This window comes from Leptotrichia shahii (genome assembly GCF_008327825.1).
Classification (GTDB): Bacteria; Fusobacteriota; Fusobacteriia; order Fusobacteriales; family Leptotrichiaceae; genus Leptotrichia; species Leptotrichia shahii.
The window spans coordinates 749730-865072 of record NZ_AP019827.1 but is presented as its reverse complement, the minus strand read 5'-3'; the positions used below and the strand labels follow the sequence as shown (position 1 = coordinate 865072).

Below are 115343 nucleotides of genomic sequence, written 5' to 3'. Positions count from 1 at the left end.
CAATGCTTCCTGCACCCTGCGTTGATTCTCCGGGAGTATTAATCCCATATTTTGCAATGTCTGAAGCAATTACGAGAACAGAGGCGTTTTCGTTTTTTTCAATATAGTTTTTTGCAAAACTAAGGGCAGCGGTAGCTCCGTAGCAGGCTTCCTTTATTTCAATAGAACGTGCAAAGGGCTGAATATCCAATAAATGATGAATAAAAACAGCAGACGCCTTACTTTGATCAATGCTTGATTCTGTGCCAACAATTATCATTTCAACATTTTTTTTATCTTCTTCGTCCAGAATCTGTTCAGCGGCACTGGCTCCAAGTGATACAATATCTTCCGTAACAGGTGTTATACTCATTTCACTTTGCATAAGTCCTTTTACAAATTTATTTTCATTTTCATTCCGTCCAAGCGCTAGATCTCGTATATCGAGAAAATATTTTGGCATTGCAAAACCAATTTTATCTATTCCTATTTTGATTTTTTCTTTTATCTCCTTAATTTTCATAAAATTTAGCCCTTTCTTTTTAATATTTTTTGAAAGAATCATTAGGTTATTTATCAAATATAACTCTTATATATTGTACTATAAAAAAATTGAAATATCAACGGCTTATAAAAAAATATAACCTTATAAACTTTTAATTTTATTAATTGTTTTTTGGTTATATTTATTTTTTTAATTTTAATAAAATTTAACAAGATATATTTCTAATCTAAGTAATTCAGTGCATATTTTCTAATTGCCTTTGCCACACCGTCATTTTCATTGCTATCAGTTTCATATTTTGCAGCTTTTTTAGCAAGTTCTGTGGCATTTTTCATTGCAACGCTATAATTTGCATATTCAAACATTTCTATATCGTTATTTCCATCTCCAATTGCCATTACTTCTTCTTGCTTTATTCCTAATTTTTCAGCAAGTTTTTTTAATCCAGTACCTTTGTTGTTGTCTTTCGGGAATACTTCATAAACATAAGACTGGCTTAAAACACCACTATATTTACTTTTTATAATATCTTCATTTTTTTCCTGAAAATCCGCCATTATTTCAGGATCTCCAAGAAACATTATTTTCATTATTTTATGTTTTCCGCTTTTTGCCTCTTCAAGACTTATATCTGTAATATTTGAAAAAACAAATCCAGCATCTTTAATAAGCTCATCTGTAGGTTTTCTGCCTATATTAAAATAATATGTATCATTTACTAAAGTAAAGTTTATATCATAACTTTCAGAAAATTTATATAAATATTCAATATCATCAGAAGTAAAATTTACTTGATCAATTAGTTTCCAGTCTTTTGTTTTATGAATAGAGCAGCCGTTATTCAAAATAACATATCCTTCTGAATCAAGTTCTGATAGCCCAAGTTCCTCATAAAACGGCAAAATTCCGTATAAAGGTCTACCAGTGCAAAGTACAATTTTTATCCCTGCTTCTATTGCCTCATGAATAGCTTCCTTTTGTGCCTTATCAATATGCTTTTTTTCATTGAGCAATGTTCCATCCATATCAATTGCAATTAATTTTATCATATTTTTTATCCTTTCATTTAATATTTTTTATATTAAATTATCAAAACCAAATTACATCAAAATTTTAACAAGATGAATATATGATTTTACTATAGTATATCTTAATTTTATGAAATATTCAATATATTGTTTTAAATTTATTGTTTAGCAAAGAAAGATATGAATAAGAAAAATAATTAATAACAAATATGGAGTTTTTCACAAGAATATTTTTATGCGATAACTCCATATAAAAAATTTTATTTAGTTCTTTATTTATTTCTAATAAAACCTATAATTATTGATTATCCGAGAAATCATAAGTATTGCTGGTTTCTTCTCTTGAATATTACTTTATAACTGATTTGTATTTATCTGAACATTCTATTTTCTGTAAGTTTTCATAAGTATATTTAACCTCTTATTATAAATTTCTCTCAGCTCGTTTTCTATCTCTTTCAGCTTTAAGAGCAAATGCAGCTGTATTTCCCAAATCTGCCTGTTCCATTAAATATGCATCATAATCATAATTATCTAAATCCTCAGAAGGATCATAATTATTGTCTACATCTGCACTATCTTTTACATATAATAATTTATCATTTACATAAATTGGATGATAACCTTTTGATTTCGCATATTTTTTAATGTCTTCATCTGTCATGGAATTAAGTGAATCATTAATAAATTTTTGAGCTAATATTGCTCTAGTTTTTTCATCAGCGTTATCCCAAACTTCAGCAAACGTTTTCGGCTTTTTTTTCCTTTGATTTTCGAGCCATTCTTTATGTTCATTTATAGATACCTGCACACATACATATATTCCAAGAAAAAACAGGATAATTTGCAATGTACTCCAAAATGAATTTTCATTTCTTTCAAATAATATTGCACTTGCTATGAACCAAATACTTACATAGGCTATTCTATTGAAAACACGAAAAAATTTATATTTTCTAAAACCTTCGTAATTTCCAAACAGAAAAAAATTCTCTTTTTCATTTTCTCCAATGTATGTGATAAAGCCTATTATTCCCAGCAATGCAAAAAATTGTAAAATTAATTTAATAAATCCCATTTTAAATCAAGTCCTTTCTATACATTATAATTTTTTCGCAATTCAGAAATTTCTTTTGATATTTCACTCATACGTTCAAGCATTTCTATTTTATCACCATATCTTGAGCCATCCCCCATTTGAAAAAACCATATTCAAATTGATTAAATTCCTCTTGAGCCTCTTCTATAATTTTTTCTTTTTCTTCTTCAGATAACTCTGTATTTGAATTAACTTTTTTTATTTTTTTCTCTCTTTCATTTTCTCTTGTAACATACTCACTATGTGCATCTTTTATTTTTTTAAATTCAGTGTTTAATTCCTTGTATTGAGCTAAGTCCTTTATAATAAATTTGTATATATTAAATACATTATATATTATATGTGAAATTAAAAATAAAATCAAATATATTATATATATATATATATATCATTAATTTAATATATGTTTAAATTTTAATTTAATGATAATATAATGAAATTTGTTAAGATAAAAACATGAATAAAGAATAAAAATATCAAAAAAGAAAATAAATCCCTTGAACAATTTAACAAATTGAAGTAAAATATAATAAGCAAAAAACTTTTTTAGAAAAATATAAAAAATAATTATAAAATTTTAGGAGGTAAAAAAATGGGAACACCACATATTGGAGCAACTAGAGGAGATATTGCAGAAACTATATTATTGCCGGGAGATCCGCTTAGGGCAAAATATATTGCAGAAACGTTTTTAGAGAATGTTGTTCAGTATAACAATGTTAGAGGAATGCTTGGATTTACTGGAACTTATAAAGGGAAGAAAGTGTCTGTTCAAGGAACTGGAATGGGAGTTCCTTCAATTGGAATTTATGCACATGAATTAATTGCAGAATTTGGAGTAAAAAACTTGATTAGAATTGGAACTGCTGGTTCTTATCAAAAGGATATAAAAGTGAGAGATGTCGTACTTGCGATGTCAGCTTCAACTGATTCAGCTATTAATAAACTTAGATTTAACGGAGCAGATTATGCACCGACTGCAAATGCCCAAATGCTTTTTAAAGCATACGAAATTGCAAAACAAAAAGGACTTAATGTAAAAGCTGGAAATGTATTTACAAGTGACACTTTTTATGGAGATGATCCTGAGGCTTGGAAGAAATGGGCAAAATTTGGAGTATTGTGTGTGGAAATGGAAACAGCACAGCTTTATACAACTGCAGCTAAATTGGGAGCAAATGCGTTGACTTTGCTTACGATAAGTGATTCGTTTATAACTCACGAAGTTACGAGCGCTGAAGAAAGACAGACTACTTTTAATGAAATGATCGAAGTTGCACTTGAAACTGCTATATCGCTTTAAGGAGGCAAAATGGAATTCTATAAAAGATTAATTATAAAAATTTTGGAACGTAGTTCGGTTGGTTCTGATAATAGAATTTTGAAAAAATTAAAAAGTGGTTACGATCTGACTCAACGGGAAATGGCTGAGCTGGAAGAATTATTAGAACATATTTTATAATAGATTTATTTTTAATAATTTAAAATAGACTTGTTAGGCAACTATATATAGAATTTGATAAATAAAATATTCTGACGCAAGGGGGTCTTGACCCCTTGTAGAGATAAAATACTTAGGTTATCAAACAGGTTTAACGAAAGGAAAGTAATAATGAAAATAGAAAATTTGTATCCTGAAAAAGTTTTTTACTATTTCAGTGAAATTTCAAAAATACCAAGAGGTTCAAGAAAAGAAAAGAAGGTTAGTGACTGGATTGTTGAATTTGCGAAGGAAAGAAATCTGGAAGTTATTCAAGACAAGGCGTTAAATGTATTAATAAAGAAACCTGCAACAGCTGGATATGAAGAATATTCGCCACTTATCCTGCAAGGGCACATGGATATGGTTTGGGAAAAAAATAAAAATACACAATTTGATTTTGAAACACAAGGAATTGAACTTGTTGTGGAAGATGGATACTTGAAGGCAAATGGAACAACACTTGGGGCAGATAATGGAATTGCTGTGGCTTATGCACTTGCAATACTTGACAGTAATGACTTGAAGCATCCAGCGCTTGAAATTATTATTACAACTGACGAAGAGGATGGAATGAGCGGAGTTAATAATCTTGACTTTGGAATTTTTTCTGGAAAGACTCTTATAAACTTAGATACTGAAGAATATGGACAAGTTTATGTGAGCAGTGCAGGTGGTGCGAGAATCCTTAATGAGTTTAATTTTGATGCAAAAAAACTTGAAGAAGATGATACTGTGATAAGTGTTGATGTGAAAGGGCTTCTAGGTGGGCATTCAGGTGCTGAAATTCATTTAGGATTAGGAAATTCAAATAAAATTTTGGCAGAAGTCCTGAATCACTTAAATAAAAAATATACTCTTGCAATAATGGACATTGATGGCGGTGAAAAAACTAATGCAATACCGAGAGAGGCTGTGGCGTTGCTGGCTGTGAAACTTGAAGATGAAAAAGTCAGCGATTTTGAAAGATTGGCAAAATTGGCTTTTGAAAATATAACAAAGGATTTTAAGATTATTGATAAAAATCCAGTTATTGAAGTGAAGGAAGTTAAAAAAGAAGAACTGGAAAATCAAGGAAAATTATCAATTTCCAATACAAATGCCGTTATTTCATTTTTTCACGAATTTCCAAATGGAGTTATTTCAATGAGCAAGGATATTGAGGGGCTTGTGGAAACTTCAATAAATCTGGGAGTTATAAAAACTGAAAATAAGGATGGGAAAATTTCTATAAAAATTCAGGCATTGCCAAGAAGTTCAGTGAACAAATCTCTTGAAAAATTACTAAATGATGTAAAGGAACTCTCTGAAAAATATGAAGTGGCTGTAAAAATAAATTCGCCATATCCATCTTGGGAATATCGGAAAGATTCAAAAATCCGTGACATTGTAGTAAATTCATTTAAGAAAATAACAGGAAAAGATCCTGAGATTAAGGCAATTCACGCTGGACTTGAATGCGGAATTTTTGATAATAATATGGAAAACGTTGATATTGTTTCAATTGGGCCTAATATTTACGGTGCTCACACTCCTGAAGAGAGAATGGAAATAGATTCAGTTGGAAAAACTTGGGAATTATTGCTAAAAGTTATGGAAGATTACAATATTAAATAAAAAATGAAAAATTAGAAGGAAATGTTAAATGAAAAAAGATCCAAGTAAACAAAAAGAAAAATTAAAAATAAACGAAATTATAGTAGTCGAAGGGCGAGATGACATAACAGCCATAAAACGAGTTGTAGATGCACACATTATCGTCTTAAACGGCTTTTCTGCATTATCTAAGAAAACAATAAATAAAATAGTTGAACTGTCAAAAAATAACGATTTAATTTTGTTCACAGATCCTGATTTTGCAGGGAAAAAAATTCGTGATACATTAAAAAGATATATTCCAAATATAAAACATGCTTTTGTAAGTCAAAAGGATGCTACTAAAAATAATAATATCGGAGTTGAAAATGCCAATGATGAAACAATTTTAGAGGCTTTGAAAAATGTTATTACAGCTAATCAAGATATCGAAAATAGGTTTGATATTAGTGATTTGATTGATAATGGACTTGTTTCTGGAAGTAATGCAAAAGAACGCAGAATAATGCTTGGAAACATATTAAAAATTGGCTATTACAATGCAAAACAGCTTTTGAAGGCTCTTAATTCATTTAATATTTCAAAAGAACAGTTTGAAGAAGCTGTTGAAGAAATAAATAGTCTGTCCTGATAATTGAAATTCGAGAATCGGGGTTGTAAGGGCATGGCATCAGATGCCCTTACGATAAAAAAATCAAATATGAATAAAATTGAATAAATAATTATTTAGTTAATTTTTTATAAGGACAACTAATTAAATGGTCATCAACTATTCCGATTGCCTGTAAGAAAGAATAAACGATTGTAGATCCAACAAATTTAAAGCCACGTTTTTTCAAATCTTTACTAATCTTATCGGATAATTCTGTAGTAGCAGGCACTTCTGATACGTCTTTCCAGTTATTAATAATTTGCTTATTATCTGTAAAATCCCAAATATACTTATCAAATGACCCAAATTCCTTTTGTACTTCCATAAATGCAAGGGCGTTTTTAACAGAAGCGGCTATTTTTAATTTATTTCTCACAATTCCTTGATTTTCAGCCAGTTCAGCCAACTTAGTTTCATCATATTTGGAAATTTTCTTATAATCAAAATTATCAAAAGCCTTTCTAAAATTTTCTCTTTTATTTAAAATAAGATTCCAGCTAAGTCCTGCCTGAAAGCCCTCCAATATTAGCATTTCAAAAAGATAATTATCATCGTGGGAAGGCACTCCCCATTCAGTATCATGATAGACAATGTCATTTTCAGATTTTGCCCATGGGCATCTAGTGTTTTTCATATTTTAAGCCTTTCAATTTTTTTTAGTTATATAAGTAAAATTATTTTAGATTTTAAATACGAATTAGGATTTAGCATATTTTAAATATTCATTTATAAACAAGTCAATATCTCCATCCATAACCTTTTCAACATTTCCCTCTTCTGCTTTTGTTCTGTGATCCTTTACCATTTTATAAGGCTGGAAGACATACGAACGAATTTGGCTCCCCCATTCAATTTTAGATTCCATTCCCTTCAATTCTGCCATTTCTTTTTCCCGTTTTTCCAATTCTAATTCAAATAATTTAGACTTTAAGATTTTCATGGCAGTTTCACGATTTTTTAGCTGTGAACGTTCATTTTGGCAAGTAACTACTGTATTTGTAGGAATATGTGTAATTCTAACAGCTGAATCTGTCGTATTCACGTGCTGCCCTCCAGCACCACTCGCTCTATAAGTATCAATCTTCAAGTCTTCTGGACGAATATTTATTTCAACATCATCTTCTATTTCAGGTGTAATATTTACTGCTGCAAACGAAGTATGCCGTCTGGCATTTGAATCAAATGGTGAAATTCTAACAAGTCTGTGAACTCCTTTTTCCCCTTTTAAATAGCCATAAGCATAATTTCCCTTTATGTTTAATGTGATACTTTTAATTCCAGCTTCTTCTCCAGCCAGACTGTCCAGCACTTCGACTTTGAAATTATGCCGATTTGCCCATCTGTCATACATTCTGTAAAGCATTTCAGCCCAGTCACAAGCCTCCGTTCCGCCAGCTCCTGAATTTATCGTAAGAATAGCATTGTTCATATCGTATTCTTCATCCAAAAGCAATTTTGTCTTAAAATTGTCAATTTCATTTTTCAAATCCTGCGACTTCTGCTCAAGCTCATTTTCAAACGAATTGTCCCCCATCTCAATAAACTCAATGATGGTAGAAACATCTTCAAAAAGCCCGTTTAAATTCTCGTATTCTTCAAGCAGCTTTTTCTTTGCACTAATAGTTTTTAATATTTCCTGACTATTTTCACTATTCCAGAAATCTGCCTCAAACGTCTTTTTCTCCAAATTATCAATTTCATTTTTTAAATTTTCAATGTCAAAGATGCCTCCTGATTTCTTCAATATCAACTTCATTTATTTCATTTTGTTTTTTTATTTCAAATAAATCCATATTTTTGCCTCTTTCTTTTTTTTAATTTTTATTTTTCTCAAAATTTTAGGAAAATATAAATATTAAAAGAAGCTGCTCTTTAAAAACAGCCTCTCTTTAAGTTTTTAGAAAACAAAAACTTTTTTATATTTTATTCAGATAATAATTATTTTCTTAGACCTTCAACAACTTTATCAGTTTCTTCATTATACCAAACTTCATTTTTTAATGGCTCTTCTTTAACATAAGATAAGATGTTATTAAATGTTGCTTCAGCAATGTTATCCAATGCTTCTTTTGTCAGGAATGCTTGGTGAGAAGTCAGCACAACATTGTTAAATGATAACAATCTAGCTAATAAATCATCTTCTAGCACACTTGCTGATTCATCTTCAAAGAAGTAGCTGCTTTCATTTTCATAAACATCAAGTCCAGCTCCACCAATTTTTTTATCTTTTAATCCTTCAACTAATGCTTCTGTATCAATTAATCCACCTCTGGCAGCATTAATAATAATAACACCGTCTTTCATCTTAGCAATAGTATCTTTGTTAATTGTGTGTCTTGTTTCAGGGAATAATGGGCAATGTAATGAAATTACATCAGATTTTTCAAATATTTCATCTTGTGTTACATAAGTGAAATTTTCTTCTTTTGCAGCTTGTTCGTTAGGGAATTTATCGTAACCAATAACTTTCATTCCTAATCCATTTAAAATTCTTATGAAAATTCTTGCTATTCTACCAGTTCCTATAATTCCAGCTGTCTTACCATTTAAGTCCATTCCAGTTAACCCTGCTAGGCTGAAATTTCCTTCTCTTGTTCTGTTATAAGCCTTGTGAGTTTTTCTATTTACTGACATAAGTAATGCCAATGCATGTTCAGCAACGGCATACGGAGAGTATGCGGGAACTCTTAAAACGGTAATTCTGTTTTCACGGGCAGCTTTCAAGTCAATGTTATTGTAACCAGCACATCTTGCCGCAATTACTCTAACTCCATTTTTTGAAAGTATATTCAATACTTTTGCATTTAAGTCATCATTTACAAATGTACATACAACATCTTGATATTTTGTAAGCATTACATTTTTTAAACTTAATTTTTCCTCAAAATAAGTAATATCAGCTCCAAAAGTTTCATTCCATTTGTCAAAAAATTCGATATCATAAGGTTTCGCATCAAAAACTACAATTTTCATTTCATATTCCTCCTAAAATTTATTATTACCTTCTATGTTCATTATAGCAAAAAAATAGATTAAGTCAAATAGTTTTATAATATTTTTATTTAATTTATTTTTTTGAAATTTAAATAAAATTTTTTTTGCTTTTATTTATTTTTTCAAGAAAATTTAGAAAAATAAAAATGACTCATTTCTGAGTCACTTAGATATTTTATTTTTTATTATTTTTATAATAGCTATCTCTTATTTCTTTTAAAATTCGCTTTGCTTTTTCATTTTCTTCCTTAGAGCGTCTTATTGCTTCCACATTTCCTTTTTTGTCGGATTTTATTATGATTTTATCTGTATTTCTAGGAACTTTAGATGGTATTGCCGCTTTGTTTCCGCTAAGATAACTTGCTCTTGCCTCTTTTAATGCCTTCTTTGCTTTTTTTATTTCTTCTGGAGTTAATTCGGGTTTTTCTTTAACTGCAACCTCAGGTTCAGGAGCGAAAACAGGACTTGCATTGGTAATTTTAACTTTTTCCTTTTTATCCTGTTTATCTTGCTCCCTTTGTAATTTTTGTTCTATAATTTTTTGCTTTCTTTCATTTTTTTCTTCTGTAATACGTTTTTGTCTTTCTTCTTTTTCTTGTTGAATTTGTCTTTCCCTTTCAGCTTTTTCCTGAGCTAATCTTTGTTCTCTCTCAGCTTTTTCCTTAGCCTTTTCAGCTTCAATTTGCTGTTTTTGGACTTTATAGTAATCTTCTCTTGCTTTTTCCAGTATCATTTGTGTACTAATTGCAAACAGCGGAATTCCTATGGCTAGAGCAGAAGTTATTATAATAATTTTTTTATTTTTCATAAGTTTTCTCCTAATATTTCAGTTTTAAATAAAAGTAAACTATATCAAACGACTATTTTCACATAGCCGAAAAAACAGTTACATCTTATTTAACGTAAGTTTATCACAATTTCTTTAGCTTTTCAATTTATTTTTACTTAGTATTCTTTTTGACATTATATTCAAAAAAGTTACTGATGTAATATTACAGGCATTCATTAATGAAAGACGGTTATCAATTTTAGGAAAAATAACAAAACTTTCAAAATAAAAAATTTTCAAAATCAAGCTGAATAATTTTTTTATTAAACCAAATATACAAATTACCTTGCTTTTTTAGCTAGAATATGGTATTCTTTGCTAGTAAAATCTTGAAATTTATTAAGAAAAATAGTATATTAAATAGAGTGGTTAAATTTTATAAAAAATAGGAGGTAATATGGCTTTAATTATACAAAAATACGGTGGAACTTCTGTTGCTAATGCAGAACGCGTGAAGGAAGTGGCTAAACGGGTTGTGAAGTATAAAAAAGCTGGACACGATGTAATTGTTGTTGTGTCTGCACCAGCTGGAAGAACTGATGCATTGGTAAAAAGAGCTTATGAACTTTCAGATAAACCGAACAAACGTGAATTTGATATGCTTTTAACTTCTGGAGAGCAAATTTCTATCGCATCACTCGCAATTGCAGTTGAGGAACTGGGAGAAAAGGCAGTCTCGCTAAATGCATTTCAAGTTAATTTTAAAACAACGCCTGTACATACAAAGGCAAAGATAATCGACATAGACACACAGATCATACAGGAAAAATTAGATGAAGGAAATGTAGTAGTATTTGCCGGATTCCAAGGAATTACCGAAAATAATGAAATTACTACGCTTGGACGTGGCGGTTCTGACACGACTGCTGTTGCTTTAGGAGCGGCGCTTGAGGCTGATGAAGTGGAAATTTATACTGATGTTGATGGAGTTTATACTGCAGATCCAAGAATCGTTAAAAATGCAAGAAAACTAAAAACAATTTCATATCAGGAAATGCTAGAACTAGCCGCTTCTGGAGCAAAAGTTCTACATCCAAGATCAGTTGAAATTGCTGCAAAATATGGTATAAAAATACATTTACGTTCATCATTTGATGATTCTGATGGAACAATTGTTCAAAAGAATGAAGAATTTCAAAAATTAGAAAATCAAAATATTGATACAGAAGGAGACGCTATGGAAAAAGTAAAAATTGCAGGTATAACATCTTCTAAGAACGAAGGGAAAATCACACTTTTTGGAGTGCCTGATAAACCAGGGATTGCCGCAAAGGTATTTTCTAGACTTGCAAAAGAAAAAATAAGCACTGATATAATTTTACAAAGTTCAAGTATTAACAAAGAATTAAATAACATTTCATTTACTGTAAAAATTGATGATTTAAAGGAAGCTGTGGCTATTTCAGAGCAAATTAAGGAAAGAATTGGAGCTGAAGGAGTTTCTTATAAAGAAAAAATTGCAAAAGTTTCTGTTGTTGGAATAGGTCTTAAGAGTCATTACGAAACTACTGCTGAAATTTTTGATACACTTGCTGAAAATGGTATAAACATTGATATGATTTCCTGTTCAGAAATTAATGTTTCCTGCATTATTCATGAAGATGATGTAAATAAAGCAGTAAATGCACTTCATAAAAGGTTTATTGAAAATGAGGATTAATTATAAATTATAATTTAAAATTTGACAAATAATTATTTGTTAATATAATGAATAATGAACAAATTATTGAATATATCTAAAACTATGAATTTAAGTTAAGAATATAAAAGAAAGGACTTTAGAAAATATGAAAATAGGAATCATTGGATTGGGAACTGTTGGTGAAGGAGTTCTTAAAGTGCTAACAAAAGAAAAGGAAAGCATTTTTGAAAAATCAAGAGCTGACATTGAAGTAAAATATGCGTGTGATTTAAATATAAATCGTGAATTTTCATTTGATTTTGACAAATCTATTCTTACAAATGACTATAAAAAAGTATTGAATGACCCTGAAATTAAAATTGTTGTGGAACTTATTGGCGGGGAAACTATCGCAAAGAAAATAATCATTGAAGCATTTCAAGCTAAAAAAAGTGTCGTTACAGCAAACAAGGCACTAATTGCGAAATTCGGAGTTGAATTATTTCAAATTGCTAAGGAAAATGGTGTATCATTCTTATTTGAAGCGGCTGTAGGCGGAGGAATCCCTATTGTTACACCTTTAATGGAAAGTTTAGTTGCAAATACAGTTACTGAAATTCGTGGAATTATGAATGGAACTTCAAACTATATTTTAACAAAAATGAAAGAAGACAACTTGTCGTTTGACGAAGCATTAAAAATTGCCTCTGAAAAAGGATATGCAGAAGCTGATCCTACATTTGACGTAGATGGAATTGATGCAGGACATAAAATTAACATTCTTGCCTCACTTGCCTATGGAGGCTCAATTAAATTTAAAGATATGCAATTATCAGGAATTAGAGATATTAGCACAGTTGATATTTTCTCTGCAAATAAACTAAATTTAACTATAAAATTAATCGCAAGTTCAAAATTATTATCTGATAAATCAGCACAAATTTCAGTTGAACCAACATTAATTCCAAATAATGAAATTTTGGCAAAAGTTGATGATGTTTACAATGCAATCGAAACAACAGGTTCTTATACAGATAAGACTTTATTTTACGGAAAAGGTGCTGGAATGGATCCAACTGCTTCAGCAGTAGTGGCTGACATTGTAAAAATTGTAACAAGAAATCACATTGAATCAGATTACTTCTTCAATTCTACAAAAGTATTTGAAATTGTAGATTCAAACACAGTAAAAGATTCTTACTATGTAAGAGTTTCAGATGATTTTGACATAGAAAATTCACCATTTGAACTAATAAATCAAATTGAAAATTACTACATTATTTTAGCAAATAATATTTCAAAAAATGAAATTAACGAAATTTTGAAAAATGCTAAAGAAAAACTTGTATTAAGAATTATGAAATAACAATTTATGTAATTTGGGACGTAATGTCCCTTTTTTATTAAAAAATATAAAAAACAGAAACTCCCTAAAATATTAAGTTCATTTCTGCTTTCTATTTTTCTAAAAATTATTTTTTATATTTAATACTATTTTTCGTTAAAATAATGGATTTACAGAATCTAGAACCCTTGCAAGTAAAAATATGTTTTCTTCTTTTCAAATGGGATTCAGTATAAATTTCTATTTCAAAATTTTCAAAATATCCTCAACAATCTGTTCTTTTGTAAGTCTATTTTCTTCAAAAAACACATCATAAGGAACTTCGTCAGTAAATTCTTTTTTAGCACCTACATTAAGCACTTTCATATCGGAAGTACCGTAGAAACTGGAAATTTTCGTTCCGAAACCACCTTCTTTTTGCCCACTTTCCAATGTAACCACTAATTTATGATTCCATTTTAACTCATTCAGCAAATTTTCATCAAGACCACTTATAAATCTAGGATTTATTAATGTTGCATCAATTCCAGCTTTTTCTTTTAACAATTCCTTCACTTCTTTACCTAATGCAAAAAATTCTCCCAATCCAATAATAGCCATATCAGTTCCTCTTTCCACAACTTTGTAGTTATTCAAGTTAGAATAATCTTTATCCACATCAGTTTCAGAGTGTTGAACTGCTCCACCAGGTACTTTTATAAATACTGGATTTTCATTTTGATCAATCGCCCAGTCAAGCATTGCTAAGTATTCTTCTTTTGTAGTTGGTGCCAAATACACGATATTCGGTATATTTGAAATCATCGGTATGTCAAAGTATCCCAAATGTGTTACATCATTCATACCTTTTAATGTTCCACCAAATACTAAGGTAGCTGTCGGTGCTTTATTTATTGCAATGTCATGAGATATTTGGTCGTAAGTTCTTTGAACAAAAGTACTAATTACGCCAAATACTGGTTTTGCACCATTTGTTGCCATTCCTGATGCAAAAGTAGTCGCATGTTCTTCGGCAATTCCAACATCAACATATTGTTTTCTCAATTTATCCAATTTTTCTCTTCTGTCTTTTGTAAATCCAAATCCCATAGGAACACCAGCATTAATAAATGTAACTGTCGGATCTTTTTCCATTTTATCTGTCAAGAAATCAAATGTTATTGTTCCAAATTCCTCTTTCGGTTCAGGCTTAGTTTTTGGTTCTCCTGTTATTGGATCAAAGTTTGCACTATAATGCCAAGGTTCTCTATCTTTTTCAGCATACGGCAACCCTTTCCCTTTTATTGTATAAATATGTAAAACTATTGGATGATCAATGTCTTTCACTTCTTCAAACACTTCAATCAATTTATTAATATCATGTCCATCAGCTAGATATCTATAATCTAATCCAAGCGATTTAAAGAAATTATTTGGTGCCTCACCATTACTTTCTCTTAATTCTCTTAAATTTTTATACAATCCACCGTGATTTTCTGCAATTGATTGATCATTATCATTTACAACAATTATTAAGTTTCCACCTTGTTCAGCCACATTGCTCAATCCTTCATAAGCAAGCCCTCCACTTAACGAACCGTCTCCAATTAAAGCAATTATATTTTCTTTAGCACCTCTCAAATCTCTAGCCTTTGCAAGTCCTGTCGCCAAGCTCACTGATGTCGAAGTATGTCCAACTTTAAAGAAGTCATGCTCGCTCTCATCTTGATCAGTATATCCGTTAACAATTTTAAATTTATCTTCATAAAGAAATCCGTCTTTTCTCCCAGTCAAAATTTTATGTGAATAAGCCTGATGCGACACATCAAACACAATTTTATCAATCGGTGAATTAAACACGTAATGCAAAGCAATTGTCATTTCAACCATACCAAAATTAGGTCCTACATGCCCTCCTTTGGGATAATTTGTCACTCTATTTAATAAAGCTTCTCTTATGTCAGCCGCTAATTCAACTAATTCTTCTCTTTTCAAATTTTTTAAATCTTTCGGCGAATTAACTTTTTCTAAGGCCATTCTTCCCTCCTAGTATTTATTCATGAATTTTTTTCAAAAATTTTCTGATTGAATTTTAGCAAATCTTTTTTATAATTTCAAATACTTTTTTCTTATATCTCACTATGTGTTTTAGTTATAACTATTGTGATAAATTTATTATTTATACTCGAAGCTATTTAAAATAGGACTATTAAAACTTATATAGATTTAGGATTTTAGTAAACTAGTCATAGTCTTTAAGTTTTGTTTTAAGGCAGTTTTACTATAAACAAAAAATAGTATAAATTACCTTACTGCAGAAAAAAAGATTTCAGAATTATATAAAAAATTCAAATTATTTTTTATGGAAAAAAGTTAAAATTGTTAGTGTGAATACTAGACGTGTTCGATAACTATATAAACTCAGAATTTAATAAAATAAATATTTTGAAGCAAGAGTTCTTGACTCCTTGTTACAGATAAAAAACTCAGGTTACCAAACATATCTATTATTAAAAATAGAAAAAATTATCAAAGTAATGAAAATATCAAGGAAATTCACTTGACAAGCGGAAGGAAATAATATATAATTAACTAATATGAGCCTTTCCCACAAAGGACCGTTATTCTATAAAATAGAGAATAAAAACAGGAGGAAACAAAGTGAGTAAATACACTGTAATGCAAAAAAAAGAAGAAGTTGTAAGAAACTGGTATGAGATAGACGCAGAAGGAAAAGTGCTTGGAAAACTAGCTACTGAAATCGCAGTAAGATTAATGGGTAAACATAAACCAAGCTACACACCACACGTTGATGGAGGAGATTTTGTTATCGTATTGAACGCTGATAAAATTGCTGTAACAGGAAACAAATTATTAGACAAAAAATATTACAGACATAGTGGATATCCAGGTGGATTGAAAGTAAGAAGTTTAGAAGAAATGTTACAAAAACAACCTACTGAAGTAATCAGAAAAGCTGTAGAAAGAATGTTACCTAAAAACAAATTAGGAAGCCAAATGATTAACAGATTGAGATTATTCACAGGAACAGAACATACACATACAGCACAAAAACCAGAAAGAATAGAGTTATAGGAGGTAAATTTTCGTGGCAGAAAAAATTCAATATTTAGGAACTGGAAGAAGAAAAACTTCAGTAGCAAGAGTAAGATTAGTACCAGGTGAAACTGGAGTAACAATAAATGGAAAAGATATGAGAGAATATTTTGGTGGAAGAGAAATCTTGGCTAAAATAGTAGAACAACCATTAGAATTAACAGAAACTTTAAATAAATACGGAGTAAAAGTTAATGTAAACGGTGGAGGAAACACAGGACAAGCTGGAGCAATCAGACATGGTGTTTCAAGAGCTTTGTTAGTAGCTGATGCTGAATTAAGAGGAGCTTTAAAAGAAGCTGGATTCTTAACAAGAGATTCAAGAATGGTTGAAAGAAAAAAATACGGGAAAAAGAAAGCAAGAAGAAGCCCACAATTCTCAAAAAGATAATTTTATTATTTTATATACCCTTGGAAACACTGGTTTTCAGGGGTTTTTATTTTGGAAAAAGTATGGAAAAGTATAGAAATGTATGCCTACAATATACACACAATATATAAAATACTATATTTTTTCTTATTTAAATTTTCAAGAGTTTGTTATATATTATAACTAGTTTTATCCGTCTTTTTTTGTTTATTTCATACTAAACCACATTTAAATAACGAATATTTAAATTTCTCGTTCTTAATATAGTTTCTATTTTCTATTGGGATTTAGTATTTAGATTATTTTTTTAATAATACTTTTTACTATTTTTCTTATGTTTTTTCTTTATTTTTCGTAGAATTGCTCCTTGCTGCAAATCCTCATCCTGCAGTAAAAGTTTATCCTGATAATTAAAATTGTGGCAGATTACTGAACAATACACTATGGCTAGATTATGACTGTTATTTGTCCAGCTCCTAGACTTCTCTTTCCAGTTGTTAGACAGTTGCAGTTAAATAAATAAAAAACTCCGTCAATTTATGAATAATTAAAAAAAGGGGATAACCCCTTGCTAAACAGAATTTATAATAAATTTATTTCTCTAATGAAAAACAGTATAAAAACTAGATTCCTAGAAATTCCTTCTCAAACTCCTCCTCCGTAAGCACCCGAACTCCCAATTTTTCAGCCTTTTCCAGCTTACTTCCAGCTTTTTCTCCAGCAATTAGAAAATCTAGATTTTTTGAGACTGCTGACAAATAATTTCCTCCTTTGGACAGAATAATGTCTTTTATGTCGTTTCGTTTGTATTTTTGGAGTTTTCCAGTTGCAAGGAAATTTTTTCCTTTTATTGGATTATCTGCTATTTCTTTTAAATCGGATTCATTAATGGCAAATTGTAATCCGATGTTTTGTAAATCTATGATGATTTTCCAGTTGTTTTCATTGTTTAAAAAGGTATTTACAGCGATTGCTACTTTATCACCGATTCCTTTTACAGCCAGTAAATTTTCAATTGACTGATTTTTTAGATTTTCAATATTTTTGAAATTTTTTGTCAAAAGGTTTGCGTTGAATTTTCCAACAAAAGGAATTCCAAGTGCATAAAGGACTTTTGAAAAATCACGATTTTTACTGGCTTCAATATTATTTATTAAGTTATCTACACTTTTTTGACCCATTTTTTCAAGGTTTTCCAATTCTTCACGGTATTCCTTCAGCGAATAGATATCAACTATTGTTTTTATTTTTCCTAATTCAATAAATTTCTCAACAATTTTATCGCCAAGTCCAGAAATGTTCATTGCATCACGAGAAACAAAGTAGGCAATTTGGCGTTTGACTTTTTCTGGGCAAAGTGGATTGTGACATTTTAGGGCGACAAGTCCCTCTTCATGTGCAAGTTCGCTGTTACAGACAGGACAGTTTGCTGGTTCCTGAATTTTAATTTCCTCTCCAGTTCTGTCATCAAATACAACATTTACCACTTGCGGAATAATTTCAGCCGCTTTTTCTACAATAACATTATCGCCAATTTTTATATCTTTTCTACGAATTTCATCAAAATTATGCAAACTCGCCCTTTTTACAACAGAACCTGACAAATTCACAGCCTCCAGTTCAGCAACAGGGGTAATTACACCTGTCCGCCCAACTTGAAAAGTTACATCCATTAATTTTGTTTTTACTTGTTCAGCAGGAAATTTGTAGGCAATTGCCCATCGTGGGCTTTTAGTTGTATAGCCAAGTATTTCATATAATGAAAAATTATTTACTTTTATAACAAGTCCATCTGTTTCATAATCAAGTTTTTTCCGATTATCGTGCCACTTATCAATAGCCTTTTCCAATTTTTTAAAATCAGTATATTTTTCAAATATTTTTGTTGTCTTAAATCCAAGTTTTTCAATATATTCAATACTTTCGAGATGTGTCTTAATCCCATAATTTTCAGCATTTACCAGATAATAAAGGTAGCAATCAAGCCCACGTTCTGCAACTATAGTCTTGTCAAGCTGTCTTATCGTTCCTGAAGCAGCATTTCTTGGATTTGCAAAAACATCTTCCCCTTCATCTTGACGTTCTTGATTTATTCGATTAAAACTGGAAATTGGCAAAATAATTTCTCCACGTACTTCAAGCGAGACATTTTCTTTCAACTTTTTAGGAACAGTCGAAATTTCCTTGATATTCTCAGTAACATCTTCCCCAACCTGCCCATCTCCACGAGTCACAGCCTGAACAAGTTCACCATTTTCATAAATCAAGCTTATACTGAGTCCATCCAGTTTCAACTCCAAAATATATTCCAATTCCTTTGAATTATTCTCAACATTTTCAGTCCAAATAATTTTTTTTATCCTTTTATCAAAATCCTCAATTTCAGAAATATTATAGGTATTTGACAAACTAAGCATAGGAACTCGATGTTGCACCTTTGAAAATTTTTCGCTCGCAATTCCTCCAATCTTTTCAGTAGGCGAACTTTCCCCATCTTCCTCATTTCCTAGAAATTCTGGATAGTTTTTTTCAAGTTCTTTTAATTCACGTATTAAAAAATCATATTCCATATCGGAAATAACAGGATTATCTTCATTGTAATAAAGATTATTGTGATATTCAATTTCGCTTCTTAACTTTTTATATTTTTCTTTAATTTCAGAAAAATTATTATTTTTTACATTATCTATGTTTTGATTTTTATTGTTTTCTCCTTGATTAAATAAATTCACGGTATCTCCTTTTGTTTAAAATTATTTAGTAAATTATATCATTTTTTTTATGATAAGAAAAGTTTTGGGAAGAAATAAATAAAGTAATTGTATTTTTTTGATAAATAATATTGTCTAAATACGATATAATAAAGAAAAATAAAATATACAAACTAAATGATGTCATCATAATATTAATTTTTACTATTTTATCTAGTTGTAAAAGATACTGCTAATTATTTTACACTTGTATTTTTTTCTTGAAAATGGTATCATAATAGTAAAACTAAGTTAAGATTGAGTTTGAATGAAAGAAAGTATTTAAATATTATTATCATTTAATTTATTGGCTGATTTAAAATTCATAAGGAGGGAAGTCAAAATTGAAAAGCAGGATTGAAGAACAAAATAGAAAAACGATAAATAGAAATATAACTTCTAATAAGGTTAAAAAAAATGTTGAATTAAATAAAAACAATGTGGAAAATGAATCAAAAGTTAAAAAAGAAGATGTATTAAAAAATATGTTAAAAAATGTGGATGATGAGATGAAAAGGGAGGAAATTATACACATGCTGCTGGAACAAAAAGTTTCAAAAGTTATAAAGGAAGAAGAAAGCGAAAAGGAACAGTTTTCATATAAAGTTTTAAATTTAGTAGGAAGTGGAAAATTTATCGGTTTTATGGCAATATTTCTATTAGCTTGGACTTTAATAGATGTTATTTTTCTTTTGGCAGATAAATTTAACCCATATTCGTTTGTTATAATGAATGTGATTTTATCGTTTGTAGTATTGATCTTTTGTTCGCTTATTGTTTTTAATCAAAATAAAAAAAAGAAAATGGATAGAAGAAAATCTGAAAATGATTATAAGGTTAATTTAAAAAATGAAATTATAATTGAAGATTTACATTACAAATTAGATGATTTAATTGAAAAACAAGATAAGATAGCAAAACGGGTTTTGGAACTGGAAAAGAAGAAAAAATCAATGACTGCAAAGGGGACTAAGGAATATAAATTTATTGATATTTCAGAAGGGGAGAAGAAAAATAAATAACTTAGATTTATTTAAAATTATTCAGATTTCTTATCGTAAATTTTTAAAATAAATTTTTATACAAAAAGGGAGAATAAATGGGAGTAAACAAAATTGAAAATAGAAATAAAAAGAAAAAAATAAATATTTTTGATTTAAAAGATTTATCTGTGAACGAAGAAATTATAAAAATTTTGTTTAAAAATGAAAATGTGAAAATCGAGAAAATTATTTCAACTGGGCAAACAACAGATTGGCAGGAATCTAATAAAAATGAATTTGTAATTTTGGTTCAAGGGAATGCTGAAATTGAGTATTATGATAATAGAATATGTGAAAATAAAAATTTTAAAACAAACGAAAATATAATGAAAAACCTAAAAAATACTAATGATATGAAACTACAATTAGGAAAAGGAGATATTATATTGATAAAAAAGGGAGAGAGGCATAGAGTTAGCTATACAAGCAAAAATCCTTGCTGTGTATGGATTTGTATCTTTTTTGATTAAAAAATTTTAACTTTAAAAGTTTAAGAAAAAATAAAAAGAAGGAGCAATTATGATGTTATTTGTAATATTTGCATTAGTTGTCGTTATTGCGACAGGAATTCCTTATGTAAAAAAGGGAATTGAAAATAGGAAATTAATAAAAGAATACATGGAAGAACAAGGACTTGGAAAAAATGAGGCGATTGGAAAAGTAAAAGATACTAAAACAACTAATGATAAAGTTATTGAAGGATTGTTTTACTTATCACTTATAGCTCTTCTAGGAGGAGGTTTTTATAATATTTATTTGTTTAACAATGAAAATTCAGATAATATGAGCGTTCAGCAACAATCTGAAAGGACAATGGCAAGTATAACAACTGATCAAAACCAAAATCAAATTCAAAATAAAGATCAGCAAGATCAAAATCGACAAAATCAAGGAACACCAGTTATTCAAAATAACATAATTTCAAACCCAAATGATGCAAAAATTCAGGAAAATGTGAAAAGAGAGCAAGCTAGAATTGATAAGATGTTTGCAGATAGTGAAAGAAATACATCAAATTTGATGGATATGTTAAAAAGAAGTTTTGAGAAAAAGGATACGGGTGAAGGTATTAAAAATGGCGAAAAGGCTTTGGAAAATGTAAAAAAATCTAGTGACTTATTTAAAAATACGAAATGTAATCCAACTGGAGACGCAGCATTTGACAAACAATGTCCAAAATTACTTCAAAAGGGTAAAGAATTGTATTCTTCAAAACAAATTGATGTGGAAAAAATGCTTGATGCATTAAAAGGTATTGAAAAGAGCATAAATGATGTTAAAAATAGTGAATTGGGACAGCAGGCAGTTCAAGAAGGAAATAAATTATTGGACAGCCTTAAGAAAAAAGTCGATGAGTTTCAAAAAAAATAAAATAGATTTGTTCAATAGCTTGTGATTTATAAAATTGTTTTATTTACAATAAATTTATTGGTCATAGTTTAAAGTACAAAGTCTTAATAACTGATGATAAAAGGAATTTATTTTAACTGGTTTAAGATAGTTCCTTTTATTTTATAATAAAATTTTTGATTCTCTGTAAAATGCTGGGAAATTAAAAGATTTTTTTAGGAAAAAAAACAAAATTTTGACAAAAATGTAATGTATAATAAGAAATAAATTGATAAATTAGTTAAATATAAAATATTTTAAGAAGAGGAGGAAATATTATGAAAATGAAAAGTTTAGGAAATGTGATACTTGGAGCTTTGATTATGCTAGTTGGGCTTGTGATACTGACAGAAAGCAAAGATAATCATATTGATATAAAAATTGCAGATAAGGGAAATTTGAATGTAAATAATGTAAAAAATGTAACGACAATAACTGAAAAAAAAGGTTCTGGGAAAAAAGTGAAAGCTGTAGTTATTGAATTTGATAAGTCCATAAAAAATGGAAAATTATCGAAAAATACAGTTACAGTTACTCAAAAAAATATTTCTAAAAAAAATACAGAAGATAAAAATGACGAACCAATAGTTAATACAACTGAAACAAAAGTAAATAGAGAAATTTCTAAAATATATGCAAGTGACAAAATAGATGATGAAAACGTAGAAGCAAAAGATGGTAAATATTTGTATTTGGAATTGACTGAAGATAATGATTCCAACAAGGAAGCAGCTCAAAATAATATGGAAGATTTGAAAATCTCAGTTTCACAAAACAAAAAAAATTATTTTACGAATAATAGTAAAAGTTTTAACGTAAATAATAAATCATAATTGTAGATATTAAATTGTAAAGTAAAAAATGTTTATCAGGATGGTAATTAAATGAAAAATAAAAAAATATTATTGATTTTAGCAGCAGTTATATTTATATTAGGCTGTTCCAATGAAAATAGCATTGAAAAGAATAATATAAAAAAACGAAATACTATTGAAAATATAAAAAATTCAAAAACGGAAAAAGAATATTTAAAAAACATAAATTATTCAAATATAGCGGATAAAATTATTCAAAATGAGGTTAAGGAATCTTTGGAAAATGCAGGAATTGATTCTAATAATATAAATCTTTTTTTCAAAAGTGTAAATTATTATAATGGAATGACTGAAAATAAAGGATTGATAAAATCAGGATTTGTTAATTCTAAAAATATAAATCCAATTTATGATGAAGTAGAAATACAGAAAATTTGGGACAAGAAAAATAAAAATTTTCCTGGATTTAACTGTCGCATAACAGCATTTACATTGATGAAAGATTATATAAAAATAGAAAAGCCAGTTGTAAAAGCTGGAGAAATGCTTTTTATGGATATGGAATCCTTGAAAAATATGCCATTTAAGCTATTTTCACAAAATGAAGAAAATAAGTTTATTAATCTATTTTCAGAAATTCCGACAAAGATGACTAAAGATGTGAGAGTTCATGCTGAAAATGTGAAAAATGCTTGGAAAGAGCGAGGAATTCGGTTTGACAAAAATAGTAAAATATCAATGATTTCTGTATTTTTCCATTTTAATGATGATCCTGAAGAAAATATCCTGTTTATAGGACATGTTGGGATTTTAGTTCCTGAAAAAGATGGAAAATTATTGTTTATTGAAAAGCTGGCATTTCAGCAACCTTATCAGGTTTTGAAGTTTAATAACCGAACAGAACTTAATGATTATTTGATGAATAAATATGACACTGCATGGGGACAGCCTGTGGCTAAGCCATTTATTATGGAGAATGATGAACTACTGAAAGAATACAGGAGTAATCCTAATAATGGAAATTAGTGATTTTTTTAGATTTATGAAATTCATATTATTGTAGTAAATAATGAACTTTTTTAGCGAAAAATTAAAATCTTTTATTATTAAATCTCTATTTTTTAAGTATAATTCATGTTGGTAAAAAGATTTAAATATTATAAAATAAAAAACTCGGAAAATAAATTTATCTTCTGAGTTTTTTTATGGAATTTAGTTAAAAATTACTTTTTTACTTTTCTTGTTTTTTTATCTTTTTTATTTTTAGAAGATTTATCTGATTTTTTGCTAGATCTTTTTTCTGAAGATTTTTTTCTTCCTTTTCTATCTCTTCTTCTATCTGACTTTTTGCCAGATTTTTCGCCACCACCGTTTCTGCTTCCAGTAGCTTCTTCAACAAGCGGTTTTGCATCTTTTTTAGAATTTAAGGCTCGCATTATGAATTGTGCTTCTTGTAATGGTACTGTTATAAAAGAATATTTGTCCATAATTTTTACATCTTTTACTTTTCTTCCTGGAGTTTTTGCTTTTTTATTTAACAAATCGAGTAATCTTCCGACATTGTAGCCATCTTTACTTCCAAGAGCGATAAATAATCTTGTCTTATCATCAATTTTAACTCTTACATCTGTTATTTCATTATAGTTTTCAGGCAAGAACTCATCTTCATAAACATGTCTTAATACAGAAGCCAGGACTTGTTTAGCATCTCTTCCATCCATAAGTCTTTGGGCAAGTTCTAAATATGTATCAAAATCATTTTCCATTATGATTTCATCTACGTAAGCAAGCAGTGCCTCTTTTTTAGCTTCTAAAATTTCCTCTACGTTTGGAATATGTTCTCTTTTGATGTCTGTTTTTGTAATACGTTTAATTTGGGCAAGTTTACTTGCTTCTCTTGGTGTTACAAAAGTTATTGCTATACCTTTTTGCCCAGCACGTCCTGTTCTTCCGATTCTGTGAACGTAAGATTCAGCTTCTTGCGGAATAGAATAGTTTATAACGTGTGTCAGGTTGCTTACATCAATTCCACGTGCAGCAACGTCTGTCGCAACTAATATTGTTAATATCTTTTTCTTGAATAGATCAAGAGCTTTTTGTCTAAGAACTTGAGTAATATCTCCGTGAATACATTCAGCATCGTAGTTTCTAGCTTTTAACTTATTTGTAACATCGTCAACTTCTGATTTTGTACGACAGAAAACGATTCCGTAAAAATCTTGTTCATAATCTAAAACTCTGCATAATGCTTCAAACTTATCTTCTTGCTTAACTTCATAATAAATTTGCTCAGTCAAATTAGTTGTAAGTTCTTTTTTTTCAACTTTTAATAATTTATGCTCTGGCATAAATTTTTTAGCGATAGCCATAATTGCTTTAGGAATTGTGGCTGAAAAGAATAGCATTTTTTTCTCATCGTTAGTTTTTTCCAAAATTGCTTCAATATCTTCTAAAAATCCCATATTAAGCATTTCATCAGCTTCATCCAGTACAAAATAGTCTAATTGATCAACTTTTAGGATTTTTTTCCTCATCAAATCCATAACACGTCCAGGCGTTCCAACAACAATGTCAACTCCTGACTTTAATTTCTTAATTTGATTTTCAATAGAAGCTCCACCATAAACTGCAAGAACCTTTAAATTCTTTTCCCCCTTCAACGAATAAATTTCATCAGCAACTTGATTGGCAAGTTCTCTTGTTGGTGTTAAAATTAAAGCTCTAACTGTTTTATCTGCTTCAATTGTTTCCAAAATTGGAATACCAAATGCGGCTGTTTTTCCTGTTCCTGTTTGTGCCTGTCCTATTAAATGTGTTCTTTCCTTTAGTAATTCAGGAATTACCAGTTTTTGTATTTCACTTGGCTCCTCAAATCCTTTTTTACTCAAAGCATTAAGCATCTCTGTACTTAATCCAAAATCTTCAAATTTTTGCATTATTTTTTATTTTACCTTCCTTTACTTTTATATTTTAATTTATACTTATTATTTTAAAAAATTTTTTGTATATATTATTATACCACATTTTTACAGTTTTGTACTTATTTTTAAAAATTATTTTTCATATAAAGTAACAAGAGAATTTCTTGTGTATATTATTAAAATTTTTTATTAAATTCAGAAATTATAAATATCCTTCTAAATCCCTATTTTACTTAATTTTTATTAATTTATACTAAATTTTTTTTAAATAAAAATTATATTTAACAAAAAATGTCAAAAAAGTTTATGATAAATCCCCTATTTAAATAGCATATAGTATTAATTCCAAAAATATTTTATTATAAAATACAAAATAAAAGTAAAAAATTTTAAAAAAAGACTTGCAAAATTTTCAAAAATGTATTATTATATTGTTAGCACTTGAAGTTATAGAGTGCTAAAAAAATTTAAAATAAAAATTTAGAAATTTTCATTTGTAAAAAATAAAAAGATGAAAATAAATAACTTTAGGAGGACAAAATGATAATTAAACCATTAGGAGAAAGAGTTTTAATAAAACAAACTGAACAAGAAGAAGTTACAAAAAGTGGAATTGTATTGCCAGGAACGGCTTCTAAGGAAAAACCGATAATTGGAGAAGTTTTAGCAATTGGGGCAAAAGTTGAGGATATTAAAGTTGGGAATAAAGTGATTTTTGAAAAATATTCTGGAACAGAAATTAAGGATGGAGAAGAAAGTTACTTAATTCTAGAAAAAGATAATGTTTTAGCAATTGTTCAATAATAAATAGACTTGCTTGAAAATTATATATTTCTAAAATTTAATAAAAAAGCAAGGTATCTTGACCTCTTGTGAAATAAAAAAATTTATATTGCTGGACAGATTTGATGTTGAATAATAAATTTGACCAATCTAAAAAATTTCGCAATAAAAAATTTACAAAATTTAGAAGGAGAAAATTAAAATGGGAAAAATAATAAAATTTAATGAAGATGCAAGAAAATCGCTTGAAGTGGGAGTAGACACATTGGCTGATGCCGTAAAAATCACACTTGGACCAAAAGGTAGAAACGTAGTGCTAGACAGAGGCTTTGGAGCGCCAATGATTACAAATGACGGTGTTACAATTGCAAAAGAAATTGAACTTAAAGATCCAATTGAAAATCTTGGAGCACAAATTGTAAAGGAAGTGGCTACAAAGTCAAATGATGTGGCAGGAGATGGGACAACTACTGCAACTGTGCTGGCTCAGGCGTTAATTAAGGAAGGGCTAAAAATGGTAGCTTCTGGAGCAAATCCCGTATTTATAAGACGTGGAATGGAAGCTGCATCTAAAAAAGTGATTGAAGAGCTTACAAAAAGGGCTAAAAAAGTGGAATCAAATGAAGAAATCGCACAAGTTGGAGCAATTTCGGCAGGAGATGTGGAAATTGGGCAATTAATTGCACAAGCAATGGAAAAAGTTGGGGAATCTGGAGTTATTACCGTTGAGGAAGCACGTTCTTTGGATACGACTTTGGAAGTTGTGGAAGGAATGCAGTTTGACAATGGATATTTATCACCTTATATGGTTTCAGATTCTGAAAGAATGGTTGTGGAAATGGACAATCCATTTATCTTGATTACAGACAAAAAAATTTCAAATATGAAAGAACTGTTGCCAGTTTTAGAAAAGACAGTTGAAACTGGAAGACCGATGCTAATAATTGCAGAAGATGTAGAAGGTGAAGCACTTGCAACTCTTGTTGTAAACAAACTTCGTGGGACATTAAATGTAGCCGCTGTAAAAGCTCCTGCATTTGGAGACAGAAGAAAGGCTATGTTGCAGGATATTGCAATTTTGACAGGTGGAGAAGTTATTTCTGAAGAAAAGGGAATAAAACTCGAAAATACAGATATCAATTTATTAGGACAAGCTAAAAAGGTTAGAATTACTAAAGATAATACAGTTATTGTAGATGGATTGGGAGCAAAAGAAGAAATTCAAGCAAGAGTTGGACAAATTAAAAATGCGATTGCTGAAACAACTTCTGACTATGATAAGGAAAAATTGCAAGAAAGACTTGCAAAATTATCTGGCGGAGTAGCTGTAATAAAAGTTGGGGCTGCGACTGAAACTGAAATGAAAGAAAGAAAATTGAGAATTGAAGATGCCTTAAATGCAACAAAAGCCGCAGTGGAAGAAGGAATTGTGCCAGGTGGTGGAACAATTTTAATTCAAATTGTAAAAGACATTGAAGACTTTAAATTGTCTGGTGAAGAAGGGCTTGGAGTGGAAATTGTGAAAAAAGCACTATCTGCACCACTTAGACAAATTGTAATCAATGCTGGAATTGACGCAGGTGTTGTAATTGAAAAAGTAAGAAATTCTGAAAATGGGATAGGATTTGATGCGGCAAAAGAAGAATACGTGGATATGGTAAAAGCTGGAATCATTGATCCTGCCAAAGTGACACGTTCTGCAATCCAAAATGCAATATCAGTATCATCAGTATTATTGACAACTGAAGTTGCAGTTGGAAATGAAAAGGAAGAAGCTCCAGCTGGTGGAATGCCAGGTGGAATGGGAATGCCAGGAATGATGTAATAATTTAGGTATTTATAAATTAAAAATGTTTCAAAAATAGTAAAAGAGGTGTGTAGAAATTTTTACACACCCAATTTTTTATTTTTTACATAGATTATATAATAATATTACGACAAAAAAATTATCTGAAGAAATATAATGCTGTGATTTATGTGAGTATTATAGAATTAAGATTAATAGAGATTGTAACGCAGTATTGAATACAAGAGAAGTTAGAAAGATGAGGCTAGAATTAGGAAAAGCTAACAAAAGCAGATAATTTCTAAGAAATTCCCACTTTTAGAAGCGGGAGCAGTTCACTTAGATATGTTATTTTTAATTCAAACTTCGATATATATCTGTTCCAAGAATACCATCTATAATCATCAAAAATATATTTCCTATTCCTTTCCCAATAGATTTTAAAAATTCTATTCCAGGTTTATTATCATAGGTATATTTTGAAGTAGACATTGTTTCAAAATAATCCCCTTCACCTTTTGTCCTGTTTTTTAATTTTCCATTTTTATTGTAATATTCACATTCCCAAAATTCATTTGCAACTTCACTGCAACTTTTAACTTTATTTCCATATTTATCATATTCTTCATACATTTCCTTAATTCGCAAATCAACTATATCATCATTTTTGGCAATACCGACATATCGCAAATTTCCGTTTGGATAATATACTTTTTGTTTTTCTCCTTTTATAGTTCCATTTTTAAAGTGATATTCCCGCTCAAGTTTCCCATTTTTTCCAAAAGTTTTTATAATTTGTGGAATTTGAAAAATTTGACCGTTTTGATTTACTTGTATAATTTCCATTTCCGAAATCTTTCTTTTACCATTATAATAAATAAATTCTCCATTTTCTTTGCTATCTGCTTTGTATTCTACTGTCAATTTTCCATCCATATAATGATTTTCCAATATAAGAAATCCATTTTCATAAATTTTTTGAAAAATAATTTTTTTATTCTTATCATATTTTTCAATAATCACTTGATTTTTCCTTGTATCAAACTCTTTTAATTCTTCAATATTTCCATCTAAAAAATATTTATAATAATAATTTAATTTCCCATTTTCATAAAAATTTATACTTCTAATATCATCTTTAATTTTTTGAACTGCAATTCCAGTAAATAATTTATTACTGTTTTTTTCATAAACCAGATTATCATTTATACTAATTTGTGTATCAAAATCCAATATTTTTTCACTTTCTATACTTTGTAATTTTTTAAAATTTTTCAATTTTGAAATACTAGAAATATTAGATAATTTTTCTGATTTTGTGATAATTGATAAAATTAAAAATAAGATAATTAATAAAATTTTTTTTGATTTATTGACTAGATAAATAATCATAATTTTTCTAACTCCTTAACTATATCTTCAAGATCTTTAAAAAAAGATGCACTATCATAAACTTTTCTTCTCATTTCACTTTCTCCCCAAAGTTTTTCAATTTTATCTTTACCAGAATATTCAGACGGCACATTTCCTAAATACTGTAACGAGTTTATTTCATGTTGTTTATACGCATTTCCTGAATATTTTTTTTTCACATATCCAGAAAGTTCTATTTCATAACTAAAATCTAATTTTTCAACTGATTTAGTTTTACTTTCCTGAAATATAAATTCTTTTTTTACCATTTGTCCATCACTATTTTTAACATCTTTTATTTGAGATAAATTTTTTATTTGGCTAGGATACGTAGAAACTTGATAATTGTCTGTTACTTTACAGTTTATTTGAACTTCAGCCTCACTTGAATATTTTGTATAAACTCCAACTTTAGATAGATGACCATTTATATATGAACGGACATGGCTATTATCACAACCAGAAATGTTATATTTTACATAGGCTTTTTTAGAATACTCTGCAATTTTTTCTTTTGAATCTTTAAAATTAGGAATGATTTTTTGTGCTTTTTTTAATTTTTCTATTGATTCTCTGTATCCATGTTTACTTGTAGCACCAGAAGTTTGTATAGCATTTTGATAAAATTTATCTGCTTCTTGATAATCAGCTTTTCCTTTTAATTCTCTAATTTTTGTATATACATTCTTATAATTTTTTTGATATTCTCCATAAACTTTTTGTGCTGCTTCGTTTAATTTTTGTGCCTCACGATATTCTTCAGCTTTTTCTTTTATACTAGCATATTCCATAAGTTTATCAGCTTCAGCTTGGGATATTTTTCTTGATATTGATTCATATTTTAAAATTTTATTTTCATCTATTTTTTTAATTTCACTTAATTCTTTAGTGTAACCAATCATATTTCTGTAATATTCATCAAGTATTGAAATAATATCTCTAGAATATTTACTTTCCAATTCTCCTGTTTTTATACGTTCATCTATAATTTTATAAATTTCACTTAAAAGCTCATCACCATCATATTTTGATAAAAAATCAGTAAAATTTGAAGATTGAGAGTAAACATCGAATAGTGCATAAATTTTATAAAGCCCTTCATAACCATCTTGTCTTTTGTTTAAATTACTACTTCCAGCTTCAGTTTTATAATAATTTACAATATTAGAAAATTTTTCCATAATTTCATTTTTAATATCTGGTTTAATTTTTTCAACTTTGTTTGGATGTTTCTCAAAATAACTCAAAGTAAGATATATACTTCTTATATACTCCTTATTATCATACGCTTCTTGTGCCTTTTTTAATTCACATGACACAATGGTAAATAACAGCAATAAAATTAAAAATATTTTTTTCATAAGAACAGATCCTTTCAATTAAGATATTTTATTTTTCATAACTATAACCTATTTATCGCATCAATTATTTGATTTAATTCTTTTTCTAAATTAGATTTCTCCAAAATTTTATTTCTCATTTTGGTTTCACCTAAAGGTTTTTCTATTTTATCCTTATCTTTGTATTCTTTTGGAATATCTCCTGTATATTGGAGTGAATGCACCTCATTCTTTTCTGAAAGATTATTTGAATATCTTTGTTTTACAAGGCCTGATACTTCTATTTCATAGTTAAAACTTATTTTTTCGATTGCTAAACTTTTAATTTTTTGAAATATAAACTCTTTTGTAACCTTTTCACCAGCATTATTTACAATTTCCCTTATTTCTCTCAGATTTTCAATATTGCTAGGAAATGTAGAAATATTATAGTTATCATTAACTCTGCAATTTATTTGAACTTCAGCAGAACTTAAAGAAGTTTTCTTACCAATGACATTTTCCAATTTTTTATCTAGATATTTTTCAACCCAGCTATTGCTGCACCCAAAAATATTGTATTTTACATAAATTTTATCTTTATATTTTAAAATCAAACTTACAGAATCTTTATAATTTGGAACAAGTTCATTTGCTCTTTCTAAACCCCAAACTGCGTTTCTATAGTCATTTCTAGTTTTAGCATTTTTAAGGATTGATAAAGCTATACTATATGCGTTTTCTGCTGCTTGCAAATCAGCCTTTTCTTTTAATTCCTTTGTTTTAATTGAGACTTTTTTTGCATCTTGGCGAGTTATTACAAAAAGTTTATCAGCTTCTTCGTAAAATCTCTGTGCTTCTCTATAATTTTTTTTATTTTCGCTTGCATTAGCAAATTCAATAAATTTATTAGCTTTATTTTTATTTATCTGCTTACTTATTTGTTCATATTTTAAAGCCATTTCATTAGATATTTTGGGATTTTTTTCCGTAGATTCAATAAATTTTAAAATATCTTTATAATAGTCATTTATATCATGTGTCACATCTTTAAAATGGTCATAACCATAATATTCATAATTATAATTATTGCTTTTTAATCTTTGGGCAATTATTTTTTCAATATTATTCAAAGATTCATCCAAAGGATATTTTTGCTGAAAATCCGAAAAAGCTGAAGAGTTTTTATAAGTATCAAATAATGCATAAATTTTAACCAATTCTTCATAACCTTTTTGTCTTTCGCTCAAATCACTACTCCCTGTCATCGCTTTATAATGATTTGTAATATTCAAAAACTTTTCCATAATTTCATTCTTTATTTCAGGCTTAATTTTATTAATTTTTTTTGGATTTGTTTCAAAATAATTAAAAACTAATTCTATGCTTTTTAAATATTCCTTTTTATTGTAAGCATCCCTAGCATCTTCTAATTCACACGATACAACTGTAAATAACAATAATAAAATTAAAAGTATTTTTTTCATAAAAATGCACCCTTTCGATAAATATTTATTCTAACTTTCATTTAAATTATACAATAAATTTATTAAAAGAAAATGAGAATTTTATGTTTTTTCTTCACTAATCTTGCATATTATAAAAAATAATAGTATAATTACTTTATATAAAAAAACAAAAATGAAAAGAGGTATATTATGAACTATAAAAGTACGAGAGAAATTAATCCCAATAATGTAAAAAGTTCTACTTTTGCGGCACTTCATGGACTTTGTGAAGATGGAGGATTATATATTCCAGAAAAATTGCCAGAAGTAAAATTGACTTATGATGAATTAAAAGACTTATCTTATCAAGAAATTTCAGAAAAAATTATAAAATTATTTTTTACAGAATTTTCAGACGAAGAAATAAAAACTGCTATAAATAATGCTTATAACAGCACAACTTTTAACGACAAAGACATAGTTCCAGTTCATAAATTAAATGACAAAGTGAGCTTTGGAGAATTATTTCATGGAAGAACATTGGCATTTAAAGATTTAGCTTTATCACTTTTCCCATATTTACTTCTTTTAAGTAAAGAAAAACAACAAGAAGACAAAAAAATCCTGATTTTAGCAGCAACTTCTGGAGATACTGGAAAAGCAGCACTTGAAGGATTTAAAGATGTTGACGGAATCAATATTGTCGTTTTTTATCCAAAAAATGGAGTTAGTCCAATGCAAGAAGAACAAATGAGAAAACAGCTTGGAAATAATGTGGAAATTGTTGCAATTAATGGAAATTTTGATGATGCTCAAAGTGCTATAAAAGTAATTTTTTCAAGCGAAGAATTTAAAAACTATGCAAATGAACACAATGTAATGTTTTCAAGTGCAAATTCAATTAATATTGGAAGATTATTCCCACAAATTATATATTATGTGACAACTTATGTAAATTTGGTAAATGCTGGTACAATTAAAGCAGGTGAAGAGTTTAATGTAGTGGTTCCAACTGGAAACTTTGGGAATATTTTAGCTGGATTTATCGCAAAAAAACTTGGAATACCAATCAAAAAATTTATTTCAGCTTCAAACAAAAACAAAGTTTTAGCTGACTTTTTCCAAACTGGAACATATAACAAAAACAGAGATTTTTATGCAACAAATTCGCCATCAATGGATATTCTTCTTTCATCAAACTTTGAAAGATACTTATATTATGCGTTAAATGAAGACAGCAAGAGAGTAAGCGAATTAATTAAAAACTTGCTTTCAGGTGGTGAATTGTCAGTAAACAATGAAGAACTGAAAAATATTCAAACTGAGTTTTACGGAGAATTTGCAAATGATGAAGAAACTGTAAGTGCGATTAAGGAAATTTATGAAAATTATCACTATCTAATGGATCCGCACACAGCCGTTGCCTATTCAGTTTACGAAAAACTGGATGAAAAATATCTGGACAAAGACATTCACACTGTAATAATGTCAACTGCTCATCCATTCAAGTTCCCAGCTCCAATTGCAAAAGCGTTGGGAATTGATGATACAAAAGAACCTTATGCAATTTTGGATGAAGTATCAGAAATTACTGGAGTAAAATTTCCTGAAAAATTGACTGAAGTTAGAAATTCTGAAATTAGATTTTCAGATGTGATTGATAAGGCTGATATTCAGGATTTTGTGAAAAAATATATAAAAGATTTGAAATAAATAATTGATTAATCATTTTATTTAATAAATTCAATTTCTAGATTAAGAATTATTGAAAGAAAATAATAGAAAATATAAAAAGAGTCGTAATCTGAACGGCTCTATTTTTTTTGAAATATTATATAACAAGGGGCGTAACCCCTTGCTAAAAAATCTATTATTTAAATAAGTATTATTAAATTTATGCTTTTTCAGCCATCATATCCTTAACTTTCATAAGCCTTGTGATACTTGATCTTTCATTTTCGTCAAGTTTCATCTGGATATAACGGATTGTTTCTTCAAGCTGTGGAATTGTCATATATTCCAGTGCATTTACACGACGTCTTGTTTTTTCCACTTCATCTGCCATAAGCTGACATGCCTTTTCAATTTCTGCCAGTTCCAACAAATCTTTCATTACACGATTTAATCCATCAACAGCATCATCCAAGTCAGCAGATGTTTGTGCATACCCATAAGGATAAGCAACTTCTGTACTTTCCATATTCTTGTTAAAAGTCATTTTAGGCACAATTACACTCATTACATTTTTAGTTTCTATATTTACAGAAAGCTCATCTTCTGAATATGCAATGGCATTTTCCAACATTTCATCAGACATTACACCTCTTGCAAGTAAAAAATCCTTAAATGAATCTTGTAATTTCCCTTCTACCTCTTCACGTAATTTTCTATTTTGTTTTACCAAAATAATAAATTGCCGCATAAGCTCGTCTTGTTTGTCCTTTAACAATTTATGCCCACTTTTGGCAGTTTTTAGACGTATTTTTAATCGGCTTAACTCCATTCTTGTAGGATTTACATTTAATCTTGCCATAGCCTATTCATCTCCTGCAGGTAAATATTTTTCCAAATATTCATCTCTAATTCTTTTCAACTCTGTTCTTGGTAATATTTTTAGTAAATCCCATCCTAAATTTAAAGTGTCTTCAATAGTTCTGTTATTGTCAAACCCTTGAGCCACATATTGTTCCTCAAATGCAGTCGTAAACTTAACAAACGCCTTATCAGTTTCAGACAATGCGGATTCACCTAAGATTACAGCCAGTTCCTTTGCTTCCTTACCAGTCGCATAAGCTGCAAATAATTGGTTCATCGTATCCGCATGATCTTCTCTTGTTTTTCCTTTTCCAATCCCTTTGTCTTTCAATCTTGAAAGTGACGGTAAAACATCAATTGGAGGCATCAAATTTTGTTTATATAAATCTCTTGATAAAATTATTTGTCCCTCTGTAATATATCCAGTCAAATCTGGAATTGGATGAGTTTTATCATCTTCAGGCATTGTTAGGATCGGTATTTGCGTAATTGAACCTTCACGCCCTTTAATTCTTCCTGCTCTTTCATAAATTGTCGATAAATCGGTATACAAGTATCCTGGATATCCTCTTCTTCCCGGAACTTCCTTTCTTGCTGCTGATACTTCACGTAACGCTTCACAATAGTTAGTCAAGTCAGTTAAAATTACAAGTACGTGCATCCCTTTTTCAAATGCCAGGTATTCTGCACAAGTAAGTGCCATTTTTGGTGTAGACAGACGCTCGATTGCTGGATCGTTAGCCAAATTCATAAATAATACCGCTCTATCTATCGCTCCTGTCTTTATAAAGTCTTCCGTAAATGTCTGAGCTTCTTCAAATGTAATTCCTATTGCCCCAAATACTACCGCAAATTTTGAATCTGTTCCCAATACTTTTGCCTGTCTTGCAATTTGAAGTGCTAGTTCTGCATGCGGAAGCCCTGAACCAGAGAATATCGGTAATTTTTGCCCCCGAACAAGGGTGTTTAGTCCATCAATCGCAGAAACTCCTGTTTGGATAAATTCTGATGGATAATCACGTGCAACTGGATTTATAGCTGTTCCGTTAATATCCAATGTCTTTTCAGGAATAATTTTTGGTCCGCTATCTTTTGGACGTCCAAGTCCATCAAATACACGTCCAATCATATCCTCAGACACTCCAAGTGATAAAGGTCTACCTAAGAATCTTACTTTTGAATCTTTTAGGTTAATTCCAGCTGAATTTTCAAATAACTGCACTACAGCTTTATCTCCATTTACTTCAAGTACACGTCCACGACGAAGCTCTCCCTTTTGAGTTTCAATTTCAACAAGCTCTTCATATTTGATACCTTCAACACCTTCAACCATCATCAATGGTCCTACAACTTCCTTAATAGTTTTATATTCCTTAAGCATTTACTACACCTCCTTTATTTACAAGTTCATCTATTCCTGTTTCCAATTCTTTTGCTATTTCTTTAATTTTACCTAATTCTGCTTCAGGTAAATATTTTGCTCTCGCAATTCTTTCTCTTACAGGCATTGCGATAATTTCACTTAAATACGCTCCATTTTCAAGCCCTCTTAATCCTTCATCATAAAATTTCAATACCAAATCAAGCATTTTATCCTGTTTTTCAAGTGAAGTATAAGTATCTGACTCCATAAACGCATTTTGCTGCAAGTAATCTTCTCTTATTGATTTCGCAATTTCCAGTTTAAGCTGATCCTTTTCTGACAAAGTATCTTTACCAACTAGCCTAACAATTTCCTGAAGGCTGTTTTCCTCTTGTAATAATGACATTGCACGAGCCCTGTTTTTAGAAAATTCAGGCCCCACGTTCTGATTCATCCAGTTATCAACTTTCGCTTGATACAAAGAATATGAATTTAACCAGTTAATTGCTGGAAAGTGACGTCTATATGCCAAATTTGCATCTAATCCCCAGAACACCTTAACAATACGAAGTGTCGCCTGAGATACTGGCTCTGAAATATCTCCACCCGGAGGAGAAACCGCTCCAATAACTGTCAATGCCCCTTCTCTTCCATCTTGTCCAAGACAAATTACTTTTCCTGCCCTTTCATAAAATTCAGCGGCTCTTGAACCCAAATAAGCTGGGTATCCTTCATCTCCCGGCATTTCTTCAAGCCGTCCAGACATTTCCCTAAGTGCTTCTGCCCATCTCGAAGTAGAATCTGCCATTATTGCCACCGAATATCCCATATCCCTAAAATATTCAGCAATTGTAATTCCTGTATAAATACTAGCCTCTCTGGCTGCAACTGGCATATTTGAAGTATTTGCTATAAGTACAGTTCTCTTCATTAATGATTGTCCAGTTTTTGGATCTATTATTTCTGGAAATTCCATAAGAACGTCTGTCATCTCGTTTCCACGTTCTCCACATCCTACATAAACTATAATTTCTGCATCTGCCCATTTTGCCATTTGGTGCTGTACAACTGTTTTTCCAGATCCAAAAGGTCCTGGTACACATGCAGTTCCACCTTTAGTTACAGGAAAAAATGTATCAATTACTCTTTGTCCTGTAATTAATGGTGCTTCTGGATTTAATTTCTGCTTATATTTTCTTCCACGTCTTACCGGCCATTTTTGCATCATTTGAACTTCTGCCAATTCACCTTTTTCAGTTTCAATAACTGCAATTGTGTCAACTACTGTATAACTTCCGCTTTTAATAGTTTTCAAAGTTCCTTTAATTCCTGCTGGAACCATAATTTTATGATTTACAACAGAAGTTTCCTGAACAGTCCCCAGAATATCTCCTGTTTCAACTGTTGCCCCAGCAGACAAAACAGGTTCAAATTCCCATTTTTTATTTCTGTTTAAAGGTTTAACTTCTACTCCCTTATCCAAAAAATCCCCTGCTATTTCTTGATATTCCTTTAATGGACGTTGAATTCCATCAAACATCGCTTCAATAAGCCCAGGCCCCAATTCAACACTCAAAGGCTCTCCAGTTGTAAAAACCTCTTCTCCTGGTCCAATTCCCGATGTTTCTTCATATACTTGGATAGAAGCCTGATCGCCTCTCATTTCAATAATTTCACCTATCAATTTTTTCTCTGAAACTCTTACCACATCATATACATTGGCATTTTCCATACCTTCTGCAACAACAAGAGGTCCAGATACTTTTATTATTTTTCCTGTTTTCAATGAATTTCTCCTTTCAGCTAAAATATATTAGATCCTATCGCTTTTTCAACGTACTCATCTATCTTTTTAAGCCCAATCCCTAGACTTCCTTGATTATTCGGAATCAAAATAACAGCTGGAAGCACTTCACGGTTGTATCTTTCAATGGTACTTTCAACCATAGTTGCAATTTGCTCTGTCACAAAGATAATACCATAATTATTACTTGCCATTTCATCAATTGTGCTTCTGGCTTCTTCTTTTGTAACAACTGGATACACATCAATTCCCAATGCCTTAAATGATAAAATAGAATCTTTATCTCCAACTACACCTATTTTATGCATAAGTTTCACGCAACCTTTCTCTTATTTTATCCGAACTTATGTTGTTTATCTTGCTTACCATTATCATTCTGACTGCATTAATTTCACGCTCTTTTGCAACTAAATATGTAAATAACGGCTCTGGTCCAAATACAACATATTTTGATTCTTTATTTAATTCCATTAAATAATTATCAGAAATTTTCTCAAGTTCCGATAATCTTTTTGTTTCACTAAATATTTCTAGTCCTTTTGCCAGATACACTCCCAATTTTTCTTTTTTGAACTTATTCAAAATAGTATCTATATTATCATTCATTGAGGAAACAATTTTATTTTTTGAAATTGTTCCACCATCAAAAATAACAGTTTCCAAAAATCTCGCATCACGATTCTGTTTTTGAACTCTAAGTAGAGTTATCATATTTTGAAAGTCAATCAATCCTTCAACATAATCAGTAATAACTTTTACATCAATTTCTTTTGCCAAACGTGATAAATTTCTAAAATAATGCTTATCTACAAGTATATCAATTCTTTGCGGATTATGATTTTCTTCAAAATCTTTTTGGACTTCAATAATTGCCTCTATTATTTCCTTTGGCAAATCATTACTTTGCAGCTCAAATTTTGTTTTAAATTTTCCAGCATCAATTGTTCCAGCTTGCATAAGCAAATGCGAAAAATCTTTTCCTGTTATTTTACTTTTTAATAATACCTTTAAATTATGATAATCATATTTAAGCGATAAAATATCAACAATTGCTGTATTCTTAACCATTTTTCTTACAATCGAAAATACTCGCTCTGTTTCTCTTTTAAGTATTGTTTCATAATCTTGACTACCATGAATATCAGCCATATCTTGAGAATATTCTGTTTCTCCCAATAATTTTAGCACTTCTTCGGGAGTTTCGGCTTCTATCATTCTTTCCAGCCTATTTCTAGTTAAAAGCCTCTTTTCCAGTACCCTAATAGTTACGACACTCTGTCCGTAATCCATTCTATCCATTTTTTTCTCCCTTTACTGATTCATTTTTTAGTCGCATGTATAAAGTCTATAATTTTTACTGATATAACATTTAATTTTTTTATTTTTTTTACAAATGAAATTTTTCTTATTATTTTAAATATTATTATTTTTCAGCTTTTTATTTCTTACTTTTACAATTAACTCTCAATTCATTTTTATATTAGATCTATATTTTAATTTATAATAAAAATATGATTTATCAAATCAAAAAAATAAACTTTATTTGTAACAAAAATATTAATTTTTTGTTATTCAACTTTTTAGTTACCAAATAAACCTATTATGAAAATAAAAGTTTTGAAATTTCAACTTCCAGTTCATCCCTCATAAAGTCCAATTTCACTTCAAAAGTATAATTTTCTTGGATTCCATTTTCTTCAATGATAAATCCTGAAGTTACAAATTCATTTTTCTTTACTTTTGCACCTGAAAATTCCTTTTTAACTTTTTCTGCAAATTCTTTTTTTACAATTAGCTCTTTACCAGTTATGGTATTCTTATCAATATTTTGATTCAAATAATTAATATATTTTTTTATCCATATTAACAAGTTTTGTTTTCAGTTTATCTATAACTTTATCAATTACTGCCTGCTTTGCTTCTAGCTTTTTGTTTCTAGCCTTTAAATTAGCACTTGACTTAATTCTTTCAGAAAGAAGTTCACGATCTCTTCTCGCATTTTCAAGAACAGTTTCTTTTTTTGCATTAATTTTTTTTATTTCAAGATCATATTTATGTTGTGCCTTTTCTTGTGCATCTTTTACAATTTTGTCTGCCTGTGCTTTAGCATCAGCTAATATTTTTGATGTTAAATTATCTAAATTAGACATATTTACTCCTTCTTTGCTTTTTATGCCATATTTAATTCTTTTTATTTCTTTTATAAAATAAAACTAGAATTTTGCCAATAACATAATTGAAACAACGAATGCCAATAATGCATAAGTTTCAACCATTACCGCATAAATAATACCTTTCGTATTTTGTTCTTCATTTTTAGCAAGTAAGCTAATACCAGAAGCCGCAACTCTACCTTGTGCAATAGCTGATCCATATCCTGCAAATGCAATTGGTAAACAAGCCATTAAAATTCCTAATCCAGTTTGTATTGGCATTTCAGGTTTTAATTTTCCTAATACCATAAGTCCGATAACGAATCCATATAATCCTTGTGTCCCTGGCAATAATTGTAATACTAACGATTTACCAAATTTTTCAGGTTCTTCACTCATAAGTCCTGACGCTACTTCCCCAACGATTCCTACACCTTTTGCTGATCCAATTCCTGCTAATAATGTCGCCAATGCCGCACCTAATGTCGCCATTACGATTCCTCCATGTTGTACTAAAAACTGTGAAAAATTCATTTTATTTCCTCCTAATTTTTTATATTTATTAATAATTTTATTAAATTTCTTACTTTATAAAACACATTAATCATCAAGATTTATATACTTGTTTTCTGTTCTAAAATCTTTAAATGGCTTTCCTCCACCTTCATAAAATTTACCAAAATATTCAACATACATAAGTCTTGAAGTATGAACGTAAGCTCCAAGGAAAGATAAGAACATATTAAAAAAATGTCCACCTATTAATATTACTGGTATAAATATCATTCCAACCCAGCTTCCGCTAATCATTCCAGCAATCATATTTATAGCTGACGCAATAAATCCACCAGAAAGTCCCAAAGCCATAAGTCTTGAATAAGACACAAAATCTCCAACATAGCTTGAGATTCCATAAAGGCTGTAAAGCCCTCCTCCAAGTTTTGCTCCAACTCCCTTAGCATCACGTCCACCAGTAAGTACGATTCCAACCATTCCAACAATCATAATCCACATTGACACACTTGTTACAGCAGGCGATAAATTTTTCATTTTAAATACTAAATAAGCCATTCCACCCATAAGTGCCATATACCAGAATAATACATCATAAACAGCATCCAATGCCTTGCCATCTCTAATAAGCATATACGCCTTTATTGCCAATCCAATAAATATATGAACTACTCCAAATACAATCGAACCAATTAATAAAGTATTATATTCTTTTGATGGATTTATAAGTCGCCACATTCCAGGTATTTCCGCCCCAAAATATGAGCCGTATAAAATTCCCCAGAAAATAACTGAAAAACTCAAATAAAAGAAAAATTTAACTGATTTTCTCATTTGTGAACTTAAGTTTACCACTTTTAAGACAAACATTGTTGCAAGCAGTAAAACAAGCCCATATCCTACATCTGCTCCCATCATTCCAAAAAACAAGATATAAAATGGCGTAAACAGTGGTGTTGGATCAATTTCATTATATCTAGGATAAGCATACATTCCCGTTAAATTTTCAAATGAACTAGAAATTTTTCCATTTTTCAATTTTATTGGCACTGTTTCATCATCTTTTCTTGCTTCTTCAAGCGTTAAATAATAACTGCTTCCAGCTTCATTTTTTACAACTTTTTCAAATTCCTGAACTTTTTCCGTAGGAATCCATCCTTTAATCAAAACTGTATTTTTAGTTTGTGCTAACTTTTCTGATTCTACAATACGCAGCTTTTTATTTTGCATATATTCATAAACTGCCTGCAAATCAGTCAAATCTTCACTATAAGTCTTAATTTGAGCTTTTAATTTACGTTTTTGTTTTTTAAGTTCACCTATTTCTTTTTGCAATTCATTTTTGTAATCCTGCGGAACTGCATCAATATCAAGATTTTCTACAGTAAAACTGCTATTTCTAAAAACTTCGGATAATTTTTCCTTTTCACTTTCATCTATACTTGAAATTACAAGATAATAAACTTCATCTTTTACTATTTTAAGTTCTTCATAATAAGTCTTATCAAGTTTAGAAATACCCTCAATAAAATCACCTTTTAATTTTGACGGTATCGTTCCAAGAAATGTATTTACCTTTTTCAATTTTTTTAATTCCATAGGATTTACATCTAGTCGTTCCCACAAATCAATCTCATCATATCGTGTATATTTTTTAGAAATTTCAGATTTTATTTGTGAATATTGCACTCCAATTGAATTTAATTCTGAAGTAATTTTTTTCCAGTCATAAGTCAGCACTTTTTTAGACAATGTATCAAAAGTATAATTTTCATTCCCATGAATAATATCTCTTAAACGTGTTTTTCTTTCATCGTATTTTTTAATAAGAGAAATTGCGCTGCTCAACTGATAAAGTCTTTCATCAATATGTGTCAATTCTTCATTGTTTACATATTTTGCGACACCTTCAACTGCATCCTTATCTATTTCTCCATTTTCATCACGTAACTTAATGTCTACAAAATTTACTTCTCTAAATTTCTGAAGTGCCTTTAATATTTTAGCTCTTTGTTCTGCGAAAACAACCAATTCAAATTTGCTCATTTTAACTATTGCCATTATTTCACAATCCTCTCTGCCAATAAATTGACAACTTCATCTATTTTTTGCTCATCAATATTCAGAATACTGTTAATATTCTCTTCTTCACTGCTTAAAAGAGAGTTTACTTTTTTTTCAGCTTCTTCTATTGAATGTTTTTCCAGATTTTGTGCTTCAATTTTAGCTTCAGAAATTATTCTATCGCCATCATCTTTTATCTTCTGATCAATATTTTTCAGAATACTCTTCGCTTTTTCATTTGCATCAGCAATAATTTGTTCTGACTCTACTTCAGCATTTTTAATCTTTTCCAAAACTTCTTTTGCCAAGATATAACCTCCTTCACAAATTATTTTTTAACTAATCATAAATGTCCAACTAAGTAGAATTTTTTTAATTGACTGATTAGTCACCATATTATTATGTTACCAATTTTTTTAGCTATTGTCAAGTCTTTATTCCAATATTCATGCTATTTCCACAAGTTAAGACCACTTTTCAAAGAGAGAGCTTATCACAATTATTTAGCCTTCATTCAAGCTGTTGTTACTTGAGCTTGCTACCTAAAAAAGTTTTCATGTTTTCACATACTTCGTATGCCCAATTGATCAAAGTTTATAATAAAACAAGGGCAATAATTTTTTACACTTATATTTAAAAATTAATTACCCTAATATTAAAACCTATTCAAAAAATAGAAATTATCTCCAATTTTCAGGATTTTTACTCCATTCTAAAGCAATCTTAGCTTCATCTTGTGTTAAATAATCAGTTTGAGCCAATAATTTTATTAAAACATCAAAATTTGAAAGTGAACTGAATTTGCAGTTATATTTTTCATAATTTTCCTTTGCACTGTCAAATCCATAAGAAAAAATTGATTTTACTTCCAATTCTTTCACTTCTTCCTTTTGAAGCACATCTACTGCTACAAGGCTGCTTTTTCCAGTTGTAATTAAATCTTCGATTACAACGACTTTTTTACCTTTAACTTCAGCCCCTTCGATTTGTTTCCCCGCACCGTGATCTTTTGGCTTGTTTCTCACATAAGCAAGCGGCTTTTTCATTCTGTCGGCAATAAATGCAGCCCAAGGGATTCCCGCTGTTGCTACTCCCACGATTACATCAACATCCTTGTTGATTCTTTCAACAAATGATTCTACAATCGTATCTCTTTCATCTGAAAAACCTAAAACATAACGGTTATCACAGTAAATAGGACTTTTTATCCCAGATGCAAATGTAAATGGTTCTCCTACATTAATTTTTACCGCCTTTACATCAAATAATGCCTTTGCCACTTTTTCTTCCAATGTTAAATTAGCCATTTTCCTTAGTTCCTTTCAAATTTTGATTTTTTTATTTATGTTATATATATCTTATACTACTTTTTGTTTTAAATAGCGAATTAGTTATAAATTTCTCTGCAAGGAGTTAAGACTCCCTGTTATCAAATAATATAAAATATAATTTTTGTTTTTTAAACAAAATTTAGTATTAATTAAATAATTTCTTTTATTTTTTAGACCTCTGTATAAATGAAAAACAATATTAATCATAAAATTTAACTTCTTTTCCACTTTTTACATTTTCGTTAATCTTTCTATTTTCGTAAACAATTTTACCATTTACAATTGTCATTGTGTTTTTACCTTTTAATTTCCAGTTCTCATAAGGTGTCCATCCACATTTTGACTCAATAGTGTCATCTACTCCAACAGTCCATTCTTTTTTAAGATCAACAACAATTATATCTGCGAAATATCCTTCCTGCAGTTTTCCTCTTTTTTCAATTTTCATTATTCTTGCAGGATTTTCACACATCAGTTTCTGAATCATTTCCAGCGATATTTTACCTTCATTATAGGCATTTATCATAAGTGCAAGCGAAGTTTCTACTCCTGGCATTCCAAATGTAATTTTTTCTAACTTTTCACCTATCAAATGTGGTGCATGATCTGTTCCAATTGTATCAACTTCTCCACGATTTATCGCTTCCCACAAAAATTCATTGTCAGATTTTTCCCTCAATTCAGGCTTCATTCTCAAAAGCATTTTATTTCTTTCAGTACTTTCACGAATTTCAGTATTTAAAAATAAATGATGGGGTGTAACTTCAGCATAAACTGGATGCTCTTTTGTATTAACTTTGCTATTTTTCTTTGCATCTATAACTTTTTTCATTTCTTCTGCCGATGGAATATGACACACATAAAGCCCACTTCCATAATTTTTATTTAATTCTATTGCTTTATCAATCATTTCATTTTCAGCATGAACCAGTACCAATTTAGAGTTTTCAAACACTTTTGCCAAAATTTCATCATCTTCAATAAGCATTTCTCCAGTTGACACATTCATAAAAATCTTTACTGTATTGACTTCCCTATTTTTCAAAACTTTTTTTATTTCTTCAATATTGTCATTTTTACTTCCACCAAAATGAAGTCCAAAATTTACAATTGATTTTTCACTTGCCAATTTTTTCTTTTCCATTAAATTTCCCAACGTTGTAGTCGTAGGAATTGTATTTGGCATATCATAAAAAGTCGTAACCCCAGCTTTGGCACATGCACGTGAACCTGTTGCAAAGTCCTCCTTATATGTAACTCCAGGCTCTCTCATATGTGTATGTACATCAATAATTCCTGGCATTATCAATTTTTTACCAACATCAATAATTTTTAAGTTTTCACTATTTTCAAATTTATTCTCATCAATATTTTCAGAAATTTTTTTAATAATATCATTATTTATCAAAATTTCAATTTTATTTCCAAAAACATCAATTCCATTTTTTAGAATAATATTATTCTTTTCCATTTTCTACTCCCAAATTGATTAATTTAATCTATACTAAAAAACTGATTTGCAATATTAGGCCTGTTCGATAACTATATAAACTTAAAATTTAATAAAATAAATATCTTGAAGCAAGGGGCTTAACCCCTTGTGATAAAAAAACTTAGGTTATTGAACATATCTATTATTTTTATTTACCTTCCAGACTTTTTAACATTCTTTCCATTTTTAAAATTTGTAAATCCAATTTTTCATCTAATGTCATATTTTTTTCTTTGTTTTTTCTAGCCTTTGCCTCTAGCCTTCTTTCTTGTTCTGGTGTAAGTTTTTTAGTTTTCGATGCTTTTTTTTGAACTTGTTCTGTTGTTTGAGTTGTTTCTTCTGTTTCTGACGTTTGTTTTGATTCTAATCCTTCATTTTCTGTTTCATCTGGATTTACTTTCTCTTGAATTTGTTTTGTATCCTCAGTTTGATTTTTTTCAATTTCAGTATTTATATCACTATATCCTAGTTGACATACTCCTAAAATTCCCAATGTTAATAATAATAATAAACTTTTTTTCATAAATTTCTCCTTTTTTATAATATAAATATAGTACACTTGGTACACTTTATTTTAATACAGTTATCTTTGAATTGTATATCAATACTTTATACTGTATTTGAATACATTTCAAAAATGTTCGCAACCCTTGATTTTTCTTGGAAAAATAATATTATTTTCTTGCTAAAAAATCTTTCTCTGAAATCATTGATTTATGTAATTTTTTCTGAAAAATAAGGGCTATTTAAGGGCTAACAATTACAGCCTTGCTCTTCTAACTATAATAGTTTATCACAAATAATTTGAAAATACAATGGAGTTAAAATGAAAAATTTAAAAATCAAAAACTTAGATGAAAAAGATATTGAGAATCTAAAACAAATAAAAATTATAGAGCTGGAAGAAATGAAACTTCAGGATTTGAAAATTTTGAAAGTTAAGATTGAAACAGCTATTAAGAATATAGAAAAAGAATAAGAGCCATTAAAGGCTCTCATTTTGTTTTTTTTTAAATTCTGTATCTTTTTTCTTCCTTTCTAATTCAATTGCAAAAGCCTTTTTAAAATTTTTTTCAAAATCAGAAATATTATCTGATAATGCCATTACTCCCAGTAATTTTGAAATATGTCTATCTAACTCAGGAACTCCTATATCGACACTTAAAAACTGATGATGACGGTATAATCTATTATTTGAAATAGATTTAGGGTTTTCTCTTTTTATATACTCTATGACGCTTTCTGGAAATAAATCATAAACATATTTCATTGTAAAAGAACCCGCATATCCTGGTCTTTTGTTAGAATTCTCATCGTATTCCCAATTGTGTAACCTAAACATTTCCTTATAATACTGTTTTGGAAATCTTTTTTGCCATTTTAATAAATCTTCACCAATAAATTTAGCCAGCAAATTTTGCAATTCTTGTGCTTGTCTATCATTTTGATATCCAGTAGCTTCATCAATCAATGCTGTTATCCCAACTTTAGCTAATGCTCTCATTAAAATTAATGACTGCTCGTATAATGGTTCTTGTACTGTCATTAATGCTTTTCTACTATGTGCTTCTATAAAAATATCACAAATAGCTGGTATAGTTTCTGCTTTATAACCTTTTACCACTCTTCCATTTTTTGATATGTATTCAACTTCTTCAAACACTTTTCGCAAATCTTTGTCTAAAAAAGCAATCAAATTTTTAGAAGTTATAAAATACGGGATAACGGTATTTTCATCTCTTTGACTACCTCTTCTTTGTTTTCCAAAAGTTTTGTATATACTACTTTGCGTTATGATTCTCTGTCCATTTTCTAAAACTGCACAACTAATGGAAGTGTCTCCTATAATCAATTTACCGCTATGAGTAACTTTAAAATGTATTTTTTTCATTCTATTCCTTTCCAAAATAAGATTTATTTGATTATCATTCATATCATTATAGCAAAACGGCTATTTTTTGTCAATATATTTAAAAAATATTGTGACTTTTTTGTTCACAAAAAAAGATAGCCATTTCTGACTATCCCCCAAACACTTTGACAGCTCTTTCTTTATCTTTATTCTCATCAATTATTCTTTGCCTGTCAAATCCAGCTATAATTATTAATGCCACTATATTTGTTCCGATTAATAGCAGCATATCCTCTGTCTTCGACTTCTTTTCTATGCTGTCAAAAATCTCTCTATTGCTCTCGTTTCTTAATCTGCTTCTTAATAAATCTAAATTTTGCCGTCTTTGATAGCTTCTTAACTTCAATGTCAGAACTGAATTTAAAAATATAAGTGCTAACATTAAAAATGCCAGTTTTCTACTTCTGCGATGTTTTTCCATTATCATCACCCTTATCCTTTTTGACAAATCCCAGCCTTTCAAGCAGCAGCTCCAAAAATCCTGTACTGATTCCATATCTTTTTTGATTTATTGTTTCCAGAATCGCTTCTCCAAAAAATCCAATAACTGGACTCCACGGATATAGATATTCTGCCGACAAATGCCCAATTATTTTATTTAAAGATAATGTTATAGACATAGTCATTCCAGCAACCGCTATCCGTTTCATATACGGCTTGACAGGCTTGTTGTCAACCATTTTTTGAGCCACTACACCAAATAATACTCCGCTAAAAAATAAGATCAAGAAAAGTCCGTGATTGTCAATTATTATTTTTAAGTCTTCAATCATTTATGCTCCTATAATATGTTTTTGTTCCCTGCTTTTTCTTCATCAAAAATTTGTTGCAGTATAACTTTTAAGTCAAATGTTTTTCTAGCTTCCTTTAAAACTTCTGTCAGAACTTCTTCGCCAATTTCTTCTGCAAAGTCAGGAATCCATTTTCTGTCAATTGATTTTTCTTTTTCCAATAATTCTTCTAATTTATCCCAGAAGCCTTCATACACCTGCTTAAACTTTTCTGCTCCAGCTTTTCCTTTTGCAACTATCTCTGTTTTATAGATTAAAGTCTTTCCCAATTCTAAAATTTTACCTGTTAAATATATTTTTGCTGCTAATTTATCCATTTTTATCACTCCTATTTTATTCTTTTTCTTAAAATGTTTGCATATTTAGTCATTATTTCTCTTTGTTCTTTCAACAATTCTTGTTCTTTCAAATCTATTGTTTTAAAAATCTCATTTTTTTCGATGAAGTTATTCAATTTTTCGATTTTAAGATCCAAATCTTCTAGTTCTTTTTGCAATCTTAGTTTATAATTGTTCATTTTACCGCTCCTAACTCTTTATTTTACCAATATCAATTTTAAGCTAGCTAACAAGCTCTGCAATCAATTTTACCTTGTTAGCCAACTTTTCATACTAAAATTATTTTTAACGTTCAAATACAGCTTTTATTAAAGTCATTTTCACATTACTTCAGTTCAAAATGTGGTGTATCATGCATTTTCCAATTTCCACCCCATTCAACATTTACGTTTTTACTTTTTGCAACAGCCAAGATATGATTTGCTATTAATCTTAATTTCTTATCGTCATATCCTTCATCTGATGTAAATTTTCTATACACGCCATTTTCGATAACTCCGCAAGGGAATATGTCAACTGCATGTCCGTATCCATCAGATTTTATTTGATGGTTTGATTTAAAATTCTTGCCATCACAATTTGTAACTTTCGGTCCAGGTAAAGTTCTACCTTTTTGATACAAAGCAAACTGTTCTTCAGCCGTTCTTGCTCCTGCTGTTATTCTAAAATCAAAAGGACTATTTGTAATCGCAGCTTTCATAACTTCAACTAACTTTGGATGTACTTTTTTCATTTTATCCAAACTTTCTTGGCTGAAAGAATACGTTTTATTCTCTGTTGCTGTATTTTCCTTGTCCCAATCTTTGAAATATTCCTCCTTTCTTTGAACTCTATTTAGCCAACCTGCCAAAAATCCTTTTTGAATCTTGTCACTTTCAACCTTGCTTCTGTAATAAATTCTCTGCAAGTTATGATAAACTTCTAAAAATTTTTCAGGATCCGTTGCATTCAATGCTTCCAATGTTTTGTTTCCAATTATTCCGTCTACATCAAGATTTGCATTTGTCAATTGATTTGTGGCAATCTGTGCATTTTTTGTTCCGTTTCTTCCTGAATTAACTGCCCAATCGCATATAGATAATGCTACTTTATCATTTACAACTTTATCCAGCTTGTTTCCAAGATAATATTTCTTAAGATAGATACTCTTTGCAAAATCTTTTGTCAAGTCCTGCATATCTCCCTTATATCCAAATTCTCTTGCTTCTTCTTCGGTTATTCCGTATTTTGTTTTTCCACCCTTGTCGTGCTTGTCATTAGAATATCCGCCCTCAACTTTCAGCAGATAGTCAAATATTTTCTCAAATCTGTCCATTTAAATCACTTCCTTTTCTTTTATTAATTCCATATTTTTTAAATACTTAAACAATTTAGATGGATTGAACTGATAGCCAACCCTGTCCTTTAATGATTTAGTTTTGTAGGTCAATGCAAACTGCAAAGCATAATCTATCGCATTTAAGCAAAATTCGCTGCAGAAATACCTGTTATCGTCCTGCACCTTATCGGCATAGAAAAATTGCCCCAGTATTCCCAAGTAATCATATCCTTTACCTTGTGCCGTTTTAAAAAATTCAATCACATCTTTAGGGTCGATACTTTTGTCAAGCTCATAAATTTCCATATTTTTCTGATACTCAAATTTCCTTGTCCTAACTCCTCCAGGATTTGATAAAAATACTTGATTATTGTAAATAAATTCGGCGTGTGAATATCTTCCAAATGTCCACAATGCTATTAAATGTCCTACAAGATGTTTAGGTTTGTGAAAACATATATATAGTTTGTCTTTTTCTAATTCCATAATTTCTCCTCTTAATTAATTTTAAAAAAATCACTTACATTAAGTTCCAACATTTGCTCGATATTATATCGACTAATTCCAACTACTGCCATTTGCTCTGCCATGTCAGTAATTTCAATTATATCTTGTATTTTTTTAGCCAAAACTTTTAATTCTGACCTGTTCAATTCAATAAATTCAACCATTTTTTTATCATTCAAAACTTTTACTTTCTTGATTTTATCTTGTTCTAAAGTCCACATTAGCGACATTTTAAGAGACAAACTGTTTCTATTTCTTTCGTTATTCTCAAAAGTATATTTTTTACCAGCTTTCTCTATTCCAAGTGGCTGATTCAAAAAGTTTAATTTAGCTTCTGCTAAGTCTTTTAATGCTTTTTCTCTTAATTCTTTTAATTTTGCATTTAATAAATCATTGTCAACTTTCCAAGTGTGAGAGTCTTTATCCCAAATGCTCCACTCGTTTGGTTTTGCAATTGTTACGATTGTTTCATTAACTTCATCTAAATAACTTCCATCATTTAAAACTGTTTTACCAGCTTTTATTTTTTCAACTTCAGTCATTTCTCTGAGTTCTCCAGTTTTTTCATCCAAAACTGGATTTGAAAGTAATGATGTTGAGTATTTCATAGTTTCTTCATTCCAGTCAGGATAAAATAAGTTTGGATTTTTCTTAAATTCCTCTATCGTTGTAACCGTTGGTCGTGCTATACACTCCAACGAATTTGTTTCATAAATATAAACTATTGTCATTTTTATCACTCCATTTCTTTATTTTTTATGTTTTTTATTCTGCGCTAACTTATGAATTTGCACGAATTTCTCACAATCAATCTCATGATTAGCACGATTAAAAAAATAACTTAAGTATTGATTTTTACTGTCTTTATAAGTTTTTTTACTTTTTAATCGAGTGTCTTGTTTCACACGATTGTTTGATTTTAAACTGACCATTTTTAAATTCAGATAAATTTTCTAGCTGATTATATAACATTTATATACATTGCTCCATATGTGTTGCTTTTACCTCGCCACACTATTATCTTATTCGCAAATGTATGTGAAACTTAGATGAGTTGGTTCTGTAATTTTGTTTCTATTAAAATTTGCATACGTCCCTACTTCAAAATTTCCATTTTTTCTAATTGTAAAAATAGGACTCACCCATATGTAATCATCAATTGGTTTGAAAGGGAGATTGAATAATATAGCAAGCGGAGAATTTACAACATTTAAATTTCTTTCGAGCAAGGCGTTAAATGTTACAACATTTCCTTTTTTAAATAGTTTTGCCCCTGAAAAATATTGTGGAATTCTAGAATCAATTTCGGCATCATTTAATTTTTTTACTTCGCATAAACTTTCCACTTTATCCGAAAGCGGCTTATTAGAAATAGCCCTAAATTTCCCTGAATCGTTGTAAGTTAAAGAATTATCCTCGATGCATTCGTAGTAAAATTTTGTAACGTTATCATAATAAAACTTACCTTTCGTTTTATTGCCAATGTCCTGTATGTTTCCGCCAAATTCTAGTCCTAACATTTTCATCTTATCTTTCAATGTTAAAAAATTATCTTCTGCATATTTTTTTGTTATATACGATACAGCTGGGTCGATAGTAGCGGTAATATTTTCCACTTGATCCACGATTATTGTGTCTATATACTCTATTTCAACTACATTGTTTGCTGAAAAAGGTGGCAAATAGTCCGCATTTGCTGAAGTGTTGTAAGCATAAAGTATTTCAACATTGTCATTTCCGTGAGCAAATATCCCCAGCTCTCTTATATAAAATCCTGTTGTTACTGATTTGTTTGTCAATAAAGCGTTAATTTCACAAGTTCCATTCCCTTTTGTATCTACATTTAAAAGCTGCAATGTTGTAATTTGATTAACTAATGCTGTCATTTCTCTCTCGGAAGTCGCTGTAGTTCCATCTCCTATCGCCATTTTAGTAAATGTTATTGTTTCTCCCGCTAGTCCTTTTGCTAACAGTTCCCTCCCTTTTTCTGTTAATATAAATCCTTTAAATTTTGCCATGATTCCTCCTATCTTATTTCTCTTAGTATTCTTGTTCTATGCACTGTTCCAAAATTTGCTTTTAATAAATCATTTGGAATATTTATATCAGTCGAAGCTAAATAATATTTTATTTTGCTTCTCCTTACAAAACCATAACTAATTTTTCTTTCTTTTTTTCTTAAAAATCTTATTCCATCAAGCCAGGAACGGATATTTTTATATTGTTCTACCACTTCTAATATTTTTTTATACTCTTTATCATTTGACATTCCACCATCTGTACTAAGTTTAAAATAACCTGCCTTTCCTCCGTATTTAAACCATTCTGTTATTCCAACTTTTCCGTCAAATAATATTTCGCATATTTCTTTCGTTCCACCTACAGTTCCTTTGTTAAAATGCGAAAAAACCGCTCTTTTAATCAATTTAACCTTTGTTTCTTTTGAAATATTTGCGTCAATGTAATCAACATGATATTCCCACATCAAAAAATCTAATTCTACATCATTTAACTCTGATAACTCCAAGAAAAATTTTCTTTTAATCGCATCATGCTTCTTTTTGATAGCAAAATTTATAGATTCATAAATCCAAAGTGTTGTTTTATCATTCAAAGTTGACTTCGCTGCTATATCTGTTAAGTTCAAACTATCAATAGTTATCATATATTTTCAACTCCTAAATAATTGCTTGTAACGCTTGTGTTTTCTGCTATTTCATTAAAATCTAAAACTTTAAAAGCGGGATTTCTTAACACAACTCTTTTTACTCCAGCTAATTTTAGTAATTTTATAAGCTCATCTGGATTAATATCTCTCCCCATTTTGTTTTGCTGCCAATTTTTAAAATCTTTTACAGCTTTTTCAACATTATTTTTAATAACATTTACAAGCGTTTCATTAGACTTATCAATGTAGTAGTCAAAATCAATTGTGTATGATGTCTTTATTGCTTGTTTTATTGTCACGTTGTCTGTCAACGGTCTTATGTTGTCAGTATTCAACATTTCTTCGATTCTCTTTTTGAGTTCATTAGTAAGTGTCAAGGAATCAGTTAAAACATAAATATCTACATTTGTTGCGCTTGGACTGTATGCCACAACATCAACAATATTCGTACTTGCTGACTTAGCCCAAAATTCATAAGCTCCTTTACTTCCAGCTGTTGTGAAACTTTCAGGGATTTCTCTGATTCTAGCTCTATAATTGTCGTCTTGCTCTATTTCAGCTCCATTATTTGATGCTGTAATGTTCTCGACTTTATCGTAATGTGGAAAAATGTCGACCATCGTGTTAATTTGTCCGACTGGAATATCATTTCCAACAGTTCCTGATGTGTTGCAAGTTGCAATTCCATCTACATACAAATCGCCTTTTCCTATTTTATATTGTTCATCAGTTGAAAAATATAACTCATTGTATTGAATCCTTGACCCCTTTGGAATTATTATGTCTGTCACTTGAATATCAGTAATATAAAATCTAAATGTTGCCACGGCTGGTTGTTCTACGAGTCTTTTACCTCTATTTCCGTAAAACTCTCCTTTCAAATCTAACCGCTCATTTCTTGCAAATCTTAAATAATTCTGTTTCATTTCATCGTTGTATTTTTCTTCTCTTAATCCAAATAAATACGCTACCGTTTCAAAGATAAGTGTTTCTGGACTTGATTCAGTTAATTGCCTTCCACTCAGCTCCTGAAACTTATCAATCATATCTCTTTTAAGTTCCCACGAATCCGCATCTATAATTTCATATTCTTCATTTGATATTTCACTCAATGTTTACCACCTCAATTCCTAATTCAATGTCAAAATCATTATTATATGTATCTTTCATAATGATTCTAGTTTGTCTTAAAACAGCTCTTGGCTCATATTCTCTTATAATTTTAGTCAAGTGGCTTGTAATCCTATTCTGCACAACATTAATGTTCTTATCAATTAAATCACTGTCAAATGCAAAATCTCGATTGAGTGGCTGTTCTTCTTTGCAAACTCTTAAAATCATTCCTACATTTGTAACTACTTCTTCTAAAACATTTTTTGGATTATAATTTATTTCTTCAGAGCTATTTACTGTTATCATTATTTACAGCCTCCTTCTGCTCATTCTCGATGTCGTCTTGATTTTCTTCAGTGACTTGCTGATTTTTTTGTATTTTTCTTTGTTCAATTAATTGATTATACAACTTAGGATTTTCAATATACTCTTTAAGCGTAATATTCAACTTAACAACATCAAACCCCCCCTCTTCTTTATTAAAATAACTGCTTTCTTCTGATAATTCTGTTATCAAAAAAGGGTATTCGCCAAATACTTGACCACCAAAGACTAGATTAGCATACTCTCCAAGTTCAAACATTTTCTTGATTGTATCTAGTTCTTCTTTTAAAGTAGTCTGCTGTATTAAAGATGACACTAAAGTCATTGTAAAACTAACTTCTAGTAAATCTCTACCTTGGAATCTTAACATTCCAGGACCGTAAATTGCTTGATGTTCCGATATTTTAGCCTTGTATGACCTACTTATTTGATTATTAAGCGATACAATCTGATCTTCTGACGCTTCAAATATGACATCTCCAAAACTTCCTATCATTGCGGACCTCCACTCATATCTCCACCAGCAGTAATACCATCGTGTTTATGTGTATTAAGATTAATACTTCCACCAGTTGTAGTCGTTCCGCTCACTTCTAAATCTCCATTAATCACGATTTTACCAATATTTAAAGTCAATGTATTGCCATCATAAGTCCAACTACCCCCATCGGAAAAAGTTCTTTTAACTTCGCTTTCGCTGCTAGAAGCACCTCGCATAGGACAACCAAGCACAACTCCTTGTTCAGGCATTTCTGAAAAGAATAAGCAATAAACAGTTTGCTTTAAACTGAGTGTATAATTATCGCTATGACTTTCAGAGTAAGGAACTAATACATTAAGCCAGTCCGTTGTCTTGTCATCATCGCCTTTTAACAAAACTCTTACTTTTCCAGTTTTTGAATCTATCGCACTTACTTCTCCTGCTTTTAATGTTTCAATCAATTTAACCACCTGCCTTATCACTTTTTTTGTAACAAAAAAATCACAATCAAATTAATGACTGTGATTTAATGTTTCTATTTAATTTTCAATTTGGTCTAGTAAATTTTCTACTACTATTCAAAAAATATTTCATCCAGAACTTCAACAGGATAAGTATTTATTAGTCCGTATCGGCTGTCAACCGTTGTTCCTATTAATAAATCCTTTTCCCTGCATATCTTAGTAGCTTTCTTTCCTATAGAAGGTGCGTGGTATGATTTTGGCTTTATTCCTTTTATGTTGGCATAGGCTATTACTGTCAGATGGTTGCTTGTTACTGTTCTTCTTTGATTGTTTTCCAATCTTTTTATGCTCTTGTCATTATCCTCAATAGTGTTTGCAAGTCCAATTACATTGTTCTCAATATTATTGATTCTGCTTTCAGCTTCAACCATCCATTGAGCCTGCTGTAAAATTAATTCAGCCTGTGTAAGAGGTTTTTTCTTCTCTTCATATTTTCCTGTTTTTCTGATTGCTGGAATAACTTCTGATGTTATCCATTTTCTAAATGGTTTAGCTTCTTTTTTATCACTTCGTAATATCAGAGTATATAATCCACTTTCGTTTGTGAAGTTGGTAATACCAAATTTACTCCCTAAGTTAAACTTAGTCACTTCATCTTCATCTAATCTCTTGGCTACAACAGTAGGATTTGTTAATTCTAATATATCGCAAACATCTTTTATGCAAAACCATACTTCGTTATCCACCAATATTGTTCTTACACTTCCTAAATTTTCTTTACTGAATATTTGAAATCTTTCATCATTTATAACTTGTAATTCATTCATTCTTTTATCCTCCATTATACTATTTTTATGCAATTTCTTCTTCCGAATCTTTTTGAACTCTATTTTTTGCTTTTTCAATTAATATATCCAGTTCATTTTGTATACCATAAACCTGTTCAACCAAATTAGCATACCCAACTCTAAATATTTCTTTTGATTCAAAGCTATCAAATATTCCATATTCCAGAGCGACCATTAAGCTTCTTACACCTTCTAATTTAATTCTTACTTCCTCAACATCTAAAAATGTTATTTTGTTCATAAAATTTTCCTCCTAAAATATTTGTTTTTTAAGAGAATATATAGTATAATAGTAGTGCTAAGTACATTATATGTATATATCCTCTTTTTCGTTTCGTTACGAGAGAGGGGATTTTTTATTTTACTTTTTTTATAACTATTTCTTTTGTTTCTTTATTGTAACTTACTTCTATTTCGTTATCTTCTCTAGTTATATTCATATCTTCAACCCATTTACTATTTAATGTTATTCTTGGGGTATATCCTCCCGCACCTCCTTTATTAAAATTTACTTTTTTCATAATTTTGTCTTTCATATTCTCACCTCTTCCGTACGATAATTAATAATAACATTTTCGTACGGAAAAGTCAAGAACTTTTTTGAAAACTTTTTAAATAAACTACATACCCTGATAAATAACAACTTTATCAAAGATTTTTTCTACTTCTTCTGGTGAAATTCCATACTTCTTAGCTATTTTTTTATTGATTTTTTCTTCAATATTTTCTTCTTCTTGTTTAGTATAGTTTCCTTTTGATTTTAAAGTTTCATGAAGTGTTTTTGAATAATCAATATAAATATCTTTTTCTTTATCACTTGGAATTTCTTTTTTAGCTGTATAAGTTTCATCTTTCACAGTTCCATCAGGATAATAAGTTATCATTCCATGTGTTTCACCACCAAGATTAAAGAACTTTTTATCTCCATAAGCACGAATAAACAGAATATCCGCATCTTTTATTTGCTCTTTCCCTGCTTTTCTCATTACTTTCTTTAGATTTTCTTCAGAAATATTATCTTTAACTAATATATCTATTGTATTTTCTTTTTTAGTTAAGTTACTTGTATCTCTTGAATTTTTTAATACTTCATATTTTAAGTCGTCTTGACTAGCCAATTTAACTTGTTTCTTCTCTTTGTCAACTTTCTTTTTAACTTCTTTAACCTTTTCGGCTTTATTTTTTATTCCTGATTCTTTTGCTTTATTTTTTATATTCTCAGGTGCTGTCATTCCAACTAAGATAAATGCAAATACATTACACAAAAATACAATACAAGTTTTTTTCACTTCTTTAGACAGTTCCTTTTTCTTGATTGCAAAATAAATCAATCTGATTATTTGGAATATCAGAATTAAAAATAATACTAAAAACAAAATTATAAATATTGTCATAAAATTCCTCCTAAAAATAATTTTATTATATTATACCTTATTTTTAAGAAAAATTAAAATTTTCTATACTCTCTCAAAAACAAATATTTTAGTTTCACAGTCATATATTCAATTGCCATTGTCCTGTTTTTTACATAAAAAAATCACAGCTAAATTAATAACTGTGATAATAGTTTTTATATTGACTTTTTTTCAAAATATGCTATAATATAATCAAATAAAATTCGATTATGTTCAAGCCCTCGTTGTTGGGCTTATTTTTTTTTGCTTTTTTTCCATTTTATAAATTTTATAGTCCAGAAAGTGCAGAATAAAATTATTATCGTTATTGATAATACCAGTTGTATTTTTTCATACATAATAGCTACCTCTTTCTTTTTTTTATTAAAGTGTAGAGAAAAGGCTAGAGGGTTTGGCAACCATAGCCTCGTTGTTGGTTATTTCTTCTTGTCGTTTCTGTCTTTATACTCTTTGTATATCATATATACAAATTGTAAAATTGTACAGATACTGGCAAGTAGATGAATTTTTTCGATTATGTTCATTACCTTATATCCTCCTTTCCGTTCTCTACGGAACTATTATATTGCACCTCTTGAAATTTGTCAACATATTATCACAGTTACTATTCAGATGTCATTGTCCTACAAAACTCTATTTCTTTTTACTGGATTTTTTAGTATTTTTCTTATCTCTTACTCTTTTTCTTGGCTTCTTAGCACTTTTCTTACCTGTTCTTTTACCGCTTCCGCCTTTTTTATTAGCCTTTTTAGCTTGTTTTTCAGCTTCTTTTTTCTTTTGTTCTTCTTTAGTTTGGGCAATTGCATTTTTCTCTGCATTTTCTCTTGCTCCAAGTTTCATTGCTGTGATTTCACAAGTATAATCGCCACTTATTTCGTGCGTTACCTTGTCAATTACATATTTACCTTCAAACTTTCCCCAGCTTTCATCAAGCTCAATTATTGCTCCTGCCAAATATTTAGTGCTTCCGTCAACATTTAAAGTTATTTGATACTCTTGTTTAAGATTATCTTTTAGGGTCTTTTTTGCAACTTTTTTTGGTTCTGTCTTCCCTCTAGTTCTAACTTTTAAGGTTCTAGTTCTTTTAGTCCTTGTTTTTTTATTTTCTGCTTTCTTTTGCAATTTTTCTTTTGATTCTTTAACTGTTTTTCTTTTCTTCATTTTAGCCTCTTATTTTTTCTTAGATTTAATCTTTTTAATTGGCTTTTTACTAGCCTTTTTCGGGCTTTTCTTGTTAGTCTTCTTACTGTCTTTGCTTTTAGATTCTTTTTCTTCAGTTGTAACTTGATTACGCTTGTCAAGTTCTTCTTTTGTGATAATTTCCTTAACAACCTTTTTCTTGTCAGGATCATAATACGAAACTTCGACTTTATCGTAAATCTCTTTATTTTTCTTTTTTAAGCTGAAACTTCTAATTTGATAGTCTTTAATGTTAAAAACTTCAATAGTATCATTCTTTTCCATTTCTTCATCATCAAAAATAATTATCTTGTCATCAGATACTTTCATATTTAACCCAATCTCTTTTACGACTCGGTTAATAAAGGCTAAATCCGTTTCCTGATTTTGGTCTAATCTCTCAAAAAACACATTCTCTGCATAAATCTCTGCATTCATTTCGTGTTTATTTGCAATCCGTGTAACAAGCTCTTTCAAAGTTATACTCTCCCAAGCGACACTATTTTTCTGGTCTCTAATATTCTGGTCAAGTGGCAAAGCCAAGCACTTTAAAGTAAGTTTATGGTCTTCAAAAGTCGGCTCATCCACATAAAAAGTTCCCAAGTCCAAAAAATTAGTTTCGTTTTCCAGCTCTTCGTGAATTCCAACAAGCATTTGAGCGTTCTCGTCAGGATACCACTCTTTAAGCCATCTATAATCTAAGTTTTCTAGTTCTATTTCCAAATCATCTATAGCATTTTTGGAATTGTCCGTGTAGTTAAGAGATGAAATAGAATGTGCTATCTCATCAGAAATATCAACTTTATTAAATATAACTATAACCCTAATACTTCTGGCAAATGCCATTTCTATTCACCTCTCTTCCACGGCGGCAAACTTGTATCATTATCACTTTCTTCAGCAATTTCAGGAATGATAATTGGAATATTTGCGTCAAAAACGGCGATGTCAATTAAAGCTAAATTACTTCTTATAAGGTCATGATAATAGCCTTCGCTTCCATAAACCTTATATGCTATCAAGTCCCAAGTATCGCCCGAAACTGTTTTATACACTTTTACTTTCGCCATTATGCAAATGCCGTCCTTTCTTTTTTATTTCTAGCTTTTTCTAATGCTCTCATTACTGCTTTTTCAATCACATTAGCGTCAACATTTCCGCCAGCATTAATTGTGATATTTATAACATCTCCGCCGCCTGAACTTTCATTACTTCTAAGTTCTGACATTCTCTCTTTTAGTCCGCTGATCTTATCTCTAAAACTATTTTTAGTTTCACGATTATTCAATATTTGAGTACCACGAGGTAAATTTAATAACATTTCGTGTTCTGCTAAGAAGGCTGGTTTACCTGGCATTTGAATTAATTCAGCTCCACGTTCTGCTACTGTTGTAAGTCCTCCACTCCAGTAGTTAGTTCCTGCTGCATTTTTCCCGAATCCTAAAAAATTCCCAACTGCTCCAAGTCCTTTTGAAACCATATTTTTTAAGCCGTTCCATTTATCTGTGAAAAATTTTACAACACCGCTAATTGCACTTTTCAATCCTTCGACAACTTTATCAAATGCTGATTTAATACCGTTCCATACAGCAATTGCAGCTCCTTTTATTCCTTCCCAAGTTGATTTAAAAAATGATCCTACTGCTGTTATCCCAGATTTTAGACCGTTCCATAATGCCATTGCAGCTGTTTTTATAGCATTCCATACAGGAATAGCCACACCTTTAATTGCATTCCAAACAAATCGTGCAACCGCAACTAAACCTTTCCATATAGTTTTTATTATCATAATATTTGTCCTGATTACAACGACAATAGCAACAATAACAACTAAAATTACAGCTTTTATTACGGTCCATACAACCTTTATAGCTATTGTCAATACTTTCCAAGCTGCTTTTATAATATTAATGTATGTCTTAATATATACAGCTATTATTTTAATCACCACAAGCACAACTGCTTTGATTGCATTCCAAACAGCAACCACAACAGGTTTCAAAACTTTCCATACAGCTTTTAAAACAGCGATAGATGCTTTTACAAGTATCGTTATTCCTTTCATTGCAACGCTTGCTGCCGTCTTAATAGCATTCCATACTTCCATTACTGTTGGCTTAATTATTTTCCAAACTAGTTTAATAAAATCAACACCTTGTTTAACAATATTTTTTATTCCTGTTATCACATTCATTACTGTTGGCTTTATCCCTTGCCAGACTTGTTTTATAAAGTTAGCTACTGCTTTAAATATCGCATTCACTCCATTTCTAAACCAAGCACATTTATTATATAAAACTACAACAATTGCTATAACAGCCACTATTGCAACAATTATTAAAATAACAGGATTTGCCATAAAAGCTGCTTTAATTGCCAATCCTACTTTTTTGAACATTGAGCCAACTTTGCTTATTGTCGGAAATGCCATTTTAAATCCTTCTGTAAAACTTCCTGCTGCTTTAAATTTATCAAATATCGAAATTCCTTTTGATATGCCACTATATACAGGTGCAAATCCTTTCGCTAATCCACCAATCCCTATTTTAAATGCTGCAAATCCAGCTACAGCTTTTAGAATGTTTGCAGTTAATTGTGGATGTTTTTGTATTAACTGAGAAAATTTCTTAATTAATGGACCAATAGAATTTGCAACTTGAACTAAACTTGGTCCTAATGCTGAACCTAAATCCACTCCCATGTTTACAACTCTATTTTTTAAAGTCGAAAAGGCATTTCCCATTGTCTTTAATCTTTGGTTATATTCCGCATCAACACTACCATTAGTTTTAGATTTATCGTGTGCATTTTTCATATTTTTGCTAACTTCGTCTATATGTTTTGCCAATTCCGATGCAGATTGAATAGATTCTTTACCAAATAAATTTTTAAGTGTCGCCGCCTGTACATCCTTTGGAAGTTTCTTTATCCTTTGGAAAACATCAATTAATGTACCTTCTCCATCTTTCGTCATTCTTTTTGCCACATCTTCTACATCTAATCCTAAGGATTTAAAAGCTGCCGCTTGTTTTTTAGTTGCTGATGTTCCAGCCATTAATCCTAATGAGATATTTTTCAATCCAGTTGCCGCAACTTCCGAAGGTACTCCAACCGATACTAAACTTGCTCCTAATGCTGCAACTCCTTCTTTAGAAATACCAGCCATTCCACCTAACCCAGCAACTCTGCTTGAAATGTCAGCAATTTCTGGAGCTGTTGCTGCTACATTGTTTGCCAAATAGTTAATCACATTAGCGTATTCCATTACTCCATTCTGATCCAAATTTAATTGTGCTCTAGTTTTTGCTAAAAAGTTCCCTGCTGCTTCAGTATTCATATCAAATGCAACTTTAATCTTAGCCGCATCTTTAGTATATCTTTCTAATTCGTCTGTTTTTATTCCTGCTTGAGCTCCTGCTCCTGCAATTTGAAATAATTCTACTTGAGATAGCGGACTGTTTTCACTAAAGTTTCTCATTGCTTTGTAAAATCCTGTTTCCATTTGTTTTGAACTAAAATCAGCAACTTTTTTTAAGTCTGCTTGAGCATTTTCCAAGTCAACTGCTAATTTAACAGGAACAGCCAAAGCTCCAGCCATTCCCATACCTTGCATTATTTGCTTATCTCCAAAGTCTTTCATTTTTCCAACAGTTTCTTGTCTAGCATCGTATCTTTTTTGAGCTTCTTTCAGTTTGTTCATTTTTTCGATTTCTTTTTCAACTTCCTGAACCTTGTTTCTGTAGTTAGACAGACTAGCGCCTTCCGCTTCTATCTTACTTCTTGCGGCTTCAAACACATGTTGCTGTCGCTCTTTTTGTTTATTCAGTTTTCCAACATTTTTTTCTGCCTGTTCTATTTCCTTAGCCAGTTGTTTATTACTGCTTCCAGTTCTTTCATATTCGGCTTTCAACTTCTGTAAATGTTCAGCAGCCTTTTTATATTCTGAATTAATTTTATTTAATCCTTCACGAGCCTTGTCCATATTTTGAAATGCTTTTTGTGCTTTCTCCATACTTTTGATTTGTTTTTCAAATTCTTTGACAGATTTTGTCGTGTTTTTCAAAGCGTTTGCAACTTGGCTCATTCCGTTAATAGCACTAGCTACCGCCGCACCCAGAACTATGTTCAGCTCCAAATTTTTTGCCACAATTTTCCTCCTTTTCTCTCAAATATGGTATAATATATTAAATAAATCGAAGAGGTGATTTTTATGAAAATTAATAAATCAGATAAAAAATATACTCCGTTAGAAATAATTTTGATAATATTATTTGGTCTAGTTGTATCTATTCCATCACTATTTTTCCTTTTTATATTTCTATCATTTATGTTTACCATAAGTCCTGTAATCACAGTTATAGCTCTTATCGTAGTTCTATTTAAATTTTTATCAGTTTTCATTGGTGGGGACAACTAATCCCCTTTTTTTATTCATTCTCTTCTTGCCTTGCCTTTTCATCCTCAATCAACTTATTAGCCCTTGCTATCCAATAATCCAGCTCATCAAATGTACATTTCATAAGTGTTTCATAACTGATATTCATTTTAAAATAGTTAAGTCCACTCAATAAATCTGTAATCAAGTCTAAAAAGTCATCTATTACGCTTCCACCGTTGGAGTTTTCTCGTCCTTGTCTTCGTCCGTTCCCCAACCTTTTACTAAAAAATTCTTAGTTTGGTTTATCACTTTCAAAAAGTCTTCAGCGCCTAAAGTCATTAAATGCCCATATTTAATACCTGATGCCTTTTCAGCTACAGTCAAAGCCCAAGCATCATCAAAATCTTTGAAGTTTTCAGCATTGGATTTCATTCTTGATTTATAATCTTTTCCACATTCCAATAAATCTGCTCCTGTCAAATTATCCAGTTTCAAATCTATTTCTTTGTATTTTTTACTTCCTAAATCATATTCTTTCGTTAATTTTATAATCATTCTATTCCTCCTAAATATGTCCCAATAATTGTCTTATGATATTATTCAAACTTCCATTTACATTTGAAATTCCGTTCAATACATCAATTTCGATGATTGTTTTACCATTAATCATTAATTTGTAATAAGTTATACTCAAATCAAACGAACCTTCAAATTTCTTACCGTTTTCAACCTTAGGACCATCAAATTTTGTGATAAATCCTTTCAATGTTGCATCTGCACCAGTTACTTTTGGCGAGTGCGACATTCTATCTAATTCTTGTAAAGCTCCTAAACATTCTAATGTAATTGAATCATTATTATTAAAATTCAATAATGTATCATTCATACTATCCATTTTTACCTTAGCTGACATTTTTTTATAATGTCCAATCAACGGAGCTTCAAATTCTGCAGCCATACCAAACTGTTCAGTCGTTATTGTTGCCGATTCCACATTCGGAAGTTCTACTACTCCAACTCCTTCTAATGCATTTGAACCATTGACATAAAGATCAGCGTCAACGATTCCCAAAGGCAGTTTCTTTTTAGCCATTCTTTATCCTCCTATTTTCCTAAACTATTTGCAAACTCAGTTAATGCATCTGCGTCATATTTTTTCTTAAATGTTGCTGATTTCATACCAGGAATTACTCCCAATTTAATAACCCAAGTTATATCCCCATTTGTAACATTAATTGTGTCGTTATCTTCAGCTGATAAAGCAGCATTTGCACTCAATAAATCATTTCTAGCTACAATAGCATTTAATCTAATATTCATTGATTTTGTTACTGTTTCAGCTAATTTTTTAGAAAATTTCTTATCCACTTTATCAAAATAACTTATAACCAATTCATTCCCTATATACTTAAACATTCTACGAGTATATATAAATTTATCCTTAGGATCTGTTGCCATTGGATTAAGTGCAGTTTCAGATCCCCAGCAACGCCAACCTTTAAAATTAATAGCAGTTACTACTCCGTTTTTATTTAATAAGTTAGCTTGTTGCTCTTTATCTAAAATTATCTCTTCAAGATTTCCACTCGAATTTTTCCAATATAAACTGTCGCATTTATATGAATAATTAGACGGAGTTTGTGATGGAACCCCACCATTTTCATTATCTACCGATAACGACAAAGCAGCATACTGAATAGACTGAATATATTTTTTACCAGCTAACCCTAATGTTCCGTACAATACAATTTGGTCATTTCCATTAATATTATTATCATCTTTCCATTTAGGAATTTGGTCATAAGGCTTGTCAATCGGCGCATTAATCAATGCAACTGCTTCAAACATATTCCCATTTATATTTTTAGCTTTTGTTTGCATAATCGCAGCAACTTCACTATCACTTGAAAAATCTGGAATATCAACGAAAGCTGGTAATTCTGAATATTTCAAATAAACTTCATCTAATAACTCTAGCCCTGTTCTTTTCATTGTTGAAATATCATATCCACCTAAAGCCTGTGCTTTCGTTACTTTTGACAAGTCAATTTCTTCATATTCAATATCAATTTTAGTTCCATTTGACGGCTTAGCATATATTTCAAGTCCTTCATCTGTCCACATCATTACAGCGTCTGAAATAACTTGTGATGTTGCATTTTCTTTAACCACTAATGTATCTGTTATCAATTTGTGGTTTGGAATAACAACTTTACCATTTGTTAAGCTCAAATCATTTTGAGTTTTTTTAACTGTTTTATGTTTTTCAAGATCCAAAATATTCACAACATAAAGCGGTGCTACCTTATACAACTCAAAAAATACTTTTATCGCTTGTGAAATTGAAAAATCCAAGTCGTAAGTGTCTCCAAAGTATTGAATAGCTTCTTTATAAGTTCCTAATCTTACAATCTCGTTCACTCTTCTGTTTTCTCTTTTTACTTTATTCATCGGTGCAGTTCCTACAATAAAATGCCCGTAATCAAGCACTATCGGTAGTGATATGTCACTCGATGTCTCAGTTTGATAAGTTCCGTGTTTATAACCCATTATTCAGCCTCCTCCCTTATTTGGTCTTTAATTTGCTGTGTTACCGTTTCAAGCAATTTTTCATTTTGTAATGCTTCACTAGCTTGATTAACATCCACCAAAGTTCTTTTCAATAGCGGATATTTCTCAAGTTTTGCTTCAATTACTTCATTGCTGTAGTAAATAACACCCTTTGTAAATCTAATATCCTTAAATTCAAGCGTATCTCCCAAATAAATATATTGCTTTTTATCTTCCATTATTCCTCCTTCAAAATTTCAGGCTCAACAGGATAATCCCAAACCGTAAATGTGATTCTTGAAAATATAAAATCTCCAAACTCGTCACTATATAAATCACACTTAAATTCTTTATCTTCCCGTATTGCCCATCCTCTTTCATCATAAACTTTAGTTAAAAGTTTACTTCTAATTTCTTCACCTTTATAAAGATTATCAATATAATCTTCATTTTTAGTACCAACTATTATTTCAAAAGTAGCGTCGCAATCATAACTATCCATTCCTTCTGTAACTTGCCTAGAACTCAAAGCTCTTAATGTCACACAAGGAAAAAACGGCTTTTTCTGTCCTGTATTTTTGTCAATTTCGCCGTATCTCCGAACTGGTAATGCCCCACGGAATATTTGATAATCTGTATCTTTAAATTCTTCACACAAAAAATCATATAAACTTTTTTCAATTACTTTAATACTCATAAATTACATTGACAAGAGCCTATTCAACTCATGTTCAAACCTTTCGTTTAATTTTTGAGACATAAATTCATCAAGATCAGGTAACCGCGTTGTAGGTCCTAACATCTGCGGAGCAGACGGTCCATATTTTCTCTTAATCGGTAGCCGTCCACTTCCTTCCCTTTCAAATGCTCCTAAATGTCCATCGTTGTAGGCTATAAATGTTCTATCATTTAGCATTATTCCATTTCCATTTTTTACCGTTGCCGTTACTGATGTTCTGCCAGTTCTTGTGCTCGGATTCAACTGAAAATGGTCTAATCCCAAATAACCTCCATTAGAATTGATTTCAGCCATAAGCTTACCAGGATTAGCTCTTTTCATAGTCAATCCGCTTAATAAATCCCCATATTTAACCGTATAGGTCTTAGTTGCATTTCTAACCATACGAGTTTTACTCATAGTTGAAACCCTATTCAAAGCACTTGCCAAAGCCCTTGGAGCTTGTTTTGGAAACTCAACAAATTTATTCTCTATGTCACTAAGGACACTTTCATCAAATTGAATCGTAAACATCTAAATCAACTCCTAATAATCCGTGTATCTATACAAATCGAGTTCGTACATGCCAAAGTTCTCTTTACAGTTTGCAACTATCCATTCCTTATTGTCAAAATCTATCCTCATATTGCCCTCAGGCTTATACTTCAAATATTTTTTATCAATAAACACTGTAATCCCTTCCTTGTAAAATCCACTTTCTATTGTTAATTTCCCACTAATTTCCTTCTCTTGAAAACTGTCCTCATCTGTCACACAAATAACATCAGTACCATTCAAATTATGTGTTTCTCCAAATTCTTCTGAATTTAAAAACACATTTTGTATATCATTTTCTAAAATATCTTTAAAATTCATGTTTTTTACCTATTTTTTCTTATTTTTTGTATCTTTTTTATCTGTTTCTTCAGTATTTTCTGTTTCAATTGATTCTTCAGACTTTTCAGTTTTGCCGTTTATTTCAGCAATAAGCCCTCTTTCAAGGCAACTTTTTATTACTGATTTTTCTTGTATATCTACTTCAGTATCTACTTCATAACTAATTCCACCATAAATCATAGGTTTTAATGTTCTAAATTTCATCATTACCTCCTATTTAACTTTCAATATTTTTATAGCTTCAATATCATAAACCACAGGAAGTGGTCTTGATTCGGTTCTAATTTCTACAGTGTTAGATTTTGAATCTTCATCAGTAAATACTGAACGTTCTGCCACAATTATTCCTTGTTTCACATCTGCCGCTGGTCCGTACATAATTTTATTGTTGCTTGGTGCTAATAGAACTTTCCCTTCAGGGATTAAATCCTTATCGCTATAAGTTTTTCCATCAGCATTTAATACAGAGTATTGAGATTGATAAGAATAAATCGGCAACCCAAAAGGTGCTATTGTTCCAATATAAACGGCTCCTGCTGCTGTTTCTCTTGGATCTACTTTTCCTACGTTATAATTTTTTACATCCAACAACTTCTGAATTTTTTCATTATCTACAAATAATTTTGCTGCCACAGGATCCATTAATATCATTTCAGGTCTTAATCCTGTAACTTTCCCGATTTTTGTTATAGCTGCCTGTAAATCTCCAATTATATCAGCATTGGGTTGAGTCCATAAAACAGCTGGTGTAATTTCTTCAACTGTTCCAAAATTGATTTCTCCTTTTATTCCTTCGCCTTCTACAACCACTTTTCCATTAAACAATGCTTCAGTACACATTATTTCTTCTCTTCTTGTAATTTGTTCCTCAAATTCTGCAAAAGATTCTGCAAGTAAGTCTGCTTTTCTTTCCTCAGGACTTTTCCCGCCATAAATTGTTTCCCCTGCTGTCTTGTTAAAAAACAACTCAAAAGCCGAAAAAGTTCTTTTTGGTGCTACTTTTGGAGCTCGAAAAAATTTACTTTCATAAGTGTTCTTTACCATTTCTGTTCCTGGAACAAATTCAGATACATAAGGAGCTACAAGCTGTCTTCCTTTTCTAAATTCTATTTCCATTTTTTGATTTTCTGATGTTTTCCTATTTTTAAAATAACTGTCTTTTATAAATGATTTTGGTCTAATCACATTCTGGTCATACAACCCAATAAATTCTATTACTGCTGGCATTATTCCTTACCTCCTAATCCTTTTATTACAATACCTTTATCTCTAGCTGCTTTTGTAAAATCTGCTTTTTGTGTACCTGCTTTCACATTTAATCCCTCAAAAATAAATTCCCCTGAAATAGCTACAGTTGTTTTAGTTTTTGCTGTTGTTCCATCAGCATTTTCCATAACTATTCCAAATAAATCAGTTCCGTCTGAAAGTTCAGCAGTTGTATTTACAGCATCACCTCTTTTTACACTTTTACCTTGCGGAACTTCAAATTCCATATACCTGTGTCCTGTTCCGCTCAAAAATTGTTCACTGGCATATTCATTGCCTTTTGTTACAAAATCCATTTATTTTCCCTCCTCTGTTTTTTTATTCATTTTAGAAAAAATAGTCATAATATCAAGTCCCATAAACTGTTTTTCTTCTTTTTTGCCATGCGTTGTTCCATCATTCGCAGCTGGTGGTATAAAATTATCTTGGCTTTCGTTTTTAATATTTTGCAACTTTTGAGCTTTTTCTTCTTTTTGCTTTTTCAAAATATTAATAGCCAATTCACTAGCTGACATAGGATTAACATATTTAGCATTTTCTATTAATTCAGAATAATTATTAACTCCTATATCATCAATAGCTTTCAATCTTTCTCTTTCTTCCTCTTTTCCAATCTTTTTTCCCTCATTCAATACATAATCATACAAATCAGGAAATTGATTTTTTAACTCCTCTAAAGTCATTTTTACCTCCTTAGTGTTTTTTTTATTGTCAACAACAGCATCCTTTGATTTTCTAAAATTTTTAAATTTTGAAATATCAAAAGCCATGTTATTTATAATTAATTTGTTTTCTACAAATTCTTTTCCTACTTCTTCATCCACGATTTCATCAACAAATCCATATTCCTTAGCTGTTTCTGCGTCCATCCAAGTTTCATTATCCATTAGTTCAGATAAAGTTTCCTTATCAGTTTTTGTTTTATTTAAATATGTTTCAATAATACTGTTTTTAACCTTATTAAGCATTTCAACAGTTTTTTGCATTTCTTGATTATTCCCATAAGCAAAAGTAATTGGATTGTGAATCATAAACAATGCATTTTTAGGCATTCTTACAGTATCACAAGCACTTGTTATAATAGTTGCAGCACTCGCTGCCAAACCATCGATATTTGCCGTTACTTTAGCTTTGTGATTTTTAAGAGTGTTCGCTATTGCTACAGCACTAAATACACTCCCGCCTGGACTATTTATATGTAAAGTAATGTTTTTTACATCTCCAAGGTTTTCTATATCTTGTTTAAATACCTTATCGGATATATCATCCCAATACTCATCGTTTCCTATACTCCCATAAAGTATAAGTTCCGCCGTTTTTTCTTCCTCATTCTTCACTAGATTCCAAAATTTTAGTTGTTTCGGCATTTATTACCACTCCTTTCTCTTTTAATAATTTATTTTCTTTTGCTAAAATTCTTACATTTTGTTCAAAATCTCCACCATTAAGCTCCGCTGTTTCTCTAGTTCTAGTCGATAATCCATTATTAATTCTTATAACAGCAGCATTAGCCTCTTTTAATGGGTCAATTTGTCCTTGTGAAGGTCCGTTCCATTGTGAACCACACCAGGCTTTATCTATAAGAAAATCAGTTCCATAGTTTTTAAGTTCTATTCTCCCTAACAAATACGCTTCATTTAACCATTCTTCGTAAATTGGTTGAGTGAAATTCTCAGAAAACCACTCTCGTCTCTTTCTAAACATTTTCCATGCTTCTAAAAGTGCTGCACGGCTTGCTGAATAACTTGCCGTAAAATGCTTAATCAAAAGTTCATACGGAACTTCTAGGGCACTTCCTATTTGTCTTAAAATACTTGTCACAAACGGATCAAATTGTGCATTTGGTCTTCCTGGATTAGTAGCTTTTGCTTTTTCTCCTGGATTAAGTGAAGCAATCATTCCTGGCGCAAGTTCTATAGTTGTTTCATCTTCTGAATCTACCAACAAATCATTCTCAACCGCTTCAAGTTCTCCAACATCAGCTCCGCTTGGGCTGTCAGCTTCACTTTCAATAAAAATTGCATACAATCCGCTTATAACAGCAGCCATTAATTCTGCTTCAGTATAATTTCCAAGCTGTTTTAAATTTTCAATAACTGGTGACAATATTGGGATTCCCCTTATTTGCTCAGGTCTTTCAGTGAAAAGAAGATGAATTATGTTTTTTTGATTCTCACTTCCATAAACTTTAATAAATTTTTCTGTTACTGCACCAGTTGCATCCAACGGATGTTCAGATGAAACATAATAACCTTCAACTCTTCCATTTTTATCTATCTTTACTCCTTCAACTACACTTTTATCCGAAATCATATTATTAGGAGTATAAATTCTATCAGGCTCTAAAATTTCCAACTTCAAACTATACGGATTTTTAGGTGTTTCAAAATAATTTAATTTTATAAAGCACTCTCCATTTAGTAGCACTGTCAAAAATACAAGTTCTTGAACTTGATAAAAATTCATAGTTCCTAAATTATCAATCTTATCTTTCGACCAAAGTTCAAATTCTTTTTCAATCAATTCTTCTACCTTAGCCGCTTCATCATCACTTATCCCTATTGTTTCACTATCAATAGCCGCTTTTAATTTCAAACCACTTCCCACAACATTTGTATTAATGGTTTTCAATGCTCCAGTTGCAACAGAAGTTCCCATATATAAATCTCTTGAACGCTCAATCAATTTCTTACGATTTTTATAAATATCTTTTTTTACACCGCCCGCAGTACTCTGCCAACCTATCATTGCTTTTTTAGTAGTTGAAGCTCCGTGATTAGAATATCCTGTATTTAAAATTTCTAGTTTTCTTCTCGCTTTAAATCTTTCTACTCCTTTTTGCGGATTAAATACCGCCACTAAATTGTCAATTAAATTCATATCACACCTCTCTTTCTAACTTAAAGATTTCTAGGAACTCCTCTTCTCACTCTTCTTTTTCCAATACTATTTAATTTTTGTAATTCATTTTCCCAATAAGCTCTCCCTTTTCTTATTTCATCTATTCCCATTCGAGTAAGTTCTCTTGTCCCAATTTTGTAGCTTTTTCCTGTTAAAACTGCTCGTTCAGCTTTACCATATTCAACTATCATTTCTAAAATATATTCTCTTGAATAATTCGATTTTCCCATTTACTTAATTCCTTTCGACAGTATTTTTCTTCTTCTGCTAATTCTCTGTGTTCTTAATCCGTTTAATAAATCAGTTGAATACCTAATGTCTAAATCTGGATTAGCAATTCTTAATGCAGCCTGTGCATAGTTCCTGATGTCCAAAGGCTCATTCCTTTTATCTCCTATTGTTTTCCACTCAATTTTAGCCTGTCCTTTACTAAATGTGACAACCTTTATTTCAGATGTAAGCCCTTTGAAGTAAACTTCATCATATCCACGTTTAGGATTATTTGGATAGTGCATATATTTAGCTCCTGGTTCCGTTACTTTAAGATTGCTCATTATTGTATCTTTACCAGTATTAACTCCTAAAACAAATAAGGAAATTCCTCCTTTATTATTTTTGCTAGGTCGTGAAATAAGAGGTCTTCCAGCTTCTCCACTTCCTTTTATACCAAATATATTTAGTTGTTCCCTTGCCTTTACATACCTGTAAACGTCATCAGTATGATGCCCACCTGTATCAACACAAGCACAAGCAACTCTTATTTTTTCCCCATTCTGATATGAATAATCTTTCATCAGAACTTGGTCTAATTCGTTCCAAACATAAGGTAAAGCAGGGTTTCCCATTATCACTTTATAATAAATCCCCCAGCTTTCTTCACCTTTTGCCCATCCAACAATTTCAACTTCAAGCCTATTATCTTGAACATCGACACCAGCCGTAAGCACATTAACCCTGTCAGGGATTTCTACTTCCTCATATGTTCCATCTTCATGATTCAAGTATTCTCCATAATCTTCAGCCCTTGCCTGTATTTCCTCAAAATTAAATCTTTCAACTTTTTCTTCCCAGCATTCCCCGAGAGCTGTATTGACAAATACTTTCATAAGCTGTTCATCACCTTTTGCCGCTCTAAATTTACGAATTATGCTAGCCCATTTAGTAAACGGACTGTATAACTCCGATACATGAAATCCTCTTGAAACATGTGGGTCTACATCAGGATTAGTACTTCTCCATTCACCTTTAATAAGATTTCGTTTCCATTCGTATTCGCTCGAAGTTTCCATGCATTTCTCACATTTATGTGTAACATCTTCAAAAATAATATTTCCCCATTTCAAAGTTTGCATTTCACCACATTTTGGGCAAGGAATGTAATACTCATCTTTCGAGCTGTTCTCATATTCAAGTTCTATTCTGCTTCCGCCTTTGATTGTTGGTGTACTTGTCAAAACTATTTTACTGTTTGGCCAAGTTTTTACCCTTTCGATTGCCAGATTTAATGGGTCTCCCTCTTTTTTAGCACTTCTAGGGAAACGGTCAATTTCGTCCGCTAATAGAACCCTAATTGACCTACTTGCCAATTCTGAAGCTGAATTAGTCCCAGTTAAAACAATGTATCCGCCTGAAAACTCTTTTTGTCTTTTCGTATCTCTAGCATCGGAACTCTCAATAACTTTACTTCTAAGTTGCGGGGTCGATTGAATCATGTCATTGAGCCGTGTTGTTGAAAAATCAGCCGCCATATCTTTCGTGGGCATTAAAAACATAATCGGAGAAGGTTCGTAGTCCATAAAATATCCAACAGTATTCATAAGAATTTCTGTTTTTGATAACTGAGCTCCATACATCATCACAACTTTTTCTGTATTTTTATCAGAAATTGCCCTCATTACTTCTCTTTGAAATGGCACTCTGTCAGTTTTCCATTTTCCTGGAATTGCTGAACTTTTAGTTGATAAAACTCTATACATATCCGCCCAAGTATCAATTGTTAATTTTGGCGGTGGCTTTAAAACCAGGGCAATTTTTTTAAATAATTTAACTGTTCTTTTTAGGTCTTCCTCTAATTCTCTTTTCACTTTCAACTTTCACTTCCATATCTTCCTCATTTTCTACAAAAATTTTATTATTTTTAAACATATCTGGATCATATTCGCTAAGTTCCTCTAAAGCCTCAAATATTTCATCTTGAATAACATCCTGAATTTCCCCGAGATTATCCGAAGCAATAACTGCTGGTGCTACCTTGCTAGATATAGAAAGCAACTTTCCTTTAATGTTCATAAGCATATCAGTCATTACTTTTTCTACAATTGACGCTAAATGCAATTGATTTTTAGTTTCCTTAATTTTTAGGTCTTTTAGTTCAACATCTTTTTTTATTCGTTTTATCTCTTCCTTAATCTTTTCATCTTTCAAATTCAAATCCACATCATTTTTAGATTCAATATACTCAATATATCCAAGTACATTTTCCCAAAATAGATACTTGCCTTTTTCCGTTTTTTTTATTATTCCTTCACTAGCTAAATTGCGGAGGTGTCTATCTGTTATACCTAGCAATTTTGCTAACTCGTTTGCCTTTATTATCTGATTCTCTTTTACTAACATAACACCTCCATTTCGGAACGGAAACAAAACTTAAAAAAGCCATCATACATATTTTTTCTGGGGCTTCGAACCCGTTCGCTCTTTTTTGACCTCTCAGAAGTACCTTTTTTAATCAAAATTTCATTTTTTTGTTTTCGCTTTAACCTTGACTTGATATGCTCACTATTTTGAACATTTGCTCTCTATTTCTGTTAGCTTATCTCTCAATCCTTTGTCTTCTTCTCTCTGTTTCTTCATCCCTGCTCTACATCTATCAAGATATCTGTCATATATCATTATCTTTAATCCATCTACCTTGTTATCTATATCTTTTTCAATCTCTTCTAATTTGTCCAAGAGTTCCAAATTTCTTTTGATTCTTTCTTTTATGTATTTTTTTATCCCATAACAAATAATTTGAAATAGTATTAATATTACTGCTATATTAATAACAAAACTTGCAATCAATAATATAATTAACATCTGTTATCCCTTTCTTTGATTTTTAGATAAAAAAAGAGCCGACTTATAAATAGACTATTTCTAATCTATATATAAATCGACTCACAAACTTTTTGCTCTTGTCTTTATTCTATTGTATCACGCCATAGTTCTCTCCCTTTTAATTTCTTATCTTTGAATTTAAAAGTCACTTTGACTTCTCCTTTCATCGAAATCACTTTGAGTAGTTCTACAACGCAAAAAAATATATTTTTATCATTTTCAATTTGACTTATCTGCTCTTTACTAAGCATTTTATCACTCCTTTATTATACCTTACTTTATCAGTTTTTTCAAGTATTTGAGCTCTGTTTTTTCTTGAAAAAATTTAAAATTTTAAACAATAAACTTTTTTGATTTTCCCATTACTTCCTTTATGCCTTTCGAACAACTTTTCACATGTTTCAAATTATGATAGACTATATTACTTGCTCTTCGTTCAAATTGAAATCGTGCTTGCATAAAATACGACATATAAACTTTATGATTATTTAAAGTATTATTTGATAAAAATCCAATAAAATCTAATAACTCTTCTATATTTTCACCCTTTTTAAATAATTTAATTGCTTTAGTTATTTCGTTTTGTAATTCATCCAAACCTTTTTCAACGCTTTTATGTTTTGAATAATAATTTCCTAATCGACCATATTTAAGAACTCCACTATAATTTTTATGTTCCTTTTTCGCTTCTTCTATATATGATCTCATATTGTCTAGAGTCTTTTCTATCATATTTTTAGTCTTTTGTTCTTTGTATCCTTTAACAAACCAGAAGTCTGCTCGTTCTTTAGGTGGAATAATTTTTCTAAAAGCTCCCAAAGAATCACCTTCTATTTTGCACTCTTCACAACAAAAAAAGTACTCATAGTCAGGCATTTTCTTTTTAAAAATTCTAAATTCTAAACATCCGTCATCAATAATTTTCATGCCATTATATTGTTTTACCGCTTTGATATAGTTTCCACACTTGCCACATCGAAAAAGTGTTTCAACAAATTTCTTTTCCATTTTTGTCTCCTTTTTTAAATATGATTAATTATACCATTTTACACTCTAATTGCAAAAAATACAATCAAATTTATTATTGCGTAAATCAGCAGAATATTTAAAAACCAAAAAACTAAAAAATACATCACATTATAAGGCGTATAATTAATTTTAGTTATTCCTCTTAATTTCTTCTTTACATCTTCAACTAAAGCATACAGATAACTAACTAAAAAGAAAACTAAAAATATTGTAACTGCTGCACTTAAAATTCTCATTATTATTTCCATTTATTCCTCCTCTGTTATTACAATCGCATTATCAATTGTAACTCTGCGATTATTCTCACTTATTAAGTTTAACGATATTCTTCCGCTCTCATCCGAATCTCTTACTCTTATCATTCCTTTATATTCTTTTAAGAGTTTCCCATCGAGAGTATAAACCGTTACAGTTCTTTTTAATCCACTTGTATCGCTTTTCCAATCTTTTTGACTGTCTTCCCATCTTGCACAACTTCCTAATAATCCTAAAATTGCAATTCCTAATAATAATTTCTTCATTTTAATTCCCTTTCTTAAATTATTTTAAATCCATTTCGATACCCACATACCGAATGCAAAACTCACAACTAATTTAGCTAGATCTAAAAAATCTTTAGTTTGTTCAATTTGCACAACACCTATAAATGTAATTATAAAGCAAAACACTATCCTCATTATTTTTTTTGACATTTTCAAATCCTCCTATTTCTTTTTATACTTGTCTTTGTTCAGCACTTTTTCAAAAGTTGATATTTTATCATCTGTCCTGTTCCAAAAATCAAAATGTCCGTATTGTTTTTTCCAATTTTTTAAATTAAACTGCATTCTATCCTTGTTTTTCATGCTCCCTCCTAATTTCTATCGTTTTCCCTGCACCATCCAAACGTTCTCAACACCATTTTGCTGACTTCGACAAAATGGTTTTATCTTGAATCTATTATTTTCAATAAAAATTCATATTTCTAATAAAAACGACTTTTCGCGACTAATCTTTTTTACTGTAAATACTTCGTTTGTTTGTATTATCTCAGCCAAAACGACTTTCTGCGACTGAACTTTATTTCTCTGTAAATCCTTTAAAATGCCCTTTATATATTTTCTTTAATTCCTTAACTTCCTCATCAGTTTTTATTTCAAAAGGCTCTATATTCAACTCTTTCAATTTATCCATTAATTTATTTCTGCCACCACCAACTCCGTGATCTACTCCTATGTGCCACTCCATTGATAAAGGTAAATAACTGTTCCCTACACCTTTGTCGTATTTATAACCGCCTAATGCTCCTGCACTTTTAGAAATGTGTGCCAGCTGTGCATTCGGCTTTCCTGTAATAACACATATTTTCTTTTTCAACATCCAGTATACCCATTTCCTGTTTTCCTGACTTCTATACAGTTCGTGCATTTCCTGCCACATCGGTATATCCTTTTGCATAAAGAAATCAAACAAATAGTTCGTAAACTTTATTGCCTCGTCATTGCTTATCATCTTTAACGCCAAAGAAAATGTGCCGTCCAGCTTTATCAATAACATCTGCATTTCTTCTGTTGTAAAATCCAGCAAGGAATCAGTTAATACACTTACTTTTGTTTCGTTTGTATAATTCCTTTCCAATACAGACATTATTTTGTTTTTTAGTTTGCTTTCAAGATTTGAAAACGGTTTATAGTCTTTCACATTCTTTTCGCTTGAAACAATATATTTCTTTTTCAAGTATTCCTTAGCCTTATATTTGAAATAATCAGATACTCTAGGCTTTTCTTTGCTCGTTCTCCAGTTTATTTCTATTCCAGCTAGATAATAAGCATAGCAGTCTATAAACCAATATATCAATTTTTGGTTTTCTCTCGACATTCTTTTAGACATCCAAGTTTCCTTTCCGCCAGGCGTGTCTGAAATTAATATATCCTACAAACCTTTTCTTTTTAGTTTCCTCGTTTGGCTCATATTCCTTGTCTGAATTTTGGATTTTCTGGCGACTTTTAACTATGTTGTTAATTGAATATCCGTCGTATATTTTAGCTGCCTGATCTTGTGTTATTATTCCGTCCTCAACAAGTATTAGGCACATAACATATGTGTCGGGATTTTCAGCATTCCGTGTTTCCGGATATTCCTCTAAAATACTTCTAACTCTATTTTTTGCTAATCTTTTACCCATTATTCCTCCTAATTGAACAAGTCGCTAATTTCGTATCTGTAGTTTGTTCTTTTCTTTTGCTGAAACAATTGCTTTCCTAATTGCCTCACTTCATCTATATTAATACTTTTCTTGTTAGTTATTTTATAAAACTCATCAAAATTATGAATATCTATTGCATAAGTTTCTGATAAATCCCTAAAATTAAGTATCATATACGCTTTGACATTCTTTTTCTTTGCCTCAAGTCGTAAATTGTACAAAAATGTCTGTTGCTCATCTACAGTGCTTTTTATATTTGAAAAACTCATAGATTTTCCTAGAAAACTTTTTAACTCAACAAGGACAAGTTGCCCGTCCTTGAAAAGTAAAAAATCACATAAGTTTTTATTTTTAAATCTAACCATCTGTCCGTTAACAGTCCCTGTTGTTCCGTCTTTTAGTCTTTGTAAAAAGATTTCATCAGTATTAACACTATTTTTAAAATCTTCCTCAAATTTTTTCCCTGCGTTTGTTGCCATTATTTAACAACCTCCGCCTCTTGAATTGTTGCAAGTGTTGCTCCGTATATGCCGTCTTTTCCTTTTTTTGTAACCGTTATTTTCCCTTCATCAATAAACTTTTCAACAATTCTTGTACATTCCTTAGCCTGTATCTTAGTATTTAACTGAATATCACGTGCTTGGTAATAATACGGTTCATTCTTTTTCACAAACTCAAAAACCTTGTTTTCCTTTTTTGTTTTCTCCTTTTTCTCACGGCTCTGTTTCTTGCTTTCTGCAACGCTAAATGATTTCGCTGGGGAATTTATTGGCTGTTTGTTTTTTTCTTCGCTCACGCCTTTCTGTGTCGCTTTAGTGGTTTTATATTCAATCTTGTATGTTCCGTATTGTCCTTTCTCAATTCTTTCAACTGTACGATTGATTTTAAACTTAACCATTCTTATGATTTTTTCAATCATTTCAGTCTTGAATATCTTAGTGTTGTCAACTAAGCCTTTAATGATATTCTTAACCATTTTCACTTTGTTAATTTGTAATGCTATAACAAAGCAGTCAGCTATTTCTTCAATCATATCGCTATTATCTTTATAAAATGATTTACGCCAATTTTTGTGAGCTTCCTGTAGCTCTTCGATTTCCTCGTAAAGTTTCAGCAACTGTGGCTCTGCTCCAAAAAATCTTTTTATTTTTACAAGTTTTTCTCTGTCTTCTCTATTCAAAAGCAATTCCTTTGGATTTTCTCCAAATAACTTTTCTGAATTTATTTTTTTGATGATATTTCTTGAAATTTCATCAAGTTTATTCATGTCATCAATATCTGTAATTTCAAGCATTTCATTCAATCTTGTACAATATTCAGATTCTGTTACGTTCTCTCTTTGAGAATCAGTCAAGAAATTATTATATATAATTCCTGAAATCTTATCATTCGCAAACTCGATGTTTAATTTTAAATCACTTCTCTTGAATACAAACTGAACTTTCTTATCTTCCACATTCTTTTTAATTAATTTTGCATTTTCTAAATTGTATGCTCCTTTACAGCTGTTTATCATATAGTCTACTACATTATTTCCTAACATTTTATTTCCTCCTGATTTTATATATTTTGTTTATTTTCTCCATTTATCTCATCCCAATAAGCAATTTCTTGTATTTTTGAGCTTGAATTATTGCATTTTGCACACGAAAAATCACCATATTCCACATCATCAATTTCATCAAGTACTTCTCCATCTTTATCCATTTCTAAAATCTCAGAAATTCCGCCTGTTATGTCTTGATAAAAACAATTGCATCCACATTTCTTGCATTTCCACATTTTTTATCCTCCTATTAGCATTTTTTCTCTAAGTTCACTAAAATCAACTGCTCTAACTTCATTTTGCGGCTTATATTCTAGCTTAATAAAATTAAGATTTTTAGTATTTTTTATACCGACACTCGCATAAGTGATAAGTTTCAGTTTCGCTTGTCCAATGATTTTATATGTGCCTGAATAATAATTTTTTGTTTCGTATGGATTTTCTAAAAAATCCTTATAAATTCCATCAAACTGAAAATTTAAAAAATTATCAAATTCAACTTTGTCCATTGTGCAAATTCTACGCCAACCAAGAAAATCGATTACAGCATGAAGTCCTTTGTCCTCAAAAGCCACCATTCCTGAACTGCCGACTTTTCTAACCCCTTCAATCAACATTTTTTTAGCTAAAATCACTTGATGTTCGATGTCAGCAGTTTTTTTAGCAACTTCTAAAATTTCAGCTGGTTGTGGTATAAACCCACTTTTCCTAGTTTTTAAGATTTTGACAACCGCTTCTGCAAATTCTTTTTTAGTCAACTCATTTGCAATCGTCAAAAAATAAATAGTTGCGACACTTTCTTTGTCTTTTGTGTTTGGATAAGCTGTTAAAAGCAGTTTAAATACTTCGTTAAATTCTTGATTATTCATTTCCCGTCAATCCTCCTAATAAATTCGCAATGCTTTCGTCAGTTACTCCAACAAAGTCTTTTTCTTGATAATTTTGGAATTTTTTTTCTTTTTCAGAATTATTACTATTTGCTTTATCATCATAATTTCCTTCGAGCACTTTTAAGAAATTCGATTTGTTAATAAACCAATCGAACGCTATTTGCCACCCTGTTTTATTATTTCCTTGCAGAAAACTAGATGTGTGTATTTTTTCCATTGACTGTATTACTTCTTCCAGCGAATACTCTTTCAGCAAATTATTAATAACTCTCTTTCGTTTTTCAGTTATTTTTAATTGTGTACCTGATAATTTATATTCATGAGCAATTTCTATCCAGTTATTTTTTATTTCTTCACACACTCGTGAAAATTCATTTTTCACATGTATATATTCTTTAGTACTTACTTCTTTAGTATTTAATTTATTAGTATTTAATTTATTAGTATTTAATTCTTTAGTATTTAATTGTCCTTGATTTTCTACCGCTTGACTTTCTAGGGGTAGATTTTCTACACCTTGATTTTCTACCACTTGACTTTCTAACGTTTGTTCTTCTGTTGTTTGTTCTTTTTGTCTTTTATCAAGAGGTTTTTCAAAAATTTCATAAACATATTCTATTTTTTTATTTCCACGTTTTTTATTTGGAAATATTTTAGATATTCTTAAATACCCAAATTTTTTTAGCTCATTCAACCCTGTTTTTATAGCGGTTTCATTTTCAGCACATATCGAAGCTAATCCTGAAATTGAATAATCCCAATTTTCTGGTAGACTCAACATTAAAGTCAAAAGCCCTTTTGCTTTTAAGCTCATTCCTTTTTCTCTTAAATGATAATTTGATATTACCGTGTAATCACTCGTTTTATTTACTCTAAAAGTTGCCATTTTCTTTCCTCTCCCTATATCTTGTAATTTTCATAACTTTATGCTAAAATAAACACAAAATATAGATTTTTATGAATTTTTGTTAGCACTCTTCGGAGTGTTTCTTTGTTAATTAAATTTTCCCAGTCTCAATCTTTTCTGATCCCTTATTATGAAATATCCCTGACTGTTAAAATATATTTCATTTACCGTAGTCCTTTTTGTTCCTGAATCGAATAGAAGCGCACTTGCTTCTGTTACTTTTCCATGCCTCTTACTAATCCTCTTAATTTTTTCCCTATTCCCTGTCTCCTCTAAGATATACAAATTTTCATATCTTAGGCACTTTTCTAAAAATTCTTTAAACATTTTTTTCCTCCTTGAAAAACACAAAATATTGTGATATGCTAACTATGTTAGCATTAATTAGAAAAGAGTGCTAACAAAGTAATATACCAAATTTGAAATTATATATTTTGAGTTCTACTTGCCAGTATCTTCCAAATATATGATTCAGAAAGGAGGTGTTACTTAATGTCTTTAGATACAACTATTTTTAGAATATTAAAAGCCATTGATGTTGCTTACGAAGAAAATAATTTTAATTTTGATGAAACTCTAAACTTAAAAAAATTAGGCATTTCCGAAAGAAGACTAATTTTAATGTTAGAACAACTCAAAGAAAAAAATTATATAACAGGTATTTCAACAATAACTTCAATAAGCGGTCATATACATATCGGTATCAATAATCCTAGATTAACTTTAGAAGGTATGGATTTTTTAGAAAATAATACCACTATGAAAAAAGCCTACAAAATGCTTAAAGAAGCTAAAGAATGGGTTCCTGGTATGTAATTTAAAATTTCCTAAAATAATGTTTCAATTCAATTCCCAGTGTTTCGGTTATTAATTCGACATCTATTTCCGTTATTTCTGGGAATTTTTTTTCTATAATTTCTCTAAATTCTTTTGTAAGTTTTCTTATTTTGTCAATTCTGTCATTATAATCATAAAAGTTTATTTTTTCACTCATCTCACACCTCCTTCCTTTTCTTTTGGGGTTTTATATTATACGTTTTTTACGTATACAAAAACTAAAAAAATTTTATTCCCAAATCTATTTCTAGGACATCTTGCAATTTTTTTAATGTTTCTACAGAAGGAAATTTCCCATCTTTCAACTTAGTTAGATTATCAGAAAAAGTTTGTGGCTTCATTCCTATTATTTCTGATACCTTTTTTTGTGTCATCTTTTTATCTCTAATACTAAAAATTATTTTAGAATATATTTTTCGTGTTATCTCCATATTTTCCATTTTTTTCACCTCATATTTATTTTATACGATTTTTACGTATATGTCAAGTGAAAAAAAGAAGCATTTCACAGCTTCTGTATCTTTAATTATTTTTTAGTTTTAGAATCTTTCAAATCTTCATCTGTTAATGTTAAAGCAGTAAGTTTTAAAAGAAATACTTGCCAATATTCTCCACCTTCTTCTAAAGATTTTTTAGCTTCATTTGCTTTTTTAGGAGATTGTAAGTCATCGAACCATTTCAACAATTTATTTACTGCTTCTTGTTTAGCTGAGTAAGCATTTTTTCCAAGTGTTATCGTCTCTTCACATTGTTTGTCAAATTCACTATCTCCTGTTTTGTTACATTTTAAATTTCTTAAATTCCCCCGGATTTCAAATATTGTATTTTTTGATTTTTCTGCATATTCATAGGCAGTATATACATCACTTTTTTGTATCGCATTTGTCATGCTATTCCATAAATCTAAATGTTCTTTTTCGTATTTCAGAAACTCTACTCTTATTCTTGTTTTTTGGATTTTCACATTATCTTCTATATTTTTTGTTGTTTCTGCATTATTTTCAGTTGTTGATGTATCTTTTGTTTCAATTTCTTTTGCTGGTTTTTCTTTCTCAATCCCTTCCTTTTTTGGAAATGCAACAACGAGAATTAATAAAGATATTATAGTAATTGCCATATTGATTTTATCTTTTTTAGTTCTGGTGTTAATAACTTTAATTTCTGCCTCTCTTTTACTCATAATCTTTCTATACTCTTTTGTTTCGGCGATTTCCTTTAAATAAGTTTTAAATACCTTAAAACCAAAATATCCAAAAATTATTAAAAATATCAAAAACATTTACTTTTTCTCCTTATTATTTTTTGGTTCTAGAACCTACTTTTCAACTCCGCCAATCTCATCAATGTTTTTTTCACAAATACGCTAATATTTCACATATCTTTTCATTTCTTCTAACACCTGCAATCCTAGATCACAATTTCTAGCAACTTCATAACTAACTTCTTCCTGAAACTTCATTAATTCTGCTCCAAATTCGTTGGCTTCGTTTTCGAGTTCAGAAGTATAATTTAAAAAATTCATTTTCATAAATCCAATTTTTTCTGAATTGTGTAAAATTGCATGTCCTAATTCATGGCACAACACAATTAGTTTAGAGTATTCATCAAGTTTTTCATTTAAAAAAATATACTTTCTACGCAGAACTTTTTGAAACCATCCTTTTGGTTTGCCTAAATCACGACATATTATTGTTATTTTTAATCTTCTACATAACTCATACGGATTCCTAGTATTGTATTTCTCTATAAGATTTTTTACTCTCAATTTTATGTTCTTCCCTCTAACTTTTCTCATACGTCACTCCAATATCATTTTCTTTTATTTTTAGATTTAGCATCATAAAAAGCTTCAAGTAGACTATCTCTCATTTTCATCTTATCCTCTTCACTGACTTTTTCATCATTAAAAAAATGACTCGCTGAATTTAATATATTTTCAAACTGATTTCGTTCTCTCTTGTTCATTTTAGGTTCTAATATTTTTTCTGAAATATCTTTAGGGACATATGTAGAAAAAAGTCTTTCTCTTTCGTTTTCTGTTAAATTCAATGCTTTAGAAAGTTTTTCCAATGTTTTGATTGTTGTTTTATTTTTTCCACGTTCTATATCTCCAATAGTTCCGTTCCCAACTTTTGATTTTTCAGACAATTCTTTTATTGTATAATTTCTATTTTCTCGTAGTTGTTTTAAAACTATGCCTAATTCGTTCATAACGTACACCTTTATCCTTATAAAATCTTATTATTTATATTATTATACAATATTTTTTCAAAAAAATAATATTTTTGCTTGACATATACGTAAAAATCGTATATAATAATCTTGTAAGTGAAACAAATATTTTTTTTAAACAATTCATACGTTCATAACGTATGAAGATTAGGAGATGATAATATGAGTTACAGTGAAGCATTAAAATTTTCAGAAGGAGCAGAAAGAGCAAGAGACTTGGCGTGGGCTAGAAAATGTGAAGAAGAAGACAGGGCAATAGAAGAATACAACGATTTCTGCAATCATTTAGAAAATGAATTTAAAGAATTTAAAGCAAAATATGAAAATCAATTACAATATATTTCGTTAGAAGAACTGCACGATTACTTGATTTCAAGATACGAAGAAAAAGATTTTGGTTTTGAACCATTTGAAAGCCTTGTATTAGACTATATAGAAAATGCAAAGGCTTGGGAAGACTGGGAAAAGAAAAATCCTGATTACACAGATGAGCAAGAGGAAGAGTTTGACGCCGAGTATAAAAAGATACGTGATGAAATGGCTGCTATTTTGTATAAAAATAAGATTTAGGAGAAATGTAATGGACAAGATGTGTGAACTTGCAAAAGCCGTAAGCGACTTGAAACTTACAAAGAACGAAATAAGGAAAGGGCTAAGCGGGTTTGAGGTTTTAACAATTTCTAAAAGATGTAAAACAACAGTAAACGAAACTTGTGAACTTATAGAACGTCTTTTGGAAAAAAACACAAATTTAAAATTTTTAAAAAATAAAGGAGATAACAACAATGAAATTTGAAGCAGTAACATTAGTAAACAGCAACAACGAGAAAGTGAAAAAGGAAAGAGAAGCTAAGAAATTGAAAAATAGAATCAAGAAATTGTTTAAGAAGTAATTTGAAGGAGATAATCAGAATGAAAACAATAAAATTATTAGAAAACAGATTAAAACAAATTGAGGACTTAATCAAAATCTTCAATAAAGAAAATGGTTCAAAATTATATTTGGACAAAAAGGAAGACGAAATGATACCGCAATTACGTAGTAGTGATTTTTTTGACGGTTTTATAGGAAATATCCACATCGTTGATGGTAAGTTTGATGTTCCGGATATTGATAGCTATAAGGAAGTTTACCAGAAACTGTTTAAAAATATAGAAAATATCATAAGTAAACCGGTACCGGTTTACTTGACGGTTGTAAGTTATATAAACGACAATATCTCTTCAGCAATTTTGGACATTAACAACTTAGAAAAGTTTAAAGGTAGCAAATTAATAGATATTTCAAAAAAAAATACAAAAGGAGTAATAACTGTAAAAAATAAAAAAATAAGTATTCACAGCCTCGAAGATGTAACGGATTTTTTTGAACCTGCAATCGTTGTAATTAGTGAAGATTTTAAAAAGATAAACAAAATTATAGATAAAATTAATGAACTCTAGTTAATTGATGTTTTATCAAGCCCATTGTAAATATTGCAGTGGGTTTGGATAAGATATTAACGAAAACAATTAGGAGGATTAAAATGGAAAACAAAAGAATAAAAACAGAACTTTTAAAAAAATACTTAGGTCAAAAAAAAGAACTTCTTGACTTTGTTAAAAACGATAAAGAATTATTCGGAAAAACTCTAAACAAAGTTAAAATTTATCACTATTTAGGTTACTATGTTGTAGAGTTTTACATAGAACAAAATTCTTATTATAAAATATTTGAAATAATATTTGATAAAATATGTAATTCAAATGAAACAGATGATGTTAAAAATCATTTAATTGATTGTCTTAATAAATTAGAACCAATTAGCATTGATTTTCAAGTATCCGAAAAAGAAATGTTTGTAAAAGATGTTTATTTAGAAGGGCATAAAGAATGGGATTTTGAAATCACATTATTAAAGTCGTTAGACTATATTTTCGATAACTGTGAAAGAATATAGATTAAATTTTTAAATTAGACAGGTGCTAAAGTCTATAAAACACAAAATAAATTTTTTAGGAGGTTCATTATGAACATTATTAATTTAACACCACACGCAATTAACATCATTAGTGGAGATACAACAACAACAATTGACCCAAGCGGAACAGTAGCAAGAGTAGCAACACAAGTAGTAGCAACAGATAATCCGATGTTATACACACAACAATACGGAGATGTACAAGATTTACCAGCACCGCAAGATGACACTATTTATATTGTTTCAGCATTAGTTCTTGCAAGAGTTCCAGACAGAACAGACGTTTATGCACCATTAACTGCTCAGGCAGTCAGAAATGACGCAGGGCAAATAATTGGAGTTCCAGGATTAGTAAGATAGTTTTGAATTTTTGTCAAGCTCATAACTGTAAATACAGTTGTGGGTTTGAATAAGAATTTAAAACAGAACAATTACAAATGTTGATTTAATCGTGCTATCTATTAACCTCTGCATACTGTACACACAGTACACTGCTTGAGGTATGCGGAAAAAACTGGCGATTTTAATAGCCAAACTCCTTTCTCAATATTAATTTTTATATATTTCTTTACAGATAGATAGCACAATTAAGTTAATACAATTTCTTAATCAGTATCAAAAAGCATTTCCGAGTAACAAAAGAGCTTATCTAAAAGCATTTAAAGCAATTCAAAAATTGCTGATTGAGGATATTGAAAGTATCAAAAATTTTTAGGAGGAATTTATGGATGGATTTTATTTGACAGCAGTGAATGAATTAAAAAAAGTTGCGGAAGAAGTTATAAAAGAAAAATATAATTTAAAAAATGATTTAGTAATGACTGGATGGGCAATTAAAATAGACGGTATTATAAATCGTATACAAGATATAAAATTGAAAGAAAAATTAGAAAAAGAATGTGAAGAAATTTGGAACAAATGGTATGAAAAAGTTCAAAAAGAGCAACTTACAAAGGATAATTTAGCAATAATGGACGCTTTAATTGGAGCATTATCAAAACAATAGGAGGTAAAATATGACAATAAGAGAACAGCTGGAAAAAGAAATGGATAGGGAAGAAATTAAGGAACTGGAGGAAGAAAATGATGACAACAGTGAATGCAACAAAATGGATGATTTTGATACTGACATCAATTTGGATTCAGATTGAAGTTATCCGAATCAAAGGGCATTGGATAGCAGGAGGCAATGTGGCTTTTCCGTTTTTGGTGGCTATGTTGCTGTGGTGGTGTCCTAGAGTGATTAAAGATTTTAAAGGGCTGTAAAAAGGAAAATTTTAAAGGAGAAAACTATGTTCACAGATAATTATATAAGACAACAAAAAGCAAGTCTTGATTATTTCAAGAACGCTGCTAAGAACTTGCAAGAACTTAACAAGGAATTGAAAGAAGATAACGATAAATGGGAGGAAAAGAATAATGAATATTTACGAAAAAATAAATAAGATACAGGTTGAATTAAAAGCAACAAAAGACAACAGAAATGAATTTGGTAAATACAATTACCGTTCAGCAGAAGATATTTATAACGCTTTAAAACCGTTTTTAAAAGAAGATAAATTAATTCTGCTATTTGATGAAAAAATACGGATTGAAGATGAAAGAGAAATTTTGATAAGCACAATTGAAATTATAGATGTGGAAAATCCTGTTGAAAAAATTACGAAAAGTATTGACGTTATTGTAGCAAAACCTAAAAATGGTAATGATTTGACACAAACAACAGGAGTATCAATAAGCTATGCAAGAAAATATTTAATGTGCGGAGTATTTACTATTGATAACGAAAAAGATAACGATGCAATAAATAGGCACGAAGAAAAAAATAATCAGAAACAACAAGCAAAGCCTAAAAAAACTTTGACAAAAGAAGAAAAGAAAGCACGATTCATAAAATATATAAATGAACATTATACAGATTTTAAAATGAAAATAGATAAGTTCAAATTGGAAAATTCAGTTAAGAATATTGAGGAACTTACTTATGAAAAACTTGAAGAACTAGCAACATCTATTAAAGACAATATTGAACAAAAGAAAGGAGCATAAACTATGAACATAGCAATACTTATGGGGAGAATGACAAGAGATCCTGAACTAAAATACACTTCAGGAGGAAAGGCATACACAACTTTTACATTAGCTGTACAGAAAACAAGAGATGAAACTGAATTTATCGACTGTGTGGCTTGGGAAAAGACAGCTGAGAATATAGCCGAATATTTTAGGAAAGGCAACAAAATATTAATACAAGGACGTTTAAGTGTAAGCAGTTATGAGCAGAATGGAGAAAAAAGGAAATTTACAAGAGTTTTAGCGAATAGTTTTGAATTTGTTGATAGTAAAAATTCTGGAAACAGTCAAAACAGCAACAGAAATAATTATGATTCTGATGAGGACGAAGGATTTCCTTTTTGATAAAAAATAATTGTAGAAAAATATAAAACAAAAAAATATTAAAAATGAGATAGGAGAAAATAAAATGAGTAGAGAATTAAATTTATATCCGCTGAGTGCAGCAGGAAAAAATATTGAAAGAGCATTTTTAGAAGACGAAATTGACGAGCAGACATTAAAAGATACAAGAGAGATGTTGGCAGTAGAAATTGGGAACGAAGGAGATACGATTGTCCAAATTTATAATAAATTTATAAATTATTTAGGACAAGGGACAGGAGAAAATAAGATTGTTGGAGCAATTGACAAGGAAATTGAAAGACTGAAAAATCTAAAACAGTTCTATACAAAAGGATTTGAAAGATTTTCCAAAAATGTAGTTGAAGTAATGCGAAGCTGTGGGATTGAATCAGGACAGTCGAATGGAGTACAAACAGAAAGCGGAAGAATAATTTTTTTTAGAAAAAGTAACCGTGAAATAAAACCGAATCCAGAAGAAGTGCCTAGTGAATTTCAAATATATAAATTTAAGCCATTTCAGCTTAGTTTTGAGGAATACTCACAACTTCCTGATAGCTTGAAAGAAAAATTACAAATAAGTGAAGTGAGCATTGATAAAAAGCCTTTTCAAGAAACATTTGGGAATTTTGAAAAAGAAGAAAATTATAGTTTAAAAATAAAATAAAAAAAGAGGGTTAATTGAAAAGGGTACTTTTTGTAACAAAAAAAACTAGGAGGATTAAAATGAGTTGGAAATGTAAAAAATGTGGTGGAGTTTTTTTTACTCAAACCACAAAAGGGAAAATAACAATAACGGAAATGAATAAAAAAGGAGAATTGAAAGAATATGAAGAAAACACCCTTAGTTACGGACGAATCGCTTGTGGCGATTGTGGTAAAAAGGGTAAAACAATCAAAGAAATAGCTAAATGGGAGGATTAAAATGAGAGAAATAAAATTTAGAGTATTTATTGATTACAAAATATTTTATCAAGATAAGTATGACGAATACGGCGATAATTTAACTTCGATTGACATTTGTAAAAAGACAATAACAATTACTGGATTTCACAATTACGAAAATGTATATAGATTCGAGGATGAAAAAGTAAAATTGATGCAGTATACAGGACTTAAAGATAAAAATGGTAAAGAAATTTATGAGGGGGATATTGTAATACTCAACGACGCTGAAGAAGAAAATAAATGTATCGTTAAATATAAATATGGCAGTTACATACTAGTAGACGGAGATTTGAGAGAAAATTTATCGAATGTGGAGGCTAAATTTTTAGAAGTTGTCGGAAACATTTATGAAAACAAAAACTTGCTGGAGGAAAATAAATGAAATATGTGCTAAAAATTGAAACTGATAATTTAGATGTATATAAACACATCTGCAAAGTTTTAGGGGTGGATGTACAAGAAGACTTAATGAAACTAGGAAACGAAAAAAGCACATTCAAACAAGAAATATTTATAACAGAAAAGGAAAAATCAGAATGATAAAACACGCTGAAATACACAAAATCAAAATTGAAAATGAAATAAGATATGTAGCAAAAATGTATGTCACTTATAGAGACAAAATGATAGATAGTTTTAGCAGCAGTTGTTTAGAGAAAGTTGTTGAATATTTAATAAGTAAAGAATACGTTATAACGAATTATTTTGATATGACAGAAATATAAATTGTAAAGTAAAAGGTGATAAAAATATGATTTTAGAAAATGAAATATATCTTGTCAATGAAACGGCAAGGTATTTTAAAATAAATGAAGATTCAGTAAGAAAACTTATTAAAGAGGGAAAATTAAAAGCATTCAAATTAGGAAAAGGGTACAGAATAACAGGAGAATCGATATTAAATCTAGTAAAAGAAAACACAGGTGATTAAAATGGCTAAAAACATCAGATTTAAAAACAACAAGTACTATTTTAGAACTTATGTAACATTAGAATCAGGAGAACGTAAGCAAATAGAACGTGTAGGGGGAAAAACCGAAAAAGAAGCCGAACGTGCTTTAATGAAATTTGAATTGGAACATGAAGGTAAATATTTAAGAGTAAACAGCAAAATGCGCTTATTTGATTTTTTAGATAGGTTTTTTGATGAGTATTCAATAAACTGGAACGGAAATACTAAGAAAAGTAATAAAAACCGTTTGAAATTTATAAAAGATAATTTTAATAATATCTCTTTAAACAAAATAAATACTTATACGATGCAGCAAGAATTCAACAAAATATCAAAAAAAGGATATAAAAAAAGTTATATAAATATCATAAAGGCATTTCTTAACTCTGCTTTTAAATATGCCATCAAAATTATGAAAATTTTAGAAACTAATCCTTTAACAGATATAACTATAAATGGTAAAATAAGTATAAAAAAAAGAGCATTTACGATAGATGAATTAGAAGAATTAAAAAACTTTCTTTCAGTTCCAAAAAAGAGAAAATATTACCATCTTTTTATAGTTCTCTTAAATACAGGAGCTAGAGTTGGAGAAATATTAGCTTTAGGATGGGAAAATATAGATTTTGAAAACAATAAAATTTCAATCGAGAAATCTTTATATTATGATGACGGCGGACATCCTCATTTGAATGAAACTCCGAAAAATAAATATAGTATTCGAGATGTTTATGTGAATGAGGAAACGATGAATATTTTTAGAGAAAAATTAGAAATTTACAAACAAAACAAAAAAGAATTTAGGAACTATTTTAAAGATGGAGGATTTGTATTTTCAAGAAATGATGGAACACTAGAAAAAAAAGCATATATAGATTATTTTAGAAAATTAATCAAAAGAAAAATAAAGATCACAAGTCCAATACACTCCTTAAGGCATACTCATATAAGTTTTTTAGTAGAAGCTGGTTATAATTTAAAAAATATACAAGAAAGAGTTGGACACAATGATTTAAAAACGACTCTAAATATTTACACACACGTTACAAATGAACAAAAAAAGAATTTAGGAGTTAGTCTAAATTTTTTTACAAAAAAATAGCCCTTAATTTTTAAAAAAAGGGCTATTTAAGGGCTAATGCACAGTTCAAATGTTTAAAGTGTCGTATTTATTAAAGATTTTGAAACATTACTTTTATTATCTTTGAATTACATTTATTCTGTTACAAAATTTAAATTTTTTTATTATTTTAGTTTTCTGTTTTTTAAAAAGAAACTTTTATAATACTTCTGAAATTTCTTCCAAAATCAATCTGGCACTTTTAACAGGATCTTCAGACTTAGTTATTGGACGTCCAACTACAAGAAAATCTACTCCCTGCTTTATCGCATCTGCTGGTGTCATTATTCGTGTCTGATCATCATCACTTTTCCCATTATCATTTAATGTAAACTTAGGACGTACTCCAGGACAAACTGTCACAAAATCCTTCCCCAGCTTTTCCTTTACATCCTTTGCCTCCTGTGGTGAACACACAATTCCGTGCATTCCGCTATTTCTGGCAAGTGTGGCAAGATTTAAAACAATTTCCTCCAATTTCAGCTCACTTTTAAACATTTCAAAAATGTCATTTTCTCCCAAGTTTGTCAGAACTGTTACTCCAATTAAAAGACTTTCTGATTTACTTTCTTTAACCAGATCTGCCACTGCCTTCATAGTTTTGCTTCCATTTGAACAGTGAATATTAAACATAAATACATTTTTTTTAATAGCATTCGCACAAGCCATTTTCACAGTATTTGTAATATCGTGAAATTTTAAGTCCAAAAACACTTTTTTCCCTTTTTCGTGCAAATAATCAACTAATTTCCCATCTGTATTAAGATAACTTTCAAGCCCAACTTTGTACATTGAAATATTATCTCCCAGTTCTTCAACCAGCTTTTTTGCAGATTCTATATTATCATAATCTAATGCAACAAATATTCTTTCTTTTGCTTTTTCATCAATTCTAGCCATTTCTTAACTATCCTTTCTTTTAACTTCTCTTATTTCAAACGCTCCTATAAAAATCAGAAACAAAAATTCTATTGTAACTATCGGGAATACTGTAAAAAGTGGATTTAATTTAAAAATAGCAATCAATACCATCATTACAAGGTGTAGAAAAGCTGTGATTCCCCATGCTTTATAGTGAAGTGTAATTTTATATTTTTGATCAGCTGATTCCACATTTATAACTTTTTTTGGTGTTTTTGTAAAAAAACTGTTATATACCTGCAATATCTGCTCACCATAATCAAGCTCAACTTCATTTTTTACATTTTTTAATTCTTCCACTCTTTCATTATTTATTCTTAATTTTAATACACCATTTTTATTATTTTCAAGCATTTTTGATTCTATAATAATTCTAGGCATCCTAATTCCTCCTCTCTCTTTAAATCAAAAAATTGAAATTAGACTACTAAACAAATTTATTGAATTTGTATTTCATCTTCCAAAATTATTTTTTCACAGTAAAAACACTTATACTTCGTCTTTTCTTCCAAATTGTTTTCATTTAAATCTTTTTCTGCACGAATAAATTTTGTTTCAATATTTTCATGATTTGAAATACATTTTGGATTGTCACATTTCATAAGTCCGATAACTTTATCTAATCTGTCTAATTTTGCCTTTTCAATGACTTTATAATCTTCTATAATATTTATCGTAACATTTGGAGCTAGTAGTGAAATATTGTTTAACTCTTTTTCTTCAAGTATTTTTTCCTCAATTTTAATAATCCCTTTTCTCCCAAGTGAGCTGCTTGGCATATTAGTTGCAACGGTTATTCTTTCGCTGTATTCCTTTAATTTTAAAATTTCTACAATTGCAAAAACTTTTTCTGATGGGATATGATCTATTACAATTCCATTTTTTATTGCCCTTATCAGCAATTCTCTTCCTTCAGACATAATCTTTTCCTTTCATAAAATAAATTTTCTATTCTAAAATAATAAATTTACAGAAAAAATTCCTTATCTTTTCCTAAAACAGTCATCATCATTGCCTGTCTTACAGGAATCCCATTTTTAGCCTGTTTAAAATATAAGGCATATTTTGTATTATCTAAATTTGTATCAATTTCATCAACTCTTGGCAAAGGATGCAAAATTATCATGTCATCTTTACATTTTCCTACGATATTTTCACGATTTATAACATAAATTCCCTTAACTTTCTCATAGTCTTCCACATCTGGAAATCTTTCCTTCTGAATTCGAGTCATATAGAAAACGTCAATTTTATCAAGGCAATTTCTAAAATCTTCTAAAATTTCATATTTTATTCCATTTTTTTTCAAATCTTCCAATAAATAATCAGACATTTGTAAAATTTGCGGTGCTACAAAATAAATTGTCGGATTAAAATGCGTAAGTGCCTTTGTCAACGAATGGACTGTTCTTCCATACTTTAAATCTCCAACAAATGCAATTTTTAAATTTTCAAGTGTTCCCTTTTCTTCCAAAATTGTATATAAATCGAGTAAAGTCTGGCTAGGATGCTGATTAGAACCATCTCCTGCATTTATTACAGGTTTTTTTGATGTCTCTGCCGCAAGCCGTGCTGCACCATCAAATGGATGCCTTACAACAATCACATCTGAATATGCTTCTACCATTTTTATAGTATCTGTAAAAGATTCTCCTTTTTTTACAGACGACTGTTCCACAGGCGGTAATGATAAAACATTTGCTCCAAGCCGCATTGCAGCCGATTCAAACGACATTTTGGTACGTGTACTTGGCTCAAAAAACAAAGTTGAAATAATTTTACCATGTAAAAATTTCAATTTTTCCTCTTCCGAACAATTTTCGATTTTTCTTGCCAGTCTTAAAATATCAAGAATTTCTTTTTTTTTCATATCATTCATAGAAATAATATTTTCCACTACTATGCCTCCATTGAATTTCAATATTTTCTTAAATTTATGATAACAGATTTTATAAGTATTTGCAAATTTTTTCTTTTGTAAGAATAAAATAAAAATTTTAAAAACTTTAATGTTAATAAAAAAATTAGAAGTCAATTCATAAAAGAATATATTCTTCTAACTTTTTTGCTTATATTATTTATTTGAAGATTTTGGGTTATATCTCAAAACTCTCGTAGCATTTAAAACAGCAAGCAATGCGACTCCGACATCAGCAAATACAGCTTCCCACATTGTCGCATCACCAAAAAGTCCTAAAATCATAACAATTATTTTTACAGCAAATGCAATAGTAATATTTTGCCATACAATTTCCTTTGTCTTCTTAGCAATCTTAATGGCTGTCACTACTTTAGACGGCTCATCATTCATTATCACAACATCAGCAGCCTCAATAGCCGCATCGCTTCCAGCTCCTCCCATTGCAATCCCAAGATCAGCTCTGGCAAGCACAGGAGCATCATTTATTCCATCACCTACAAAAGCAACTTTCCCTTTTTCACTTTTAGATTTATAAATTTCTTCAAGTTTTTCCACTTTTTCATCTGGAAGAAGCTCAGTAAAGACTTTATCAATTCCAAGTTTTTTAGCTATATTCTTACCAATGGTTTCATTATCGCCAGTAAGCATCACGATTTCCTTTACCCCATTTTCCTTCATACCTTTAATCGCTTTTTCAGAATCTTCTTTTATTTCATCTGAAATTAAAATATTACCGATATATTTTTGATCAGCTGCAAAATAAATTACAGTTCCTAAATTTCTATTTTTTTCAAATTTAATATTTTTCAAATCCATTAATTTAGAATTCCCAGCCAAAAACTGATGGTTATTTATATTAACTTTTACTCCAAATCCTGAAATTTCCTCAAAATCCTTTACAACGTTTTCATCAACTTTGGATGCAGAATTTTCATATTCTGACACGATTGACTGTGCAATAGGATGATTGGAAAATTTTTCAATATGTGCTGCATACTTTAATAATAAAGGTTTTGTCAATTCAGTTTTATTATTTTGAAAATCATTAATTTTTATATTGTTTTCAGCATTTACTTCTGTAACTTTAAAAATTCCCTTTGTCAAAGTTCCAGTCTTATCCATAACAACACTTTCCAAATTGTTCAAAACTTCCAGATAATTTGTCCCTTTTATCAAAATCCCATGTCTTGAAGCTCCGCCAATTCCGCCAAAAAATCCTAAAGGAATAGAAATAACCAAAGCACAAGGACAAGATACTACAAGAAATATCAAAGCACGGTAAATCCAGTCTGAGAAAGTTGCACCTTGAATTAATAACGGAGGAATTATTGCCACAATTAATGCTGTAATAACAACTGCTGGAGTATAATATCTTGCAAATTTTGTTATAAAATTTTCTGTCTTTGATTTTTTGCTTCCAGCATTTTCCACTAAATAGAGTATTTTTGAAATAGTAGATTCAGAAAATACTTTTGTAACTTCAATTTCTATAAGTCCATTTTTATTTATAAATCCACTTAAAACATCATCTCCAGCCTTTGCTTCTCTTGGTAACGATTCCCCAGTCAAAGCCGAAGTATCAAAAGTTGAAGCACCCTTTACTATTTTTCCATCCAAAGGAACTTTTTCCCCTGGTTTTACCACAATAATTTCTCCAACTTTTATTTTTTCAGGCGAAACTTTTTTTATTCCTTTTTCAACTTTGATATTGGCATAATCAGGACGTATATCCATAAGTGAAACAATGGATTTTCTAGAATTATTAACCGCAATCCCTTGAAACAGCTCACCAAGCTGATAAAATAACATAACAGCCACACCTTCAGGATATTCTCCAATAGCAAATGCCCCAACAGTTGCAATTGCCATCAAAAAATTCTCATCAAAGACCTGCCCATTCCATATATTTTTAGATGCAGAAAGCAAGACATTTCCGCCAATTATAAAATAACTTATTAAAAAGATCGTAAACTTAGGAATAAGTAAACTTTTTGGGACAAAGATTCCCAATAGAAATAAAATTCCTCCAATTAATAATTTTTTCTTAATTTTTCCAGTATCTTCTTCTTTCTGAGAATTAGAATTTTCCTTTGTATTAGCCTTTAAAGCCAAAACTTTTACACCATCTTCAATTTTATCCACTTCAGCTTGAATAAGTTCAGCAAGTTTATTTTCTGAAATTTTATCTCCAAAAATTTCATCAGTAAGAATAATAATCTTTTTCCCAAGAAAATCAACTGTAGCCTCTTTAATTCCTTCCAAAGTATTTATCTTCCGCTCAACTTTAGCTGCACAGTTAGGGCAATCCAGCCCTTCAATAGACAACATACATTCATTGTTTTTCATGGCAACCTCCAACTTTTTTATTTATTACAATAAATTTTAATTTTAATAAAATATATGAACATTTATTCATATATAATATACTATATTTGTCAAAAGTTGTCAATGATTATTTTTATTTTTTGTTGCACATGACCTTACACAAACAATACATCCCGGTTAATTTTTTACTAAACTGACTTTTTCAACCTTGAAACAACCTCAATATGCGGCGTAACTGGAAACATATCAACCGTAACCATCTTCACCAGCTCATACCCATTTTCTTGCAAAACCTTCAAATCAATATTAAATGTTTTTGGATTACAAGACACATAAATTATATCCTTCACATCATATTTTAGCAATTTATTAAGCGTCTTTTCTCCAACACCTGCACGAGGTGGATCTAAAATTATAATATCTGGCTTGATTCCATTTTTATCAAATTCATCTAATTTTTCAAAAACATCTCCTGCGATAAAACGAGCATTTTCAATACCATTCAATTTTGCATTTTCATTCGCCTTTTCGACAGCCTCTTCCACAAGCTCGATTCCATAAACCTGCTTTGCCTTTTTTGAAACAATTTGCCCAATCGTACCTGTTCCACTGAATAAATCAAATACAATTGAATTGTGAATATTTTCCCCTTCTATTTCGTCCAAATAATCTAGCACTTTTTCATATAATTTTTCTACTGTTTTTGAATTTGTCTGAAAAAAACTATATGGACTAATTTTAAATTTTAATCCTAAAATTTCTTCTTCCAAGTCTCTTTTTCCAAAAAGAATTTCCTCGCTTTCAGAAACAACCGAATCAGAAAAATTGTCATTAAATGTATGTAAAATTCCAGTTATTTCAAACCCATTTTCCAGCTCCAAAGCCAATAATCCTTCAACTAAACCTTTTTGAAATTCTAATTTGTTCTCATCTTCAATTTGAGTTGTAGTAACCATATTTACTAAAATTTGTTTCGTAAAATCCGCTTTTCTAATAACCAAATTCCTAAAAAAACCGATATGATCCAATCTGTGATAAAAATCTAGCCCTGTCGTTTTTGAAAACTCATTACAAAAAACATAAATTTTATTAAAGTTATCATCCATCAATTTTAGTCCATCTACTTCAACAATATCATGAAAACTGTTCTGTTTATGAAGCCCCAAAATCGTAGGCCCATTTTTCATAGCATTTCCGTAGCTAAATTCCATTTTATTTCGATATTTTTCCACTTCGACACTTCTAACTGGATCTTCAAAAATAAAATCATATTTTGCAATTTTCTTCACTTCTTTTTCAATGTTAGAATTTTTCATCGCAAGTTGCTCATCATACGAATAATATTGATAATTACAACCACCATTTTGTCTAGCAATTTCGTCATAAATCGCATTTTTTCTTCCTGCAAAATCAATAATTTCACATTGAATCAATTCATACTTTCTTCTTCTCTTCACAAAAATACCTTCAACAATTTGTCCTTCAGCCGCATTTATATTTGGAAAAATCCTGTTTTCATCATCTCTATAAAAACCGTACGCACGGCCTTTTGTATTAAGTCCTGCTATTTTCAGTTGAATTTTATCGCCTTTTTTCAAAATTTTTTTCTCTTTATTTTCCATTCCATCTCCATTTTCCCATAAAATTTCCTCACTTTAATTAAAAATAAATTTGGTAATCCTATCATTTATACAAGATTACCAAACAAATTTTCCAAAATTTTAAAAATTAATTTCTATTTTTATTTAGATTCAATATATTTTTTCAATCTCGCAATCGCTTCTTCCAACACAGGCAAGTCATGCACAATCGAAAATCTTACATATCCTTCCACTTGAAATGTAATTCCCGGAATTATTGCCAATTCAGTCTTTTCCAATAAATCCAAAATAAAGTCAAATGACTTTACATTTTTAAATTTTTCAATTGTTTTATATGTCGCAAATACATAAAATGCCCCTTTAGGTTTCAAGCACTTGAATCCTAATTTTTCAAGTTCTTTCACAAAATAGTGAACTCTTTTTTTGTAAATTTCTGACAATTCAGTCGTATCTGAACAGTAATCCAATGCCGCGATTGCTCCATATTGTGATAATGTAGAAGCACTTGTAACTGTGTACTGGCTAATTTTTTTCACTTGTGACTGTAAATTTTCACTAGCAATTGTATATCCTAGTCTATATCCAGTCATTGAATGTGATTTTGAAAATCCGTTAACAATAATCAATTGCTCTTTTAATTCGTCATAATATTTTGCAAAAGATGTAAATTTTTCAAAAGCGATTGAAGCGTAAATTTCATCGCTTAACAAATAAATTTCTTTACCTTTTAAAAATTTTACTATCTTAGCCATTTCCTCTTCAGGTAATGTAATTCCTGATGGATTGTTTGGATAAGTCAAAATTATTAGCTTAGTCTTGTTAGTAATATATTTTTCCAAAATTTTCTCAGTCAACACAAAATTATTTTCTTCCAAGTTCATAAAAATTGTTTTTGCTCTTGCAACTCTAACCAACGGCTCATACCCAACATACGCTGGAGTTGGAATAAGAACTTCATCATCTTCTGCAAGAATTGTTTTAAGTGTAGAAGAAAGCCCTTCAGTCGAACCGACTGTAACCAGAACATTATCCTTCCCGTAGTTTCCTTCAAATTTTTCATTATAAAAATTTGCAATTTTTTCTCTCAATTTAGGAATTCCACCTACGGGAGAATATTTTATAGGACTATTCAAGGCATGATATGCAACTGCTTCCTTAACTTCTTGCGGTGCATCTGTATCAGGCTCTCCAATTGTCATATTTATTACATTTTTATAAGCCGACAATCTTTCATGAATTTTTCTGATATCTGATATTTCTATTCCGTTTATTATTGGATCTATGTACATTTTCAAAACCTTCTTTCTTTGTATTTCATATTTATTTTTTATCAATAACCCATTATATCATATTTTCTGTTTATTTTATAATTTTTATTAAATTTTCCATTGTCATTTTGCATTTTTTTTGATAAAATTAATATATAAAAATTTTAATTTATACTATTTTTCATTTGAATAGTAAATTTATTACAACTTCTTTTTGCAATAAGAAATTAAATTAAATAAATTATAATTTCTATTTTTAATGGGATTTAGTATAAAAACTTAAATGGAAAGGAAGAAAAAAAAGAAAATGGATAACAAAAACTCACAGGCAATTGACGCCAATATGATAATTAAAATTCTTTATAAAGATAAAGCTCTAATTGCTTTAACAACAATATTAATTGTAATACTGTCAACAATCTTCGTATTTGTAAATAAATCATTCAAATCGGAAATCATTCTTTATGGAAATGACAAAGTTCTTACAGAAATTGGAGAAAATTCACAATTTTCATTAAGTTCATTTGATTTTTACTCTTATTTGAAAAAAAATTCAAAAACTTTAAGGAATATAAACTTGCCAGATGATAAATTTCTAAAAGAAATGACAACAAAATTAACTGCTCAATCTGAAACAAATGATCCTATGGTAAAAGTAAAATTTTCCACAAATAATAAATCTGAAGGAGAGAATTTTGCAAAGGAATATCCAATACTTGCACAAAATTATCTTCTTGAAAGAAAAAATAAGTTTTTGGATTCCCAAATAAAACTTTTAGAGCAACAATACAGTTTCTTAACAAAAAATGTTGATATTAGAACTACAAAAGATTCTTTGACAGACACTCTTGTATCAAGACTGGCATATTACCGTTTGTTAAAAAATGACCCAAATCCAGTTGTAAAATATATAAATTCTACAACAAAACCTTCTTTAAATAAAAAGTTAGTTATTGCTGGTTCATTATTTTTAGGAATTTTCTTAGGAATATTAATTGCATTTATTAAGGAATTTTCAACAACATTAGATTGGGAAGACATTAAAAAAAGAAAAAATTAAAAATAATAAAATTAAAGGGATTATCTTATTTTTTAAGACAATCCCCATTTTTTAATGAACTTAATAATGTAAAATACAACTTTCTATTTTTAAATAGCGTTTAGTATTAATAACAAGAAATTTTAACCTTTACTAATTAATCATTACCCGATTTCAGTCAATTTTCTCTTTCTTTTATCAAAAGTTACCATTTCAGTAATTCCGAATTCCTTAACATATTCTCCCGCTTCCTTTATTTTCATCCCAACATGTTCAGAATAATGCGAATCACTTGATAAAATTACAGGAATATCATATTTTTTCACATATTCCATAAAATCCCTATACGGGGTGATTTCCTTAATTGGATACCGATAAAATGTACCAGTATTTACATCCACAATCATATTGTTTTTTTTCAGGCATTTAGCCGTATTTTCAAGCAACTTATCAACATCTTTTTTTTCTGGAATATTTTTAAATAATCTCAAATTAAATGGATGCCCCAAAATATCATACATCCCTGTATTGGCTACATCTTTAATCTCCTTTGCATAATCCTTCCAAATTTGCACTAAATTTTCATCTATAAATTTATGCTTTAAGGCACTAAAATCAAATCCCCAGCCTTTAATGAAATGAATTGAAACAATTAAATAGTCAAAGTCATATTTAGACAATATTTCCTTAACTTTTTCCTGATTTCTAAAGTTACAAACTTCTATTCCAAATTTTACTGGATAACCCTTTGCTTTTAATTTATCTATAAAATCCTTGTATTCATCCAATGTATGCACAAATTTAGTTTTTTGCTCAAGCCATTTTTTCTGAAAATTTCCAGTTTCACTATCATCCAAAATTAACTCATCATAATACAAGTCTTTAAATTCCTTAAATCCATGAGTATGCTCTGTAATCCCTATTTCTGCCAGCCCCATTTCCTTTGCCTTTTCAAAAAACGGATTTACATAATCCTCATCATAACTCCCGTATTCAAAATGCATATGATAATCCACCAACATAATATTTCCTCTCTTTCCATATATCGTATCCAAAATAAAGAAAAAAGCTATCCCAAAACTTTATCATTTTGAAACAGCCTTTCTTACACAAAATTAATTAATCGATTATTGAGAAATTACATTTGTTGCTTGAGGTCCTTTTGGTCCTTCTTCTACATCAAAACTTACTTCTTCGCCTTCGTTAACTGTTTTGAATCCTTCTTTATTGATTTTTGAGAAATGTAGGAAATAATCATTTCCATCTTCTCCTGAAATAAATCCGAATCCTTTTTTTTCGTTAAACCATTTTACTTTACCTAACAAAGTATTACCTCCTAAAATTTTAATACCTCAAACAACTTGTTACTGTTACAAATATCTATTTTTGTTACATTTACTTCTTGCTTTTGGTTATCTACAATTATTGTATCATATTTTTCAAAAAAATAATAGTCTTTTTTCTTAATTTTTTAATTATTTTTAAGAATTTTGTTTATGAAATATCCTAAAGTTCTTTTAAAATAGAGTAATTATTCTATTTCAAAGAATCTTATATCTTTTTAAATTGCACCACTTTAATATAATTTATAACTTTTATTACAATAAACTCTTGTAATTTTACTAAAAACAATATAAAATATAATTACAATAACTACTTTAAATCAATTATAAAAAAAAAATTAATTAAAAGGAAGTGATAATTTATGAATCTAAAAAAATATATGTTATTAGGATGTTTAGCAATTTTTGCCTTAATCAGCTGCGGAAAAAAAGAAGCAAAGCAAGATGAAGACCAAGATGAAATCCAAATCGAACAACAAAATGTAGATAATACTGCCGCCAATAGCAACAATAATTCTCAAGAAAACACCACTGCAGGAAAAGAAACTCAACCAGTTGTAGAAGCTTCAGAAAAAAATACAGAAAATATCAATGAGAGTACTAATATTCAACCACCTTCACAAGTAAAACCAGAAGAAGTAAAAACCAGTAAAACTTTACAGCATGTAGATAAGCTTATTGGTAAAGAAATCCCAATGGAAGATAGAGTTTTAGTATTTTCTAAACAAAATAACCAATATAAAATAACTTATAAGGGTGAATCAGAGAACGGAATGCAAGTTGATACTAAAAATCTAACTTTCAATGAAAAAAATGACAGTTTAACAGACGGTAATTATACATTTAAACTAAACAAAAATAAATTAGGACTATACGCAGGAAGCCAATTTCTATTTACAGTAGATTAACTCTTAAATTAAATTTGATTTATTAACAAAACAATTTTTATAACTTTCTTATAGCTTTAATTTTAAAACTATAGAACTGATTTATAAGATTTTCCTCATTTTAAGTTTGTCTAGTAATCAAAACAAGGGGTCTTGACCCCTTGCATAACAGAAATTGTAATAAAACTATTAAAAATCATGTAAACTTAGGATTTAAATAAAATAACCATAACTTTTGAGTTCAATTTTAAATCAATTTTACTATACAACTATTTTCTTCATTCAATTGTTATTTTTCTAGGAATAACTCTCTTTTTTTCAGTAATCTTTCTATCTTTTCCCAAATTATCCAAAATTTTGACTAAATACTGATAAAGCTCCTCATTAGTATAATTTTCTTTCTCCATATGTAATTTTAAATTAATATAAGCAATTATAACATCTCTTTCTATATTTCCGTTTAAACAGTTTACATAAAAATTTACATCATAAATATCCAAATTCTCCTTTTTGGAAGCCTCTTTCCCAAATAATTCCAAAATTTTAGGATGAAGTGTTCCCAATTCGTGTTTTGAAGAATATTTTGTATTTATAAGTTCCAGCAAGTTAAAATCCCGTCTTAAATCTCTAAAATTATTATAGTCATTTCTAAGTTCTGCCCCAATTCTTGTAATAAAACGTGTTATTTCAATTTCACCAATTTTATTTTTCCAAACTCTTTTTGTTTTATCATCGCTTTCTTGCCAAACTTCCAGATTATTTGTAATTTCAGTATTTTCATTATTATTTGTTTCAATATCTAAAATTTCCAGATAAAAATCAGCACTTCTAATATAAAATTTTCTTTCCTCAATATTTGAAAATAATTTTAATTTTAAAACATATCTATTCTCAATTTCAGGCATATCAAATTTATAATCTTCATTCATCCAAAAGATTTTTTTTCCGCATTTAACAATTCCTCTTGTTACAGTTACCTGCTTAGCATCAAAATTTGTAACAAGCTCAAATCCCGAAATTATCCCATCTTTTCTATCCAGATGCATTAAATCTGTCAATTCTGCAGGATTATCCCTTAATAAATCAAGTGCTTCTTTACTTATCACCTGCCCATGTCCAAATATTGGATATTTATTCTCAATCATTTTCCCCCCAATTTTATTTTTTCATTTTTTATACCAAACTTTTTCCCAAAATAAAAACAATATTTATAAGCAAGGGGATCTTTATTCCCTTGCTAAATAACATTTAATTCAAAAATTGTAATAAATTTACTGTTTAAAGAAGAAATAGCACTAATAATTTTTATTAATTTCAACTTGCAAATTTTTCAAGTTTCCTGCAAAAGTTATATTTAATTGACAAATTCCATTATCCACATCAATTACATGAGATAAGTCATCTCCCTTTTGCATAATTCCATTTACAAATTTTGTATCTTTTAACCAGATTGATTTTTGACTTTCAGGATTTGTACTGAAAAACATATTTAATTTATCTTCTTTAAAGTCTGTTGTTGTGAATCTTAACGTTCTTTCAATATACGTCGTAGTAAGTGTCTTATAAAGTGGCTCATATCCTCCGTCTAGATTTTTTAATAAAGTTCTCGCCTTATAAACAACGATGTTTCTAATTTTTTCACGTGCTACATTTGCATTGTCAGATGAAAATACAAATCCATAATTAAACTGATTTATTCTATCTTTTATTGTATTTGTAAATCCTGATATTTCCTTAGACATTGTCGTTTTTGCATGATATGAATTATCCTTTTCTTCGATGTCAAAACGTACTCCTGGATAAAGTGGTGACACATTTGAAAATCTTTCCTTCAGATAATTTGGACATTGTGTTGCACCAATTATTCCAGCTGCAACATAAGCTGCATCTATATACACGCCTTCAATCCAAAATTTTAACAAATCTTCCTGTTCATTTGAAAGCGATACTCCTGTTTCCTCTTCAAATTTCATTTTATAATCCAGTATAACTCCTGATTTATCCTTTGGAATTATTGTAAAATTAGGAATTGCTGGAATCAAATATTCTGAATACTTTTGATTTTCTAAAACTTGAGTTTTTTCAATATACTTATTTACACCAGTTGTCGCAAGATTGTCAAATGATGTTTCAGGCTTCCCTTCAAAGTTAAAAAACACTTGGACTTTATATTCTGCCAGTACAGTCATTAAATTTGTCAATACTTCTATAGTATTTTTTTCAGTTTTTTCTTCAGTTTTTGTTCCCATAAATCTTGCACGAACTTTTTTTTCTGATTTTTTTATATCTAAATCAACATTTGGATAAATCCCAAACCATATCGTATTATCAAAATCATTTTTTTCATTAGTAGTATTCAAAAATGCACGTAATTTATCCCTATTTCCTGCTTTTACAATCATTTCAGGCTTTACATTTGTAATCAAAAGTGTCGGTTTCATAAGCCCCATTCTAACATCATATTGCTCAAAAAACATTTTTACGCCTAATATTTTCTCAATCAAAGGCTTAGCAATTTTTACAAAATCCTCCTGAGCCGATTTATAAAATGCCAGATAATTATTATAATTTTGAACTTCCTGTTCAGGATCAACATCTACAAATGTTTTCGCAAGTGGCACAAATGTTCTAACAACCAAATCACTAATATATTTATTTGGCTCATCTGTTACATTTTCATAATCATCCCTAAAAGCTTCAACCAGAGCTGTCGTATTTTTTTCTTCAATCATCGCAAGTGAATTTTGATTTTCCTGTTTATACTCAATTACCTCAAGTTCTCCTTTTTCTCCAACCTGCAACATTCCCAATTTTATTTTCTCTGATTTAAAATTATTCGAATCATTTCCAATTAACAGCCGAGTTTTTATATCTTCAATCGCAAGTGGCAACATTCCCAGTACATTACTATAATTTTCTGAAGCCTCTTCAAATTTTGTATTAAGCTTATCTCCTAATTCCAATTTTTTAGGATTTTCATCATCCAATTCTTCATATTTCTGATAAATATAAGCAATTTCTTTTCTTGTCTGCTTAATATCCTCAATAACCTTTTTTGGAGAAATCAATTCCAAAATATTTTCAAATTTAAAATCTACATTTCTATTTCCTTGTGATTTTCTTGCCTCAATTAACGTGCTAAGCATTTTAAAAAATGTATTCCCATTATTAATCTTAATCTCTGTCACCAAATCCTCAGGTACTCCTTCAGGCTTTTTCAAAATATACCTAATACTCTGACTCTCTACATCAAAATAACTATATACTTTCGGATCAAATTTTTCCAAAAACTCCTCAAAACTCCCAACCAAAAGATGCCTATTAATCTCAATAATATTTTCGTCATCCAACGAATCCATATTTCTAGCATCATTAACAAGTGTCAAAATATCCATCTTTTCTGGATTAATTTCTTCAAACAAAATAGTTCGATTAGTCTGATTTATAACATTTTTATTCCTCATATTCCTCTCAAAATTACTTCCAATACCATAAAAATCATTTTCAGTCAACCTGTCTTAATTTTATATGATATTTTAAATAATTTTATTTCCCCCTTCTCTATCTTATTAAATTTTTATTAAAATTATTTTAAACTAAATTTTAAAATTTGTCAATATATTTTTTATGAAATTAATAAATCTAATATATAATATTTCTCTCCTACTTTTTTTAAATAAATTTCTTCAAATCTGCTCATCGAATCATATTCTGAAGAACAGCTAACTGTACCATATACATCTCCATCAACATATTTTAATTTTTCAGGTTTTTTTGTTATCTGAATTGAACAACTGTATTTAACACCTTTAATTTTCACGGTCTTTTTAATATTTTCGGCATAATTTAAATTACTCAATTCACTCTTTAATTCTAAAAGTAAATTTGAAGTTTTTTGAAAAAACTCACTATTATTTTTTGTATCATCAAAATATTCTCTATATTTTTTAAAAATATCCTCATCATATTTTTCTAATATATAATTTTTATTTTTACGTGCTGTAATAACACTATCAATAATTCTTTTAAGTGATATAATCATTTCTTTATTATTCATTTTTTTATTATCAAAACTTATTTTTTGCAATGTTTTTTGCGGTTTTTTTTCTGTATTTTCCTTATATTTAATATTATTAAACAAATTGTCATTATTTTTACCACAACATAAAATTGAAGTCAGTATTATTATTTTAATTAGTAATTTTATCATTTTTATCTCCTTTATCCTACTGTACCTGTATTTTTTGAATCTGTAATTATTGGTAGTTCTTGCTCTTCTGGTTTTACTGTATAACTTTTGGGCTTCATAAAATAATCAATTCTACTTGGCTCAAAAGCAGTTTTATTAATTTCATTATTTTGATTCCCGCCTAAAAATACATACATTCCATTTTTTCTTTTCCCGACTAATATTGCTACATGGCTATAACCTTTTCTAAATTTAAAAATTCCTATAGCTCCTACAAAAGGTTTAGTTTTTTCACCTTCAAACCATCCTCTTTTTGGTAATTTTGGTCTTGGTGCAACTCCCCAATCGTATCCTCCAACAGAAGGATCAGATGAATTTTTATATCCTGCTGTTTTCATGCAATATGTTATAAATGCTGCACACCATGCAATTTCAGTAGGATTTTTATTTGTTCCAAAATTTGCATCAGGAAAATATGTTTTTTGTATTCTATTATATAAACTTCGGCTAGATTCTTTTTGTCCTTTATATTTCTTCATTTCTTCTTCTGCAACTTTTATCCATGGCGCTCTTTCTTTAACTTCTTTATGTGGACAATTATCTGTATCACATTTTTCAGAGTTCTTTTCTAATTTTTTATCTGTTTTAGTTGTTGAATCCTGCTCAACTTTCTTCGTCACATCATCCTGAACACCATCACTATTACTAACTTCCATTGAAGAATTATGAGTTTTACTCCACTCACCTTGACTAAACGGACACCTAGCCACACTTTCCCCATTTTTCCTTATTGCATTTAGTATCTCTGCTTCAGTTGGAGGATATTTTGTTGATGTGTATAATATTTTACCTATTTCAATCCAGCTTGTAACATTTGAAGAATTTATTTTATGATCTAGAGATTCTTTTGTTTGTTTTACATTATTTTGTATTTTGTAATCCTTTAATTCTATCTGTTCTGTATTTGAAGTTTTTATATCACTATTCAACTCTGCTTCAATCTGTTTTTTTTCATTTTCTGTTATCGTCAAATTTCCAGCTCGCATTAAATATCCATAAGCTATTACAGGCAGCATTTTTGCAGAATAAAAGTTTTTTTGCTTATAGTCACATAAACTTAACCCGTGTTTTTTTATTATTCTTTTTGTATCAAGTTCAGGCCTTGATTTTTGCTTTACGCTTTTATATGCCTCTTTAAATACATCCAAAATTTTTTGCCTTAAATATCTTTCCTTTTCTGAAGAGGTTTCCTTTTCAGCAATTTGAATTTTTTCTTTATTTTTATTATTCATTGTACTGCTTTTATACTTATTCCATTTAGAAAATTTCTGTGCTTCTTTTTTTAATTGTGTTTGCATAAAGTCATTATTTATATCACTGCAAATATTTATCAATAACTTGTATTGACAGTCAGCATCTCTAATAGCTTCACTAACTTCTTTATCTTTAGTAACTGCCGTTCCAACTTCCTTTTGCCCAGCAGCATCAATACTTATAGTTCCGCCATGTTGACATTGAATAGTTGAAATATCCAGCAATGCAGGCTTATTTCTAACTTTTACATCTGTATTTTTCTCCCACATTCCCATTAATGCAGGCTGGCAAGTCCCAATTGCATTACACGATTTAAAAGGCTGAATATTCGTATCATTTATATTAGCCTGTTTCCCGCCTTCAAGCATTACACTGTCCTCTTTTATAATTAATCGGCTAATATCCCTTCCAAGTGTACATTTTAGCATACAATTAGTATTTACAAATAACTCTCCAGTAGGATTTATAATATTTTGCAAATCATAAAACGATTTATAAAAAGAATACAAATCCATTGAATCAATATTTGCCGCATAATCCCACAATTCCTTGCTATCTTTAAATAATCCCAAAATAATGCCTTTATCCTTTTCAAAGTCCAAATTATCCCTATAATTTTCATAAACTTCATCTATCAAATTACTTATTTTCTTAATATTCCGTACTTTTATTGCCGATTTTGAAGTTATCCAGTCATTCAAGACAGTCGTTACCCTTATATCCTTCCCAATTTTTTCAAGCCTATTAAATAATCCTCTCTCACTTTTTGATGGAATATCAATCCCTTTTTGTCTTTTTATATACCATAAAAGATAATTTCTCACAATATTGCTATCTTTATATTGATGATTATCAAAATACTTGGTTTCATTTTCTTTCTTAAACCCAGTCTGCACCTTCAAAAATTCAATTATTATATTGTCAATCAATCTTCTAGATAAAGGAAACTGCCTAACTCCATTTTCATCCATTGAATAAGTTTTTTCATATTCCGAAACATTTTCCCCAAGTTCCCTTATCAAATTTTCACATCTTGTCTTTTGTAACTCTGAAACTGGTCTTTTAGCAACTTTTATAACAATTTCATCAATATCCTTTATTCCCTGCATATACTTGTCATACTTTTCAGGTAGCTGATTCTTCTCAACTTTAGTTTTTCCATCTTTTACATATATCTGAATCATACCCTGTATTTTATCCATATAATTCTTATCTTCGTTGAATTTATTTATAGGCTTTTTATCAGGATATTTCACATATTTTGCTGAATATTGACTAAGCACATATTCTAATGATTCTATAGCACTTTTATTATTAATAGGATACGAATAAATATAATAAACTATATCTTGTATCCGCAAAATCTCATTACTTTCCTCTCTTCCCCTTAAAATGTCAAATCCATGCTGCCTTATTACATTCCCAATCTTATCATTGTCCTTTGTCGCCTCATCATACATCTTCAAAATGACATTTATATCTTCCGTATTCTCTTTTAGCACTTTTTTCCCTGTCTTAGTTTCTAAATATTTTACATAATCCTCATTATAAATATTTTTATCTTGAAATTTAGCTTGCAGCCTTTTCAAAATCGCCTCATCAGGATTTACAAATGCCAATTCAGGAGCTTTCCCGTTTTCAGCCCTGTCCCTTTTATACTCTTCACTATCCCAAACTTCCTCAAACTTCTGACCATTAAATGAAAATACACCTTCTTTATTACTTTCATCATTGCCAGTCTTATCAGTATTTAATGTTGAAGCTCCTTTTTGTGTTTGTAAAGAGTTACTTGAAACATTAGATTTAGGTTTTGACTGAACTGTAGCCTGTTTATTTATATTTTTATTATCAGTTTGTGTATGATTTTTTTCTACAACTTTGTGATTCACTTCACAATTATCTTTAAATCCAATAATTGCTGATAAATCATGCCCCGCTAAATTTACAGCATAAAGCAATGATGGCATTGCATTTCCATCTACTGGTATTCCCCAGACACCTTTAAAATTATTTCCTAAAGCATTAGACATTGCACCTTGACCACATAAATGTGAAGCAGCCAGCATTCCAGACGATGTAAGCAAAAAACTTTTCCCCCTCAAATCTTCTGCTTTGTATCCTTGATTTCTCTTTTTCATTATTATTGTCTTTACTTTATTTTTAGAAGCTCTAACTTTTCCTGGTGCTATATAGACTGCATTTTTAGGAACAGATATATTTTTACAAATTTTATCCTTATGTTTTTTCAAGGTTGCCCATCTCATTTTCACCGAACGCATTATTACTTCATCTTGTGCCGCTGGATTATTTAAAAAACTCTGTTTCCCTTTCAATTTCCATTTTGTAGCACCTTCACCAATAAATCTAGCATTTGTCCAAGTTGAACCCTTCGGAAGCCATCCCATGTCCATCAAAACATCCGTTCCAATCTGATATTTTCCAATATAATATTTTTGATCTGCTAAATTGTATTTTCCGCCACTTTCTAATTTAGCCAACTTTTCAAAAAACTCAACTGCACTATCTCCAATATCTACTCCGCTAAATTTTCTATTTACCACAATTAACTCCCTCCTTTAAATTTTGAAATTTTTACAAAATTATTTATTTTATCTTAACTGACTCTTATTTATATGCCCTTTCATATAATATCCCCCATCTTTATTATAAAAATACACATATTTCCAGTCTTTCTCATCTGAAATTTCTTCAACTTCAACATTATCCGCTAATTTATGAATTATTGAACTGTCCAAATCATCGCTTTCTCTTACGTTGACAGCATTTTTCTTTGAAGATGTTACAAAAACTTTACCAGTTCTCTTAGGCGATATTAATCCGAAATCCCTAAATTCTTCTCGCCACATCTGTCCACTTTTCATATCAGTTATTGCATAATTTGTTCCCCCGCTTGCTGCAACTACCGATAAAAACAAATTATTTTCATCAATACTTTCCAATTGAGAATATAAATTTACAGTATCTCTTGCAATCACTTTTCCATTTTTCACAAAGACAGTTTCGCTATTTGACTGCCCAGCATAGGCAAAAGGATAAGTAAGAGTATATATTGAATAAATATTATTTGTAAAAAAAGCTGTTCCCTCCACTTTATCATCAGCTTCTTCAGAGTTTTTATCATACTCATCAACTATCTTATAAACTTCCTTAGGCAATTTATCCAATGCAACTTTGTTTGGGGAAAGTTCCCTTACAGTTTTCACAGTTTCAAAACCGTTTATTTTATCTTCAAACTCTGAAAAATTTGGATATTTTACTTTATTTTCACGTTTTTTAGCAAGTTCTGGATATCTTTGCTCAATAAATATTTTTTCAGGAATCATAAAATTATGATAATTTTCATAAATATAGTCTACAATTTCTTTTGGAACTTTCCGTAATTCCAATCTTTTCAGTTTTTTCAAATTAGAAATCTCATCCACTCCATTTTTCAATGGATTAAAACTGACATCCAGATGTTCCAGTTTTGCCAATTTGCCAATTCCACTAAGATTGCTTATTTTATTATTATGAAGCCATAATTCCTTTAAATTGGGTAAATTTAGCAACGGTTTTATATCTTTTACCTGATTAAAATTTATTTTTAAAACTTCCAGATTTTTTAAATTTTCCAACGGTTTCACATCTTTTAACTGATTCCATCGCAAATCCAGTTCCTTCACATTTCTATAATCCACTATGCATTTTATCTCCTCCAATCCCAAATTTTTCAATTCAATTTTTTTAGCATTAACATTAAATTTTCTTAATTCTCTGCAACTTTTGTAATCCAAAGATTCTACTTCTGACATTTCTGATTCTTTTTCTGATTTTTTATGGACTTCTCTTAATTCCTGCCCATTACTATTATTACACGAAATAAATAACAGTAAAATTAACATACTGAATATACTTCTCATACTTCTACCTCCAACTTTCATTTATTAATTTAATATAAAAGGATTTATGTGTTTAAATTACATAATTTATTAATTATATTTTAATTAATATAATAATACCTTATATTTTTTACTTTGTCAATATTAAAATAAATTTTAAAAAATTTTTTATATATTTTTAGAAAAAACTCTTGTAATTAGGCTTAAAAAGTGATATTATAAACTAAAGTAAGAATTTAAAACTTCAGGGCAGGGCGAAATTCCCGACCGGTGGTAGAGTCCACGAGTTATTTTTATTTATTTTTAAAAATGACATGAACTGGTGCAATTCCAGTACCGATAGTTATAGTCTAGATGGTAGAAGTGAAAAATTAATTTTTAATATAAATTTATTAAATAGTTTTATTGTATATAGTTTCAATATTTATATAAAATATAAAATTATAATAATTATAAATTAAAATTGACTACCTTTATTATAAAAGCCCTGAATCAAGTATTCGAGGCTTTTTTTATTACTAATGGACTTGTTCAAAAAACTATAATTAATTTTATAATTTAATGCAAAAATAATAAATAGGCTGTTGGATATGTCTAACTAAAAAACATAAATTGAAAGGATGATTTAAGAATGAGAACTTTTGAAGGAAAATTTAATGGAGAAAATATAAAAATAGCGATTGTGGCTGGGAGATTTAACGAATTTATTACTTCAAAGCTAGTTGGAGGTGCTTTAGACGTTTTAAAAAGAAATGATGTTTCTGAAGAAAATATCGACATTGCCTGGGTTCCAGGAGCATTTGAAATACCTTTAATTACAAAAAAATTGGCAAACACAGGAAAATATGATGCAATAATTGCTCTAGGAGCTGTAATTAAAGGATCTACTCCACATTTTGACTATGTCTGTGCTGAAGTTTCAAAAGGAGTTGCACAAATTTCATTGCAAACTGACCTGCCTGTAATTTTCGGTGTTTTAACTACAAATAATATTGAAGAAGCTATAGAAAGAGCAGGAACAAAAGCTGGAAACAAAGGAGCAGATGCAGCATTTTCTGCGATTGAAATGATTAATTTAATAAAAGAAATTGGATAAAAAAATAAATTTTTATAGAATTTTAAAAATAAAGTTATAAAATTGACTGATAATCATTATGAATTAGTAAAAGGAAAATAAAATGGTAAAAAATATTGATGAAAAATATATGCAAATGGCGATTGAACTTGCAAAAAAAGGAGCTGGAGCAGTAAATCCTAATCCAATGGTTGGAGCCGTTGTCGTTCAAGATGGAAAAGTTATTGGAACTGGCTATCATAAATATTTTGGAGGGCCTCATGCTGAAGTTTACGCTTTGGAAGAAGCTTCTCAAAATTCAAAAGATTTATCGAATGCAACGATTTATGTCACATTGGAGCCATGCTCGCATTACGGGAAAACGCCGCCTTGTGCTGAAAAAATCGTGAAAATGGGGCTAAAAAGATGTGTTATTGGCTCATCTGATCCAAATCCGAAAGTAGCTGGGAAAGGTGTACAAATATTGAAAAATGCTGGGATCGAAGTTTATGAAAATATTTTAAAAAGTGAATGCGATAAAATTAATCAAGTATTTTTTAAATATATTATGACAAAAATTCCGTATTTCTTTTTAAAATGTGCGATAACTTTGGATGGAAAAATTGCCACAAAGACAGGAAATTCTAAATGGATTACAAATGAGATTGCTCGTGAAAAAGTTCAATTTTATCGAAACAAATTTATGGGGATAATGGTTGGAATAAACACAGTTATGTTTGATAATCCAAGTCTTACCGCAAGAATTGAAAATGGCATAAATCCATATAGAATCATTATTGACCCACATTTTAAAACTGAAAAAAATTACAATATTATTAAAGAAAACAGTGATGAAAAGACAATAATTGTCACATCAAAAAATAATGAAAATTCTGAAAAACAGTTGGATTTTTCTGAAAATAGCAAAGTTAAATTTATATTTTTAAATGGTACAAAATTTAGCTTTAAAGAAATTCTTTATATGATTGGAGAAATTGGAATTGACTCAGTTTTACTGGAAGGTGGACAATCGCTTATTTCACAGGCATTTAAAGAAGATTTAATTGATGCTGGAGAAATTTTTATTGCCAATAAAATTTTAGGTGATGAAAAAGGGAAATCTTTTATTACAGGATTTGATAAGAAAGATATGAATGAAGCTGTGATTTTGAAAAATGTGAAACATAATGTTTATGGCGAAAATATTGGAATGGAATTTTTACAAAAAAATTATAATTAATTTAAATAAAAAATTTAAAATCAGGAGAAAATTATGTTTACTGGTTTAATAGAAGAAACTGGAAAAATTATTGATATTACAAAAAAAACTGCAAGTATTGAAATTACGATAAGAGGGAAAAAAGTTATAGAAAAGGCACAAATTGGAGATAGTATCGCTGTAAATGGAGTCTGCTTGACTGTTACAAAATTAAAGGGAAGTGACTTTACAGCAGATGTAATGTTTGAAACTATTGAGAGAAGCGGCTTAAAACGAGCTAAAGCGGGGGATATTGTTAATCTTGAAAAATCACTTACACTTACGACTTTTTTAGGCGGACATCTTGTTATGGGAGATGTTGACTGTGAGGCTAAAATTTTGTCGATTACGGATAAGGGAATTGCGAAAGTTTATGAATTTCAGCTAGATGAAAATTATAGAAATAATATGAAATATATCGTTGAAAAAGGTCGTGTAACTATTGATGGTGCAAGTCTTACGGTAATTGATGTCAATGATGAAGCTGGGATTTTCTCGGTTTCACTTATTCCGCACACGATTGAAAATATTACGGTTGGAATGAAGAAAACTGGGGATTTTGTGAATATTGAAACAGATTTATTTGGAAAATATGTCGAAAAAATATTGAAATTTGATA

At 29.7% G+C, this 115343-nt stretch carries 141 protein-coding genes and 1 riboswitch (2 of these 142 cut by a window edge); of the genes, 41 read left to right on the top strand and 100 right to left on the bottom strand.

The window, feature by feature from the left end:
* From F1564_RS04065 to F1564_RS04050, 4 genes are all read right to left on the bottom strand, one after another.
* A protein-coding gene (locus tag F1564_RS04065; protein WP_026231221.1) for a hydroxymethylglutaryl-CoA synthase crosses the window boundary here: on the bottom strand, positions 1-502 show its start. Its footprint begins 710 nt before the window's first position; the window shows 502 of its 1212 coding nt (coding positions 1-502); its start codon is at positions 500-502; its stop codon lies beyond the left edge, outside the window.
* A 203-nt stretch (positions 503-705) separates the two neighbouring features.
* Positions 706-1533 carry a Cof-type HAD-IIB family hydrolase gene (locus F1564_RS04060; RefSeq protein ID WP_018450214.1) on the bottom strand — a complete coding sequence of 276 codons (828 nt, stop codon included), beginning with the start codon at positions 1531-1533 and terminating at the stop codon, positions 706-708.
* A gap of 403 nt (positions 1534-1936) precedes the next feature.
* Positions 1937-2590 (bottom strand): hypothetical protein, encoded by a 654-nt coding sequence (locus tag F1564_RS04055; protein WP_018450215.1) that lies wholly within the window; start codon positions 2588-2590, stop codon positions 1937-1939.
* An 85-nt stretch (positions 2591-2675) separates the two neighbouring features.
* Positions 2676-2975 carry a hypothetical protein gene (locus F1564_RS04050; RefSeq protein WP_018450216.1) on the bottom strand — a complete coding sequence of 100 codons (300 nt, stop codon included), beginning with the start codon at positions 2973-2975 and terminating at the stop codon, positions 2676-2678.
* Between the two features lie 228 nt (positions 2976-3203).
* Here F1564_RS04050 and deoD point away from each other — a divergent pair, with 228 nt between their 5' ends.
* The 4 genes from deoD to rnmV all read left to right on the top strand — a co-directional run bounded on the left by deoD (position 3204) and on the right by rnmV (position 6318).
* Positions 3204-3914: a purine-nucleoside phosphorylase gene (deoD, locus tag F1564_RS04045; RefSeq protein ID WP_018450217.1), complete on the top strand. Its 711-nt coding sequence runs from the start codon at positions 3204-3206 to the stop codon at positions 3912-3914.
* A 9-nt stretch (positions 3915-3923) separates the two neighbouring features.
* On the top strand, positions 3924-4073 hold the full coding sequence (locus tag F1564_RS10170) for a hypothetical protein (RefSeq protein WP_018450218.1): 150 nt from the start codon (positions 3924-3926) through the stop codon (positions 4071-4073).
* A gap of 150 nt (positions 4074-4223) precedes the next feature.
* Positions 4224-5708, top strand: coding sequence for an aminoacyl-histidine dipeptidase (locus F1564_RS04040; RefSeq protein WP_018450219.1), 1485 nt, complete (start codon positions 4224-4226; stop codon positions 5706-5708).
* Positions 5709-5736: 28 nt separating this feature from the next.
* Complete coding sequence (gene rnmV / locus F1564_RS04035) at positions 5737-6318, top strand: ribonuclease M5 (protein ID WP_018450220.1); 582 nt, start codon at positions 5737-5739, stop codon at positions 6316-6318.
* A 91-nt stretch (positions 6319-6409) separates the two neighbouring features.
* Here the strand turns inward: rnmV and F1564_RS04030 are convergent, their stop codons facing one another.
* The 4 genes from F1564_RS04030 to F1564_RS04015 all read right to left on the bottom strand — a co-directional run bounded on the left by F1564_RS04030 (position 6410) and on the right by F1564_RS04015 (position 10141).
* Complete coding sequence (locus F1564_RS04030) at positions 6410-6973, bottom strand: DNA-3-methyladenine glycosylase I (RefSeq protein ID WP_018450221.1); 564 nt, start codon at positions 6971-6973, stop codon at positions 6410-6412.
* Positions 6974-7036: 63 nt separating this feature from the next.
* Positions 7037-8132 (bottom strand): peptide chain release factor 2 gene (prfB, locus tag F1564_RS04025; RefSeq protein WP_232053395.1). Its coding sequence is split into 2 segments (ribosomal slippage): positions 7037-8059 and positions 8061-8132, totalling 1095 coding nucleotides; the frame shifts between segments, so codons are not numbered across the junction.
* Between the two features lie 145 nt (positions 8133-8277).
* Positions 8278-9312, bottom strand: coding sequence for a 2-hydroxyacid dehydrogenase (locus F1564_RS04020; RefSeq protein WP_018450223.1), 1035 nt, complete (start codon positions 9310-9312; stop codon positions 8278-8280).
* 196 nt (positions 9313-9508) lie between these two features.
* The gene (locus F1564_RS04015; protein ID WP_018450224.1) at positions 9509-10141 is read right to left on the bottom strand and encodes a hypothetical protein; all 633 of its coding nucleotides are present in this window, start codon (positions 10139-10141) and stop codon (positions 9509-9511) included.
* A gap of 418 nt (positions 10142-10559) precedes the next feature.
* Between F1564_RS04015 and F1564_RS04010 the strand changes: the two genes are divergently transcribed.
* Together F1564_RS04010 and F1564_RS04005 are read left to right on the top strand one after the other, a co-directional pair.
* Positions 10560-11822: an aspartate kinase gene (locus F1564_RS04010; RefSeq protein WP_018450225.1), complete on the top strand. Its 1263-nt coding sequence runs from the start codon at positions 10560-10562 to the stop codon at positions 11820-11822.
* 127 nt (positions 11823-11949) lie between these two features.
* Entirely contained in the window at positions 11950-13149 is a 1200-nt protein-coding gene (locus tag F1564_RS04005; RefSeq protein WP_018450226.1) for a homoserine dehydrogenase, read from the top strand.
* A 219-nt stretch (positions 13150-13368) separates the two neighbouring features.
* On the opposite strand, the gene F1564_RS04000 is transcribed toward F1564_RS04005, so the two are convergent.
* Positions 13369-15144: a 1-deoxy-D-xylulose-5-phosphate synthase gene (locus F1564_RS04000; RefSeq protein ID WP_018450227.1), complete on the bottom strand. Its 1776-nt coding sequence runs from the start codon at positions 15142-15144 to the stop codon at positions 13369-13371.
* Between the two features lie 624 nt (positions 15145-15768).
* Between F1564_RS04000 and rplM the strand changes: the two genes are divergently transcribed.
* Positions 15769-16203 (top strand): 50S ribosomal protein L13, encoded by a 435-nt coding sequence (gene rplM / locus F1564_RS03995; protein WP_018450228.1) that lies wholly within the window; start codon positions 15769-15771, stop codon positions 16201-16203.
* A 13-nt stretch (positions 16204-16216) separates the two neighbouring features.
* Positions 16217-16615, top strand: a complete 399-nt coding sequence (gene rpsI / locus F1564_RS03990) for a 30S ribosomal protein S9 (RefSeq protein ID WP_018450229.1) — start codon at positions 16217-16219, stop codon at positions 16613-16615.
* A 602-nt stretch (positions 16616-17217) separates the two neighbouring features.
* Here rpsI and ligA read toward each other — a convergent pair.
* On the bottom strand, positions 17218-19326 hold the full coding sequence (gene ligA, locus F1564_RS03985; RefSeq protein ID WP_018450230.1) for an NAD-dependent DNA ligase LigA: 2109 nt from the start codon (positions 19324-19326) through the stop codon (positions 17218-17220).
* A 362-nt stretch (positions 19327-19688) separates the two neighbouring features.
* On the opposite strand from ligA, the gene F1564_RS03980 reads away from it, so the two are divergent.
* The 5 genes from F1564_RS03980 to F1564_RS03960 all read left to right on the top strand — a co-directional run bounded on the left by F1564_RS03980 (position 19689) and on the right by F1564_RS03960 (position 23617).
* Positions 19689-20366, top strand: coding sequence for a DUF1003 domain-containing protein (locus tag F1564_RS03980; protein WP_018450231.1), 678 nt, complete (start codon positions 19689-19691; stop codon positions 20364-20366).
* A 77-nt stretch (positions 20367-20443) separates the two neighbouring features.
* Positions 20444-20857: a cupin domain-containing protein gene (locus F1564_RS03975; RefSeq protein ID WP_018450232.1), complete on the top strand. Its 414-nt coding sequence runs from the start codon at positions 20444-20446 to the stop codon at positions 20855-20857.
* Between the two features lie 49 nt (positions 20858-20906).
* Complete coding sequence (locus tag F1564_RS03970) at positions 20907-21758, top strand: hypothetical protein (protein WP_232053394.1); 852 nt, start codon at positions 20907-20909, stop codon at positions 21756-21758.
* A gap of 296 nt (positions 21759-22054) precedes the next feature.
* Positions 22055-22609, top strand: coding sequence for a hypothetical protein (locus F1564_RS03965; RefSeq protein ID WP_018450234.1), 555 nt, complete (start codon positions 22055-22057; stop codon positions 22607-22609).
* A 51-nt stretch (positions 22610-22660) separates the two neighbouring features.
* Positions 22661-23617, top strand: coding sequence for a DUF4300 family protein (locus F1564_RS03960; RefSeq protein ID WP_018450235.1), 957 nt, complete (start codon positions 22661-22663; stop codon positions 23615-23617).
* A 197-nt stretch (positions 23618-23814) separates the two neighbouring features.
* Here the strand turns inward: F1564_RS03960 and F1564_RS03955 are convergent, their stop codons facing one another.
* The gene (locus tag F1564_RS03955; protein WP_018450236.1) at positions 23815-25527 is read right to left on the bottom strand and encodes a DEAD/DEAH box helicase; all 1713 of its coding nucleotides are present in this window, start codon (positions 25525-25527) and stop codon (positions 23815-23817) included.
* Between the two features lie 525 nt (positions 25528-26052).
* Here F1564_RS03955 and F1564_RS03950 point away from each other — a divergent pair.
* A complete protein-coding gene (locus F1564_RS03950) occupies positions 26053-26316 on the top strand; it encodes a co-chaperone GroES (protein ID WP_018450237.1) in 264 nt (87 codons plus the stop codon).
* Positions 26317-26497: 181 nt separating this feature from the next.
* Complete coding sequence (gene groL / locus F1564_RS03945) at positions 26498-28120, top strand: chaperonin GroEL (RefSeq protein ID WP_018450238.1); 1623 nt, start codon at positions 26498-26500, stop codon at positions 28118-28120.
* 315 nt (positions 28121-28435) lie between these two features.
* Here the strand turns inward: groL and F1564_RS03940 are convergent, their stop codons facing one another.
* Genes F1564_RS03940 through F1564_RS03930 form a run of 3 tightly spaced genes read right to left on the bottom strand, consistent with a single transcriptional unit; the run spans position 28436 to position 32300 of the window.
* Positions 28436-29473 (bottom strand): toxin-antitoxin system YwqK family antitoxin, encoded by a 1038-nt coding sequence (locus F1564_RS03940; RefSeq protein ID WP_018450239.1) that lies wholly within the window; start codon positions 29471-29473, stop codon positions 28436-28438.
* Positions 29470-30855 carry a hypothetical protein gene (locus tag F1564_RS03935; RefSeq protein ID WP_018450240.1) on the bottom strand — a complete coding sequence of 462 codons (1386 nt, stop codon included), beginning with the start codon at positions 30853-30855 and terminating at the stop codon, positions 29470-29472. Before F1564_RS03935 ends, F1564_RS03940 begins: the two co-directional genes overlap by 4 nt.
* A 41-nt stretch (positions 30856-30896) precedes the next feature.
* Positions 30897-32300, bottom strand: a complete 1404-nt coding sequence (locus F1564_RS03930) for a hypothetical protein (protein WP_018450241.1) — start codon at positions 32298-32300, stop codon at positions 30897-30899.
* Between the two features lie 171 nt (positions 32301-32471).
* Between F1564_RS03930 and thrC the strand changes: the two genes are divergently transcribed.
* A complete protein-coding gene (gene thrC, locus F1564_RS03925; protein ID WP_018450242.1) occupies positions 32472-33974 on the top strand; it encodes a threonine synthase in 1503 nt (500 codons plus the stop codon).
* Positions 33975-34155: 181 nt separating this feature from the next.
* Here the strand turns inward: thrC and F1564_RS03920 are convergent, their stop codons facing one another.
* From F1564_RS03920 to F1564_RS03865, 13 genes are all read right to left on the bottom strand, one after another.
* Positions 34156-34794 (bottom strand): V-type ATP synthase subunit D, encoded by a 639-nt coding sequence (locus tag F1564_RS03920; RefSeq protein WP_018450243.1) that lies wholly within the window; start codon positions 34792-34794, stop codon positions 34156-34158.
* Positions 34795-34797: 3 nt separating this feature from the next.
* A complete protein-coding gene (locus F1564_RS03915; RefSeq protein ID WP_018450244.1) occupies positions 34798-36177 on the bottom strand; it encodes a V-type ATP synthase subunit B in 1380 nt (459 codons plus the stop codon).
* Positions 36170-37945, bottom strand: a complete 1776-nt coding sequence (locus F1564_RS03910) for a V-type ATP synthase subunit A (RefSeq protein WP_018450245.1) — start codon at positions 37943-37945, stop codon at positions 36170-36172. The genes F1564_RS03915 and F1564_RS03910 overlap by 8 nt, the downstream gene beginning before the upstream one ends.
* Positions 37946-37962: 17 nt before the next feature.
* A complete protein-coding gene (locus tag F1564_RS03905) occupies positions 37963-38271 on the bottom strand; it encodes a V-type ATP synthase subunit F (RefSeq protein ID WP_026231224.1) in 309 nt (102 codons plus the stop codon).
* Entirely contained in the window at positions 38264-39262 is a 999-nt protein-coding gene (locus F1564_RS03900; protein WP_018450247.1) for a V-type ATP synthase subunit C, read from the bottom strand. The genes F1564_RS03905 and F1564_RS03900 overlap by 8 nt, the downstream gene beginning before the upstream one ends.
* 301 nt (positions 39263-39563) lie before the next feature.
* Positions 39564-39800, bottom strand: coding sequence for a hypothetical protein (locus F1564_RS10275; protein ID WP_232053393.1), 237 nt, complete (start codon positions 39798-39800; stop codon positions 39564-39566).
* Positions 39801-39804: 4 nt separating this feature from the next.
* A complete protein-coding gene (locus F1564_RS10270) occupies positions 39805-40113 on the bottom strand; it encodes a V-type ATP synthase subunit E (protein WP_232053392.1) in 309 nt (102 codons plus the stop codon).
* 63 nt (positions 40114-40176) lie between these two features.
* Positions 40177-40650 carry a V-type ATP synthase subunit K gene (locus F1564_RS03890; RefSeq protein WP_018450249.1) on the bottom strand — a complete coding sequence of 158 codons (474 nt, stop codon included), beginning with the start codon at positions 40648-40650 and terminating at the stop codon, positions 40177-40179.
* Positions 40651-40716: 66 nt separating this feature from the next.
* Positions 40717-42690, bottom strand: a complete 1974-nt coding sequence (locus F1564_RS03885) for a V-type ATP synthase subunit I (RefSeq protein ID WP_018450250.1) — start codon at positions 42688-42690, stop codon at positions 40717-40719.
* Positions 42690-43001, bottom strand: coding sequence for a hypothetical protein (locus F1564_RS03880; RefSeq protein ID WP_018450251.1), 312 nt, complete (start codon positions 42999-43001; stop codon positions 42690-42692). The genes F1564_RS03885 and F1564_RS03880 overlap by 1 nt, the downstream gene beginning before the upstream one ends.
* Before the next feature lie 372 nt (positions 43002-43373).
* The gene (pyrE, locus tag F1564_RS03875) at positions 43374-44000 is read right to left on the bottom strand and encodes an orotate phosphoribosyltransferase (protein ID WP_018450252.1); all 627 of its coding nucleotides are present in this window, start codon (positions 43998-44000) and stop codon (positions 43374-43376) included.
* A 223-nt stretch (positions 44001-44223) separates the two neighbouring features.
* A complete protein-coding gene (locus F1564_RS03870; RefSeq protein ID WP_018450253.1) occupies positions 44224-45495 on the bottom strand; it encodes a dihydroorotase in 1272 nt (423 codons plus the stop codon).
* A 169-nt stretch (positions 45496-45664) separates the two neighbouring features.
* On the bottom strand, positions 45665-46039 hold the full coding sequence (locus F1564_RS03865; protein WP_018450254.1) for a hypothetical protein: 375 nt from the start codon (positions 46037-46039) through the stop codon (positions 45665-45667).
* A 303-nt stretch (positions 46040-46342) separates the two neighbouring features.
* Between F1564_RS03865 and F1564_RS10110 the strand changes: the two genes are divergently transcribed.
* On the top strand, positions 46343-46495 hold the full coding sequence (locus tag F1564_RS10110) for a hypothetical protein (RefSeq protein ID WP_018450255.1): 153 nt from the start codon (positions 46343-46345) through the stop codon (positions 46493-46495).
* 6 nt (positions 46496-46501) lie between these two features.
* Here F1564_RS10110 and F1564_RS03860 read toward each other — a convergent pair whose 3' ends face one another.
* From F1564_RS03860 to F1564_RS03610, 54 genes are all read right to left on the bottom strand, one after another.
* Entirely contained in the window at positions 46502-47407 is a 906-nt protein-coding gene (locus tag F1564_RS03860) for a P63C domain-containing protein (RefSeq protein WP_018450256.1), read from the bottom strand.
* 130 nt (positions 47408-47537) lie between these two features.
* Positions 47538-47849 carry a hypothetical protein gene (locus F1564_RS03855; protein ID WP_149201895.1) on the bottom strand — a complete coding sequence of 104 codons (312 nt, stop codon included), beginning with the start codon at positions 47847-47849 and terminating at the stop codon, positions 47538-47540.
* Positions 47827-48201: a hypothetical protein gene (locus F1564_RS03850; protein ID WP_018450258.1), complete on the bottom strand. Its 375-nt coding sequence runs from the start codon at positions 48199-48201 to the stop codon at positions 47827-47829. Before F1564_RS03850 ends, F1564_RS03855 begins: the two co-directional genes overlap by 23 nt.
* 8 nt (positions 48202-48209) lie before the next feature.
* Positions 48210-48536, bottom strand: coding sequence for a hypothetical protein (locus tag F1564_RS03845; RefSeq protein WP_018450259.1), 327 nt, complete (start codon positions 48534-48536; stop codon positions 48210-48212).
* A gap of 11 nt (positions 48537-48547) precedes the next feature.
* Positions 48548-48736 (bottom strand): crAss001_48 related protein, encoded by a 189-nt coding sequence (locus tag F1564_RS03840; RefSeq protein ID WP_018450260.1) that lies wholly within the window; start codon positions 48734-48736, stop codon positions 48548-48550.
* A gap of 146 nt (positions 48737-48882) precedes the next feature.
* On the bottom strand, positions 48883-49872 hold the full coding sequence (locus F1564_RS03835) for a glycosyl hydrolase 108 family protein (protein WP_018450261.1): 990 nt from the start codon (positions 49870-49872) through the stop codon (positions 48883-48885).
* The gene (locus F1564_RS03830; RefSeq protein ID WP_018450262.1) at positions 49873-50361 is read right to left on the bottom strand and encodes a hypothetical protein; all 489 of its coding nucleotides are present in this window, start codon (positions 50359-50361) and stop codon (positions 49873-49875) included. It lies immediately after the preceding gene.
* Between the two features lie 11 nt (positions 50362-50372).
* Entirely contained in the window at positions 50373-51113 is a 741-nt protein-coding gene (locus F1564_RS03825) for a hypothetical protein (protein WP_018450263.1), read from the bottom strand.
* A gap of 291 nt (positions 51114-51404) precedes the next feature.
* Positions 51405-52400: a phage tail-collar fiber domain-containing protein gene (locus F1564_RS03820; RefSeq protein ID WP_018450264.1), complete on the bottom strand. Its 996-nt coding sequence runs from the start codon at positions 52398-52400 to the stop codon at positions 51405-51407.
* Positions 52401-52408: 8 nt separating this feature from the next.
* Positions 52409-53047 carry a phage tail protein I gene (locus F1564_RS03815; protein WP_018450265.1) on the bottom strand — a complete coding sequence of 213 codons (639 nt, stop codon included), beginning with the start codon at positions 53045-53047 and terminating at the stop codon, positions 52409-52411.
* Positions 53044-54162 (bottom strand): baseplate assembly protein, encoded by a 1119-nt coding sequence (locus F1564_RS03810; RefSeq protein WP_018450266.1) that lies wholly within the window; start codon positions 54160-54162, stop codon positions 53044-53046. Before F1564_RS03810 ends, F1564_RS03815 begins: the two co-directional genes overlap by 4 nt.
* Positions 54155-54469 (bottom strand): hypothetical protein, encoded by a 315-nt coding sequence (locus tag F1564_RS03805; RefSeq protein WP_018450267.1) that lies wholly within the window; start codon positions 54467-54469, stop codon positions 54155-54157. Before F1564_RS03805 ends, F1564_RS03810 begins: the two co-directional genes overlap by 8 nt.
* The gene (locus tag F1564_RS03800) at positions 54453-54983 is read right to left on the bottom strand and encodes a phage tail protein (protein WP_018450268.1); all 531 of its coding nucleotides are present in this window, start codon (positions 54981-54983) and stop codon (positions 54453-54455) included. The genes F1564_RS03805 and F1564_RS03800 overlap by 17 nt, the downstream gene beginning before the upstream one ends.
* Entirely contained in the window at positions 54980-55438 is a 459-nt protein-coding gene (locus F1564_RS03795; RefSeq protein ID WP_232053391.1) for a phage baseplate protein, read from the bottom strand. The genes F1564_RS03800 and F1564_RS03795 overlap by 4 nt, the downstream gene beginning before the upstream one ends.
* 104 nt (positions 55439-55542) lie before the next feature.
* Entirely contained in the window at positions 55543-56259 is a 717-nt protein-coding gene (locus F1564_RS03790; RefSeq protein ID WP_018450270.1) for a BRO-N domain-containing protein, read from the bottom strand.
* A 25-nt stretch (positions 56260-56284) separates the two neighbouring features.
* A complete protein-coding gene (locus tag F1564_RS03785; RefSeq protein WP_018450271.1) occupies positions 56285-56521 on the bottom strand; it encodes a hypothetical protein in 237 nt (78 codons plus the stop codon).
* A gap of 115 nt (positions 56522-56636) precedes the next feature.
* A complete protein-coding gene (locus tag F1564_RS03780) occupies positions 56637-56816 on the bottom strand; it encodes a hypothetical protein (protein ID WP_018450272.1) in 180 nt (59 codons plus the stop codon).
* A gap of 84 nt (positions 56817-56900) precedes the next feature.
* Positions 56901-57674, bottom strand: coding sequence for a hypothetical protein (locus F1564_RS03775; RefSeq protein ID WP_018450273.1), 774 nt, complete (start codon positions 57672-57674; stop codon positions 56901-56903).
* Between the two features lie 654 nt (positions 57675-58328).
* On the bottom strand, positions 58329-58856 hold the full coding sequence (locus F1564_RS03770; RefSeq protein ID WP_018450275.1) for a hypothetical protein: 528 nt from the start codon (positions 58854-58856) through the stop codon (positions 58329-58331).
* A gap of 9 nt (positions 58857-58865) precedes the next feature.
* Positions 58866-59720 carry a phage late control D family protein gene (locus tag F1564_RS03765; RefSeq protein WP_018450276.1) on the bottom strand — a complete coding sequence of 285 codons (855 nt, stop codon included), beginning with the start codon at positions 59718-59720 and terminating at the stop codon, positions 58866-58868.
* Positions 59721-59722: 2 nt separating this feature from the next.
* Complete coding sequence (locus F1564_RS03760; protein WP_018450277.1) at positions 59723-59944, bottom strand: tail protein X; 222 nt, start codon at positions 59942-59944, stop codon at positions 59723-59725.
* A complete protein-coding gene (locus F1564_RS03755; protein ID WP_018450278.1) occupies positions 59944-63021 on the bottom strand; it encodes a phage tail tape measure protein in 3078 nt (1025 codons plus the stop codon). Before F1564_RS03755 ends, F1564_RS03760 begins: the two co-directional genes overlap by 1 nt.
* Positions 63000-63275, bottom strand: coding sequence for a hypothetical protein (locus tag F1564_RS03750; RefSeq protein ID WP_018450279.1), 276 nt, complete (start codon positions 63273-63275; stop codon positions 63000-63002). Before F1564_RS03750 ends, F1564_RS03755 begins: the two co-directional genes overlap by 22 nt.
* Positions 63276-63301: 26 nt before the next feature.
* Positions 63302-63457 (bottom strand): hypothetical protein, encoded by a 156-nt coding sequence (locus tag F1564_RS03745; RefSeq protein WP_018450280.1) that lies wholly within the window; start codon positions 63455-63457, stop codon positions 63302-63304.
* 17 nt (positions 63458-63474) lie between these two features.
* Complete coding sequence (locus F1564_RS03740) at positions 63475-63807, bottom strand: hypothetical protein (protein WP_018450281.1); 333 nt, start codon at positions 63805-63807, stop codon at positions 63475-63477.
* Between the two features lie 10 nt (positions 63808-63817).
* Complete coding sequence (locus F1564_RS03735; protein ID WP_018450282.1) at positions 63818-64345, bottom strand: phage major tail tube protein; 528 nt, start codon at positions 64343-64345, stop codon at positions 63818-63820.
* A gap of 11 nt (positions 64346-64356) precedes the next feature.
* Positions 64357-65802 carry a phage tail sheath protein gene (locus F1564_RS03730; RefSeq protein ID WP_018450283.1) on the bottom strand — a complete coding sequence of 482 codons (1446 nt, stop codon included), beginning with the start codon at positions 65800-65802 and terminating at the stop codon, positions 64357-64359.
* On the bottom strand, positions 65802-66041 hold the full coding sequence (locus F1564_RS03725) for a hypothetical protein (RefSeq protein ID WP_018450284.1): 240 nt from the start codon (positions 66039-66041) through the stop codon (positions 65802-65804). Before F1564_RS03725 ends, F1564_RS03730 begins: the two co-directional genes overlap by 1 nt.
* Positions 66041-66499, bottom strand: coding sequence for a hypothetical protein (locus F1564_RS03720; RefSeq protein ID WP_018450285.1), 459 nt, complete (start codon positions 66497-66499; stop codon positions 66041-66043). Before F1564_RS03720 ends, F1564_RS03725 begins: the two co-directional genes overlap by 1 nt.
* A 3-nt stretch (positions 66500-66502) precedes the next feature.
* Positions 66503-67054: a phage tail protein gene (locus tag F1564_RS03715; RefSeq protein ID WP_018450286.1), complete on the bottom strand. Its 552-nt coding sequence runs from the start codon at positions 67052-67054 to the stop codon at positions 66503-66505.
* A gap of 12 nt (positions 67055-67066) precedes the next feature.
* On the bottom strand, positions 67067-67396 hold the full coding sequence (locus F1564_RS03710; RefSeq protein ID WP_018450287.1) for a hypothetical protein: 330 nt from the start codon (positions 67394-67396) through the stop codon (positions 67067-67069).
* 9 nt (positions 67397-67405) lie between these two features.
* Entirely contained in the window at positions 67406-67621 is a 216-nt protein-coding gene (locus F1564_RS03705) for a hypothetical protein (RefSeq protein ID WP_018450288.1), read from the bottom strand.
* A 9-nt stretch (positions 67622-67630) separates the two neighbouring features.
* A complete protein-coding gene (locus F1564_RS03700; RefSeq protein WP_018450289.1) occupies positions 67631-68644 on the bottom strand; it encodes a major capsid protein in 1014 nt (337 codons plus the stop codon).
* Positions 68644-68979: a hypothetical protein gene (locus tag F1564_RS03695; RefSeq protein ID WP_018450290.1), complete on the bottom strand. Its 336-nt coding sequence runs from the start codon at positions 68977-68979 to the stop codon at positions 68644-68646. Before F1564_RS03695 ends, F1564_RS03700 begins: the two co-directional genes overlap by 1 nt.
* Positions 68980-70050: a head maturation protease, ClpP-related gene (locus F1564_RS03690; RefSeq protein ID WP_018450291.1), complete on the bottom strand. Its 1071-nt coding sequence runs from the start codon at positions 70048-70050 to the stop codon at positions 68980-68982.
* Positions 70010-71563, bottom strand: coding sequence for a phage portal protein (locus tag F1564_RS03685; RefSeq protein ID WP_018450292.1), 1554 nt, complete (start codon positions 71561-71563; stop codon positions 70010-70012). Before F1564_RS03685 ends, F1564_RS03690 begins: the two co-directional genes overlap by 41 nt.
* 20 nt (positions 71564-71583) lie before the next feature.
* Positions 71584-71814, bottom strand: coding sequence for a DUF6148 family protein (locus F1564_RS03680; RefSeq protein WP_018450293.1), 231 nt, complete (start codon positions 71812-71814; stop codon positions 71584-71586).
* Entirely contained in the window at positions 71815-73668 is a 1854-nt protein-coding gene (locus F1564_RS03675; RefSeq protein WP_040505616.1) for a phage terminase large subunit family protein, read from the bottom strand.
* A complete protein-coding gene (locus tag F1564_RS03670) occupies positions 73628-74200 on the bottom strand; it encodes a MerR family transcriptional regulator (RefSeq protein ID WP_018450295.1) in 573 nt (190 codons plus the stop codon). The genes F1564_RS03675 and F1564_RS03670 overlap by 41 nt, the downstream gene beginning before the upstream one ends.
* Positions 74201-74362: 162 nt before the next feature.
* Positions 74363-74662 carry a hypothetical protein gene (locus F1564_RS03665; RefSeq protein WP_018450296.1) on the bottom strand — a complete coding sequence of 100 codons (300 nt, stop codon included), beginning with the start codon at positions 74660-74662 and terminating at the stop codon, positions 74363-74365.
* Positions 74663-74766: 104 nt separating this feature from the next.
* A complete protein-coding gene (locus tag F1564_RS10105) occupies positions 74767-74934 on the bottom strand; it encodes a hypothetical protein (RefSeq protein WP_018450297.1) in 168 nt (55 codons plus the stop codon).
* Between the two features lie 82 nt (positions 74935-75016).
* Entirely contained in the window at positions 75017-75691 is a 675-nt protein-coding gene (locus F1564_RS03660) for a hypothetical protein (protein ID WP_018450298.1), read from the bottom strand.
* A 38-nt stretch (positions 75692-75729) separates the two neighbouring features.
* Complete coding sequence (locus F1564_RS03655) at positions 75730-75960, bottom strand: hypothetical protein (RefSeq protein ID WP_018450299.1); 231 nt, start codon at positions 75958-75960, stop codon at positions 75730-75732.
* Positions 75961-76233 (bottom strand): hypothetical protein, encoded by a 273-nt coding sequence (locus tag F1564_RS03650; protein WP_018450300.1) that lies wholly within the window; start codon positions 76231-76233, stop codon positions 75961-75963. It lies immediately after the preceding gene.
* Between the two features lie 24 nt (positions 76234-76257).
* Positions 76258-76404 (bottom strand): hypothetical protein, encoded by a 147-nt coding sequence (locus F1564_RS10100; RefSeq protein ID WP_018450301.1) that lies wholly within the window; start codon positions 76402-76404, stop codon positions 76258-76260.
* 12 nt (positions 76405-76416) lie between these two features.
* Positions 76417-76557, bottom strand: coding sequence for a hypothetical protein (locus F1564_RS10095; protein WP_018450302.1), 141 nt, complete (start codon positions 76555-76557; stop codon positions 76417-76419).
* A 214-nt stretch (positions 76558-76771) separates the two neighbouring features.
* A complete protein-coding gene (locus tag F1564_RS03645; RefSeq protein ID WP_018450303.1) occupies positions 76772-77581 on the bottom strand; it encodes a putative HNHc nuclease in 810 nt (269 codons plus the stop codon).
* Entirely contained in the window at positions 77574-77876 is a 303-nt protein-coding gene (locus F1564_RS03640) for a hypothetical protein (RefSeq protein ID WP_018450304.1), read from the bottom strand. The genes F1564_RS03645 and F1564_RS03640 overlap by 8 nt, the downstream gene beginning before the upstream one ends.
* 8 nt (positions 77877-77884) lie before the next feature.
* On the bottom strand, positions 77885-78376 hold the full coding sequence (locus F1564_RS03635; RefSeq protein WP_018450305.1) for a Holliday junction resolvase RecU: 492 nt from the start codon (positions 78374-78376) through the stop codon (positions 77885-77887).
* On the bottom strand, positions 78376-79440 hold the full coding sequence (locus F1564_RS03630) for a nucleoside triphosphate pyrophosphohydrolase family protein (protein WP_018450306.1): 1065 nt from the start codon (positions 79438-79440) through the stop codon (positions 78376-78378). The genes F1564_RS03635 and F1564_RS03630 overlap by 1 nt, the downstream gene beginning before the upstream one ends.
* A 17-nt stretch (positions 79441-79457) precedes the next feature.
* Positions 79458-79679: a hypothetical protein gene (locus F1564_RS03625; protein ID WP_018450307.1), complete on the bottom strand. Its 222-nt coding sequence runs from the start codon at positions 79677-79679 to the stop codon at positions 79458-79460.
* A gap of 3 nt (positions 79680-79682) precedes the next feature.
* On the bottom strand, positions 79683-80312 hold the full coding sequence (locus F1564_RS03620; protein WP_018450308.1) for a hypothetical protein: 630 nt from the start codon (positions 80310-80312) through the stop codon (positions 79683-79685).
* Positions 80305-81219 (bottom strand): helix-turn-helix domain-containing protein, encoded by a 915-nt coding sequence (locus F1564_RS10090; protein ID WP_018450309.1) that lies wholly within the window; start codon positions 81217-81219, stop codon positions 80305-80307. The genes F1564_RS03620 and F1564_RS10090 overlap by 8 nt, the downstream gene beginning before the upstream one ends.
* 108 nt (positions 81220-81327) lie before the next feature.
* Positions 81328-81567, bottom strand: a complete 240-nt coding sequence (locus F1564_RS03610) for a hypothetical protein (protein WP_018450310.1) — start codon at positions 81565-81567, stop codon at positions 81328-81330.
* A gap of 165 nt (positions 81568-81732) precedes the next feature.
* Here F1564_RS03610 and F1564_RS03605 point away from each other — a divergent pair, with 165 nt between their 5' ends.
* On the top strand, positions 81733-82056 hold the full coding sequence (locus tag F1564_RS03605; RefSeq protein WP_018450311.1) for a YjcQ family protein: 324 nt from the start codon (positions 81733-81735) through the stop codon (positions 82054-82056).
* A 1-nt stretch (position 82057) separates the two neighbouring features.
* Here F1564_RS03605 and F1564_RS10085 read toward each other — a convergent pair whose 3' ends face one another.
* The 5 genes from F1564_RS10085 to F1564_RS03585 form a co-directional block, all read right to left on the bottom strand.
* Positions 82058-82234: a hypothetical protein gene (locus F1564_RS10085; protein WP_018450312.1), complete on the bottom strand. Its 177-nt coding sequence runs from the start codon at positions 82232-82234 to the stop codon at positions 82058-82060.
* A gap of 61 nt (positions 82235-82295) precedes the next feature.
* The gene (locus F1564_RS03600; protein ID WP_018450313.1) at positions 82296-82517 is read right to left on the bottom strand and encodes a helix-turn-helix domain-containing protein; all 222 of its coding nucleotides are present in this window, start codon (positions 82515-82517) and stop codon (positions 82296-82298) included.
* An 86-nt stretch (positions 82518-82603) separates the two neighbouring features.
* Positions 82604-83356 (bottom strand): hypothetical protein, encoded by a 753-nt coding sequence (locus tag F1564_RS03595; protein ID WP_018450314.1) that lies wholly within the window; start codon positions 83354-83356, stop codon positions 82604-82606.
* Between the two features lie 84 nt (positions 83357-83440).
* Entirely contained in the window at positions 83441-83872 is a 432-nt protein-coding gene (locus F1564_RS03590) for an ImmA/IrrE family metallo-endopeptidase (protein WP_018450315.1), read from the bottom strand.
* A 14-nt stretch (positions 83873-83886) separates the two neighbouring features.
* Positions 83887-84288, bottom strand: coding sequence for a helix-turn-helix domain-containing protein (locus F1564_RS03585; protein ID WP_018450316.1), 402 nt, complete (start codon positions 84286-84288; stop codon positions 83887-83889).
* Between the two features lie 183 nt (positions 84289-84471).
* On the opposite strand from F1564_RS03585, the gene F1564_RS03580 reads away from it, so the two are divergent.
* The 18 genes from F1564_RS03580 to F1564_RS03510 all read left to right on the top strand — a co-directional run bounded on the left by F1564_RS03580 (position 84472) and on the right by F1564_RS03510 (position 91687).
* Positions 84472-84879 (top strand): hypothetical protein, encoded by a 408-nt coding sequence (locus F1564_RS03580; protein ID WP_018450317.1) that lies wholly within the window; start codon positions 84472-84474, stop codon positions 84877-84879.
* Between the two features lie 10 nt (positions 84880-84889).
* Positions 84890-85105: a hypothetical protein gene (locus tag F1564_RS03575; RefSeq protein ID WP_018450318.1), complete on the top strand. Its 216-nt coding sequence runs from the start codon at positions 84890-84892 to the stop codon at positions 85103-85105.
* A gap of 116 nt (positions 85106-85221) precedes the next feature.
* On the top strand, positions 85222-85752 hold the full coding sequence (locus F1564_RS03570) for a hypothetical protein (protein ID WP_018450320.1): 531 nt from the start codon (positions 85222-85224) through the stop codon (positions 85750-85752).
* An 83-nt stretch (positions 85753-85835) separates the two neighbouring features.
* Positions 85836-86249 (top strand): hypothetical protein, encoded by a 414-nt coding sequence (locus F1564_RS03565; RefSeq protein ID WP_018450321.1) that lies wholly within the window; start codon positions 85836-85838, stop codon positions 86247-86249.
* Between the two features lie 69 nt (positions 86250-86318).
* Entirely contained in the window at positions 86319-86630 is a 312-nt protein-coding gene (locus F1564_RS03560; protein ID WP_018450322.1) for a hypothetical protein, read from the top strand.
* A 364-nt stretch (positions 86631-86994) separates the two neighbouring features.
* Positions 86995-87276: a hypothetical protein gene (locus F1564_RS03555; protein ID WP_018450323.1), complete on the top strand. Its 282-nt coding sequence runs from the start codon at positions 86995-86997 to the stop codon at positions 87274-87276.
* A 10-nt stretch (positions 87277-87286) separates the two neighbouring features.
* Positions 87287-87421 (top strand): hypothetical protein, encoded by a 135-nt coding sequence (locus F1564_RS10480; RefSeq protein WP_018450324.1) that lies wholly within the window; start codon positions 87287-87289, stop codon positions 87419-87421.
* A complete protein-coding gene (locus F1564_RS10165) occupies positions 87357-87536 on the top strand; it encodes a hypothetical protein (RefSeq protein ID WP_156809289.1) in 180 nt (59 codons plus the stop codon). Before F1564_RS10480 ends, F1564_RS10165 begins: the two co-directional genes overlap by 65 nt.
* Positions 87537-87562: 26 nt before the next feature.
* Positions 87563-87715 (top strand): hypothetical protein, encoded by a 153-nt coding sequence (locus F1564_RS03550; RefSeq protein WP_018450325.1) that lies wholly within the window; start codon positions 87563-87565, stop codon positions 87713-87715.
* Positions 87690-88319: an ERF family protein gene (locus F1564_RS03545; RefSeq protein WP_018450326.1), complete on the top strand. Its 630-nt coding sequence runs from the start codon at positions 87690-87692 to the stop codon at positions 88317-88319. The genes F1564_RS03550 and F1564_RS03545 overlap by 26 nt, the downstream gene beginning before the upstream one ends.
* Positions 88320-88322: 3 nt before the next feature.
* Positions 88323-88688, top strand: coding sequence for a single-stranded DNA-binding protein (locus F1564_RS03540; protein ID WP_018450327.1), 366 nt, complete (start codon positions 88323-88325; stop codon positions 88686-88688).
* A 64-nt stretch (positions 88689-88752) separates the two neighbouring features.
* Positions 88753-89352, top strand: a complete 600-nt coding sequence (locus F1564_RS03535; protein WP_018450328.1) for a hypothetical protein — start codon at positions 88753-88755, stop codon at positions 89350-89352.
* Between the two features lie 59 nt (positions 89353-89411).
* A complete protein-coding gene (locus F1564_RS03530; RefSeq protein ID WP_018450329.1) occupies positions 89412-89609 on the top strand; it encodes a hypothetical protein in 198 nt (65 codons plus the stop codon).
* Between the two features lies 1 nt (position 89610).
* The gene (locus tag F1564_RS03525) at positions 89611-90015 is read left to right on the top strand and encodes a YopX family protein (protein WP_018450330.1); all 405 of its coding nucleotides are present in this window, start codon (positions 89611-89613) and stop codon (positions 90013-90015) included.
* The gene (locus F1564_RS10160) at positions 90012-90173 is read left to right on the top strand and encodes a hypothetical protein (protein ID WP_018450331.1); all 162 of its coding nucleotides are present in this window, start codon (positions 90012-90014) and stop codon (positions 90171-90173) included. The genes F1564_RS03525 and F1564_RS10160 overlap by 4 nt, the downstream gene beginning before the upstream one ends.
* Positions 90170-90358 carry a hypothetical protein gene (locus F1564_RS03520; protein WP_018450332.1) on the top strand — a complete coding sequence of 63 codons (189 nt, stop codon included), beginning with the start codon at positions 90170-90172 and terminating at the stop codon, positions 90356-90358. The genes F1564_RS10160 and F1564_RS03520 overlap by 4 nt, the downstream gene beginning before the upstream one ends.
* 26 nt (positions 90359-90384) lie before the next feature.
* Entirely contained in the window at positions 90385-90564 is a 180-nt protein-coding gene (locus tag F1564_RS03515) for a helix-turn-helix domain-containing protein (protein ID WP_018450333.1), read from the top strand.
* Between the two features lies 1 nt (position 90565).
* Entirely contained in the window at positions 90566-91687 is a 1122-nt protein-coding gene (locus F1564_RS03510) for a tyrosine-type recombinase/integrase (protein ID WP_040505592.1), read from the top strand.
* A gap of 177 nt (positions 91688-91864) precedes the next feature.
* Here F1564_RS03510 and pyrF read toward each other — a convergent pair whose 3' ends face one another.
* From pyrF to F1564_RS03475, 7 genes are all read right to left on the bottom strand, one after another.
* Positions 91865-92605, bottom strand: a complete 741-nt coding sequence (gene pyrF / locus F1564_RS03505) for an orotidine-5'-phosphate decarboxylase (RefSeq protein WP_018450335.1) — start codon at positions 92603-92605, stop codon at positions 91865-91867.
* A 3-nt stretch (positions 92606-92608) separates the two neighbouring features.
* Complete coding sequence (locus tag F1564_RS03500; protein WP_018450336.1) at positions 92609-93007, bottom strand: hypothetical protein; 399 nt, start codon at positions 93005-93007, stop codon at positions 92609-92611.
* 56 nt (positions 93008-93063) lie between these two features.
* Positions 93064-93546, bottom strand: a complete 483-nt coding sequence (gene pyrI / locus F1564_RS03495; RefSeq protein ID WP_018450337.1) for an aspartate carbamoyltransferase regulatory subunit — start codon at positions 93544-93546, stop codon at positions 93064-93066.
* A 47-nt stretch (positions 93547-93593) separates the two neighbouring features.
* The gene (gene pyrB / locus F1564_RS03490) at positions 93594-94523 is read right to left on the bottom strand and encodes an aspartate carbamoyltransferase (RefSeq protein WP_018450338.1); all 930 of its coding nucleotides are present in this window, start codon (positions 94521-94523) and stop codon (positions 93594-93596) included.
* Positions 94524-94700: 177 nt separating this feature from the next.
* Positions 94701-96893, bottom strand: coding sequence for a heavy metal translocating P-type ATPase (locus F1564_RS03485; RefSeq protein ID WP_018450339.1), 2193 nt, complete (start codon positions 96891-96893; stop codon positions 94701-94703).
* Between the two features lie 167 nt (positions 96894-97060).
* Entirely contained in the window at positions 97061-98494 is a 1434-nt protein-coding gene (gene rlmD, locus F1564_RS03480) for a 23S rRNA (uracil(1939)-C(5))-methyltransferase RlmD (RefSeq protein WP_018450340.1), read from the bottom strand.
* A gap of 119 nt (positions 98495-98613) precedes the next feature.
* Positions 98614-99762, bottom strand: coding sequence for a pyridoxal phosphate-dependent aminotransferase (locus tag F1564_RS03475; RefSeq protein ID WP_018450342.1), 1149 nt, complete (start codon positions 99760-99762; stop codon positions 98614-98616).
* 286 nt (positions 99763-100048) lie between these two features.
* Here F1564_RS03475 and F1564_RS03470 point away from each other — a divergent pair, with 286 nt between their 5' ends.
* Positions 100049-100801, top strand: coding sequence for a GumC domain-containing protein (locus F1564_RS03470; RefSeq protein WP_018450343.1), 753 nt, complete (start codon positions 100049-100051; stop codon positions 100799-100801).
* A gap of 143 nt (positions 100802-100944) precedes the next feature.
* Here the strand turns inward: F1564_RS03470 and F1564_RS03465 are convergent, their stop codons facing one another.
* Both F1564_RS03465 and F1564_RS03460 read right to left on the bottom strand, forming a co-directional pair.
* Positions 100945-101802, bottom strand: a complete 858-nt coding sequence (locus F1564_RS03465) for a histidinol-phosphatase (protein ID WP_018450344.1) — start codon at positions 101800-101802, stop codon at positions 100945-100947.
* Positions 101803-101907: 105 nt separating this feature from the next.
* The gene (locus F1564_RS03460) at positions 101908-102105 is read right to left on the bottom strand and encodes a cold-shock protein (RefSeq protein ID WP_018450345.1); all 198 of its coding nucleotides are present in this window, start codon (positions 102103-102105) and stop codon (positions 101908-101910) included.
* Between the two features lie 380 nt (positions 102106-102485).
* Here F1564_RS03460 and F1564_RS03455 point away from each other — a divergent pair, with 380 nt between their 5' ends.
* Entirely contained in the window at positions 102486-103031 is a 546-nt protein-coding gene (locus tag F1564_RS03455; protein WP_018450346.1) for a hypothetical protein, read from the top strand.
* Between the two features lie 257 nt (positions 103032-103288).
* On the opposite strand, the gene F1564_RS03450 is transcribed toward F1564_RS03455, so the two are convergent.
* From F1564_RS03450 to F1564_RS03430, 5 genes are all read right to left on the bottom strand, one after another.
* Positions 103289-104155 (bottom strand): hypothetical protein, encoded by an 867-nt coding sequence (locus tag F1564_RS03450; protein ID WP_018450347.1) that lies wholly within the window; start codon positions 104153-104155, stop codon positions 103289-103291.
* Between the two features lie 150 nt (positions 104156-104305).
* Positions 104306-106474, bottom strand: a complete 2169-nt coding sequence (locus F1564_RS03445; protein WP_018450348.1) for a hypothetical protein — start codon at positions 106472-106474, stop codon at positions 104306-104308.
* Positions 106475-106635: 161 nt separating this feature from the next.
* Positions 106636-107220 carry a hypothetical protein gene (locus tag F1564_RS03440; RefSeq protein ID WP_018450349.1) on the bottom strand — a complete coding sequence of 195 codons (585 nt, stop codon included), beginning with the start codon at positions 107218-107220 and terminating at the stop codon, positions 106636-106638.
* An 11-nt stretch (positions 107221-107231) separates the two neighbouring features.
* Positions 107232-111074, bottom strand: a complete 3843-nt coding sequence (locus tag F1564_RS03435; protein WP_018450350.1) for a PAAR-like protein — start codon at positions 111072-111074, stop codon at positions 107232-107234.
* Positions 111075-111122: 48 nt separating this feature from the next.
* Positions 111123-112433, bottom strand: a complete 1311-nt coding sequence (locus tag F1564_RS03430; RefSeq protein ID WP_018450351.1) for a leucine-rich repeat domain-containing protein — start codon at positions 112431-112433, stop codon at positions 111123-111125.
* 215 nt (positions 112434-112648) lie between these two features.
* Positions 112649-112782, top strand: a riboswitch (FMN riboswitch).
* A gap of 261 nt (positions 112783-113043) precedes the next feature.
* Between F1564_RS03430 and ribH the strand changes: the two genes are divergently transcribed.
* From ribH to F1564_RS03415, 3 genes are all read left to right on the top strand, one after another.
* Positions 113044-113508, top strand: a complete 465-nt coding sequence (gene ribH, locus F1564_RS03425) for a 6,7-dimethyl-8-ribityllumazine synthase (RefSeq protein WP_018450352.1) — start codon at positions 113044-113046, stop codon at positions 113506-113508.
* A gap of 82 nt (positions 113509-113590) precedes the next feature.
* The gene (ribD, locus tag F1564_RS03420) at positions 113591-114706 is read left to right on the top strand and encodes a bifunctional diaminohydroxyphosphoribosylaminopyrimidine deaminase/5-amino-6-(5-phosphoribosylamino)uracil reductase RibD (protein WP_018450353.1); all 1116 of its coding nucleotides are present in this window, start codon (positions 113591-113593) and stop codon (positions 114704-114706) included.
* A 33-nt stretch (positions 114707-114739) separates the two neighbouring features.
* On the top strand, positions 114740-115343 hold the 5' portion of the coding sequence (locus F1564_RS03415) for a riboflavin synthase (RefSeq protein ID WP_018450354.1). 74 nt of this gene lie beyond the right edge of the window; 604 of the gene's 678 nt are visible here — the first part of the coding sequence; it begins with the start codon at positions 114740-114742; its stop codon lies beyond the right edge, outside the window.

Excerpts from the sequence above, each read along its gene's own strand:
- F1564_RS04060 (WP_018450214.1), bottom strand. The coding sequence starts at position 1,533 with ATGATAAAATTAATTGCAATTGATATGGATGGAACATTGCTCAATGAA.
- F1564_RS04055 (WP_018450215.1), bottom strand. The coding sequence starts at position 2,590 with ATGGGATTTATTAAATTAATTTTACAATTTTTTGCATTGCTGGGAATA.
- deoD (WP_018450217.1), top strand. The coding sequence starts at position 3,204 with ATGGGAACACCACATATTGGAGCAACTAGAGGAGATATTGCAGAAACT.
- F1564_RS10170 (WP_018450218.1), top strand. The coding sequence starts at position 3,924 with ATGGAATTCTATAAAAGATTAATTATAAAAATTTTGGAACGTAGTTCG.
- F1564_RS04040 (WP_018450219.1), top strand. The coding sequence starts at position 4,224 with ATGAAAATAGAAAATTTGTATCCTGAAAAAGTTTTTTACTATTTCAGT.
- rnmV (WP_018450220.1), top strand. The coding sequence starts at position 5,737 with ATGAAAAAAGATCCAAGTAAACAAAAAGAAAAATTAAAAATAAACGAA.
- F1564_RS04030 (WP_018450221.1), bottom strand. The coding sequence starts at position 6,973 with ATGAAAAACACTAGATGCCCATGGGCAAAATCTGAAAATGACATTGTC.
- F1564_RS04020 (WP_018450223.1), bottom strand. The coding sequence starts at position 9,312 with ATGAAAATTGTAGTTTTTGATGCGAAACCTTATGATATCGAATTTTTT.
- F1564_RS04015 (WP_018450224.1), bottom strand. The coding sequence starts at position 10,141 with ATGAAAAATAAAAAAATTATTATAATAACTTCTGCTCTAGCCATAGGA.
- F1564_RS04010 (WP_018450225.1), top strand. The coding sequence starts at position 10,560 with ATGGCTTTAATTATACAAAAATACGGTGGAACTTCTGTTGCTAATGCA.
- F1564_RS04005 (WP_018450226.1), top strand. The coding sequence starts at position 11,950 with ATGAAAATAGGAATCATTGGATTGGGAACTGTTGGTGAAGGAGTTCTT.
- F1564_RS04000 (WP_018450227.1), bottom strand. The coding sequence starts at position 15,144 with ATGGCCTTAGAAAAAGTTAATTCGCCGAAAGATTTAAAAAATTTGAAA.
- F1564_RS03975 (WP_018450232.1), top strand. The coding sequence starts at position 20,444 with ATGGGAGTAAACAAAATTGAAAATAGAAATAAAAAGAAAAAAATAAAT.
- F1564_RS03970 (WP_232053394.1), top strand. The coding sequence starts at position 20,907 with ATGATGTTATTTGTAATATTTGCATTAGTTGTCGTTATTGCGACAGGA.
- F1564_RS03965 (WP_018450234.1), top strand. The coding sequence starts at position 22,055 with ATGAAAATGAAAAGTTTAGGAAATGTGATACTTGGAGCTTTGATTATG.
- F1564_RS03960 (WP_018450235.1), top strand. The coding sequence starts at position 22,661 with ATGAAAAATAAAAAAATATTATTGATTTTAGCAGCAGTTATATTTATA.
- F1564_RS03955 (WP_018450236.1), bottom strand. The coding sequence starts at position 25,527 with ATGCAAAAATTTGAAGATTTTGGATTAAGTACAGAGATGCTTAATGCT.
- F1564_RS03950 (WP_018450237.1), top strand. The coding sequence starts at position 26,053 with ATGATAATTAAACCATTAGGAGAAAGAGTTTTAATAAAACAAACTGAA.
- groL (WP_018450238.1), top strand. The coding sequence starts at position 26,498 with ATGGGAAAAATAATAAAATTTAATGAAGATGCAAGAAAATCGCTTGAA.
- F1564_RS03940 (WP_018450239.1), bottom strand. The coding sequence starts at position 29,473 with ATGATTATTTATCTAGTCAATAAATCAAAAAAAATTTTATTAATTATC.
- F1564_RS03935 (WP_018450240.1), bottom strand. The coding sequence starts at position 30,855 with ATGAAAAAAATATTTTTAATTTTATTGCTGTTATTTACCATTGTGTCA.
- F1564_RS03930 (WP_018450241.1), bottom strand. The coding sequence starts at position 32,300 with ATGAAAAAAATACTTTTAATTTTATTATTGTTATTTACAGTTGTATCG.
- thrC (WP_018450242.1), top strand. The coding sequence starts at position 32,472 with ATGAACTATAAAAGTACGAGAGAAATTAATCCCAATAATGTAAAAAGT.
- F1564_RS03920 (WP_018450243.1), bottom strand. The coding sequence starts at position 34,794 with ATGGCAAGATTAAATGTAAATCCTACAAGAATGGAGTTAAGCCGATTA.
- F1564_RS03915 (WP_018450244.1), bottom strand. The coding sequence starts at position 36,177 with ATGCTTAAGGAATATAAAACTATTAAGGAAGTTGTAGGACCATTGATG.
- F1564_RS03905 (WP_026231224.1), bottom strand. The coding sequence starts at position 38,271 with ATGCATAAAATAGGTGTAGTTGGAGATAAAGATTCTATTTTATCATTT.
- F1564_RS03900 (WP_018450247.1), bottom strand. The coding sequence starts at position 39,262 with ATGGATAGAATGGATTACGGACAGAGTGTCGTAACTATTAGGGTACTG.
- F1564_RS10270 (WP_232053392.1), bottom strand. The coding sequence starts at position 40,113 with ATGTCTAATTTAGATAATTTAACATCAAAAATATTAGCTGATGCTAAA.
- F1564_RS03890 (WP_018450249.1), bottom strand. The coding sequence starts at position 40,650 with ATGAATTTTTCACAGTTTTTAGTACAACATGGAGGAATCGTAATGGCG.
- F1564_RS03885 (WP_018450250.1), bottom strand. The coding sequence starts at position 42,690 with ATGGCAATAGTTAAAATGAGCAAATTTGAATTGGTTGTTTTCGCAGAA.
- pyrE (WP_018450252.1), bottom strand. The coding sequence starts at position 44,000 with ATGGCTAATTTAACATTGGAAGAAAAAGTGGCAAAGGCATTATTTGAT.
- F1564_RS03870 (WP_018450253.1), bottom strand. The coding sequence starts at position 45,495 with ATGGAAAAGAATAATATTATTCTAAAAAATGGAATTGATGTTTTTGGA.
- F1564_RS03865 (WP_018450254.1), bottom strand. The coding sequence starts at position 46,039 with ATGAAAAAAAGTTTATTATTATTATTAACATTGGGAATTTTAGGAGTA.
- F1564_RS10110 (WP_018450255.1), top strand. The coding sequence starts at position 46,343 with ATGAAAAATTTAAAAATCAAAAACTTAGATGAAAAAGATATTGAGAAT.
- F1564_RS03860 (WP_018450256.1), bottom strand. The coding sequence starts at position 47,407 with ATGAAAAAAATACATTTTAAAGTTACTCATAGCGGTAAATTGATTATA.
- F1564_RS03855 (WP_149201895.1), bottom strand. The coding sequence starts at position 47,849 with ATGGAAAAACATCGCAGAAGTAGAAAACTGGCATTTTTAATGTTAGCA.
- F1564_RS03850 (WP_018450258.1), bottom strand. The coding sequence starts at position 48,201 with ATGATTGAAGACTTAAAAATAATAATTGACAATCACGGACTTTTCTTG.
- F1564_RS03845 (WP_018450259.1), bottom strand. The coding sequence starts at position 48,536 with ATGGATAAATTAGCAGCAAAAATATATTTAACAGGTAAAATTTTAGAA.
- F1564_RS03840 (WP_018450260.1), bottom strand. The coding sequence starts at position 48,736 with ATGAACAATTATAAACTAAGATTGCAAAAAGAACTAGAAGATTTGGAT.
- F1564_RS03835 (WP_018450261.1), bottom strand. The coding sequence starts at position 49,872 with ATGGACAGATTTGAGAAAATATTTGACTATCTGCTGAAAGTTGAGGGC.
- F1564_RS03830 (WP_018450262.1), bottom strand. The coding sequence starts at position 50,361 with ATGGAATTAGAAAAAGACAAACTATATATATGTTTTCACAAACCTAAA.
- F1564_RS03825 (WP_018450263.1), bottom strand. The coding sequence starts at position 51,113 with ATGACAATAGTTTATATTTATGAAACAAATTCGTTGGAGTGTATAGCA.
- F1564_RS03820 (WP_018450264.1), bottom strand. The coding sequence starts at position 52,400 with ATGGCAAAATTTAAAGGATTTATATTAACAGAAAAAGGGAGGGAACTG.
- F1564_RS03815 (WP_018450265.1), bottom strand. The coding sequence starts at position 53,047 with ATGATAACTATTGATAGTTTGAACTTAACAGATATAGCAGCGAAGTCA.
- F1564_RS03805 (WP_018450267.1), bottom strand. The coding sequence starts at position 54,469 with ATGATAACAGTAAATAGCTCTGAAGAAATAAATTATAATCCAAAAAAT.
- F1564_RS03800 (WP_018450268.1), bottom strand. The coding sequence starts at position 54,983 with ATGATAGGAAGTTTTGGAGATGTCATATTTGAAGCGTCAGAAGATCAG.
- F1564_RS03790 (WP_018450270.1), bottom strand. The coding sequence starts at position 56,259 with ATGAATGAATTACAAGTTATAAATGATGAAAGATTTCAAATATTCAGT.
- F1564_RS03785 (WP_018450271.1), bottom strand. The coding sequence starts at position 56,521 with ATGAACAAAATAACATTTTTAGATGTTGAGGAAGTAAGAATTAAATTA.
- F1564_RS03780 (WP_018450272.1), bottom strand. The coding sequence starts at position 56,816 with ATGAAAGACAAAATTATGAAAAAAGTAAATTTTAATAAAGGAGGTGCG.
- F1564_RS03775 (WP_018450273.1), bottom strand. The coding sequence starts at position 57,674 with ATGACAATATTTATAATTTTGTTTTTAGTATTATTTTTAATTCTGATA.
- F1564_RS03770 (WP_018450275.1), bottom strand. The coding sequence starts at position 58,856 with ATGAAGAAAAGAAAAACAGTTAAAGAATCAAAAGAAAAATTGCAAAAG.
- F1564_RS03765 (WP_018450276.1), bottom strand. The coding sequence starts at position 59,720 with ATGGCATTTGCCAGAAGTATTAGGGTTATAGTTATATTTAATAAAGTT.
- F1564_RS03760 (WP_018450277.1), bottom strand. The coding sequence starts at position 59,944 with ATGGCGAAAGTAAAAGTGTATAAAACAGTTTCGGGCGATACTTGGGAC.
- F1564_RS03750 (WP_018450279.1), bottom strand. The coding sequence starts at position 63,275 with ATGAAAACTGATAAAAATTTAAATAGAACTACGATAAGAGCTATAACT.
- F1564_RS03740 (WP_018450281.1), bottom strand. The coding sequence starts at position 63,807 with ATGATTATAAAATTAACGAAAGAATATGATTTAGGAAGTAAAAAATAC.
- F1564_RS03735 (WP_018450282.1), bottom strand. The coding sequence starts at position 64,345 with ATGGCTAAAAAGAAACTGCCTTTGGGAATCGTTGACGCTGATCTTTAT.
- F1564_RS03730 (WP_018450283.1), bottom strand. The coding sequence starts at position 65,802 with ATGGGTTATAAACACGGAACTTATCAAACTGAGACATCGAGTGACATA.
- F1564_RS03725 (WP_018450284.1), bottom strand. The coding sequence starts at position 66,041 with ATGGAAGATAAAAAGCAATATATTTATTTGGGAGATACGCTTGAATTT.
- F1564_RS03720 (WP_018450285.1), bottom strand. The coding sequence starts at position 66,499 with ATGAGTATTAAAGTAATTGAAAAAAGTTTATATGATTTTTTGTGTGAA.
- F1564_RS03715 (WP_018450286.1), bottom strand. The coding sequence starts at position 67,054 with ATGTTTACGATTCAATTTGATGAAAGTGTCCTTAGTGACATAGAGAAT.
- F1564_RS03710 (WP_018450287.1), bottom strand. The coding sequence starts at position 67,396 with ATGAATTTTAAAGATATTTTAGAAAATGATATACAAAATGTGTTTTTA.
- F1564_RS03705 (WP_018450288.1), bottom strand. The coding sequence starts at position 67,621 with ATGAAATTTAGAACATTAAAACCTATGATTTATGGTGGAATTAGTTAT.
- F1564_RS03700 (WP_018450289.1), bottom strand. The coding sequence starts at position 68,644 with ATGCCAGCAGTAATAGAATTTATTGGGTTGTATGACCAGAATGTGATT.
- F1564_RS03695 (WP_018450290.1), bottom strand. The coding sequence starts at position 68,979 with ATGGATTTTGTAACAAAAGGCAATGAATATGCCAGTGAACAATTTTTG.
- F1564_RS03690 (WP_018450291.1), bottom strand. The coding sequence starts at position 70,050 with ATGCCGAAACAACTAAAATTTTGGAATCTAGTGAAGAATGAGGAAGAA.
- F1564_RS03685 (WP_018450292.1), bottom strand. The coding sequence starts at position 71,563 with ATGAATTTAATTGACAATTTAGTGGCGGTATTTAATCCGCAAAAAGGA.
- F1564_RS03680 (WP_018450293.1), bottom strand. The coding sequence starts at position 71,814 with ATGGGAAAATCGAATTATTCAAGAGAATATATTTTAGAAATGATAGTT.
- F1564_RS03670 (WP_018450295.1), bottom strand. The coding sequence starts at position 74,200 with ATGTTAGTAAAAGAGAATCAGATAATAAAGGCAAACGAGTTAGCAAAA.
- F1564_RS03665 (WP_018450296.1), bottom strand. The coding sequence starts at position 74,662 with ATGTTAATTATATTATTGATTGCAAGTTTTGTTATTAATATAGCAGTA.
- F1564_RS10105 (WP_018450297.1), bottom strand. The coding sequence starts at position 74,934 with ATGCTTAGTAAAGAGCAGATAAGTCAAATTGAAAATGATAAAAATATA.
- F1564_RS03660 (WP_018450298.1), bottom strand. The coding sequence starts at position 75,691 with ATGGAAAAGAAATTTGTTGAAACACTTTTTCGATGTGGCAAGTGTGGA.
- F1564_RS03655 (WP_018450299.1), bottom strand. The coding sequence starts at position 75,960 with ATGGAAATAATAATGAGAATTTTAAGTGCAGCAGTTACAATATTTTTA.
- F1564_RS03650 (WP_018450300.1), bottom strand. The coding sequence starts at position 76,233 with ATGAAGAAATTATTATTAGGAATTGCAATTTTAGGATTATTAGGAAGT.
- F1564_RS10100 (WP_018450301.1), bottom strand. The coding sequence starts at position 76,404 with ATGTCAAAAAAAATAATGAGGATAGTGTTTTGCTTTATAATTACATTT.
- F1564_RS10095 (WP_018450302.1), bottom strand. The coding sequence starts at position 76,557 with ATGAAAAACAAGGATAGAATGCAGTTTAATTTAAAAAATTGGAAAAAA.
- F1564_RS03645 (WP_018450303.1), bottom strand. The coding sequence starts at position 77,581 with ATGTCTAAAAGAATGTCGAGAGAAAACCAAAAATTGATATATTGGTTT.
- F1564_RS03640 (WP_018450304.1), bottom strand. The coding sequence starts at position 77,876 with ATGGGTAAAAGATTAGCAAAAAATAGAGTTAGAAGTATTTTAGAGGAA.
- F1564_RS03635 (WP_018450305.1), bottom strand. The coding sequence starts at position 78,376 with ATGGCAACAAACGCAGGGAAAAAATTTGAGGAAGATTTTAAAAATAGT.
- F1564_RS03630 (WP_018450306.1), bottom strand. The coding sequence starts at position 79,440 with ATGTTAGGAAATAATGTAGTAGACTATATGATAAACAGCTGTAAAGGA.
- F1564_RS03625 (WP_018450307.1), bottom strand. The coding sequence starts at position 79,679 with ATGTGGAAATGCAAGAAATGTGGATGCAATTGTTTTTATCAAGACATA.
- F1564_RS03620 (WP_018450308.1), bottom strand. The coding sequence starts at position 80,312 with ATGAATAATCAAGAATTTAACGAAGTATTTAAACTGCTTTTAACAGCT.
- F1564_RS10090 (WP_018450309.1), bottom strand. The coding sequence starts at position 81,219 with ATGGCAACTTTTAGAGTAAATAAAACGAGTGATTACACGGTAATATCA.
- F1564_RS03610 (WP_018450310.1), bottom strand. The coding sequence starts at position 81,567 with ATGTTTAAAGAATTTTTAGAAAAGTGCCTAAGATATGAAAATTTGTAT.
- F1564_RS03605 (WP_018450311.1), top strand. The coding sequence starts at position 81,733 with ATGTCTTTAGATACAACTATTTTTAGAATATTAAAAGCCATTGATGTT.
- F1564_RS10085 (WP_018450312.1), bottom strand. The coding sequence starts at position 82,234 with ATGAGTGAAAAAATAAACTTTTATGATTATAATGACAGAATTGACAAA.
- F1564_RS03600 (WP_018450313.1), bottom strand. The coding sequence starts at position 82,517 with ATGGAAAATATGGAGATAACACGAAAAATATATTCTAAAATAATTTTT.
- F1564_RS03595 (WP_018450314.1), bottom strand. The coding sequence starts at position 83,356 with ATGTTTTTGATATTTTTAATAATTTTTGGATATTTTGGTTTTAAGGTA.
- F1564_RS03590 (WP_018450315.1), bottom strand. The coding sequence starts at position 83,872 with ATGAGAAAAGTTAGAGGGAAGAACATAAAATTGAGAGTAAAAAATCTT.
- F1564_RS03585 (WP_018450316.1), bottom strand. The coding sequence starts at position 84,288 with ATGAACGAATTAGGCATAGTTTTAAAACAACTACGAGAAAATAGAAAT.
- F1564_RS03580 (WP_018450317.1), top strand. The coding sequence starts at position 84,472 with ATGAGTTACAGTGAAGCATTAAAATTTTCAGAAGGAGCAGAAAGAGCA.
- F1564_RS03575 (WP_018450318.1), top strand. The coding sequence starts at position 84,890 with ATGGACAAGATGTGTGAACTTGCAAAAGCCGTAAGCGACTTGAAACTT.
- F1564_RS03570 (WP_018450320.1), top strand. The coding sequence starts at position 85,222 with ATGAAAACAATAAAATTATTAGAAAACAGATTAAAACAAATTGAGGAC.
- F1564_RS03565 (WP_018450321.1), top strand. The coding sequence starts at position 85,836 with ATGGAAAACAAAAGAATAAAAACAGAACTTTTAAAAAAATACTTAGGT.
- F1564_RS03560 (WP_018450322.1), top strand. The coding sequence starts at position 86,319 with ATGAACATTATTAATTTAACACCACACGCAATTAACATCATTAGTGGA.
- F1564_RS03555 (WP_018450323.1), top strand. The coding sequence starts at position 86,995 with ATGGATGGATTTTATTTGACAGCAGTGAATGAATTAAAAAAAGTTGCG.
- F1564_RS10480 (WP_018450324.1), top strand. The coding sequence starts at position 87,287 with ATGACAATAAGAGAACAGCTGGAAAAAGAAATGGATAGGGAAGAAATT.
- F1564_RS10165 (WP_156809289.1), top strand. The coding sequence starts at position 87,357 with ATGACAACAGTGAATGCAACAAAATGGATGATTTTGATACTGACATCA.
- F1564_RS03550 (WP_018450325.1), top strand. The coding sequence starts at position 87,563 with ATGTTCACAGATAATTATATAAGACAACAAAAAGCAAGTCTTGATTAT.
- F1564_RS03545 (WP_018450326.1), top strand. The coding sequence starts at position 87,690 with ATGAATATTTACGAAAAAATAAATAAGATACAGGTTGAATTAAAAGCA.
- F1564_RS03540 (WP_018450327.1), top strand. The coding sequence starts at position 88,323 with ATGAACATAGCAATACTTATGGGGAGAATGACAAGAGATCCTGAACTA.
- F1564_RS03535 (WP_018450328.1), top strand. The coding sequence starts at position 88,753 with ATGAGTAGAGAATTAAATTTATATCCGCTGAGTGCAGCAGGAAAAAAT.
- F1564_RS03530 (WP_018450329.1), top strand. The coding sequence starts at position 89,412 with ATGAGTTGGAAATGTAAAAAATGTGGTGGAGTTTTTTTTACTCAAACC.
- F1564_RS03525 (WP_018450330.1), top strand. The coding sequence starts at position 89,611 with ATGAGAGAAATAAAATTTAGAGTATTTATTGATTACAAAATATTTTAT.
- F1564_RS10160 (WP_018450331.1), top strand. The coding sequence starts at position 90,012 with ATGAAATATGTGCTAAAAATTGAAACTGATAATTTAGATGTATATAAA.
- F1564_RS03520 (WP_018450332.1), top strand. The coding sequence starts at position 90,170 with ATGATAAAACACGCTGAAATACACAAAATCAAAATTGAAAATGAAATA.
- F1564_RS03515 (WP_018450333.1), top strand. The coding sequence starts at position 90,385 with ATGATTTTAGAAAATGAAATATATCTTGTCAATGAAACGGCAAGGTAT.
- F1564_RS03510 (WP_040505592.1), top strand. The coding sequence starts at position 90,566 with ATGGCTAAAAACATCAGATTTAAAAACAACAAGTACTATTTTAGAACT.
- pyrF (WP_018450335.1), bottom strand. The coding sequence starts at position 92,605 with ATGGCTAGAATTGATGAAAAAGCAAAAGAAAGAATATTTGTTGCATTA.
- F1564_RS03500 (WP_018450336.1), bottom strand. The coding sequence starts at position 93,007 with ATGCCTAGAATTATTATAGAATCAAAAATGCTTGAAAATAATAAAAAT.
- pyrI (WP_018450337.1), bottom strand. The coding sequence starts at position 93,546 with ATGTCTGAAGGAAGAGAATTGCTGATAAGGGCAATAAAAAATGGAATT.
- F1564_RS03485 (WP_018450339.1), bottom strand. The coding sequence starts at position 96,893 with ATGAAAAACAATGAATGTATGTTGTCTATTGAAGGGCTGGATTGCCCT.
- rlmD (WP_018450340.1), bottom strand. The coding sequence starts at position 98,494 with ATGGAAAATAAAGAGAAAAAAATTTTGAAAAAAGGCGATAAAATTCAA.
- F1564_RS03475 (WP_018450342.1), bottom strand. The coding sequence starts at position 99,762 with ATGTACATAGATCCAATAATAAACGGAATAGAAATATCAGATATCAGA.
- F1564_RS03470 (WP_018450343.1), top strand. The coding sequence starts at position 100,049 with ATGGATAACAAAAACTCACAGGCAATTGACGCCAATATGATAATTAAA.
- F1564_RS03465 (WP_018450344.1), bottom strand. The coding sequence starts at position 101,802 with ATGTTGGTGGATTATCATATGCATTTTGAATACGGGAGTTATGATGAG.
- F1564_RS03455 (WP_018450346.1), top strand. The coding sequence starts at position 102,486 with ATGAATCTAAAAAAATATATGTTATTAGGATGTTTAGCAATTTTTGCC.
- F1564_RS03450 (WP_018450347.1), bottom strand. The coding sequence starts at position 104,155 with ATGATTGAGAATAAATATCCAATATTTGGACATGGGCAGGTGATAAGT.
- F1564_RS03445 (WP_018450348.1), bottom strand. The coding sequence starts at position 106,474 with ATGAGGAATAAAAATGTTATAAATCAGACTAATCGAACTATTTTGTTT.
- F1564_RS03440 (WP_018450349.1), bottom strand. The coding sequence starts at position 107,220 with ATGATAAAATTACTAATTAAAATAATAATACTGACTTCAATTTTATGT.
- F1564_RS03430 (WP_018450351.1), bottom strand. The coding sequence starts at position 112,433 with ATGAGAAGTATATTCAGTATGTTAATTTTACTGTTATTTATTTCGTGT.
- ribH (WP_018450352.1), top strand. The coding sequence starts at position 113,044 with ATGAGAACTTTTGAAGGAAAATTTAATGGAGAAAATATAAAAATAGCG.
- ribD (WP_018450353.1), top strand. The coding sequence starts at position 113,591 with ATGGTAAAAAATATTGATGAAAAATATATGCAAATGGCGATTGAACTT.